At 30.1% G+C, this 115,343-nt stretch carries 112 protein-coding genes and 3 tRNA genes (2 of these 115 cut by a window edge); 51 read left to right on the top strand and 64 right to left on the bottom strand.

All coding sequences use genetic code 11. The features are described 5' to 3' along the window. Positions 1 to 24, top strand: partial view of a ferredoxin--NADP reductase gene (locus Q0881_RS02295; protein WP_299156560.1) — the 3' portion only. Its footprint begins 1,029 nt before the window's first position; 24 of the gene's 1,053 nt are visible here — the last part of the coding sequence; its start codon lies off the left edge, out of view; the stop codon is at positions 22 to 24. A gap of 21 nt (positions 25 to 45) precedes the next feature. Further along, positions 46 to 732: a LysE family transporter gene (locus Q0881_RS02300; protein ID WP_299156561.1), complete on the top strand. Its 687-nt coding sequence runs from the start codon at positions 46 to 48 to the stop codon at positions 730 to 732. Here the strand turns inward: Q0881_RS02300 and mgtE are convergent. From mgtE to Q0881_RS02320, 4 genes are all read right to left on the bottom strand, one after another. Then, complete coding sequence (mgtE, locus tag Q0881_RS02305; protein WP_299156563.1) at positions 719 to 2,068, bottom strand: magnesium transporter; 1,350 nt, start codon at positions 2,066 to 2,068, stop codon at positions 719 to 721. The two genes, Q0881_RS02300 and mgtE, sit on opposite strands and share 14 nt — an antisense overlap. Continuing rightward, on the bottom strand, positions 2,049 to 2,861 hold the full coding sequence (rsmA, locus tag Q0881_RS02310) for a 16S rRNA (adenine(1518)-N(6)/adenine(1519)-N(6))-dimethyltransferase RsmA (protein WP_299156565.1): 813 nt from the start codon (positions 2,859 to 2,861) through the stop codon (positions 2,049 to 2,051). Before rsmA ends, mgtE begins: the two co-directional genes overlap by 20 nt. Before the next feature lie 66 nt (positions 2,862 to 2,927). Beyond that, positions 2,928 to 3,257: a DUF4286 family protein gene (locus tag Q0881_RS02315; RefSeq protein ID WP_299156566.1), complete on the bottom strand. Its 330-nt coding sequence runs from the start codon at positions 3,255 to 3,257 to the stop codon at positions 2,928 to 2,930. A gap of 16 nt (positions 3,258 to 3,273) precedes the next feature. Further along, positions 3,274 to 5,049, bottom strand: a complete 1,776-nt coding sequence (locus Q0881_RS02320; protein ID WP_299156567.1) for a tetratricopeptide repeat protein — start codon at positions 5,047 to 5,049, stop codon at positions 3,274 to 3,276. A gap of 121 nt (positions 5,050 to 5,170) precedes the next feature. Here Q0881_RS02320 and Q0881_RS02325 point away from each other — a divergent pair, with 121 nt between their 5' ends. Next, the gene (locus tag Q0881_RS02325; protein WP_299156568.1) at positions 5,171 to 5,314 is read left to right on the top strand and encodes a hypothetical protein; all 144 of its coding nucleotides are present in this window, start codon (positions 5,171 to 5,173) and stop codon (positions 5,312 to 5,314) included. Between the two features lie 97 nt (positions 5,315 to 5,411). Here the strand turns inward: Q0881_RS02325 and serS are convergent, their stop codons facing one another. Both serS and Q0881_RS02335 read right to left on the bottom strand, forming a co-directional pair. Beyond that, positions 5,412 to 6,686, bottom strand: a complete 1,275-nt coding sequence (gene serS / locus Q0881_RS02330; protein WP_299156569.1) for a serine--tRNA ligase — start codon at positions 6,684 to 6,686, stop codon at positions 5,412 to 5,414. A gap of 129 nt (positions 6,687 to 6,815) precedes the next feature. Further along, positions 6,816 to 7,751, bottom strand: a complete 936-nt coding sequence (locus Q0881_RS02335; protein WP_299156570.1) for a bifunctional riboflavin kinase/FAD synthetase — start codon at positions 7,749 to 7,751, stop codon at positions 6,816 to 6,818. 191 nt (positions 7,752 to 7,942) lie between these two features. On the opposite strand from Q0881_RS02335, the gene Q0881_RS02340 reads away from it, so the two are divergent. Together Q0881_RS02340 and Q0881_RS02345 are read left to right on the top strand one after the other, a co-directional pair. After that, a complete protein-coding gene (locus Q0881_RS02340) occupies positions 7,943 to 10,630 on the top strand; it encodes a TonB-dependent receptor (protein ID WP_299156572.1) in 2,688 nt (895 codons plus the stop codon). Between the two features lie 11 nt (positions 10,631 to 10,641). After that, positions 10,642 to 12,264 (top strand): G-D-S-L family lipolytic protein, encoded by a 1,623-nt coding sequence (locus Q0881_RS02345; protein WP_299156574.1) that lies wholly within the window; start codon positions 10,642 to 10,644, stop codon positions 12,262 to 12,264. A gap of 309 nt (positions 12,265 to 12,573) precedes the next feature. Here the strand turns inward: Q0881_RS02345 and rseP are convergent, their stop codons facing one another. Next, positions 12,574 to 13,920 (bottom strand): RIP metalloprotease RseP, encoded by a 1,347-nt coding sequence (gene rseP, locus Q0881_RS02350; RefSeq protein WP_299156576.1) that lies wholly within the window; start codon positions 13,918 to 13,920, stop codon positions 12,574 to 12,576. Positions 13,921 to 14,077: 157 nt separating this feature from the next. Here rseP and Q0881_RS02355 point away from each other — a divergent pair, with 157 nt between their 5' ends. Beyond that, positions 14,078 to 14,755 (top strand): SCO family protein, encoded by a 678-nt coding sequence (locus Q0881_RS02355; protein WP_299156578.1) that lies wholly within the window; start codon positions 14,078 to 14,080, stop codon positions 14,753 to 14,755. Between the two features lie 48 nt (positions 14,756 to 14,803). Here the strand turns inward: Q0881_RS02355 and Q0881_RS02360 are convergent, their stop codons facing one another. Next, entirely contained in the window at positions 14,804 to 15,145 is a 342-nt protein-coding gene (locus tag Q0881_RS02360; RefSeq protein ID WP_299156579.1) for an SdpI family protein, read from the bottom strand. A gap of 1 nt (position 15,146) precedes the next feature. Beyond that, the gene (locus tag Q0881_RS02365) at positions 15,147 to 16,472 is read right to left on the bottom strand and encodes a serine hydrolase (protein WP_299156581.1); all 1,326 of its coding nucleotides are present in this window, start codon (positions 16,470 to 16,472) and stop codon (positions 15,147 to 15,149) included. Between the two features lie 92 nt (positions 16,473 to 16,564). Between Q0881_RS02365 and Q0881_RS02370 the strand changes: the two genes are divergently transcribed. Further along, positions 16,565 to 17,776: a cysteine desulfurase gene (locus Q0881_RS02370; RefSeq protein WP_299156583.1), complete on the top strand. Its 1,212-nt coding sequence runs from the start codon at positions 16,565 to 16,567 to the stop codon at positions 17,774 to 17,776. A 79-nt stretch (positions 17,777 to 17,855) separates the two neighbouring features. Here Q0881_RS02370 and Q0881_RS02375 read toward each other — a convergent pair whose 3' ends face one another. After that, entirely contained in the window at positions 17,856 to 18,557 is a 702-nt protein-coding gene (locus Q0881_RS02375; RefSeq protein WP_299156585.1) for a Bax inhibitor-1 family protein, read from the bottom strand. A 416-nt stretch (positions 18,558 to 18,973) separates the two neighbouring features. On the opposite strand from Q0881_RS02375, the gene Q0881_RS02380 reads away from it, so the two are divergent. Together Q0881_RS02380 and glpQ are read left to right on the top strand one after the other, a co-directional pair. Further along, a complete protein-coding gene (locus Q0881_RS02380) occupies positions 18,974 to 20,023 on the top strand; it encodes a zinc metalloprotease (RefSeq protein ID WP_299156587.1) in 1,050 nt (349 codons plus the stop codon). Positions 20,024 to 20,109: 86 nt separating this feature from the next. After that, the gene (glpQ, locus tag Q0881_RS02385; protein WP_299156589.1) at positions 20,110 to 21,093 is read left to right on the top strand and encodes a glycerophosphodiester phosphodiesterase; all 984 of its coding nucleotides are present in this window, start codon (positions 20,110 to 20,112) and stop codon (positions 21,091 to 21,093) included. On the opposite strand, the gene Q0881_RS02390 is transcribed toward glpQ, so the two are convergent. Then, entirely contained in the window at positions 21,086 to 22,861 is a 1,776-nt protein-coding gene (locus tag Q0881_RS02390) for a chloride channel protein (protein ID WP_299156591.1), read from the bottom strand. The genes glpQ and Q0881_RS02390 overlap by 8 nt on opposite strands. Positions 22,862 to 22,949: 88 nt before the next feature. Here Q0881_RS02390 and Q0881_RS02395 point away from each other — a divergent pair, with 88 nt between their 5' ends. Next, the gene (locus tag Q0881_RS02395; RefSeq protein WP_299156593.1) at positions 22,950 to 24,446 is read left to right on the top strand and encodes a YfcC family protein; all 1,497 of its coding nucleotides are present in this window, start codon (positions 22,950 to 22,952) and stop codon (positions 24,444 to 24,446) included. A 53-nt stretch (positions 24,447 to 24,499) separates the two neighbouring features. On the opposite strand, the gene Q0881_RS02400 is transcribed toward Q0881_RS02395, so the two are convergent. The 5 genes from Q0881_RS02400 to Q0881_RS02420 are packed head-to-tail and all read right to left on the bottom strand — an operon-like array spanning position 24,500 to position 27,772. Beyond that, on the bottom strand, positions 24,500 to 25,204 hold the full coding sequence (locus Q0881_RS02400; RefSeq protein ID WP_299156595.1) for a DUF6503 family protein: 705 nt from the start codon (positions 25,202 to 25,204) through the stop codon (positions 24,500 to 24,502). A gap of 4 nt (positions 25,205 to 25,208) precedes the next feature. Beyond that, the gene (locus Q0881_RS02405) at positions 25,209 to 26,039 is read right to left on the bottom strand and encodes a tetratricopeptide repeat protein (protein ID WP_299156597.1); all 831 of its coding nucleotides are present in this window, start codon (positions 26,037 to 26,039) and stop codon (positions 25,209 to 25,211) included. Then, entirely contained in the window at positions 26,011 to 26,568 is a 558-nt protein-coding gene (locus Q0881_RS02410) for a hypothetical protein (protein WP_299156599.1), read from the bottom strand. The genes Q0881_RS02405 and Q0881_RS02410 overlap by 29 nt, the downstream gene beginning before the upstream one ends. A gap of 40 nt (positions 26,569 to 26,608) precedes the next feature. Further along, the gene (locus Q0881_RS02415) at positions 26,609 to 27,298 is read right to left on the bottom strand and encodes a helix-turn-helix transcriptional regulator (protein ID WP_299156601.1); all 690 of its coding nucleotides are present in this window, start codon (positions 27,296 to 27,298) and stop codon (positions 26,609 to 26,611) included. A gap of 3 nt (positions 27,299 to 27,301) precedes the next feature. Continuing rightward, a complete protein-coding gene (locus Q0881_RS02420) occupies positions 27,302 to 27,772 on the bottom strand; it encodes a DinB family protein (RefSeq protein ID WP_299156603.1) in 471 nt (156 codons plus the stop codon). Between the two features lie 116 nt (positions 27,773 to 27,888). Between Q0881_RS02420 and Q0881_RS02425 the strand changes: the two genes are divergently transcribed. Beyond that, positions 27,889 to 28,362: an OsmC family protein gene (locus Q0881_RS02425; protein ID WP_299156605.1), complete on the top strand. Its 474-nt coding sequence runs from the start codon at positions 27,889 to 27,891 to the stop codon at positions 28,360 to 28,362. 56 nt (positions 28,363 to 28,418) lie between these two features. Here Q0881_RS02425 and Q0881_RS02430 read toward each other — a convergent pair whose 3' ends face one another. Next, entirely contained in the window at positions 28,419 to 28,889 is a 471-nt protein-coding gene (locus Q0881_RS02430; protein ID WP_299156607.1) for a DUF5640 domain-containing protein, read from the bottom strand. 13 nt (positions 28,890 to 28,902) lie between these two features. Further along, positions 28,903 to 30,657 (bottom strand): aspartate--tRNA ligase, encoded by a 1,755-nt coding sequence (gene aspS / locus Q0881_RS02435; RefSeq protein ID WP_299156609.1) that lies wholly within the window; start codon positions 30,655 to 30,657, stop codon positions 28,903 to 28,905. Positions 30,658 to 30,808: 151 nt separating this feature from the next. Between aspS and Q0881_RS02440 the strand changes: the two genes are divergently transcribed. From Q0881_RS02440 to Q0881_RS02450, 3 genes are all read left to right on the top strand, one after another. Further along, positions 30,809 to 31,507, top strand: a complete 699-nt coding sequence (locus Q0881_RS02440; protein ID WP_299156610.1) for a M50 family metallopeptidase — start codon at positions 30,809 to 30,811, stop codon at positions 31,505 to 31,507. 83 nt (positions 31,508 to 31,590) lie between these two features. Then, positions 31,591 to 31,941, top strand: a complete 351-nt coding sequence (locus Q0881_RS02445) for a HopJ type III effector protein (RefSeq protein ID WP_299156612.1) — start codon at positions 31,591 to 31,593, stop codon at positions 31,939 to 31,941. 335 nt (positions 31,942 to 32,276) lie between these two features. Further along, positions 32,277 to 34,031 (top strand): M28 family peptidase, encoded by a 1,755-nt coding sequence (locus Q0881_RS02450; protein ID WP_299156614.1) that lies wholly within the window; start codon positions 32,277 to 32,279, stop codon positions 34,029 to 34,031. On the opposite strand, the gene Q0881_RS02455 is transcribed toward Q0881_RS02450, so the two are convergent. The 3 genes from Q0881_RS02455 to pheS all read right to left on the bottom strand — a co-directional run bounded on the left by Q0881_RS02455 (position 33,994) and on the right by pheS (position 36,951). After that, positions 33,994 to 35,358, bottom strand: a complete 1,365-nt coding sequence (locus tag Q0881_RS02455; RefSeq protein ID WP_299156615.1) for an alanine/glycine:cation symporter family protein — start codon at positions 35,356 to 35,358, stop codon at positions 33,994 to 33,996. The two genes, Q0881_RS02450 and Q0881_RS02455, sit on opposite strands and share 38 nt — an antisense overlap. A 104-nt stretch (positions 35,359 to 35,462) precedes the next feature. After that, complete coding sequence (locus Q0881_RS02460; protein WP_299156617.1) at positions 35,463 to 35,858, bottom strand: hypothetical protein; 396 nt, start codon at positions 35,856 to 35,858, stop codon at positions 35,463 to 35,465. Positions 35,859 to 35,931: 73 nt separating this feature from the next. After that, positions 35,932 to 36,951 carry a phenylalanine--tRNA ligase subunit alpha gene (gene pheS / locus Q0881_RS02465; RefSeq protein ID WP_299156619.1) on the bottom strand — a complete coding sequence of 340 codons (1,020 nt, stop codon included), beginning with the start codon at positions 36,949 to 36,951 and terminating at the stop codon, positions 35,932 to 35,934. Between the two features lie 187 nt (positions 36,952 to 37,138). Here pheS and gdhA point away from each other — a divergent pair, with 187 nt between their 5' ends. Continuing rightward, positions 37,139 to 38,482 (top strand): NADP-specific glutamate dehydrogenase, encoded by a 1,344-nt coding sequence (gene gdhA / locus Q0881_RS02470; protein ID WP_299156620.1) that lies wholly within the window; start codon positions 37,139 to 37,141, stop codon positions 38,480 to 38,482. Between the two features lie 82 nt (positions 38,483 to 38,564). On the opposite strand, the gene Q0881_RS02475 is transcribed toward gdhA, so the two are convergent. After that, complete coding sequence (locus Q0881_RS02475; protein ID WP_299156622.1) at positions 38,565 to 38,891, bottom strand: hypothetical protein; 327 nt, start codon at positions 38,889 to 38,891, stop codon at positions 38,565 to 38,567. A gap of 333 nt (positions 38,892 to 39,224) precedes the next feature. Here Q0881_RS02475 and Q0881_RS02480 point away from each other — a divergent pair, with 333 nt between their 5' ends. Beyond that, positions 39,225 to 40,184, top strand: coding sequence for an endonuclease/exonuclease/phosphatase family protein (locus Q0881_RS02480; RefSeq protein WP_299156624.1), 960 nt, complete (start codon positions 39,225 to 39,227; stop codon positions 40,182 to 40,184). Positions 40,185 to 40,243: 59 nt separating this feature from the next. Here Q0881_RS02480 and glmS read toward each other — a convergent pair whose 3' ends face one another. Genes glmS through Q0881_RS02495 form a run of 3 tightly spaced genes read right to left on the bottom strand, consistent with a single transcriptional unit; the run spans position 40,244 to position 44,505 of the window. Then, positions 40,244 to 42,100 (bottom strand): glutamine--fructose-6-phosphate transaminase (isomerizing), encoded by a 1,857-nt coding sequence (gene glmS / locus Q0881_RS02485; protein ID WP_299156626.1) that lies wholly within the window; start codon positions 42,098 to 42,100, stop codon positions 40,244 to 40,246. A gap of 9 nt (positions 42,101 to 42,109) precedes the next feature. Beyond that, on the bottom strand, positions 42,110 to 43,678 hold the full coding sequence (locus Q0881_RS02490) for a DUF4270 family protein (RefSeq protein WP_299156627.1): 1,569 nt from the start codon (positions 43,676 to 43,678) through the stop codon (positions 42,110 to 42,112). An 8-nt stretch (positions 43,679 to 43,686) separates the two neighbouring features. Beyond that, positions 43,687 to 44,505: a glycogen/starch synthase gene (locus tag Q0881_RS02495; protein WP_299156629.1), complete on the bottom strand. Its 819-nt coding sequence runs from the start codon at positions 44,503 to 44,505 to the stop codon at positions 43,687 to 43,689. 96 nt (positions 44,506 to 44,601) lie between these two features. On the opposite strand from Q0881_RS02495, the gene panC reads away from it, so the two are divergent. From panC to radA, 5 genes are all read left to right on the top strand, one after another. Continuing rightward, the gene (gene panC, locus Q0881_RS02500) at positions 44,602 to 45,447 is read left to right on the top strand and encodes a pantoate--beta-alanine ligase (RefSeq protein WP_299156631.1); all 846 of its coding nucleotides are present in this window, start codon (positions 44,602 to 44,604) and stop codon (positions 45,445 to 45,447) included. A gap of 50 nt (positions 45,448 to 45,497) precedes the next feature. Beyond that, complete coding sequence (panD, locus tag Q0881_RS02505; protein WP_299156633.1) at positions 45,498 to 45,848, top strand: aspartate 1-decarboxylase; 351 nt, start codon at positions 45,498 to 45,500, stop codon at positions 45,846 to 45,848. 2 nt (positions 45,849 to 45,850) lie between these two features. Beyond that, complete coding sequence (locus tag Q0881_RS02510; RefSeq protein ID WP_299156634.1) at positions 45,851 to 46,792, top strand: lysylphosphatidylglycerol synthase transmembrane domain-containing protein; 942 nt, start codon at positions 45,851 to 45,853, stop codon at positions 46,790 to 46,792. Positions 46,793 to 46,862: 70 nt separating this feature from the next. Further along, on the top strand, positions 46,863 to 47,231 hold the full coding sequence (locus Q0881_RS02515) for a hypothetical protein (protein ID WP_299156636.1): 369 nt from the start codon (positions 46,863 to 46,865) through the stop codon (positions 47,229 to 47,231). Positions 47,232 to 47,338: 107 nt separating this feature from the next. After that, entirely contained in the window at positions 47,339 to 48,700 is a 1,362-nt protein-coding gene (radA, locus tag Q0881_RS02520) for a DNA repair protein RadA (protein ID WP_299156638.1), read from the top strand. On the opposite strand, the gene Q0881_RS02525 is transcribed toward radA, so the two are convergent. Continuing rightward, positions 48,697 to 50,889, bottom strand: a complete 2,193-nt coding sequence (locus Q0881_RS02525; RefSeq protein ID WP_299156639.1) for a transglycosylase domain-containing protein — start codon at positions 50,887 to 50,889, stop codon at positions 48,697 to 48,699. The genes radA and Q0881_RS02525 overlap by 4 nt on opposite strands. 420 nt (positions 50,890 to 51,309) lie before the next feature. Here Q0881_RS02525 and dcm point away from each other — a divergent pair, with 420 nt between their 5' ends. Both dcm and Q0881_RS02535 read left to right on the top strand, forming a co-directional pair. Further along, the gene (gene dcm, locus Q0881_RS02530) at positions 51,310 to 52,542 is read left to right on the top strand and encodes a DNA (cytosine-5-)-methyltransferase (protein ID WP_299156641.1); all 1,233 of its coding nucleotides are present in this window, start codon (positions 51,310 to 51,312) and stop codon (positions 52,540 to 52,542) included. Between the two features lie 32 nt (positions 52,543 to 52,574). Beyond that, positions 52,575 to 53,372 (top strand): TdeIII family type II restriction endonuclease, encoded by a 798-nt coding sequence (locus Q0881_RS02535; RefSeq protein ID WP_299156643.1) that lies wholly within the window; start codon positions 52,575 to 52,577, stop codon positions 53,370 to 53,372. 301 nt (positions 53,373 to 53,673) lie between these two features. Here Q0881_RS02535 and Q0881_RS02540 read toward each other — a convergent pair whose 3' ends face one another. The 6 genes from Q0881_RS02540 to Q0881_RS02565 form a co-directional block, all read right to left on the bottom strand. Further along, complete coding sequence (locus Q0881_RS02540; protein ID WP_299156645.1) at positions 53,674 to 54,483, bottom strand: hypothetical protein; 810 nt, start codon at positions 54,481 to 54,483, stop codon at positions 53,674 to 53,676. Positions 54,484 to 54,560: 77 nt separating this feature from the next. Further along, positions 54,561 to 55,529: an arsenosugar biosynthesis arsenite methyltransferase ArsM gene (arsM, locus tag Q0881_RS02545; RefSeq protein WP_299156646.1), complete on the bottom strand. Its 969-nt coding sequence runs from the start codon at positions 55,527 to 55,529 to the stop codon at positions 54,561 to 54,563. 2 nt (positions 55,530 to 55,531) lie between these two features. Continuing rightward, a complete protein-coding gene (locus Q0881_RS02550; protein ID WP_299156647.1) occupies positions 55,532 to 55,954 on the bottom strand; it encodes a DoxX family membrane protein in 423 nt (140 codons plus the stop codon). Beyond that, on the bottom strand, positions 55,954 to 56,769 hold the full coding sequence (locus Q0881_RS02555) for a purine-nucleoside phosphorylase (protein WP_299156649.1): 816 nt from the start codon (positions 56,767 to 56,769) through the stop codon (positions 55,954 to 55,956). The genes Q0881_RS02550 and Q0881_RS02555 overlap by 1 nt, the downstream gene beginning before the upstream one ends. A gap of 6 nt (positions 56,770 to 56,775) precedes the next feature. After that, positions 56,776 to 57,381, bottom strand: a complete 606-nt coding sequence (locus Q0881_RS02560; RefSeq protein WP_299156651.1) for a TIGR04282 family arsenosugar biosynthesis glycosyltransferase — start codon at positions 57,379 to 57,381, stop codon at positions 56,776 to 56,778. After that, entirely contained in the window at positions 57,374 to 57,904 is a 531-nt protein-coding gene (locus Q0881_RS02565) for a rhodanese-like domain-containing protein (RefSeq protein ID WP_299156653.1), read from the bottom strand. The genes Q0881_RS02560 and Q0881_RS02565 overlap by 8 nt, the downstream gene beginning before the upstream one ends. Here Q0881_RS02565 and Q0881_RS02570 point away from each other — a divergent pair. Further along, entirely contained in the window at positions 57,883 to 58,038 is a 156-nt protein-coding gene (locus tag Q0881_RS02570) for a hypothetical protein (protein WP_299156655.1), read from the top strand. The genes Q0881_RS02565 and Q0881_RS02570 overlap by 22 nt on opposite strands. Positions 58,039 to 58,076: 38 nt before the next feature. Here the strand turns inward: Q0881_RS02570 and arsS are convergent, their stop codons facing one another. Genes arsS through Q0881_RS02590 form a run of 4 tightly spaced genes read right to left on the bottom strand, consistent with a single transcriptional unit; the run spans position 58,077 to position 61,005 of the window. Continuing rightward, positions 58,077 to 59,129: an arsenosugar biosynthesis radical SAM (seleno)protein ArsS gene (gene arsS / locus Q0881_RS02575; protein WP_299156656.1), complete on the bottom strand. Its 1,053-nt coding sequence runs from the start codon at positions 59,127 to 59,129 to the stop codon at positions 58,077 to 58,079. Positions 59,130 to 59,152: 23 nt separating this feature from the next. Beyond that, the gene (locus tag Q0881_RS02580) at positions 59,153 to 59,911 is read right to left on the bottom strand and encodes an NAD(P)H-dependent oxidoreductase (protein ID WP_299156657.1); all 759 of its coding nucleotides are present in this window, start codon (positions 59,909 to 59,911) and stop codon (positions 59,153 to 59,155) included. 20 nt (positions 59,912 to 59,931) lie between these two features. After that, positions 59,932 to 60,267, bottom strand: coding sequence for an arsenosugar biosynthesis-associated peroxidase-like protein (locus Q0881_RS02585; protein WP_299156659.1), 336 nt, complete (start codon positions 60,265 to 60,267; stop codon positions 59,932 to 59,934). Between the two features lie 30 nt (positions 60,268 to 60,297). Continuing rightward, positions 60,298 to 61,005, bottom strand: a complete 708-nt coding sequence (locus Q0881_RS02590) for a DUF547 domain-containing protein (RefSeq protein ID WP_299156661.1) — start codon at positions 61,003 to 61,005, stop codon at positions 60,298 to 60,300. Positions 61,006 to 61,140: 135 nt separating this feature from the next. Here Q0881_RS02590 and Q0881_RS02595 point away from each other — a divergent pair, with 135 nt between their 5' ends. The 4 genes from Q0881_RS02595 to Q0881_RS02610 all read left to right on the top strand — a co-directional run bounded on the left by Q0881_RS02595 (position 61,141) and on the right by Q0881_RS02610 (position 69,401). After that, positions 61,141 to 64,431, top strand: coding sequence for a hypothetical protein (locus tag Q0881_RS02595; RefSeq protein ID WP_299156663.1), 3,291 nt, complete (start codon positions 61,141 to 61,143; stop codon positions 64,429 to 64,431). Then, complete coding sequence (locus Q0881_RS02600; protein ID WP_299156664.1) at positions 64,400 to 66,343, top strand: DUF3857 domain-containing protein; 1,944 nt, start codon at positions 64,400 to 64,402, stop codon at positions 66,341 to 66,343. Before Q0881_RS02595 ends, Q0881_RS02600 begins: the two co-directional genes overlap by 32 nt. A gap of 6 nt (positions 66,344 to 66,349) precedes the next feature. Continuing rightward, the gene (locus tag Q0881_RS02605; RefSeq protein ID WP_299156666.1) at positions 66,350 to 68,329 is read left to right on the top strand and encodes a DUF3857 domain-containing protein; all 1,980 of its coding nucleotides are present in this window, start codon (positions 66,350 to 66,352) and stop codon (positions 68,327 to 68,329) included. A 778-nt stretch (positions 68,330 to 69,107) separates the two neighbouring features. After that, positions 69,108 to 69,401, top strand: a complete 294-nt coding sequence (locus Q0881_RS02610) for a DUF2185 domain-containing protein (protein ID WP_299156668.1) — start codon at positions 69,108 to 69,110, stop codon at positions 69,399 to 69,401. A gap of 78 nt (positions 69,402 to 69,479) precedes the next feature. Here the strand turns inward: Q0881_RS02610 and Q0881_RS02615 are convergent. The 3 genes from Q0881_RS02615 to Q0881_RS02625 all read right to left on the bottom strand — a co-directional run bounded on the left by Q0881_RS02615 (position 69,480) and on the right by Q0881_RS02625 (position 69,815). Further along, positions 69,480 to 69,565: transfer RNA gene (locus Q0881_RS02615), tRNA-Leu, on the bottom strand. 67 nt (positions 69,566 to 69,632) lie between these two features. Next, positions 69,633 to 69,721: transfer RNA gene (locus Q0881_RS02620), tRNA-Leu, on the bottom strand. 22 nt (positions 69,722 to 69,743) lie between these two features. After that, positions 69,744 to 69,815, bottom strand: a tRNA-Gly gene (locus tag Q0881_RS02625). Positions 69,816 to 69,989: 174 nt separating this feature from the next. Between Q0881_RS02625 and cyoE the strand changes: the two genes are divergently transcribed. The 10 genes from cyoE (at position 69,990) to tsaB (ending at position 77,329) form a co-directional block, all read left to right on the top strand. Beyond that, positions 69,990 to 70,892: a heme o synthase gene (gene cyoE / locus Q0881_RS02630; RefSeq protein ID WP_299156670.1), complete on the top strand. Its 903-nt coding sequence runs from the start codon at positions 69,990 to 69,992 to the stop codon at positions 70,890 to 70,892. Further along, a complete protein-coding gene (locus Q0881_RS02635) occupies positions 70,892 to 71,476 on the top strand; it encodes a cytochrome c oxidase subunit 3 (protein WP_299156672.1) in 585 nt (194 codons plus the stop codon). Before cyoE ends, Q0881_RS02635 begins: the two co-directional genes overlap by 1 nt. Positions 71,477 to 71,532: 56 nt before the next feature. Further along, positions 71,533 to 72,516 (top strand): cytochrome c oxidase subunit 3, encoded by a 984-nt coding sequence (locus tag Q0881_RS02640; RefSeq protein WP_299156674.1) that lies wholly within the window; start codon positions 71,533 to 71,535, stop codon positions 72,514 to 72,516. Positions 72,517 to 72,535: 19 nt separating this feature from the next. Continuing rightward, positions 72,536 to 72,874, top strand: coding sequence for a cytochrome C oxidase subunit IV family protein (locus Q0881_RS02645; protein ID WP_299156676.1), 339 nt, complete (start codon positions 72,536 to 72,538; stop codon positions 72,872 to 72,874). Positions 72,875 to 72,937: 63 nt separating this feature from the next. Next, positions 72,938 to 73,618, top strand: a complete 681-nt coding sequence (locus Q0881_RS02650) for a hypothetical protein (protein WP_299156678.1) — start codon at positions 72,938 to 72,940, stop codon at positions 73,616 to 73,618. Continuing rightward, positions 73,605 to 74,252, top strand: coding sequence for an SCO family protein (locus tag Q0881_RS02655; RefSeq protein WP_299156680.1), 648 nt, complete (start codon positions 73,605 to 73,607; stop codon positions 74,250 to 74,252). Before Q0881_RS02650 ends, Q0881_RS02655 begins: the two co-directional genes overlap by 14 nt. 1 nt (position 74,253) lies before the next feature. Further along, the gene (locus Q0881_RS02660; RefSeq protein ID WP_299156681.1) at positions 74,254 to 74,775 is read left to right on the top strand and encodes a DUF420 domain-containing protein; all 522 of its coding nucleotides are present in this window, start codon (positions 74,254 to 74,256) and stop codon (positions 74,773 to 74,775) included. Then, positions 74,768 to 74,980 carry a hypothetical protein gene (locus tag Q0881_RS02665; protein WP_299156683.1) on the top strand — a complete coding sequence of 71 codons (213 nt, stop codon included), beginning with the start codon at positions 74,768 to 74,770 and terminating at the stop codon, positions 74,978 to 74,980. The genes Q0881_RS02660 and Q0881_RS02665 overlap by 8 nt, the downstream gene beginning before the upstream one ends. A 217-nt stretch (positions 74,981 to 75,197) precedes the next feature. Continuing rightward, positions 75,198 to 76,559: a TolC family protein gene (locus Q0881_RS02670; protein WP_299156685.1), complete on the top strand. Its 1,362-nt coding sequence runs from the start codon at positions 75,198 to 75,200 to the stop codon at positions 76,557 to 76,559. 92 nt (positions 76,560 to 76,651) lie between these two features. Beyond that, on the top strand, positions 76,652 to 77,329 hold the full coding sequence (gene tsaB, locus Q0881_RS02675; RefSeq protein WP_299156687.1) for a tRNA (adenosine(37)-N6)-threonylcarbamoyltransferase complex dimerization subunit type 1 TsaB: 678 nt from the start codon (positions 76,652 to 76,654) through the stop codon (positions 77,327 to 77,329). Here tsaB and Q0881_RS02680 read toward each other — a convergent pair. From Q0881_RS02680 to Q0881_RS02690, 3 genes are all read right to left on the bottom strand, one after another. Beyond that, on the bottom strand, positions 77,326 to 78,132 hold the full coding sequence (locus Q0881_RS02680) for a mechanosensitive ion channel domain-containing protein (RefSeq protein ID WP_299156689.1): 807 nt from the start codon (positions 78,130 to 78,132) through the stop codon (positions 77,326 to 77,328). The two genes, tsaB and Q0881_RS02680, sit on opposite strands and share 4 nt — an antisense overlap. A gap of 64 nt (positions 78,133 to 78,196) precedes the next feature. Then, complete coding sequence (locus Q0881_RS02685) at positions 78,197 to 78,550, bottom strand: DUF1304 domain-containing protein (protein WP_299156690.1); 354 nt, start codon at positions 78,548 to 78,550, stop codon at positions 78,197 to 78,199. 237 nt (positions 78,551 to 78,787) lie between these two features. After that, positions 78,788 to 78,988 carry a dodecin family protein gene (locus Q0881_RS02690; RefSeq protein ID WP_299156691.1) on the bottom strand — a complete coding sequence of 67 codons (201 nt, stop codon included), beginning with the start codon at positions 78,986 to 78,988 and terminating at the stop codon, positions 78,788 to 78,790. A 173-nt stretch (positions 78,989 to 79,161) separates the two neighbouring features. On the opposite strand from Q0881_RS02690, the gene Q0881_RS02695 reads away from it, so the two are divergent. Continuing rightward, the gene (locus Q0881_RS02695) at positions 79,162 to 79,509 is read left to right on the top strand and encodes a nicotinic acid mononucleotide adenyltransferase (RefSeq protein WP_299156693.1); all 348 of its coding nucleotides are present in this window, start codon (positions 79,162 to 79,164) and stop codon (positions 79,507 to 79,509) included. Positions 79,510 to 79,569: 60 nt separating this feature from the next. Here the strand turns inward: Q0881_RS02695 and Q0881_RS02700 are convergent, their stop codons facing one another. Together Q0881_RS02700 and Q0881_RS02705 are read right to left on the bottom strand one after the other, a co-directional pair. Beyond that, entirely contained in the window at positions 79,570 to 80,208 is a 639-nt protein-coding gene (locus Q0881_RS02700; RefSeq protein WP_299156695.1) for a ribonuclease H family protein, read from the bottom strand. Next, positions 80,201 to 80,770, bottom strand: a complete 570-nt coding sequence (locus Q0881_RS02705; RefSeq protein ID WP_299156697.1) for a phosphoribosylglycinamide formyltransferase — start codon at positions 80,768 to 80,770, stop codon at positions 80,201 to 80,203. The genes Q0881_RS02700 and Q0881_RS02705 overlap by 8 nt, the downstream gene beginning before the upstream one ends. Before the next feature lie 180 nt (positions 80,771 to 80,950). Here Q0881_RS02705 and Q0881_RS02710 point away from each other — a divergent pair, with 180 nt between their 5' ends. From Q0881_RS02710 to pyk, 5 genes are all read left to right on the top strand, one after another. Further along, the gene (locus Q0881_RS02710) at positions 80,951 to 81,187 is read left to right on the top strand and encodes an acyl carrier protein (protein WP_093871978.1); all 237 of its coding nucleotides are present in this window, start codon (positions 80,951 to 80,953) and stop codon (positions 81,185 to 81,187) included. A 7-nt stretch (positions 81,188 to 81,194) separates the two neighbouring features. Continuing rightward, positions 81,195 to 82,445 (top strand): beta-ketoacyl-ACP synthase II, encoded by a 1,251-nt coding sequence (gene fabF / locus Q0881_RS02715; RefSeq protein ID WP_299156699.1) that lies wholly within the window; start codon positions 81,195 to 81,197, stop codon positions 82,443 to 82,445. A 6-nt stretch (positions 82,446 to 82,451) separates the two neighbouring features. Continuing rightward, positions 82,452 to 83,189 (top strand): ribonuclease III, encoded by a 738-nt coding sequence (rnc, locus tag Q0881_RS02720; protein ID WP_299156701.1) that lies wholly within the window; start codon positions 82,452 to 82,454, stop codon positions 83,187 to 83,189. Between the two features lie 84 nt (positions 83,190 to 83,273). Continuing rightward, positions 83,274 to 83,744 carry an IPExxxVDY family protein gene (locus Q0881_RS02725; RefSeq protein ID WP_299156703.1) on the top strand — a complete coding sequence of 157 codons (471 nt, stop codon included), beginning with the start codon at positions 83,274 to 83,276 and terminating at the stop codon, positions 83,742 to 83,744. A 3-nt stretch (positions 83,745 to 83,747) separates the two neighbouring features. Next, the gene (gene pyk, locus Q0881_RS02730; RefSeq protein WP_299156705.1) at positions 83,748 to 85,175 is read left to right on the top strand and encodes a pyruvate kinase; all 1,428 of its coding nucleotides are present in this window, start codon (positions 83,748 to 83,750) and stop codon (positions 85,173 to 85,175) included. A gap of 57 nt (positions 85,176 to 85,232) precedes the next feature. Here the strand turns inward: pyk and Q0881_RS02735 are convergent, their stop codons facing one another. Continuing rightward, positions 85,233 to 87,533 (bottom strand): M20/M25/M40 family metallo-hydrolase, encoded by a 2,301-nt coding sequence (locus tag Q0881_RS02735; RefSeq protein WP_299156707.1) that lies wholly within the window; start codon positions 87,531 to 87,533, stop codon positions 85,233 to 85,235. A 102-nt stretch (positions 87,534 to 87,635) separates the two neighbouring features. Here Q0881_RS02735 and Q0881_RS02740 point away from each other — a divergent pair, with 102 nt between their 5' ends. Beyond that, positions 87,636 to 88,103: a CBS domain-containing protein gene (locus Q0881_RS02740; protein WP_299156708.1), complete on the top strand. Its 468-nt coding sequence runs from the start codon at positions 87,636 to 87,638 to the stop codon at positions 88,101 to 88,103. Here Q0881_RS02740 and Q0881_RS02745 read toward each other — a convergent pair whose 3' ends face one another. Together Q0881_RS02745 and Q0881_RS02750 are read right to left on the bottom strand one after the other, a co-directional pair. Beyond that, positions 88,104 to 88,454, bottom strand: a complete 351-nt coding sequence (locus Q0881_RS02745) for a hypothetical protein (RefSeq protein ID WP_299156709.1) — start codon at positions 88,452 to 88,454, stop codon at positions 88,104 to 88,106. After that, positions 88,444 to 88,986 (bottom strand): GNAT family N-acetyltransferase, encoded by a 543-nt coding sequence (locus Q0881_RS02750; RefSeq protein WP_299156711.1) that lies wholly within the window; start codon positions 88,984 to 88,986, stop codon positions 88,444 to 88,446. Before Q0881_RS02750 ends, Q0881_RS02745 begins: the two co-directional genes overlap by 11 nt. Before the next feature lie 168 nt (positions 88,987 to 89,154). On the opposite strand from Q0881_RS02750, the gene ssb reads away from it, so the two are divergent. Next, positions 89,155 to 89,490 (top strand): single-stranded DNA-binding protein, encoded by a 336-nt coding sequence (ssb, locus tag Q0881_RS02755; protein WP_299156713.1) that lies wholly within the window; start codon positions 89,155 to 89,157, stop codon positions 89,488 to 89,490. A gap of 59 nt (positions 89,491 to 89,549) precedes the next feature. On the opposite strand, the gene Q0881_RS02760 is transcribed toward ssb, so the two are convergent. Together Q0881_RS02760 and Q0881_RS02765 are read right to left on the bottom strand one after the other, a co-directional pair. Further along, on the bottom strand, positions 89,550 to 90,308 hold the full coding sequence (locus tag Q0881_RS02760) for a LytTR family DNA-binding domain-containing protein (protein WP_299156715.1): 759 nt from the start codon (positions 90,306 to 90,308) through the stop codon (positions 89,550 to 89,552). Continuing rightward, complete coding sequence (locus Q0881_RS02765) at positions 90,301 to 93,426, bottom strand: histidine kinase (RefSeq protein ID WP_299156717.1); 3,126 nt, start codon at positions 93,424 to 93,426, stop codon at positions 90,301 to 90,303. Before Q0881_RS02765 ends, Q0881_RS02760 begins: the two co-directional genes overlap by 8 nt. Positions 93,427 to 94,238: 812 nt before the next feature. On the opposite strand from Q0881_RS02765, the gene Q0881_RS02770 reads away from it, so the two are divergent. Further along, complete coding sequence (locus Q0881_RS02770) at positions 94,239 to 94,589, top strand: hypothetical protein (protein WP_299156719.1); 351 nt, start codon at positions 94,239 to 94,241, stop codon at positions 94,587 to 94,589. Between the two features lie 182 nt (positions 94,590 to 94,771). Here Q0881_RS02770 and Q0881_RS02775 read toward each other — a convergent pair whose 3' ends face one another. From Q0881_RS02775 to metG, 4 genes are all read right to left on the bottom strand, one after another. Continuing rightward, the gene (locus tag Q0881_RS02775) at positions 94,772 to 96,901 is read right to left on the bottom strand and encodes a Tex family protein (protein ID WP_299156721.1); all 2,130 of its coding nucleotides are present in this window, start codon (positions 96,899 to 96,901) and stop codon (positions 94,772 to 94,774) included. 62 nt (positions 96,902 to 96,963) lie between these two features. Continuing rightward, positions 96,964 to 97,332, bottom strand: a complete 369-nt coding sequence (locus Q0881_RS02780) for a hypothetical protein (protein WP_299156723.1) — start codon at positions 97,330 to 97,332, stop codon at positions 96,964 to 96,966. A 237-nt stretch (positions 97,333 to 97,569) separates the two neighbouring features. After that, positions 97,570 to 98,475 carry a hypothetical protein gene (locus Q0881_RS02785; RefSeq protein ID WP_299156725.1) on the bottom strand — a complete coding sequence of 302 codons (906 nt, stop codon included), beginning with the start codon at positions 98,473 to 98,475 and terminating at the stop codon, positions 97,570 to 97,572. A gap of 67 nt (positions 98,476 to 98,542) precedes the next feature. Beyond that, positions 98,543 to 100,597, bottom strand: coding sequence for a methionine--tRNA ligase (gene metG, locus Q0881_RS02790; RefSeq protein ID WP_299156726.1), 2,055 nt, complete (start codon positions 100,595 to 100,597; stop codon positions 98,543 to 98,545). Between the two features lie 114 nt (positions 100,598 to 100,711). Here metG and Q0881_RS02795 point away from each other — a divergent pair, with 114 nt between their 5' ends. After that, positions 100,712 to 101,695, top strand: coding sequence for an LD-carboxypeptidase (locus tag Q0881_RS02795; RefSeq protein WP_299156728.1), 984 nt, complete (start codon positions 100,712 to 100,714; stop codon positions 101,693 to 101,695). Continuing rightward, entirely contained in the window at positions 101,695 to 102,054 is a 360-nt protein-coding gene (locus Q0881_RS02800) for a YraN family protein (RefSeq protein ID WP_299156730.1), read from the top strand. Before Q0881_RS02795 ends, Q0881_RS02800 begins: the two co-directional genes overlap by 1 nt. Positions 102,055 to 102,107: 53 nt before the next feature. Here the strand turns inward: Q0881_RS02800 and Q0881_RS02805 are convergent, their stop codons facing one another. Continuing rightward, positions 102,108 to 103,490 carry a redoxin domain-containing protein gene (locus Q0881_RS02805; RefSeq protein ID WP_299156732.1) on the bottom strand — a complete coding sequence of 461 codons (1,383 nt, stop codon included), beginning with the start codon at positions 103,488 to 103,490 and terminating at the stop codon, positions 102,108 to 102,110. Between the two features lie 127 nt (positions 103,491 to 103,617). Here Q0881_RS02805 and Q0881_RS02810 point away from each other — a divergent pair, with 127 nt between their 5' ends. Continuing rightward, on the top strand, positions 103,618 to 104,412 hold the full coding sequence (locus Q0881_RS02810) for an SDR family oxidoreductase (protein ID WP_299156733.1): 795 nt from the start codon (positions 103,618 to 103,620) through the stop codon (positions 104,410 to 104,412). Positions 104,413 to 104,414: 2 nt separating this feature from the next. Here Q0881_RS02810 and Q0881_RS02815 read toward each other — a convergent pair whose 3' ends face one another. Then, complete coding sequence (locus Q0881_RS02815; protein WP_299156735.1) at positions 104,415 to 104,771, bottom strand: hypothetical protein; 357 nt, start codon at positions 104,769 to 104,771, stop codon at positions 104,415 to 104,417. A gap of 112 nt (positions 104,772 to 104,883) precedes the next feature. Between Q0881_RS02815 and Q0881_RS02820 the strand changes: the two genes are divergently transcribed. Beyond that, the gene (locus tag Q0881_RS02820; protein WP_299156737.1) at positions 104,884 to 105,399 is read left to right on the top strand and encodes a CvpA family protein; all 516 of its coding nucleotides are present in this window, start codon (positions 104,884 to 104,886) and stop codon (positions 105,397 to 105,399) included. Positions 105,400 to 105,492: 93 nt separating this feature from the next. Here the strand turns inward: Q0881_RS02820 and Q0881_RS02825 are convergent, their stop codons facing one another. From Q0881_RS02825 to Q0881_RS02865, 9 genes are all read right to left on the bottom strand, one after another. Continuing rightward, positions 105,493 to 106,122 carry a carbonic anhydrase family protein gene (locus Q0881_RS02825; protein ID WP_299156739.1) on the bottom strand — a complete coding sequence of 210 codons (630 nt, stop codon included), beginning with the start codon at positions 106,120 to 106,122 and terminating at the stop codon, positions 105,493 to 105,495. 24 nt (positions 106,123 to 106,146) lie between these two features. Continuing rightward, on the bottom strand, positions 106,147 to 108,012 hold the full coding sequence (locus Q0881_RS02830) for a SulP family inorganic anion transporter (RefSeq protein ID WP_299156740.1): 1,866 nt from the start codon (positions 108,010 to 108,012) through the stop codon (positions 106,147 to 106,149). Between the two features lie 106 nt (positions 108,013 to 108,118). Next, positions 108,119 to 108,802 (bottom strand): universal stress protein, encoded by a 684-nt coding sequence (locus Q0881_RS02835; RefSeq protein ID WP_299156742.1) that lies wholly within the window; start codon positions 108,800 to 108,802, stop codon positions 108,119 to 108,121. Position 108,803: 1 nt separating this feature from the next. Further along, positions 108,804 to 110,336, bottom strand: a complete 1,533-nt coding sequence (locus tag Q0881_RS02840) for a SulP family inorganic anion transporter (RefSeq protein WP_299156744.1) — start codon at positions 110,334 to 110,336, stop codon at positions 108,804 to 108,806. A gap of 265 nt (positions 110,337 to 110,601) precedes the next feature. Beyond that, the gene (locus Q0881_RS02845; RefSeq protein WP_299156768.1) at positions 110,602 to 110,898 is read right to left on the bottom strand and encodes a hypothetical protein; all 297 of its coding nucleotides are present in this window, start codon (positions 110,896 to 110,898) and stop codon (positions 110,602 to 110,604) included. Between the two features lie 67 nt (positions 110,899 to 110,965). Further along, a complete protein-coding gene (locus Q0881_RS02850; RefSeq protein ID WP_299156770.1) occupies positions 110,966 to 111,718 on the bottom strand; it encodes a tetratricopeptide repeat protein in 753 nt (250 codons plus the stop codon). Continuing rightward, on the bottom strand, positions 111,718 to 113,481 hold the full coding sequence (locus Q0881_RS02855; protein WP_299156772.1) for a BatD family protein: 1,764 nt from the start codon (positions 113,479 to 113,481) through the stop codon (positions 111,718 to 111,720). Before Q0881_RS02855 ends, Q0881_RS02850 begins: the two co-directional genes overlap by 1 nt. Positions 113,482 to 113,531: 50 nt before the next feature. After that, positions 113,532 to 114,338, bottom strand: a complete 807-nt coding sequence (locus Q0881_RS02860) for a tetratricopeptide repeat protein (protein ID WP_299156774.1) — start codon at positions 114,336 to 114,338, stop codon at positions 113,532 to 113,534. A gap of 6 nt (positions 114,339 to 114,344) precedes the next feature. Next, positions 114,345 to 115,343, bottom strand: the 3' portion of a protein-coding gene (locus Q0881_RS02865; protein ID WP_299156776.1) for a VWA domain-containing protein. It continues 45 nt past the right edge of the window; only the last 999 of its 1,044 coding nucleotides appear in the window; its start codon lies beyond the right edge, outside the window; the stop codon is at positions 114,345 to 114,347.

Genomic DNA, 115,343 nt, shown 5'->3' on the forward strand with positions numbered 1-115,343 from the left:
GTAGTTGACTTTGATGACGTTTAGATAGAAAATAGATATTTATAAATGGATTTTTACGATTTAAAGAATGCTTTTTTTATTGGTTTTGTCATGTCTTTTATGATAGGACCTGTATTTTTTATGCTTATTAAAACAAGTATTTTAAAAGGAGCTCGAGCTGCTATAGCTTTTGATATAGGTGTAATTTTAGGAGATATATTTTTTATGCTTATTGCTTACTTTGGTAGTAAAAGTCTATTAGAAAAGATTAAGGATGACCCTCGATTATTTTTAATTGGGGGTTTAATACTTATTGTTTACGGCTTAATTACTTATTTAGATAAAAACAATAAAAAAGAAGTACAAGCTACAGAGGTTGAAATTCCAGAAAGTAATAATTATTTAAAATTATTATTAAAAGGGCTTGCTTTAAACTTTATTAATGTTGGTGTGTTGGCTGGTTGGCTTGGGATAATTGTAGTGGTAGGTCCTACATTAAATATGAACCCAACTTATATGTTTTGGTATTTTGCAACTGTAATTTTAGGGTATGCACTTACTGATTTAGGGAAAATATTGTTAGCTAAGCAATTAAAAAATAAACTAACACCTTTGGTTATTTATAGAATAAAACGAGGAATGGGAATACTGTTAATTGTTTTTGGAGCTTTAATCATGTTGAAAAGTTTTATTCCTAAAGAAAAAATGGATAGTTTATTGCAACAAGTAGAAGAAACTACTAAAACCCAATAATTATTTTAGCAATCCAAAAGTAAATAAGAATCCCAAAAATATCATTACTTGTTGTAATAAAGGGGCCAGTAGCTATTGCTGGATCAATTCCTCTTTTGTCTAGAAATAATGGAATAAAAGTTCCTATTAAACCTGCAACAATGATTACTACAAAAAGAGATACAGAAATTGCACTAGCAACATTTATATCCAATTCAGAAGCGAATACGTAGAAAAAAAGTAATACAGATAAGGCAAGTCCATTAATCATAGCTAACGAGACTTCTTTCAATAATCTGTCTGTAATACTTCCTTTTACATCATCATTCGCTAAACCTTGCACAATAATCGCTGAAGATTGTACACCTACATTTCCTGCCATTGCGGCAATTAATGGTGTAAACATAAAAAGAATTGCATTTTCTGCTATTGCATCTTCAAAAAAGCCCATAATTCTAGCAGCACCAACACCACCAATTAAACCTAAAAATAACCATGGCAAACGAGCACGAGTTAGTTCCCAAATAGTATCATCAGCTTCAACATCTTGTGTAATACCTGCTGCTAATTGATAATCTTTATCAGCTTCTTCTTTAATAACATCAACAATATCGTCAATAGTAATTCTACCTACTAAAACACCAAGTTCATTTACTACAGGTATAGCTTCTAAATCGTATTTACGCATAATGTTAGCTACATCTTCAGCTTCATCAGTTACATTTACGAAATCTACTTTTGGAATATATACTTCGGCAATTGTTGCGTTTGTAGATGCCATTAATAAATCTTTTAATGATAACCGACCTTTTAGTTTTCCACTATCATCAATTACGTATATTGAATGTACTCGTGTAACTTCTTCAGCTTGAATACGCATTTCTTTTACACAACGTGGAATCGTCCAATTTTCATTGACTTTTACCAGTTCTTTTGCCATTAAACCACCAGCAGAATCTTCATCGTAACGTAATAATTCTACAATCTCTTTGGCATGTTCTTCATCTTCAATCTCTTGCATTACTGCCTTTTTCCTCTTTTCAGGAAGTTCAGCAATTACATCGGCAGCATCATCAGTGTCAAGTTCATCAATTTCTTCGGCAATTTCTTTTGCAGTAAGTTGTTGAAATATTTTTTCACGTACATCATCATCAACATCCATTAAAACTTCAGCAGTAGTTTCGCTATCTAGTAAACGAATAATATATACAGCCTCGCCAAAAGACAGTTCGTCTAATACTTCAGCTATATCAGCATGATGAGTGTCAGAGAAAAAACTAGAAAGTGCGGTGTCTTTCTTGTTTTTAATCAGTTCTTGTACATTTTCTAAAAGTTCTTTAGTTATCTCTAATGCCATCGTTTGCGATTTTTGCCGTCAATTCAATGAATTTTTGTACCGATAATTGTTCGGGACGCATCGCAAAGATAGGGTCTTCTTTCAAAGTAACCGAAAGATCAAAAGATTTTAAACTAGAACGTAACATTTTTCTTCGTTGGTTAAATGCTGTTTTTACAACTCTAAAGAATAATTTCTCTTCAACAGGAAGTGTATAGTCCTTTTTTCTAATTAATCGAATAACCCCAGAATCTACTTTTGGAGGTGGATTAAACACCGTAGGAGGTACTGTAAATAGGTATTCGACATCATAGAAAGCTTGTGTTAATACAGATAATATTCCGTATACTTTTGAACCTTCTTTTTCTGCAATTCGTAAGGCTACTTCTTTTTGAAACATTCCAGAAAACTCAGGGACGAATTCTCTGTTTTCAATTGCTTTAAAAACAATTTGAGTGGAGATGTTATAAGGAAAATTACCAATAATAGCAATTTGTTGTTCTTTAAAGACATCTGTTAAGTTTTTCTTTAGAAAATCACCTTCAATGATTTCAAATTTCTTAGAAGTAGTGTCTAATTTAATATGCTCTAAAGGAAAAGTATCTTTTAAATAGGCAACCGAATCATAATCGATCTCCATCACCGTTACTTTAGGTTTCTTTTCTAATAAGTATTTTGTTAGAACTCCCATACCAGGCCCAATTTCTAATACATTATCATACCCATCTTCAGTTAATGAATCTGCTATTTTTTTAGCGATGTTTTCATCGGTTAAAAAATGTTGTCCTAAATGTTTTTTTGCTCTTACGGTCATGTTCTAAGATAAAAATTATGAGTCTAAGAATTAATACTTACACTTAATAATTATAGTTTCCTTATTTTAATTACTAGATACTATAGGGTAAAATTCATTTATTACTCTTAACTCAGTACGGAAGGCTAACATTTTATCAGCAAATTTTTTCATACCGTCTGTACGAAGTTTGTCGGCATCGTGTTTGTAGTAATTGTCTAAATCTTTACGAGTCTTAGCTGTATATTGAACAGAATATGTAACTCCTCCCAATTCTTCTTCAACTAAAACCTGCGTTAATTTTGCGCTTATAAAGCGTCCAGTTGCTAAAACTTCAGGTATATGACTTTCTATCCAAGTTAGCCATTCTGCATGGATACTTTCGTCAATATTTATTGTTACGTTATATATGTACATTGTTAATTTTCTGTAATTAGATATTATCTCCTCTTAATTTTCGATATTTTTTACGAGCCACAACTAGGTAGATACTCGAAGGGTGGTCAAAAATAATCTTTTGATAGTATTCTTTTGCCTTTTCTGTATTATTTAATTCATTATTGTATAGTTCTGCCATTTGATAGTATACATCATCAATATAAATCCCCTCTTTATCTAGCGCTATTATTTTATCATAATTTAAAATAGCTTCATCATATTTTTTTTGCTTTACAAAAAGTTTAGCTTGTGTAAATAAAGCTTCGTCTTCAATAGGCTGACCTTTATAATTTACAATAATATCTTTTAAAATAGCTACAGCCTCATTGTCTTTGTTTTGAAAAGCTAGCAAGTCTGCTTTTGCGTATTCTTTTAATCCAGAAGGAATACTGTCTTTTGGCTCATTGTCTGAAATTGTTAAAAATAAATTTGCAGCATCATTAGCTATTAATTGAGTTGCAGAACTTTTTAAAACCTTTAATTGAGCTTTTGCCCATTTAAAATCGCTTTTAAAATAAGACGTTTGCGCTACTTTAAAACGAGCTTCTTGTCCTAAATAATGGTTTTTAAATTTTGTTTGTACTTGAGAATAATATATTAGCGCTTTGTTAAACTTTCCTGTGTATACTAGAACTTCACCTAATTTAAGTTTAACCATAGCTTTTGTGAATTTAGAATTAGCAAATTTCATTGCTTTGTCTAAAACTTGTTCAGCTTTTTGCGGATCATTTATAGTAAACGTTAAATAATTAGCATAAGATATTTGAGTATAAAAAGTATTTTTATTTATACCATACTTTGTAAATATTGTTTTAAAACGCTCTTCTATATCTGGTTCTTTTGTAGCTATTGCTATTTTTAAATTATTATTAATAGCATTAAACTTATCTCTAGGATAGTTCGTTTTTTCGATGATTAAATTAAAACACTCTTTAGCTGTTTCATAATCTTTATTTTCTAGAGTAATTTTACCTAGTTCATTAATTCTTCCTAAGTTATCAGGGTTTCGAGCTAATAAAGCTTTAAGTTGGATAAAAGCTTTAGAGTATTGTTTTTGTTTAATAAATAACCAGGCTAATAAGTCGTTCCATATATTTTTAGGATTGCTTATCGATTTTCTTAATAAAGCTTTTTTAAATAAGTTATTGTTTTCATTATCAGGGTTATCATTAATGTATCTACTAGTGAAACGTTTTACATTATTTAAGTAATTTTCGTTTTTTTCAACTAAATTCACGTAAGATTCAAACATTTTAGGAAAGTCTCCTTTTTCACCATGAATTTGTGCTAGTTGAAATCCGTAATTTGCTTGTGGATTATTGGCCATTACCTTGGTGTAAGCATCAATAGCAAAATCTAGTTTATTGTAGTTTTTAAAAAGACTGGCAACTATATTTCCATAATTCCCTTTTTTATCTAGAGAATTAAGTGCTTTACTATAATATTTATTGGCTTTTATGCTGTTCTGTTGACGCTCAAAATTATAGCCTATTATAACATTTAGATATGTTAAGTTAGGTCTTTGTTTTATTTTCTTTGATAATAAGTTTTCTGCAACTAAAAATTGCTCTGTTTCTTGATAAGAAGTAACTAATCTTTTTAAATAAGTGGTGTTATACGGGCTTTTATCATATAATTTTTTATAAAGTTGAATTGCTTTTTCATATTCATTATTTCTAAAATAATTTTCAGCAATGATAAATTCATTTTGTTGTGAGTAACAGAATAAATTAATAATCAGGAAATTAAATAGTATAAAGGTTTTTTTCATCAATCAAAAATACAGAACAATATTGTTAAATTAATATTAAAACCCTTCATTTTTTTAAAAGTAATGCAACATTTTGGCACGAACTTTGTTTTATTATTAGCGTAACTAAACAATGAACACTATGAAGAATTTTAATACGCAATATAATTTAGCTAAGAACAGAGCAGATGAATTTATGAAGAGAGGTCAAATAACTCAATATTTTGAAGCTTTATTAGAAATGAATAAATATAAAAGATTAATGGTAGCCGTAGTTGCTAACTAATATAAAAGGATAGTTCATTATTAAGGGGTGAATTAAAAAAGAGCCAAGCATCTTAATTGATGCATTGGCTCTTTTACTTTTATAATATCTAGATTACTTAATCAATCTTATCAAATCCACAATAAGGAATTAATACTTCAGGAATGTTTATTCCGTCTTCAGTTTGATAGTTTTCTAAAATTCCAGCTAAAACTCTAGGTAAAGCTAAAGAACTTCCATTTAAGGTATGTACTAATTGACTTTTTCCTTCTTTGTTTTTAAATCGTAATTTTAATCGATTAGCTTGAAAAGTTTCAAAATTCGAAGCAGAACTAATTTCTAGCCAACGTTCTTGCGCTGTTGAATATAATTCAAAGTCGAAAGTTAAAGCAGCTGTAAAACCTGTATCTCCGCCACATAAACGTAAAATACGATACGGTAATTTTAACTCACGTAAAATTTCTTTAATGTGTTCAACCATTCCATTTAATGCATTGTATGAATTATCAGGATGCTCTACTCTAACAATTTCTACTTTATCAAATTGGTGCAATCTGTTTAAACCACGTACATGTGCCCCATAACTTCCTGCTTCTCTACGAAAACAAGGTGTATAACCAGTTACGGTAATTGGTAATTCACTTTCTTTTACTAAATCTCCCCTAAACATATTTGTAATAGGAACTTCAGCTGTAGGAATTAAATATAAATCATCTCCAGTTACATGATACATTTGCCCTTCTTTATCAGGTAACTGTCCGGTACCATAACCAGATGTTTCATTTACCAAATGCGGAACTTGTACCTCATTATATCCAGCTGCAGTGTTTTTATCTAAGAAATAGTTGATTAAAGCACGCTGTAAACGAGCTCCTTTTCCTTTGTAAACAGGGAAACCTGCACCGGCAATTTTAGTACCTAATTCAAAATCAATGATGTCATATTTCTTAGCCAATTCCCAGTGAGGTAATGCATTGTCTCCTAGGTTAGGAACAGTACCTTCACTAAAAATGTTTTCATTGTCCTCTTCGTTTTTTCCAGCCTTAACAGAAGGATGCGGTACATTAGGAATTTGATACAATAATTCTTGTAACTTATCTGTAACCGTGTTTAATTCTTCTGTTAATTGTTTAGATTGGTCCTTTAATTGACCTGTTTTTTCTTTTAATAAATTTGCTTTTTGAACTTCTCCAGATTTAAAAAGGCCTCCAATTTCTTTGGATATTTTGTTAGATTCAGCAAGGATATTATCTAAAGAAACTTGTGTAGCTCTACGAGTTTCATCAGAAGTTAATACTTCATTAATAATTGTTTCGGCATTAGCAAAATTACGTTTTGCTAGCCCGTCTAAAACAGTTTGTTTGTTTTCTCTAATAAACTGAACCTGTAACATCTTTTTAAATTTTTAAGAAACGCAAAGATATAAGAAGCTACACACTTAAACAATGGTGTTTGGCTACTAAATAGTTTTTTAATTTATAAGCTCTGTGTTAATGATTAAGAATTTAAAAAAAAGCAGTTTTTATAAACTAATCGTATTGATATAATTTAGAGAACTCTCTTTATCCTTTTTAAGTTGAATAATTAAATCATTAACCGAATCAAATTTTTGCTCATCTCTTAAAAAATAGAGTAATTCAATAGTTAATTCGTTGTGATATAAGTCTTCATTAAAATCGAAGAAATGAACTTCAATAGTTTGATACTCTCCGTTAACTGTTGGTCTATTACCTATGTTCATCATGCCAAAGACGGTAGTTTTATTAATTTCAGCTTTTACAATATAAACCCCAGTTTTAGGAATTAATTTATAGGTTTCAGAAATATCAATGTTGGCGGTTGGAAAGCCAATTTTACCACCAAGTTGTTTTCCATTAACAACAACACCAGTTATAGAAAAAAGATATCCTAAATACTTATTAGCGGTTTTTAATTCACCACTAGCTAAGGCTTTTCTAATCTTAGTAGAACTAACTGAAACTTCATCTATATCTTGAGCTAAGATTTCTTCAACAGTGAAATCGTACAAATAAGAATATTCGGTTAATTGTTCAATGTTGCCTTCTCTGTTTTTTCCAAAATGATGATCGTAACCAATAATTAATTTTGAAGTGTTTAGTTGATTTACTAAAATATCACGAACAAAATCTAAAGCAGTAAGCCTCGAAAATTCTTTACTAAAAGGGTGTATAATTAAATAGTCAAGTCCTAAATTCTCTAAATGTTTGGCACGCTCATCTATAGTATTAATAAGTTTTATTGAAGCGTCTTTTTGCAACACCATTCTAGGGTGAGGGAAAAAAGTTAGCAGAACCGATTTTTTATTGGACGATTTTGCTTCATCAATTAATTCTTGAATAATTTTTTGATGACCTATATGAACACCATCAAAAGTACCAATAGTAACTATTGATTTTTGTGTTGGATTAAAATCGAAAATGGAGTGAATAATTTCCAAGATAAGAACAAATTTATGCAAAAATACGATTTGTAAAAGAGGTTGGGTAATGTTCGTTAAATAAAGTTATAAAAATATCAATTTAATAAAACAAACCCCTCTAAAACACTATAGTGATAAAATAAAGGATAAATTTTTACAAATAAAAAAAAATCGTATTTTGCGCTACAGTTAACAAATTTTTATACATTATGATGAAAAAACTATTACTTGTTGCATTTGTGCTATTTGGCACAGCAATAATGGTTGCTCAGACTACCATTTCTGGTACAGTCAATGACGCATCTCTTGGTGGAGGACTTCCAGGAGCAAACATTAAGGTTCTAAGGAAGTCGGTAGGAACATCTACTGATTTTGACGGGAAGTTTACGATGACAGTAACGGATAAACCTCCTTTTACTATTGAGATTTCTTCTTTAGGATATCAATCTACAACTGTTGAAATTACAAAAAACAATCAAGTAGTTGAGGTAGCTTTGACTGAAAATGCAACTTCTTTAGATGAGGTAGTAGTTTCTGCATCTAGAACTCCAGAACGTGTTATGGAATCTCCTGTAACTATTGAACGTTTTGATTCTAGAGCTATTAAAAATACAGCTTCTGCATCATATTACGATGGATTAGAAAATTTAAAAGGAGTTGATATTAACTCAGGAGGATTTACTTTTAAAACAGTAAATACTCGTGGTTTTGCTACATTTGGTAATGAGCGTTTTGTTCAGTTAGTAGATGGAATGGATAATGCATCACCAGCATTAAATTTTGCTATTGGAAACTTATTAGGTATTTCTGAAGTAGATGTAAAAAGTGTTGAGATTTTACCAGGAGCAGCATCGGCTTTATATGGAGCAAATGCATTTAATGGAATTATGTTAATGCGTAGTAAAAACCCTTTTGACGACCAAGGAATTAATATTGGTTTAAAAACAGGTTTAACAAGTCAAGAAGCAGCAGGAGATAATAAATTCTATGATGCTACTATTAGAATGGCACATGCTTTTGATGATTATTTTGCTGTAAAAGCAAGCTTTTCTTATTTAAAAGGAGAAGAGTGGCACGCAACAGATTACAGAAATACAACAGGTATTGGAGGAACTTATATTCCAGGTACTAGACAAAGTGATCCAAACTATGATGGAGCAAACGTATACGGAGATGAAGTTTCTGTTGATTTAGGTGGTGCTGTAGGTAAAGTTAGTAGAACTGGATATACAGATCAAGAATTAATGACTAACGAAGCTAAGAGTGTTAAGTTTAACGGAGCTATTCACTATCGTCCATTAGGAAATGATAGAGTTGAAATTATTTGGAATTCTAAATACGGAACAGGTAATACAATTTACCAAGGGCAAAACAGATATAATTTAGCAAACTTCTTTATGGAACAACATAAATTAGAAGTTAAAGGGAAAAACTTTTTTGTAAGAGGTTATTATGCAGGAGAAGATGCAGGAGATTCTTATGATACTCGTTTTGCAGCAATTAATATTAATAGCAAATGGAAATCTAATACAGATTGGTTTGGGCAATACGCAGGAGCATATTTAATGCATGGTTCGCATGCAATTGCAAGAGCAGCAGCTGATACTGGTAGACCAGTACCAGGAACGCCAGCTTTTCAAACATTATTTAACGAAGTAACCTCAGATCCAGATTTATTAACAGGATCTAAGTTTAGAGATAATACAAGTTATTACCATGCTGATGGTAATTTAAATTTACGTGATTATATAGATTGGGCGGAAGTACAAGTAGGAGGTTCTTATAGACAATATAGATTAAATTCTTTTGGAACGATTTATACGGATGCAGATGGACCAATCAAGTACGGTGAATATGGGATTTATACTCAGCTTCAAAAGAAAATGATGGATGATCGTTTAAAATTTACAGGATCTATTCGTTATGATAAGTCAGATAATTTCGATGGTAATTTTACACCAAGACTTTCTTTAGCATATGCAGCTGGAGAAACTAAAAATCATAACTTCAGAGCATCTATTCAAACAGGTTTCCGTAACCCAACTACGCAAGATCAATATATTGGTTTAGCAACAGGAGCTGGATTTATCTTAGGAACTGCTCCTGATAACATAGGGCGTTTTTCTGCACCAGCACAAACTACTACAGGATCGTTTACATTAACAGGAAATGATGTGTTTACAAGAGGTTATTCTGCAAGTTCAGTTAGAGCAGGAGCACCAACTATAGCAACAACAGCTTTAGTTAAACCAGAAGAAGTAAAATCGGTAGAAGTAGGTTATCGTGGTGTATTACCAATAGGAGATAAAAAATTAACAGTTGATTTTAGTACATACTACAACATGTATTCTAACTTTATTTCTAATAAAGATGTTTTAGTATTAGTTGATCCTAATACACCAGTAACAGTTGGTAATTTAACAAACAGAGATTTAGTAAGAACATTTAGTGTTAAAACAAATTCTACAGTAGATGTAGATTCTTATGGTTTAGGTTTAGGGTTAAATACAAAAGTGTTTAATGGATATAATGTTGGATTAAACTATACTTGGTCTAAGTTTAGTTTTGATCAAGCACAAGATCCAGATTTTGAAGCTGGTTTTAATACACCAGAACACAAAGTTAAAGCACAATTTGGTCATCCAAATGTATTTGAAAACTTTGGATTTAACGTAAGTGCTCGTTGGCAAACAGAATTTTACTGGCAATCAACTTTCTTAGAAGGTAATGTAGAAGAAAGAACAGTGCTTGACGCTCAAATTAACTATTCAGTTCCTTCTATTAAATCGGTATTTAAAGTAGGTGGATCTAACTTAACAGGTAAAGAATACTTAAGTGCACCAGGTGTTGGAGCAATTGGTTCTCAATACTATATTTCTTGGACTATCAATAACTAAAAAATTTAAAAATGAAGAATACATTAAAATATACATTTTTATCTGCAATGTTTTTAGGTGTTGTAGCCTGTGATGTAGATAATACTTTACCAGAGATTACAGATCCGGTAAATACGATACAATTAGAATCTGGAAGTGCAGATTTTTCAAAATATATTTCAGTAGGAGCTTCTTTTACTGCTGGTTTTACAGATGGAGCTTTATTCAAGGCAGGTCAAGAATATTCATTTCCAAATACCTTAGCAAAAAAGTTTGCGATGGTAGGAGGGGCTGAATTTAACCAACCATTAATGAATGATAATATTGGTGGAATGGTAAGTGGTGGAGCAACTGCTTTAGATCCAAGATTTTATTTTAATGCTTTAACAGGTAAACCTACAAGACTTACTAGTACACCAACAACAGTTGTTGGTGTACCAGCAACTAATGCACCTAATTTTATGAATTATGGTATACCAGGTGCAAAAAGTTTTCATTTTGTAGCTCCAGGTTATGGTAGTGCTGCAGGTTTAGCAACTGTTCCAGCAACAGCAAATCCTTATTTTGTAAGAATGAGCCCAGCTCAATCTACATTAATAGCTGAAGTAGCATCTAAGCAGCCAACATTTTTTACTTTATCAGAAGTAGGAGGAAATGATGTATTAGATTATGCAGTAGCAGGAGGGGCTTCAGGTTCAGTAACTCCAACAGTACTTTTTGATCAAGCATTTGGAGCAATTATAAATACATTAGCACCAACGGCAGATAAAAAAGGAGTAGTAGCTAATATCCCTTATATTACAAGTTTACCACATTTTACAACGGTACCTTATAAGCCATTAGATCCAACTAATCCAAGTTTTGGACCACAAATTCCAACACTTAATAATGTTTTTGGAGCTATTAATGGTGTTTTTACAGCAATAGGAGTTCCAGAACGTTCAATAGTATTTTCTACTACTGCAGCTAGTGCTGTAGTAATTAAAGATGAGTCATTAGATAATAAGACTCCTCAGATAATTGGAGCTTTAATGGCTAGTCCTACTTTTCCTGCTTTTGTAGCTGGTTTTGGTTTACCTACTGATCCTCTTACTTTACAAAAGGTAGCTGGTTTGTTAGGATCATACTACGGACAAGCAAGACAAGCAACAGCAGATGATTTGTTAGTATTACCAAGTAGTGGAGTAATAGGTACTGTAAATCAAAATTCAGTTAACTTTTTATTAGGGCAAGGATTACCTCCAACGTTAGCAGGAATGTTTTCAGCAGAAGGAGTTTCTTTACCTTTAGAAAATAAATGGGTGTTAACTAAAACAGAAGTAGCTGAAATTAAAACAGCAACGGACGCTTATAATACTACTATTAAAGCAGCAGCTGATGCTAAAGGATTAGCTTTTGTTGATTTTAAAGCAATCTTAGAGCAAGCTTCAACTACTGGTTTAGTATTTGACGAATTTAATATGAGTACTAGTTTAGTAACTGGTGGTTTAGTAAGTTTAGATGGTATTCACTTAACATCAAGAGGATATGCTTTAATGGCAAATAAGATGTTAGAGGCTATTGATGCTACTTACGGATCTAACTTTACAAAAGGTAAAGATGGTTTGGCTAAAGCGAAAGATTATCCAACTAATTTTTCACCTACTTTACAATAAGTAGTTTTACATAGAATATTTAAAAAGGCTGAGAATTTATTCTCAGCCTTTTTTATTATAGAAATTGTATAACAGTATTCATTTTATATTAATAAGAATAAAGTAGTCTAATTAAACTATATGTGTGGTGTTTATAATGTCTTTTAAGGTGTTTTAAACTATTGATTTAATTTGAGTGTTTACTAGAGAAAAAACTCTTAAATAAAGTATTTTAAAGTAAATAGTTATTTGCATCAAAATAGTATTAAATACAAAAAACACCGTAATGTACATTACGGTGTTTTTTGTATTTATTGAAGTTTTATTAGACTATTTAAAGAGTCTAAATATATCATTTCCATTAGCAAAGAGTAATAAAGCAATTAATAATATAAAGCCAGTTACTTGCGCATATTCTAAAAATTTATCACCAGGTTTTTTACCAGTAATCATTTCCCATAAAGTAAATACAACATGTCCTCCATCTAAAGCAGGAATAGGTAATAAGTTCATAAAACCTAACATGATTGATAAGAAAGCTGTGATATTCCAAAATGTTTCCCAGCTAAATTCAGAAGGAAATATACTACCAATTGAAATAAAACCACCTAAACCTTTATAAGCACCTGTACTAGGATTAAAAATCTTTTTCATTTGCTTAATATAATTAGTTAAAGTAGTCCAAGCTTTGTTAGAGCCAGCAGGAATAGCTTCAGAAAAAGAATATGTTTTTTCAGCTAATTCATAATATCCTAATTTTTCTAAGTCTTTTAAAGATAACTGAGCAATAGCTACTCCAACTTTACCTTCTTTTGTTATTTTAACAGGAAGGTTTAAATTTTCATTACCTCTTTTTACAGTAATATTTATTTCTTGACTTTTGTATTTGTCAAGTTCATTTTGAGCTTGATCAAAGTATTTAATGTTAACCCCATTAATAGCAGTAATAATATCTTTAGATTGTAACCCACTTTTAACATTAGGAGAGTCTTCAGAAACTTTTGCAATTATAAAAGGATATCGAGGAGTAATAAAACTACCTGCATTTTTACCACGATCAACTAATTTAGAAATAAAATCTGTTGGAATTACTTTTTCAATAACAGTTCCATTTCTTTCAATAGAATAATTATTCCCATTAATAAATTCTAAAGGTAATTCTCTAAACTTTTGAATTGCTTGCCCATCTACAGTAAGTATTTTATCACCTGTTTCTAAACCTAAGTCTTTTCCTAATTGATCTTGTACCCATACACCGTCTTTTAAGTTTTCGTTAGGTAAAAACTTTTCACCATAGGCATACATTAAACAGATATATATAACAATACCTAAAACAAAATTTACAATTACACCACCAAGCATAATAATTAAACGTTGCCAAGCTGGCTTAGAACGAAATTCCCATGGTTGAGCAGGTTGTTTCATTTGCTCAGTATCCATACTTTCATCGATCATACCAGAAATTTTCACATAACCACCTAATGGAATCCAACCAATACCGTAAACAGTATCCCCAATTTTCTTTTTAAATAATGAAAATTTGTAATCGAAAAAAAGATAAAATTTTTCAACTTTAGTTTTAAATAATTTGGCAGGAATAAAATGTCCTAACTCGTGCAAAACAATTAGAAGCGATAAGCTTAAAATAAATTGAGATGCTTTTATTAATATCTCCATAAAGGTTTGTGTCTAAATTTAAAATCTGACAAATGTACGTTTTTCGAAAGAGTTCTAAAAGTTTGTAGTAGGGTTGAGGTTTGGTTTTAACAAACTTTTTATAGTTAAGATACATAAAGCCTGTTTTTAGTCGTATTTTTGCGAAAAAAAAGAGAGAATGGACTTTAAATTCTTTAAAAAATCAAAAAGCACTTTACTTTTCTTACTCGTTTTTTGTGCTGTAGGAATCCCAGTTTTTTATCATTTGGTTAAAGTCGAAGAAAGATTACCAATTTATAACCCAGCAGATATTAATCCTAAATTGGTGGATGCTTCTGTGAGAACAAAATCAAGAAACCATAAAATAGGCGATTTTAAATTGATTAATCAAAACGGGAAAACGATTACGAACGCTGATTATAAAGATAAAATATACATAGCCGATTTCTTTTTTACGCGTTGTCAAACAATTTGTATTGTTATGGCATATAATATGAGCGAATTGCAAGAACATTATAAAAATGATGATGATATTATGTTTTTATCACATTCTGTAACACCAGTTATGGATAGTGTGCCACAATTAAAAAAATATGCTTTAGCAAAAGGTGTAATTGATGGAAAATGGAATGTAACTACAGGAGAAAAAAAGCACATTTACAATTTAGCTCGTAAACATTATTTTGCAGTTTTAGACGAAGGAGATGGAGGAGAGAACGATTGGGTGCATACCGAAAATTTTGTACTAATAGATAAAGAAGGACGCATTAGAGGTTCGTATGATGGAACAAAAAAAGAAAATATGCAAAAAATTATTGATGACATATCTTTATTAAAAGAAGAATATAAAAACTAAAAAGAGGCTGTTTTAAACAGCCTCTTTTTAGTTTTTATATAGGTAAGTTTAGATCTTATTCCCATCTTCATCAAAATTCTTATTAATTTCTTGTTCCGTTTTAATTACAGAAACAGCTAAAGATAATAACATTATCGCCATAGGTTGCCAGCTGATATTTTTGTTTATAAAAACAAAAACTAGTGCAGCAACAAAAGAAACAGCAGAGTAGATTAAAAACTGTTTTATAAAGTAAGCATTAGCAAATTTCCAAACAGTTTCGTTTTTCATTGTTTTATTGGTGCGATAACCATAAAATGAGTTAATACTTTTAGGAGGGAAGAAATAAAAGATTAAACTAAAAAGAAAAAGCAATCCATTAATAGATAATATGTAATAGTATGGGTTCATTTTATTTTTTTATAGAGTTTATAATTCCTTTTAATAACGTATTCATGTCAGCATTTTTAGTAAGTCCGGTTCTAACAACAACTAAATCTTCGCTAGGCAAAATAAATACATTTTGACCTTTATACCCATTAAAAGAATACATATTTGTAGGAACATCAGGGTAACGCTTTCCTGCATTTAACCAAATTTGAGCTCCATACCAACCATCTGAACCAGGAGTTGGAGTAGTAGCGTAGTTTACCCAATCTTTATCAAAAAGGTGTTGGCCATTCCAATTACCATTATTAAGGTATAACAATCCTAATTTAGCCCAGTCTCTAGCAGTTGCCCAAGCATAAGAAGAACCTACATAACTACCATTTATATCGGTTTCAATGATCATTGAGTTCATGCCAATTTTATCAATTAAAGCACTATACCAAAAATCTAAATACTCTTGATGCGTTTTAAATTGACTACGTATTATACCAGAAAGTAAATTGGTAGTACCAGATGAATAATTCCAAGTTTCGTTTGGTTTTCCTATTAGAGGTTTGTTAATTTGAGTTTTAGTCATATCACTTTCAAGAAAAAGCATCTTGGTAACATCAGAAATAGTATTATAATCTTCTACCCATTCTAAACCAGAGTTCATTTGAAGTAAATTATGAATGGTAATGTTTTTACGATCGTCATTTTCCCATTCACTAAATAAATTACTTTTCTCAACATTAATTTTCCCTTGACATTGTAAAATACCTAATACAGTACTTGTAATACTTTTGGTCATAGACCACCCTAATTGTAAAGAGTTTTTGTTAAAGTTATCGGCATATTTTTCAGCAATAATTTTGTTTTTATAAACAACTAAAACAGATCTGGTTTTATTCCTATTGTTAAATATAGTATCAATAGTTTCGTTTAACTTAGTATAATTAATGTTTGAAAAAAGGGTGTCAACTTGATCGGCATTTCCATAAGGAAAAGGTATAGAATTGTTTGTTTTTGTTCTTTTTGGAACTAAAGGTGTTTTAGAAGCGTCATAATCATCATTAATTAAAACAGCTCCTAATCCTTTTCTATAAACGGCTTTTCTTTTTAAAAGGCCAAAAGCAGAACCAGTAGCTGATTTTTCTTGATTGTTAATTTCATCAGAAGTTAAATTTATAGGAGAAAAGTTATTGTCATTTTCATCGGTAAATTCTAAACTTCTTTCGGTTAAGAAAACAGAAGAAGCTGTGTTTTTAGCAGAATAGCCAGCTAAAATATTTAACTTAGGGTAGTTGTAAATAATAGCTGCAATAAGAACAATTGCTATGACTAATAATATTCTTTTTAAAATTTTCATAAGGGACTCTTTTTAGCAAATGTAAGAATTTAATTGTTTGGTGTTTGTATTTGCTTTGCAAGCCCTACCTTTGCTTCAAATTTGATTTTTATATGTTTATTGTAGATAAAATTAGAGCTGATTTTCCTATTCTTAATCGTAAAGTTCATGGGAAAAATTTAGTGTATTTTGATAATGGAGCGACTTCACAAACACCACAAATTGTAATTGATGCAATTGTTGATTATTATTCAAATTACAATGCAAATATTCATAGAGGAGTACATACGTTAAGTCAAGAAGCCACCGATAAATATGAAGAGGCACGTATAAAGATTCAAAAACATTTTAATGCGAAACATTCTTATGAAGTTATTTTAACATCAGGAACCACGCATAGTATTAATATTGTAGCTTCTGGTTTCGCTTCTTTATTAAAAGAAGGCGATGAAATAATAGTTTCATCATTAGAACACCACTCAAACATTGTTCCTTGGCAAATGCTTTGTGAAAAAACGGGTGCGGTTTTAAAGGTAATTCCAATGGATCAAGATGGTGCATTAAGAATGGATGTTTATCATGAATTATTAAACAATAAAACGAAGTTAGTTTTTTGTAATCATGTATCAAATGCATTAGGAACTATAAACCCAATAGAAGAAATTATTCATGCTGCACATAAGTTTGGTGCATATGTTTTAATAGACGGAGCACAAGCAGTTCCACATATAAAGCCAGATGTTCAAGAGTTAGATGTTGATTTTTATGTTGCTTCTGCACATAAAATGTGTGGGCCAACTGGCGTTGGTTTATTATATGGTAAAGAAGAGTTGTTAAAATTATTACCGCCTTATCAAGGAGGAGGGGAAATGATTGAAACTGTAACTTTTGAAAAAACTACATATGCTGGTTTACCGCACAAATTTGAAGCAGGAACACCAAATATTTGTGGGGGAATAGCTTTTGGAGCTGCTGTAGATTATATGAATTCAATAGGTTTTGATGCTATAGATAAACAAGAAAAAGAATTGTTAGCTTATGGAACTCAAGAGTTAGAAAAAATAGAAGGATTAAAAATATATGGAGCTACAAAGAAAGCTTCAGTTATATCATTTAACTTAGAAGGAATTCACCCGTATGATGTTGGGTCAATTTTAGATAAATTAGGAATCGCAGTACGTACAGGGCATCATTGTGCACAACCAATTATGAATTTTTATTGTATTCCAGGTACCGTAAGAGCATCGTTTGCTTTTTATAATACAAAAGAAGAAATAGATGTTTTGGTTGCTGGTGTTAAGAAAGCGAAGATGATGCTGAGTTAAACATCTAGAAAATACTATTATATAAAAAAGCCACTTATTTAATAAGTGGCTTTTTTATATATAAACGTTAAATTTTTATCTAATCTCTAGACATAAAGATTTGTAAAACATACCAGAATAACAACATTAAAGAGGCAAATAAACCTAATGCTGCAGGTATATAATCGTCTGTTGAAAATTTATTAACTAAGTTAGATGTTTGATATAAAATAGATCCAGCAGCTAATACACACATACCAACAGAAAACCATAAACCTAGATTAAAACCAAATAAAACTCCGGCTATGATTAAACCAATAGCTATAAAAAAACCAACACTTAAACCAGCTTTTATAAAAGAGAAATCTTTTTTAGTGATAAATACAATAGAAGAGATTCCAACAAATAATCCAAGAGTAACAATACCAGCTTGTTTTATTAGATCTAAACTATTAGCATAAGAAATTGCGATATAAATTAGAGGTATAAAAATAAAAGCCTCTGCAAAAATATAACCAGAATAGGCTAAGTATTGTAAGTTTTTATCAGATGTTTTTAAGGCGGTACTCTCAGCATAATTAGTAATTAGCATAAATCCTCCTAATAAAAGTAACCATTTATATCCCTGTGTCATTGATAAAGCAAAATCAACAATAGTAGCACTTTGTAAAAATAAATATTCAAAGAGAATAAATAATAAGATACCACCACCTACATGAGCATAGGTTTTTTTGTAAAAAGCGAGTCTATCAGTTTCAGATACTTGAGCAACTAGCACTTTGTTGTTAAATGAATTTTCCATAATTAATTTTTAATTTGGGATAAAGATAATTCTTTTGTGAAGAAAAATTCATTTGTTCTTTAATGTTGTGAATAATTCATTTTAACCTTGTTTAATTTATGTGTTTATTGGTGTTATTTGTTTAAAATTGATGTTTTTGTAGATTTTTAAGAGAATATTAAACAGATTAATATTGCTGTTGAGAGTGCTCTAGAAGTTGATTTTAAAGGGAATGTTTGTTTTTTTAACTTTTTTTTATGATTTAAAATATTTGTATATATTGCGTATCGTTAAAAAACCCTTCAGTTTTTTACATATCTCATAAAATAAGTGCACTTATTTTGTAGAAAACTAAAACAAAGGTCTTTTTCGACAAAAACCAAATAATACCTAAAGGGGTAATTATTATTCAACTAATTTTTTAAATTTTTCACAACATGAAAAGAATTTTTTTAACATTAGCAGTTGCTGCTTCCGTTTTAATTGGATGTCAGCAGAATGGGCAAGACTCTGTTTTACCTACACAAGAAGCAATCGATATGAGTGACTTCTATGTAGAGACAGATGTACACGAATCTAGAGGAGGAAGTGAGCAGTGTCATTCAATGCGAGTTTTAAATAAACAGTTAAAAGAAAACCCAGGATTGTACAAAAAAATGTACGATGTAGAATATGCAACGCGTAAATTTCTTGCTGGTAAGAAAGGCGGAGGTGGTAACGGTAACGGCGGTGGCGGTAACACTGGCGGTGGCGGTGGTGGAACTACTCCGGACAATTTAGGAGTAGTAAATATACCTGTATATGTACACGTAGTATATAGTAATTCACAACAAAATATTAGTGATGCACAAATAGCTTCACAAATGACAGTTTTAAATGATGACTTTAGAAAGCAAAATTCTGATGCAGGTAATACTCCTTCTGAATTTGCAGGTGTAGCAGCAGATGCAGAGATTACTTTCTCTTTAGCTGGTACTTTTAGACATTCTAATTCTACATCTTCATGGGGAACTAATAATGCAGTAAAATCTGCATATCCTCCAGTAACACCAGCAACACACTTAAATATCTGGGTTGCTAATATTGGTGGAGGTATTTTAGGATATGCTCAATTCCCTGGAGGTAGTTCTGCCACTGACGGTGTTGTGTGTTCTCCACAATATTTTGGAACAACTGGTTATGTATCTGCTCCGTTTAATGGTGGACGTACAATGACTCATGAAGTTGGTCATTACTTAAACTTACGTCATATTTGGGGAGATGGTAGATGTCGTCAAGATGATTTCGTAGCTGATACTCCATCTTCAGATGCTCCAAATTACGGATGTCCTTCATACCCAACAGTAAACTGTCGTTCAAATGATATGACTATGAACTATATGGATTATACAGATGATGCTTGTATGTCTATGTTCTCTGAAGGTCAAAAATCAAGAATGAGAGCTATTTTTGCATCAGGAGGTCCAAGAGCTTCTATGTTAAACTAAAAATTAAAATACTTTTACAAATAGATTAAAAGTCAAGAGATTTTCTCTTGACTTTTTTTATTTTTAAGAACTATAAAATAAGAGTAATGTTATTTAACAAATCAAAAGTTTATATTCTTGTTTTGTTGGTGTTTTTAAGTTGTAATAATTCAACAATGAATAAAGAGAAAAGCAAAAAAATAGTCATAGCACATAGGGGAGCTTCAGGATATTTACCTGAACATACTATGGAAGCAAAAGCAATGGCGTATGCTATGAATCCAGATTATATTGAACAAGATTTGGTACTAAGTAAAGATGATGTACCTATTGTTATTCATGATATTTATTTAGATGATGTTACGAACGTTGCTCAAATATATCCAGATAAAAAAAGAGAAGATGGTCGTTATTATGTAATCGATTTTACTTTTAATGAATTACAACAGTTACAGGTGACTGAACGATTTAATCCAAAAACAGAGAAGCAGTTTTATCCAAAACGATTTCCAAAAGGGAAAGGGAGTTTTAAACTGCACTCTTTTCAACAGGAAATAGAATTGATTCAAGGATTAAATTATAGTACAGGAAAAAATATTGGAATTTATCCAGAGATTAAAAACCCAGAGTTTCATCGCCAAAGTGGAAAAAATATTGCAAAAATTGTTTTAGAAATTCTTGCTGATTATGATTATAAAACGAAAGAAGATAAATGTATTTTTCAGTGTTTTGATGCAAATGAATTAGAAAGAGTTAGAAAAGAATTAAAATCGGAATTATTTTTAGTACAATTAATTGAATATCCAGAAGAAACAACACAGTTAGCGCATTTTGCTACCTATGCTGATGGAATTGGTCCATGGTATAAGCAAATATTAGACAGCAAAGTTAATGAAGTATGGAAATTTACATCATTGGTAGAAGATGCTCATAAATTAGGATTGGTTGTACACCCGTACACTTATAGAGCAGATCAACTTGAAGAATTTGCTTCATTTAATGAAATGATGCAAGTACTTTTTTATGAAGCAAATGTAGATGGTGGATTTACCGATTTTCCTGATAAAATGGTGAGCTTTTTATTTAAGTAGTTACCTCAATAAGTTTATTTCGATAAGCAGAAAGTAATTTAGATTTAGAAATGAAACCAACATATTTTTTGTTTTGTATAACAGGTAAGTTCCATGCGCCACTTTCTTTAAACTTTTGCATTACTTGTGCTACAGAATCATTGTAAAATATAATAGCAGGAGCGCTTCTCATAAAAGTTTCAACAGTTACTTTATCGTACATTTCACTATCAAACATAATTGGCCTAATATCATCTAATAAAACAATGCCTAAAAATTGTTTTTCGGCATCAACTACAGGAAAAATGTTTCGATTAGAATTTGATACTGATTTTTTAAGCATTTCTCCTAAAAGCATTTCAGAATGCACAGCTTTAAAATTAGTTTCAATTAATGAATTAATTTTCATCATCATTAATACATTTTTATCCTTATTATGAGTAATAAGCTCACCTCTTTTAGCTAATTCTATAGTATAAATAGAATTAGAAATAAAGTATTTAGTTACTGCAAAAGAAATAGCAGCAACTAACATTAGAGGCACAAATAAATCGTATCCACCAGTAATTTCAGCAATTAAGAAAATAGCCGTTAAAGGAGCGTGTAAAACACCAGCCATTAACCCAGTCATTCCAATTAAAGTAAAATTAGATTCTGACACATTTCCGCCTAATTGATTAATTATTTTTGCTGATACATTTCCTAAAGCACTACCCATAACCAAAGTTGGAATAAAAATACCACCAACACCACCAGCAGCAAACGTAGTTGTCATGGCAATAGCTTTAAATAAAGTAATTAATAGGAGGAAACCAATAACAACCCATACATTTTCAAAATTTACATCATAAGGAATATCTTCTAAAGCAGCTAAAGCATTCCCTTCCAATAAGCTATTAATTAAATTGTATCCTTCACCAAATAAAGGTGGTATTAAATACAGCATTAACCCAATAGCAATACCACCAAAAATTAATTTATGAATAGGTTTTTTAATTCGCTTGAAAAAATTAGTGATTGCAAAATATATTTTTGAAAAATAAACGGAAGCTATCCCAGTAGCAACACCTAGTATAACATAATAAAAAACATCTTTTATTTCAAAAGAATCAATTAATTCAAAACCTAATAGGGCATCTTTTTCAAAAAAGAAATAGGAGGTAACAACAGCAGAAACAGAAGCTAATAACAAAGGAACTAATGATGCAAAAGCTAAATCTAAACTAAAAATTTCAACAGCAAAAATTATAGCAGCAACAGGAGCTTTAAACATGGACGACATAGCGCCGGCTGTAGCACAACCAATTAATAGCATCCTTGTTTTTCTGTTCATATGAAACAGTTGAGAAACAGTTGAGCCCAAAGCAGCTCCAGTACTTACAGCAGGGCCTTGTAAACCAACAGAACCACCAAATCCTACAGTAATAGGAGCCGTAATTAAAGAAGCATAAATTTTATATTTTTCTATAATACCACTTCTTTTAGAAATAGCGTGAAGCGTAGTAGAAATACCATGACCTATTTCTTTTTTGATGAAACGTTTTTTTATGTAGTACACCAAAACCAATCCAATAATTGGGAAAATGAAATAAAGAGAATGGTGAATGTCTTTAATAAATTTTCCTTCTAAAATATTTTGAAAAAAAGAAGTAAGGTTCTTTAAAATAAGAGTTCCAATTCCTGCTAAAAAACCAACTAAAACACTTAAAACATATACAAATTGACGCTCGGAAATATTTTTATACCTCCAAATCAGTATTTTCTTAAATATGTTTTTAGTTTTTGGCATGTATACAAATATAAACCACAAAACGGTAAACTAATTTTAATCTTCTATAAAATGTTTTCTGTATTTTTAACGTATAAAATATTTTCAGATGTTAAAAAAATTAAAGCTTCCTACACCGCATACATTATTACTTTTAATAACTGCTGCTGTAGCTATTTTAACATGGTTTGTGCCAGCTGGGAAATATGATACTTTAAAATACGATGCAAGTTCAAAACAGTTTGTAAAAACACATTTAGAAACAACTGAAAACCTTGATGCTACTCAAGAAACCTTAGAAAACCTTAATATTAATATTCCTATAGAAAAGTTTGTGTCTGGAGGAATTTATAAGCCAATTAGCATTCCAGGAACGTATCAGAAATTAGATCCGAAACCTCAAGGGTTTGTTGAGTTTATAAAAGCACCAATAAAAGGTATTGTTGCTTCTGCTGATATTATTTTATTAGTATTAATTATTGGGGGAGTTATAGCGGTAATGAATCTTTCTGGAGCTTTTGATGCTGGAATTGCAAGTTTAGCATCTACTTTAAAAGGAAGAGAATATTGGCTTATTATAGTAGTAACTACATTAATAGCGATAGGAGGAACTACTTTTGGTTTAGCGGAAGAAACTATTGCTTTTTATCCAATTTTAATTCCAGTTTTCTTGGCAGCAAAATACGATGCTATAGTTGCCTTGGCTTGTATTTATATAGGTTCAAGTATTGGAACCATGTGTTCAACAGTAAATCCGTTTAGTGTAATTATAGCTTCAGATGCAGCAGGGATAAATTGGACTACTGGTTTAACAGGTAGGTTGTTAATGTTAATTGGAGGGGTTGTTATTTGTTTAATCTATATTATGAGATATGCAAATAGAGTTCAAAATGATGCATCAAAATCTATTATTTACGATCAAAAAGAAATGATTGAGAGTTTGTTTGGTAGTTCAACATCTTCAAATAAAAAATTGAATACAAAATTACGATTGATACTTATTGTTTTTGCAATGTGTTTTGTTGTAATGATTTACGGTGTTTCTGTTTTAGGGTGGTGGTTTGAAGAAATGACCGCTGTGTTTTTAGTAGGAGCAATTATCATTGGAATTTTAGCTCAAATTAAAGAAGCAACTTTTGTGACTACTTTTATAAAAGGAGCTAATGATTTATTAGGAGTGGCATTTATTATTGGTATTGCAAGAGGTGTTTCTGTAGTTATGGAAAACGGGCTAATGAGCGATACACTTTTATACCATGCAAGTAGTGTAACTCAAGGAATGCCTAAAGGTATCTTTGCAAATGCGATGCTTTTTATTTATTCAGGATTGTCGTTTTTTATACCTAGTTCATCAGGAATGGCAGTTTTAACAATGCCAATTATGTCGCCTTTAGCAGATACCGTTGGTATTGGTAGAGAAATTATTGTAAATGCATATCAATATGGAATGGGACTGTTTGCTTTTATAAATCCAACAGGATTAATTCTAGCATCATTAGCCATTGTGAAAATAGGATATGATAAATGGTTGAAGTTTGTAATTCCGTTAGTAATTATTCTAACAATTTTTACAATGCTAGTTTTAACTGTACAAGTATATTTATAAATACAAAACCCCGTTCTAAATTTAGAACGGGGTTTTGTATTACAAATGATTAATTATTTAGCACTTAAATGATCGGTGCCTAAATAGCCATTGTTTTTATTGTAGTACCAGGCTCTGTTTTTAGGAAATTTTATTCCGTTTATAGTTTCTTCTTCGGTTAATAAAATATATTCACCACTAGTTGGTTTGTCTTTAAAAAACTGATATACTTCCATCGCATAAGTCTTTGGATTAAAATAAAAATACCAAGTGTCTTTACCAACAGCTTTATCATATGTAGCTTTTAGAACTAAGTACTCTTTACCTTTAAAATTTTTACGTACTACTTTATTGTCAATAATAGTTCCGTTGTCTTTTAATTTCATTGGAAGCCCGAACAAATAAGTGTAATAATTCTTATATAAATTAGCACTATCGCAACTTAGTTTGTGTTCTTTTTTAATTTCTTCAGAGAGATTTCCTTCTCCATTAAACGTTATTTTACAAGCATCTTTAGTAACTGTATACTCAGTAGTATTTTCTCCTCGAGTTGCTTTTACGTAAAAGTATTCTTGAGGTAAGTTAATTTTTATTTCGCTATCACGATTAGGTTTGTTTGGAGTTTTCATTGTTACAAACAAAGTTCCGTTAAACGTTTGCCAAGCGTTATTAGGGTCGTGGTATTGAATAGCTTTGTCTAATAACTCCTTTCCTGTAATTTCTTGTGAAAATAGTTGTACAGTAATTAGTAATAAGAAAAGTGTGGTTAGTTTTTTCATGATATTATTGTTTAGATAAAGAGGATTTTAAGTTGGTTAGGTCTCCCAAATATAACTGTCTTAAAGTTTCTACGTAGGGTCTTTTATTATAGTATCCGTTATTAAAGTCTTTAAGAGCAGCATCAATCATAGATTTAGCTTCTTCAATCTCTCCTTGTTTTTTTAATATGAAAGCTTTGTAATATTTTCCGTCTGCACTAAAACCATAAGAGTTTTTTATAAGGCGATCAAAACAAGCTTGTGCTTTTTCGTGGTTTTCTAATTCAAGATAAGCAATACCTTGGTATAAAAAAGCGGTAACATCAACAGAGTTCTCGCTAAAATCTTTAATTTCTTTGGTAATGTATTTATCAAAATAAAAAATAGACTTTTTATAATCTTTTAAGCCTAGATAAGCAATACCCCGCCAAGCATCAACACTAAGCCCTTGAGGAGCATCTATAAAATTAGGTGTTAAAACATCACTAGCATCAAAATCTGCAATAGCTTTTTTATAATCTCTATAAAACCATAAATATAAATAACCGCGCCATGGAATTCTTTTTACGGAATCTAATTTTACAGCTTTATCATATTGAGGTAACCATTTATGAGGCATTCCTCTTTTTAAATGAGCAACTGATAGTTCGTAAACAGCTTGTTCATAAGTAGGATCTATTTCAATCGCTTCAACAATTCCATTTTGAAAAGGAGTAGAGCCTTGTCTAAACATTACGGCTTCTTTATATCTTTTTTCAGCAAGTTGTCTTTTGTTAGCTGTATTTGTTTCATTTTTACAAGAGAACATTAAAATAAGAACAATAAGACTAAGGGATAATTTCAGTAACTTTTCCATTTTCTATTCTATAAGAGATATACATATAATAATTATAAGGCTTGTTTTCGAATGTAATAACATTCCAGTGATTAGAGTTTGAAGTAAACTTAAAAAGGTCATCTACCATTTTAGAGTTTAAAGGAGTTTCTTTTAAATCTAAATCCATTTGAACAATTTCAAACCAACCAGCATTTCCTTCACAATTCACTAAAAAGCGAAAGTTCAAATATCCAGAGTCTGAATAATTACTACTTGCATTAAACCTAGCGTTAAGTGTATCTCTAAATTGTTTTTTTGAGCCCTTAAATGCTTCTAAACTGGCACTACTATAAGTATGTATAATTCCAATGTCTTTACATAACTTGTAGGTGTCGTTTAAAAGAGCTTTGTCTGTATCTATGTAACCAACATAATGTTTAAAAGGTTTGTTTTCGGTATCGTATGCTTTTTTAACATAGAGATATCCATAGAGAGCTAAACCAGCTATTGCAACTATAATAGAGGCTAAGCCTATTAGAATTATTTTAAAGACTTTCTTTTTTTTCATAAAAGTGAAAATACTAAAAAATATTATACCCTCTTCTGTATTATAAATCTATATTTAAAAGCTGCTTTAAATGTTGTTTTCCTTTAGCAGTAATGATAAGTTCTCTGGTGTTTTTATGTTTCCGAAACCAATCTTCTTTTAATAGAGTTTCTAAGAAAACATCACCTAAAGCACCAGCCAAATGATGTTTTCTTTCACTCCAATCTAAGCACTGATGCGCAAAAGACCTTTTTAAGTTTTGAGTTTCATCTATATTAATATCTAATTTTAAAAACCATTGTTTGCCAGTGGCGGTAACAATATATTCTTTGTTTAAAGGAGAAATAATATTATGAGAAATTAATGCTTCGGTAATTATTACACCCACTTCACCAGCTAGGTGATTGTAGCATGTTCTTGCATAGGTAAAAGCTGAAGCTTTAGGTTTTTTGACTTTCTTGTAGTCTTGTTGCAAAGACAATAAACTAGCCATAGATTCTATTACTTGCGCAACATCAGGAGAACTAAACTTATAATATCGGTGCCTCCCTTGTTTTTCTACAGAGAGAATGTTTTTTTGAAGAAGTTTCGCCAAGTGATTGCTTGCCGATTGTAAAGAAATACCACTACAATTAGCTAATTCAGTTGCGGTATACGCTCTTCCATCTAATAAATTCCAAAGCATGATGGCTCTAGATTTATCACCTAAAAGACTTGCTATTTCGCTAAAATCGTTTTCTAAACTTTCCATAGATTAATCCCAAACTTGGGGTCTTTTAATACCTAAAGTTCTTAAATAACTTAATAATTGACCTGTATGCACAGCTTCATGGTATACCATTCTATTTAAATAATCGCCTAATAATTTTACTTGATTCACTTCCTCTCTATGAATAACAATGTCTTTTAAATCATTTTCAGACAGTTGTGTTATCATCGTGTAAAGTTCAACTTGATACGCTTCTGCGAATTGTAATTCGTAATCAACATCAATATAATCTAAGTCTTTCCAAGGCGATACATAATCGCCTAAATTACCTCTATTTTTTATAATTGTATGAAATAAATGTTCGGCTTCTAATACATGTCGAACCATTTCAATACAACTCAATGCTTTTGCATCTGGTTTCCAGTGTAGGTGTTCAGAAGGAATTCCTTTCCACAAGTTAATACTTCTTCTTCTGGTTTCTTTAAAGTTTAATAAAATAATTGATTTTGACTCCATGTGTTTTCCTTTTTAGCAAAGGTAAATTAGGAGGAGTTTTTATAGTTCATTTTAAAATGAAGTATTAATGTTTTTGTTGTTTTTTCTTTGTCGAGGTCATAAATCAATGAATAATTATGAAAAACGAATATAAGTATACAGCGGGGGTAACTTGGACAGGGAATAATGGGAAAGGAACATTAAATTATAGTAGTTATGATAGAAGTTATACCATAAGCGTAAATGATAAACCACAAATTTTAGGTTCATCTGATGTTGCCTTTAAAGGAGATGCTAAAAAACACAATCCGGAAGAACTTTTAGTTACAGCGATTGCATCATGTCATATGCTTTGGTATTTACATTTATGTTCAGAAGAAAATGTGATCATAACAGCTTATAAAGACAATATTTCTGGTATTATGAAACTCAATAACGATGGAAAAGGTTGTTTTTCTAAAGTTATTTTAAATCCTACAGTTACGGTTTTAGAAGCCTCTATGAGAGAGAAAGCAATAGAATTACATCAAAAAGCGAATGAATATTGTTTCATCGCTAATTCAGTTAATTTTACAATTGAACACAAGCCAATATGTATTGTTAAGACCTAAAAAATAAAACCCCGTTCTTAACTAAGAACGGGGTTTATGTTTATCTTTTTGTATTATTATTTATAATACTGTATTCCTTTTGCACCTAATTCATCACCATTAATAAATACAACAAATTCCTCTGTCATAGTTAAAGCTAGTTGAGAATCACTAACAGAAATGGTATACGTGTGAACATCATCAGAAGATTCTGCTGGGTTAGGAATTACTATTTTTAATTTGTCATTCGTTAATTCCCACGTAAATTTCACAGTAGTTTTTGTTTTCCTTGTAACAAACCCTTCTCCATTCTCATTAAACTCTAGAGAAAGTTCATTGTAGTTATTGTCCACTACATTCTCAAAATCTTCAGAGGTATATTTTTTACTGTTGTTAGAAGAATCTAAAAACTTGAAGTTCTTAAAGATCCATGTTTTCTTTGTTAAGTTTTGCTTATCTGATAGTTTAACATTTGTGTCATTGTCTGAACAAGAAATGTTAACGATTAAGCAGATAAGCAATACTCCTAAAATTTTTATTTTTTTCATAGCGTTTAATATTTTATTCTTTTAGATCTAATTTAATACTTAATTCTTCTAATTGCGCATCGTTTAAGCTAGCAGGAGCATCAATCATAACATCGCGTCCTGAATTGTTTTTAGGAAAAGCAATAAAATCACGAATCGTTTCTTGTCCGCCTAAAATAGCAACTAGTCTATCTAATCCAAATGCTAAACCTCCATGTGGTGGTGCACCGTATTCAAAAGCGTCCATTAAGAATCCGAATTGCTCTTTAGCTTCTTCTTCGGTAAAACCTAAATGCTTAAACATAATAGCTTGCGTTTCCTTATCGTGTATACGAATAGAACCTCCACCAATTTCGTTACCATTTAAAACTAAATCGTATGCATTTGCTTTTACAGCACCTGGGTCTGTATCTAACAATTCTAATTGCCCTGGTTTAGGCGAGGTAAACGGGTGGTGCATTGCGTGGTAATGCCCAGTTTCTTCATCTAATTCTAATAAAGGGAAATCAATTACCCATAATGGAGCAAACTCATTAGGCTTACGTAAACCTAAACGTTCTGCCATTTCCATACGTAATGCAGATAATTGCGCACGTACTTTAGTAGTATTTCCTGATAATATACAGATTAAATCTCCTGGCTTAGCACCAGTTTTTTCTGCCCATTTTGCTAAATCTTCTTGATCGTAAAATTTATCTACAGACGATTTGAACGAACCATCTTCGTTACATTTTACATAAACCATTCCTAAAGCTCCTACTTGTGGACGCTTTACCCAGTCTATTAATTTATCTATTTCTTTACGAGTGTATGATGCTCCACCAGGAACAGCAATACCCACAACCAATTCAGCATCGTTAAATACTTTGAATTCTTTTTGTTGTGCTACGTCGTTTAATTCACCGAATTCCATTCCAAAACGAATATCTGGCTTGTCATTTCCGTACAAACGCATGGCATCGTCAAATAACATTCTTGGGAATTTATCAACCTCAACACCATTAATTTCTTTTAATAAGTGGCGAGTCATTCCTTCGAAAATCTCTAAAATATCTTCTTGCTCTACAAAAGCCATTTCACAGTCTATCTGTGTAAATTCTGGTTGACGATCGGCACGTAAATCTTCATCTCTAAAACACTTTACAATTTGAAAGTATTTATCCATTCCACCAACCATTAATAATTGCTTGAATGTTTGAGGCGATTGTGGTAATGCGTAAAACTGACCAGCATTCATTCTTGATGGTACCAAGAAATCACGTGCTCCTTCTGGAGTTGACTTGATTAAATATGGCGTTTCAACATCAATAAATCCTTTGTCAGATAAATATTTACGTACTTCCATAGATACCTTCGATCTAAAAATCAAACTATCTTTTACAGGATTACGACGAATATCTAAATAACGATATTTCATACGAATATCTTCACCACCATCTGTTTCATCTTCAATTGTAAAAGGTGGTAATTTAGCTTCGTTTAATACTTCTAAATTGGTAACTAAAACTTCAATATCTCCAGTAGGAATATTAGCATTTTTAGACTGACGCTCGATAACCGTACCTGTTACTTGAACAACAAACTCACGACCTAATGTTTTGGCTTTGTCCATTAATTCTTTAGAAGTACGTTCTTCATCAAAAATTAATTGTGTAATTCCATAACGATCACGTAAATCTACCCAGATCATAAAACCTTTATCACGTGATTTTTGTACCCAACCAGAAAGGGTTACTTCAGTATTAATGTGCGAAGCTCTTAATTCGCCACAAGTATGCGTTCTGTACATTTCTTGAAATTTTGAGGTGCAAAATTAAGGATAAATGTTAGGAACTTAAAAATTACGAATACATAGTTTTATAAGAAACAAACCTATTTTTAAAAAATATGAATAAAGAAGTAAATCTATTATTTATTTTAGCACAGCTTAATTAAAGAAAATGACAAAACAACTTAACTATATAATCCTTGCCATTGCAGTTTTAGTATTCTTATTACTCCAATTACCTTATTTTGCTATAGCTCAATATCCTTTTCGATTGTTAGGAACTTGGTTTCATGAAATGGGGCATGGGCTTACAGCTATTTGTGTTGGAGGAAGTTTTAAATATTTAGAAATATATGAGAACGGAGGAGGAGTTGCTTATTATACATTAAGCAATGCATTTATGCCCATTTCTATAGGGAATGCAATTGTAGCACTAGGAGGTTTGTTGGGGCCGGCAATAGCAGGTGCCGTATTAATAGCCGGAGCAAAATACACCAAGAGTGCAAGCATCTTATTACGGTTCTTAATAGGAATGATTGTACTTTCTTTAATTGTATGGATACGCTCGTATTGGGGTGTTATTATATTAGGAGCCTTTGCAGTCCTTTTTATAATCATCACTTTTCTAAAAAATAAAAAAATAGAAGTAGGTACCTTATTGTTTTTAGGAATGCAATCAGTTTTAAGTAGTTACCTACAGTTAAACTATTTGTTTACCAAACAGTTTGTACGAGGAGGGCAAGTACAAAATTCAGATACACAAGCCATTGCCGAAAACACTTTTGGCACCTATTGGATGTGGGCTTTAATAGTAATAGCTATTAGTTTTTATATTGTACTTAAAAGCATTCGTTTCTATTTTAGAAAGTAACAATAAAGAGAAGTCTGTTTAAAATTATAGTTCCTTCGTTTTTCAAGGAATCTTTTTATTCTTTTGCAGCAAAAGAATTTAAAATGACCTTAGCAGACTTTACGCATAAATTAAAAACAACACCAACAGCTATTATTTTTACTGAAACTATGGCAATTATAGAAAGCTTGTATGAATTTACACCTTCAGCTTTTAAAAATGGAAACCTACAGAATAGTGCTACCGAAAATTTAGGTTCTTGTAAAGTATTTGCTTTTGCTATAAAACAACAACTTACAAAAGAGGAAACTTTGGCGTGCTTTGGTCAGTATTATTTCAAAGATGCACTAGAAAATCCTAACGGAACAGACCATCAAAACATTCGAAACTTTATGCAAACTGGTTTTGAAGGATTGGTTTTTGAGCAAGAAGTACTAGTTGAGAAAGAATTATAACTTAAAAACTTCAGAATAAACATTCAAAACTCTTAGCATCTATCAACGAATCAGCAGGGAACTTTTGTTGTTGTACGAAATCGTCAGCGAACTTCGGGGAAGCTATTGTTTTTACACGAAAGCACCAACGAACTTCGCTGATAGTTTTGTTTTTACGCGAAAGCATCAGCGAGCTTCGCTGACGCTTTTGTTTTTGTGAGAAAGCATCAGCGAGCTTCGCTGACGGTTTCGTGCTTATAAGAAAGTGTCACCACGTCGTGTTCAAAGAATCTTTTTCTTTAGATTACTTGAACACGAGAATTTGATGTATTTTTAAACTTTTTTAAAAAATAGTTATGTTTAAAAATATACTTTTAGTCATGGTATTTGCTATAACTGTTATAGCATGTAAGCAAGAGAAAGAAATTCAAGCGTTAAAGCCTGCAAATTATTTCGATGTTCTTAATAAAGAATTTACAGGAGATTTAGCCTACGAAACAACATCGTTTGTAGAAAAATATTGGCGTGTTGTTGGGAATACAGGTTTTAATAAAAGTGTATATAAAATAGCTGAAGAATTAGAAAAGTCTGGATTTATTATAGAAGAAAAAGCCACGAGTAACGATTCTTTAACCTATAGAATAGAAAAAAGACCCTTAGAGAAACCTACTTGGGAATCTGTTAATGCTTCGGTAAAAATAGTTGGAGATAGCACAACATTATTGCAGCATAACACCAACAGAAATATGATTGCTTTAAATTCTTATAGCACCCCTAAAGAAGGGATAACCGCTGAGGTAGTTTATGTAAAGGATTTAAAGAAGTTGAAAACTTTAGATATAAAAGGTAAAATTGTTTTTGCAGAAACAAGTCCGTATAGAATTTTTAATCAGGCAATTGTAAAAAGTGGAGCTGCTGGATTAATTACCTATAGCAACCCTAAATACTTACAGCCAGAAAAAAACACCACTTCTATTCAGTTTCGTTCAATTCCATTAAATGAAAAAGTAAAATCATGGGCAATAGCCATGTCATACGAAGCAAAAGAAAAATTAAAAGCTACGTTGAAGGTAGGTAAAGTTGTTTTAAATGTAAAAATTGAAACGAATATTTACCCGTCAGAAGAGCTAACGATTGTTGCTGATATTAAAGGGAATACATATCCTAAAGAGCGATTGGTTTTTAGTGCACACATACAAGAACCAGGGGCAAACGACAATGCCACTGGTGTTGGAGTTGCTTTAGAAATGGCTACACTTACAGCAAAACTGAAAGAGCAAAAAAGATTTGCGCCTAATAGAACCTTAACTTTTTTATGGGGAGATGAAATTGTTTCTACCAACCGATATGTAAAAGAAGATAGTATAAGAGCCAAAGATATTAAATGGGGAATCTCTCTAGATATGGTAGGAGAAGACACTGAGAAAACTGGTGGGACTTTTTTAATTGAAAAAATGCCAGATCCAAGTGCTATTTGGACTAGAGGAAATGACAAGCATACAGAATGGGGAGGGCAAAAAATGAAGTTGAGCCAAATGAAACCTCATTATTTAAATGACTTTTTAATAAATAAGTTTAAAGAGCAAGGAAAACATGCAAATTGGGTAGTGAATACCAATCCTTTTGAAGGAGGAAGTGATCATGTGCCGTTTTTAAAAGCAAACATTCCGAGTGTTTTATTTTGGCATTTTACAGATCAGTTTTACCATACTGATAATGACCGTATAGATAAAGTATCAAAAACAACTTTGAAAAACGTTGGAGTAGCTTCGTTGGCTTCTGCTTATTCATTAGTTAATGCTGATGAGAAAACAGCCAATTCAATTTTAAAAGACATTGAGAAAGCTGCTATTGCTAGATTAAAAGAAGAACAAAAACAAAGTAAACTAGCCTTAAGCAAAGGAGATTCATTACAAACCCAAACAGCAATTATTACTGCATGGAACGATTGGTACTTGAAAACAGCAATAACAACCCAAGATATTCTAAAAGATAACGGGGCTTTTAATTCTGAAGTTAAAAATACTCAAAAAGTAATAGACTCAGTAGCTTCAAAAATTATAGGGGGTCTTGTTAAAAAGAATTCGTCTTTAACTTCTGAAAATAAATAGTAGCCGCTTTTTTAACTTTTGGAGCTAAGATTAATGTTGAAATAACGGTTGGAATAGCCATTAAAGCATAGGCACTGTCCATTAAATTAATTACAAAATCTAATTTAATAACAGAGGCTATTACAATTACAAACACATAAATATAATTGTAGTATTTCCCAATTTTAGTACTAGTTAAATAACTTAAACAACTATAACCATAGAAAGAATAGGTAAATAAGGTTGAGAAAGCGAATATTAATACACAAATGGTTAAAATAACACTACCAGAATTATAAGGCAGTACAGAATCAAAAGCAGCCAATGTCATGGTAATTCCGTTACCTTCAAAACCTTTCCATATACCAGAGGCTAAAATTGCTAGGGCAGTTAAGGTACATACCAATAAGGTATCAATTGCTGGTCCCAGCATCGCAACCAAACCTTCACGGATTGGTTCTTTTGTTTTAGCAGTACCGTGCATCATAGGTGCGGTTCCTAAACCAGCTTCATTAGAAAAAGCTGCTCTTCTTACACCAGTAATAATTAGTGCTCCTAAAGCACCTCCTAATACCGATTTCCCTGTAAAAGCATCGGTAAAGATTAATGAGAATATCGATGGAACTTCTTCTATTTTTAAAAATAGAATACATAAAACCGTTACTAAATAAATAACGACCATTATAGGAACTAGCTTTCCTGCTACTTTTCCAATTCTTTTAATTCCACCAAAAATTACTAAGGATACAATAATAGCTATTGAAATTCCTAATAATAATTTAGCAGAAAACTCATTGGATTTATGTACGTTAAAAACATCTACCAGTGTTTGTGTTAATTGGTTTGCTTGAAAGGCAGGGAGTGTACCTGCTAAACCAGCGGTAGCAAAAAAGACTGCTAAAGGCTTCCATTTTTTTCCTAAACCTTCAGTAATAACATACATAGGGCCTCCTTTTACATTACCATCTTCATCTTTACCACGATACATTACAGCTAAGCTACAGGTAAAAAACTTGGTAGCCATACCCACAAAAGCACTTACCCACATCCAAAAAATAGCCCCAGGACCACCAGTTGCAATGGCAATGGCAACACCACTTATATTACCCATACCTACAGTAGCTGCTATGGCAGATGACAAGGCTTCGTAATGTGATAAATCTCCAGGAGAATCGTGTTTGTCGTATTTACCTCTTAAAACAGCAATAGCATGACCAACATATCGAAACGGAACTAATCCAGAGTAGATAAATAAATATAACCCTCCACCAATTAGTAATATTAATAAAGGAATTCCCCAAATCCAAGAAGAAAATTGGGCAACTAAACTCTGAATGTCTGACAGCATAAAACTATTTTTGGCTAATGTACTAAAAGCGAGTGCAAAAAAAGAACGATACTGTTTTATTCACAAGTATCGTTCTTTTGTTTTATTTTTTATTTGAAAAGTTCTTATTTAATAAGAATTCCCTTTTTCTCTAAAATATCAATATCTCTTAAAAATCCTTCTTGGATAGTTCCTTCTTGAAAGATAAAAGTTTTGTCGTGTAGTTGATTGTTTTCAAAAAAGCTAACTTGAAATCTATTGTCTAAAGTGAATAACTCAGGTTGCATAATTTCAAATTTAGAGAAAGAGTTGGCTGGTAAAACATCAATCTTTCTGCGGAATAAAGAAGTGGTTTTTGTTTCAGAAAATCCTTGTGAAACAATTACAACCATCTCTATAGCCACGTCTTTTCTGTTAATGATGTAAACTCCCCATTCATCACCATTATCTTGCTCGTTTTTTTCTAATACAATAGCTATCTCAACATTTTTAACTACTGGAATTTCAATATCTTTTCTCATTTGAGATTATTTTAAATGGAAAGACGAAAGTTTTTTAACGCTTTCGTCTTTTATTTTATGTAAATTCTTAAAACTAAATAACAGATTTAAATTGCTCTAAGAAACGTTTGTCATTCTCGTAAAACATACGAATATCTGGTATTTGATACAATAACATAGCAATACGCTCAATACCCATTCCAAATGCATATCCAGAATATTTAGTAGGATCTATGTTTGCATTTTTTAATACGTTAGGATCTACCATACCACATCCCATAATTTCTAACCAACCTGTTCCTTTAGTAATTCTATAATCGGTTTCTGTTTCTAATCCCCAGTAAATATCTACTTCAGCACTTGGCTCAGTAAATGGGAAATACGATGGACGTAAACGGATTTTTGATTTACCAAACATCTCTTTGGTAAAGTATAATAACGTTTGTTTTAAATCGGCAAAAGAAACATCCGTGTCAATGTATAAACCTTCTACTTGGTGAAATATACAGTGAGCTCTTGCAGAAATATCTTCGTTTCTAAATACACGTCCTGGAGAAATTGTACGAATTGGAGGTTCGTTGTTTTCCATATAACGTACTTGTACCGATGAGGTATGTGTTCTTAATAAAGTATCAGGATTTTTATCAATAAAGAAAGTATCCTGCATGTCACGTGCTGGGTGATATTCTGGTAAATTTAATGCTGTAAAGTTATGCCAGTCATCTTCAATTTCTGGACCTTCAGAAACAGTAAACCCGATACGATTAAAAACTTCAATGATTTGGTTTTTTACTAAAGATATTGGGTGACGAGAACCTAAGTTGATAGGTTCAGACGGGCGTGTTAAATCTCCGTAGATACCTTTTTCTTCAACAGCATTATCTAAAGCATCGTTTAATTCAGCAACTTTACCTTCGGCAGATTTCTTTAAATTGTTTAATGCTTGACCAAAGTCTTTACGTAATTCAGCATCAACATTTTTAAATTCAGCAAATAAATCTTTTAACAAACCTTTACTTCCTAAATATTTAATTCTAAAAGTTTCTACTTCATCTTTAGTAGTAGCTTTAAAGGTTTGTACATCCCCAATAAGTTCTTTTACTTTATCTAACATAATCTTTCCAAAAGTTAAGCTGCAAATTTACGCTTTTTTGCGAAAAAATAACTGCTTTTTAAAGTGTTTGCGAAAACGTTGTAGAAATACCGAAAATAAAGCTATAAATAGAAATTAACGAATTGTAAATTAATTATATTTGCATGATAAAATTGTCAAAATTTATAATAACAGAACAACTAATTTTATGGAATCTAAAATAAATGCATTTATGGATTACGTGAAAGAGCGTAACTCATATGAACCAGAGTTTTTGCAAGCTGTACATGAAGTAGCAGAAACTGTAATTCCGTTTATAGAAAACAACCCAAAATATCAAGGAAAAAAATTATTAGAGCGCATGGTTGAGCCAGAGCGTACTTTAATGTTTAGAGTTCCTTGGGTAGATGATAACGGAGAAACTCAAGTAAATCGTGGATATAGAGTTGAGTTTAACTCGGCTATCGGACCATACAAAGGAGGTTTACGTTTTCATCCATCAGTAAACTTATCAATCTTAAAGTTTTTAGGATTTGAACAAGTTTTCAAAAACTCTTTAACAACTTTACCTATGGGTGGAGGAAAAGGAGGATCTGACTTTAACCCTAAAGGAAAATCAGATAGAGAAGTAATGGCATTCTGTCAAGCTTTTATGTCTGAATTATTCCGTCATATTGGTGCTAATACAGATGTACCTGCTGGTGATATTGGTGTTGGAGGACGTGAGATTGGATTTATGTTCGGTCAATATAAAAAATTACGTAACGAATTCGTTGGTGTTTTAACAGGAAAAGGTTCTGCTTGGGGAGGTTCTTTAATTAGACCTGAAGCAACAGGATATGGTGATGTGTATTTTGCACAAAACATGTTAAAAACTAAAGGAGATTCTTTTGAAGGAAAAACTGTTGTTGTTTCTGGATCTGGAAATGTTGCACAATATGCTACTGAGAAAGCTACTGAATTAGGTGGTAAGGTAGTAACAATGTCTGATTCTTCTGGATATATTTATGATGCTGACGGAATTGATGCTGAGAAATTAGCTTTCGTTATGGAGATTAAAAATGTTCGTAGAGGAAGAATTAATGAATATGTTGAGAAATATCCAAATGCTAAATTCTTTAAAGGTGAAAGACCTTGGGGAATTAAGTGTGATGTAGCTTTACCATGTGCAACTCAAAATGAGTTAAACGGAGAAGAGGCAAAAACATTAATTGCTAATGGATGTATTTGTGTTGCAGAAGGGGCAAACATGCCTTCTACACCAGAAGCTATTGAAGCTTTTAATGCAGCTAAAATATTATTTGCACCTGGAAAAGCATCTAATGCTGGTGGTGTTGCAACATCTGGTTTAGAAATGAGTCAAAACTCATTACGTTATAACTGGACTAGAGAAGAAGTTGATGGTAAATTAAACCAAATTATGAACGATATTCACGCATCTTGTGTTGAATATGGTACACAAGCTGATGGTTTTGTTGACTACGTAAAAGGAGCAAATATTGCTGGCTTTGTTAAGGTTGCAGATGCAATGTTAGATCAAGGAGTAGTATAAGAAAAGCACTTCTTATAAAAATAGTAAAAAGCCTCATAGAAATTTCTATGAGGCTTTTGTTTTATCTGAGATTTGTGATTCCTTATTTACTCTTTATGGTTAAAGGAATTTTATAAATGTTGTTTGATGATTGTTTTATAGAGCTATAAACTTTTTTATAGTTTAATTTACTTTTTACATAATCACAAATTTGTGTTTTTTTACAATCAACATTTAAGATAACAATCTCACCTTTGTTGTTAAGTGTAAATTCTACAATCGTTTTAACTTCATTGTTAATCGTAAAGTTCGGGCTTCCTAAAAGCGTAACGATTTTGGCTCTGATTTCTTTTTTGTTTGGATTCTCATTTGTTGAGAATGCCGAGGTACTAATTAAAGTAACAAATACTAATACTAATAACTTTTTCATTTTTTAGGGTTTTAAATTTAGTTATGTTTGTGTTTTGTTTAACTGTTGTAAAAGTACTGTACGTTAGTTGTTTATATGTTTTTGTCTAATTAGTAAATGGTTTTTATATAGTTAAAAAATTGATGCTAGAGTTGTAGTTAACATTTCAATAATATTGAAGTATTGTAATTATTTGGTTTGAAAAATTATATTGAATTTAGCTGAAACCGTTGCTTTTTTAAGAATATAATATAGAATCTGTATTATTATAATAATATTGTAAAAAGTTAAGGTTAGCTTTATGTTTATAACTGTAGTTTATTTTTGTACTTTCGAGACATAAATTAATATTTAATGTCAATTAAAAGAAGGAAGAACATATTTACTGTTGCTTTTTATAACGTAGAAAACTTATTTGATACAGTAAATAATCCATTTACTGCCGATGATGATTTTACTCCATTAAGTAAACGTAATTGGAATGAGAAAAAATACTACCATAAAATAAAGAAAATATCCTCAGTTATTAGTCAATTAGGCAATAAACAATCTGCTTATCCACCGGCTCTTGTTGGCCTAGTTGAGGTTGAAAATAGTAGCGTTGTAAAAGACCTTATTAAGCATAAAAACTTGTCATATTTTAATTATGATTTCATTCATTATGATTCACCAGATGAAAGAGGAATTGATGTAGCACTGGTGTATAATAAAGATTTTTTTGAGGTTGTTTCCTCTGAAACGCATACATTACATTTAACTGATGATAGAGGAGAAGTAGATTATACGCGCGATTTATTAGTTGTTACTGGACGATTAAATGGAGAATTAGTCAATGTTTTAGTAAATCATTGGCCATCACGTAGAGATGGGGATGAAGAGACAAAAGGAAACCGTATTAAGGCAGCTAAATTAGCTCAAGAAGTTATTGAGACTATTAAGTACAAAGAAAAGGATTCAAAATTTATTATAATGGGAGATTTTAACGATGATCCTACTAGTGAAAGTGTCAAAGATTTCTTGGTTACTGATGACTTATATAATCCTATGAAGTCGTTATTTAAAGAAGGGAAAGGAACCTCAACATTTTATGGTGAATGGCATATGTTTGATCAAATTATCTTTTCAAGAGATTTCTTTGATTCAGAAAAGAGTTCACATACCTTTTTAAAAGCTAAAATTTTAAATAAAGATTGGTTGCGTACTAATAGAGGTAAGTTTAAAGGAAGCCCTTTTAGAACGTATATAGGACCGTGGTATAAAGGAGGTTTTTCAGATCATTTTCCAATATACATTACTTTAGAAAAAGATGATTAATAAAAAATCCCGAGAATTTTCTCGGGATTTTTTATTATTTAAAACTAAATCTTCTTTGTTTATTCAACAGTAACAGATTTTGCTAAGTTTCTTGGTTGGTCTACATTTTTTCCTAACATTACTGCTATATGATATGATAACAATTGTAAAGGTATTGTAGTTAATAAAGGAGTTAATGCTTCCTCCGTATCTGGTATTTCAATTACATGATCTGCAATCTCTTTAACAGTAACATCACCTTCGGTTACAATAGCAATAATTTTACCGCTTCTAGATTTTATCTCTTGAATATTACTTACTACCTTTTCATAATGCCCCTTGTTAGTTGCTATTACAAAAATTGGCATATTTTCATCAATAAGTGCTATAGGACCATGTTTCATTTCTGCTGCAGGATATCCTTCAGCATGAATGTAAGAAATCTCTTTTAATTTAAGAGCTCCTTCTAAAGCAACTGGGAAGTTAAAACCTCTACCTAAATATAAACAGTTGGTTGCATCTTTATAAACACTTGCAATTTCTTGAACCTTAGAATCTATTTCTAATAATTTCTCTACCTGATTAGGAATTTGTTGCATCGTTTGTAAATATGTATTTACAGCCGATTTAGATAAAGTTCCTTTAGCTTGTGCTAGTTTTAATGCAATTAAAGTTAATACAGTTATTTGCGTTGTAAAAGCTTTTGTTGAAGCTACTCCAATTTCTGGACCAGCGTGCGTATAAGCTCCTGCGTGTGTTTCTCTAGCGATAGAAGAACCAACAACATTACATACACCAAATACAAAAGCTCCTTTAGATTTTGCTAATTTAATAGCTGCTAATGTATCAGCAGTTTCACCAGATTGAGATATTGCAATTACTACATCTTTTGAAGTAATAATTGGGTTTCTATATCTAAATTCAGATGCATATTCTACTTCAACAGGAATACGAGCCATATCTTCAAAAAGATATTCTCCAACTAATCCAGCGTGCCAAGAAGTACCACAAGCAATGATAATAATTCTATCGGCATTTAAAAATTTAGATATATTATCGTCAACACCAGCCATTTTTATAATTCCTTCATCGGCAAGCATTCTACCTCTATAAGTATCTATAATAGCTTTTGGTTGTTCATATATTTCTTTTAACATGAAATGATCATATCCACCTTTTTCAATTTGCTCTAGGCTAAGTTGAAGTTCTTGAATATTTGCATCAATTTCTTTATCGTTATCTATTTTACGAACTTTTATTCCTTTATCTTTCTTTATAATAGCTAATTCACCATCTTCTAGGTAGATAGCATCTTTAGTATATTCTAAAAAAGGAGAAGCATCTGAAGCAACAAAAAACTCTTCATTGTTTTTACCAACACCTATTGCAATTGGGCTACCTAAACGAGCAACAATTAATTCATTAGGTTTTGTTTTGTCAAAAACAGCAATGGCATATGCTCCAATTACACTCGTAAGAGCTAATTGAACAGCTTTACCTAGTTTACAACCTTCGTTCTTTTTAACTTCTTCAATTAAGTTAATTAGAACTTCAGTATCTGTATCACTTTTAAAACTGTACCCTCTAGTAATTAATTCTTTTTTAAGAGTATCATAGTTTTCAATAATTCCATTATGTACAATTACTAAATCACCAGATTCAGAAAAATGAGGATGAGAATTTATATCATTAGGCACTCCATGAGTTGCCCAACGAGTATGACCAATTCCTATTTTTCCTGTTTTTCTTTTTTCATCTTTGTTCGTTATGACTTCTAAATCAGCAACCTTTCCTTTGGTTTTTGATAAATGCATGACGTCTCCATCATACATCATAATTCCAGCACTATCATAACCTCTATACTCTAAACGTTTTAATCCGTTTATTACAATAGGATAAGCTTCCCTATGTCCTATATACCCCGTTATTCCACACATGACAATTTCTTATTTTTCTTTTGAATATGATATTTTTAATACTGCTCTTTTGGTAGTGTTTGCAGTTTCATTCCCGTCTAATAATGTAACTCCTCTAGGATTCCAGTTATAAGTCTTTACATTAACGTCTAAAACATTATTTATTGTAGCATTATCTGTAGGATTATTATAAACTTTTAATGTTAAAGGAGAAATGTCATTTGTTGTACCATCTAATAAATCAGAAATATAATCTGTTATTCTAAAATTGTACTTTTCAGGCTTATCATCATCTGTTAATTCTATATTACCTCCAAATAGTGCTGCTTCTTTATAAGCATCTGTTATTTGAGTAGGTGTAAGTCCACCACTTCCATTATCTATATTTTGATAAAGAAATAGCCTTTGTGGTAATATGTTTTTATCAGTATTAATATTTTGATTAATATAAAAAGTTAAAGAAGCATCATTAACTAACCAATTGTTTGCTTTTAATTCTTGAAGCTTTACATTATCTAAAATCTTTACGGTAGCTGCATTTCCAGCAGTTCCTTGAATCGTAAAATTGTTTGTAGGCGTAGGAGTGACTTTTGGACTCATTTTGTAAATACTATTTCTCATTCCTGATAAAGGGAAAGAAAGTGTACGTGCTAACGTGTCTTTTAAGGCTAAACTAGCTTGACCATCTTTCTTTTCGAAAGTAGTAATTGTAAAGTAAAAATCTAAGGTAGCTGAAGAGCTACTTCCAAGGATATTTAAAGGTACCATTGCACCATTAGTTCCTTCAGATTTTACTATTAATCCTCTGAAATAATCGTTAAAAGCTTCAAAAGAAGAAAATTCAGTATCTTGTAATTTATCCCAAAAAAGCTCTTTCATACGAGTCATATTTAAAGGAACAGATAAGAAAGGAGCCTTGTTGTCTAGTTTAATAGTATCCTTATAAGTATTACCATTACTAATATTTCTAGTTAAAATTAGCATAGTATCTTTAGGGCTTGGTTTGAAAGTGAAGACAGCATCTTCATTTAACAATTCAGATTCTATGTAAGTAGCGTTAGATTCAAAATCATTAGATACAGCAGGGTTACTTGGATTTAATGTGTTTAGGTAAGTCCCGTTTCTATATACTTTTACTGATGTAGGTATTTCAGGATTTCCTAAAACAGAATCTAATCTAAACTTTGGTTTTCCATCACTTTCTTTACCTATATTAGTTGCTGTATATGGTAGCTTTAATATAACTTTATCTAAAACAAAAACGGAATCAATTTCCCCAGTATTAATAGCTGGTTTTATATCTTCTGTTTTGATAGGTGAACTATATAAAAGTTGACTTACAAAAGAAGATTCGATTGATTTATAATTATCATTCTTGTATACTCCTAACCAATATTCATTAGTTGGGGTAACAATATTATCCGCTCTAACACTAGATATATCTACAGGAGTTATTTCTACATCCAGTAAAATTTCACCAGTTTCAAACTTTGTATTATTAACAACACTACTTCCAATGTCACTAAAATCTTTTTCACATGATATAATAGCTGCAAAACATAGCAGACTAATACCTAAAACACCAATTTTTCTAATCATTTGTATTATTATTCGCTTAATTCTAAAACGTTTTCTTTATAAAATTCTAAATATGCCTCTGTTAAAGTTTCTTCTGATTGAAATTCTAAGATTTTAGTATCTTTTTCGTTAATGAAACTTTCAATTTCATCAGGCAAAACTTCACTACCTTTTACAATAGCGTCTGAGTTTTCAATAGCACTTTTTAAAATGTTTATATAGTTTGGTGTTTCTACAGTTGATACTTTAGCTCCTTCAATTTTGTCAAAACGAATTTTATTTGCTAACTCACCGTTTAATTCACCATCGAAATTATTATTGTAAAGCGAAGTTACAATCTTACTTTCGGCAAACAATGGTTCCTCTTTATAAAATTCTCTTAAATATAAAGGAAGTAAAGAAGCCATCCATCCATGTACATGGATAATGTCGGGAGCCCAGTTTAATTTTTTAACTGTCTCTACAACTCCTTTGGCAAAGAAAATCATACGTTCGTCATTGTCGTCAAACAACTTATCATCTTCATCAGAATAAACAGCTTTACGCTTAAAGTACTCATCATTATCAATAAAGTATACTTGCATCCTTTCTTTCGGAATTGAAGCCACCTTGATAATTAAGGGCATATCCATGTCATTGATAATTAAATTCATTCCCGATAAACGAATAACTTCATGTAATTGATGTCTTCGCTCATTTATAACCCCAAAACGAGGCATAAAAATACGTGTTTGAACTCCTTTAGAATGTGCATTTTTAGCAACGTTAAATGCAGTAGACGATAATTCTGTTTCAGGTAAATAAGGTGTTACCTCTGATGAAACATATAATATTCTCTTATCCTTCATTAAATCTGTCTCTTTTATTGAAGATGCAAAAATACGAAATTTTATGCTAAAATGGTGTTAAATTGCTAATTTTGCACGTATTCCAACGATTAAAGAATGAAAATATTCAAAAATAAATTAGAATTAAAAGATTTTTTGTCAAAGCAAAAGAAGGAAGGGAAATCAATAGGTTTTGTTCCTACGATGGGCGCTTTACATGAAGGTCATCTATCGCTTGTAAGAAAAGCAAAGGAGAAAAATGATATTTCAGTAGTAAGTATTTTTGTAAATCCTACTCAGTTTGATAATGAAGAAGACTTATTAAAGTATCCTAAAACATTTGATAATGATGTCAAATTATTAGAAAGTGTTAATTGCGATGTACTTTTTTTTCCATCTGTAGAAGAAATATATAAAGACAATATAGTGTCTAATAATTTTAATTTTGATGGTTTAGAGCATCAAATGGAAGGTAAATTTAGAGATGGACATTTTGATGGTGTAGGTACCATAGTAAAAGCATTGTTTGAAATAGTAGAACCAAATATTGCTTATTTTGGAAAAAAAGATTTTCAACAATTACAAATTATTAAAAAACTAGTTAAAAAATATAAAATACCAGTTAAAATTAAAGGTTGTGTTATTTATAGAGAAGATGACGGCTTAGCGATGAGTTCGAGAAATGCACGTTTAACAAAAGAACATAGAAAAACGGCGCCATTTGTTTATAAAACTCTAAAGAAAGCAAAGAAAAAATTTGGTATAAAAAACGCAAACGAGTTAACAGAATGGGTTAAGAAACAGTTTAAAAAGCAAGTTTTATTAGAACTGGAGTATTTTACTATTGCAGATGAAAAAACATTAGAAACAGCAACAGTTATTGAATCAAATAAAAAATACCGTGCTTTCATAGCCGTTTTTGCAGGGGAGATTCGTTTGATTGATAATATTCGTTTGAAATAAATTCATCAATAACAACTTATTAATTATCAAAAAACAACTATTTTTGCCCTATGTTAGTTCAAGTAGTAAAATCTAAAATCCACCGAGTAAAAGTTACTGGTGCCGATTTAAATTATATAGGAAGTATTACCATTGATGAAGATTTAATGGATGCAGCTGGTATCATAGAAGGAGAACGAGTTCAAATTGTGAATAACAATAATGGAGAACGTTTAGAAACCTATGCAATTCCAGGGCCAAGAGGAAGTGGTGAAATCACATTAAATGGTGCAGCTGCAAGAAAAGTAGCTAAAGGAGATGTGTTAATTTTAATTGTTTATGCTTTTATGGAATTAGAAGAAGCTAAGAAATTTAAGCCTTCTCTAGTATTTCCAAATGAAACAGATAATACCCTTACTTAATTTTGAATATTAAAAAAACTTTAAAAATTATATTGCCTCTCGTTTTGGGAGGTTTTTTAGTTTGGTATATGTTTACAAAAATACCACCAAAAGATTTATTAGAATATTTTAAAAATGCGAATTATTGGTGGATAGCTTTAGGTTTGTTTTTTGGAGTTTTAAGCCATTTGTCTAGAGCGTATCGTTGGAAGTTTTTATTGGAGCCAATGGGATATAAACCTAGATTTGTGAATTCTACACTGGCTGTGTTGATAGGTTATTTAGTTAATTTATTATTGCCTCGCGCAGGTGAAATATCACGTGCAGCTGTAATGACTAGTTATGAAAGTATTCCTTTTGAAAAAGGTTTTGGAACTATTGTTGCTGAACGAATGGCGGATTTAATAATGATGCTTATTATTATTACAATTACACTTTTCTTACAGTTTGACTTTATTTATGAACTGCTTATTAAGAATTTTAATCCAATCAAAATACTTTTAATTCTTGGTTTGTTATTTTTAGGATTTGTTATTTTTTCAAGATATGTAAAAAAAGCAAAATCCGGAATAGGATTAAAAATTAAAAACTTTATTTTAAGCTTGTCTGAGGGTGTTACTAGTATTTTTAGAATGAAACAGAAATGGGCTTTTATCTTTCATACTGTATTTATATGGGCAATGTATATTGCTATGTTTTGGGCAACTATTCCAGCGATTAATGGGCTAGAGGTTTCAATAGGGGCTATTTTAGTTGGATTCATTGCAGGAGGATTTAGTATAGCCGCTACTAATGGAGGGTTTGGACTATATCCTGTTGCTGTAGCTGGAGCTTTTACACTATTTGGAATTGCAGAGAAACCTGCATTAGCATTTGGTAGTGTTATGTGGTCTGCGCAAACGCTCATGATTTTAGTTTTTGGCGGGCTAGCATTTTTATTTCTTCCTATTTATAATAAAAAGTAAAAAAAATGTAGGTAGGGTTTTTTAATCGAGAGTCGTTTACTTAAAAATTAGTTTAATTAAACAACATGTCATGATGAAAATAATTAGAAAAACGAGCCTTATTTTAATACTATTAACTTTATTTATCTCTTGCAATAACGATGATAATTTAGTAATTAATGATAGTAATAATCCTTTAAATGCTAAAATTGAATTTAAGTCAGCAAAAGGATTGGATATTGAAGTAATTGGAATAAGTGATGATAAAGAAGCTTCTTATGAATGGGAGGTTGCTGATAAAATAGATCCTAAAGGGCAACGTCATCAAGCTACTAATAATGAAGGAAAAACGAGTTTACATTGGGGGCCAAGATTGGGAGTTACAAAATTTACTTTAATAATTACAAGTAAAAAATATTCAGAACCGATTAAGGTAAGTAAAGAATTTACTAGAACCTAAAAATAGATTGACGATCATAATAAGTAAATAAGTTATTGAAAAAACCAGAGAAATACGCTCTGGTTTTTTTTGTTATATAATATATTTGTTGGATAAACAAAACAATAATGGCGAAGACCAAAACAACTTTTTTCTGTCAAAACTGTGGAACGCAACATGCGCAATGGGTAGGACAATGTAATATTTGTAAAGAATGGAATACCATTGTAGAAGAAGTGTTACAAAAAGAAGAAAAAAGGGATTGGAAAACACCATCAAATACAGAAAAAAGGACATCTAGACCATTAAAAGTAGAAGATATTCAGTTAAACCCAGAAGAACGTGTTGAAACAAAAAATAATGAATTAGATACGGTTTTAGGAGGTGGTATTGTAAAAGGAGCTGTGGTGTTGTTGGGAGGAGAACCAGGAATAGGGAAGTCAACATTATTACTTCAAATAGCATTAAAAATTCCTCAGAAAGTACTGTATGTTTCAGGAGAGGAAAGTCAATCGCAAATAAAAATGCGAGCTGAACGATTAGAAGCAAGTAACTCAAATTGTTTAATTCTTACAGAAACAAATACCCAACAGATATTTAAAAATATTGAAGAGGTGCAACCAGATGTTTTAGTAATAGACTCAATTCAAACATTACATACAAATTCTATAGAGGCATCACCAGGGAGTATATCTCAAATACGAGAAACCTCAGCAGAGTTAATAAAGTTTGCGAAGGAAACTTCAACACCAGTATTGCTAATTGGACATATTAATAAAGAAGGACATATTGCTGGGCCTAAGATTTTAGAACATATGGTAGATGTGGTATTGCAGTTTGAAGGTGACCGAAACCATACCTATCGAATATTACGTTCTCAAAAAAATAGATTTGGTTCTACTGCAGAATTAGGAATTTATGAAATGTTATCTAGTGGATTACGAGAAGTATCTAACCCATCAGAAATATTAATATCTAAAAAAGATGCCGATCTAAGTGGAACGGCTATTGCTTCAACTTTAGAAGGAATTCGACCATTAATGATTGAGATTCAAGCATTGGTTTCAACAGCAGTGTACGGAACACCTCAGCGAACTACAACAGGTTATAATTTAAAACGATTACACATGATTCTTGCCGTACTAGAAAAACGTGCAGGATTTAAATTAGGCGCTAAAGATGTGTTTTTAAATGTAACAGGAGGTATTCATGTAGATGATCCTGCGATTGATTTAGCAGTGGTTGCAGCTATTTTATCATCAAATCAAGATATGGCAATAAACCCGAATGTTTGTTTTGCAGCAGAGGTTGGTTTGGCAGGTGAAATTAGACCAGTATCGAAAATTGATCAACGAATTGTAGAAGCTGAAAAGTTAGGATATAAAACTTTTGTTACTTCAAAGTATAATAAAATTACAAACAAAAATCATTCAATAAAACTCATTTTGGTAAGTAAGATAGAGGAAGCTTTTGCTACTTTGTTTGCTTAATTTTTCTTTTTCTTCTTTCCAAAAAGTCTATTGAAGAAACCTTTAATACCTTTTTCTCTATAGGGAGGACATTTAATTGATGAATAGACTTCTTCAGGGATGTTAAAAGAGGTTAAGTATTTTTTTCTCAGTTCAGGGTTTTTCTCAATCTCTTTAAGAATATTAGCAACTATAGGTAATGCTAATGATGAACCTGAACCTTTTCCACTGTTAAAATGAATATTGTTTTTAGAAGCGCCAACCCAAGTTCCGAGAACAATGTTAGGAGTGTAGGCAACAAACCAAGCGTCAGTATAGTTTTGAGCAGTACCAGTTTTACTTGCTAGTGGACTTTTGATTTTATATGTGCTTCTTATTTTAGAACCTGTTCCCTGTTCAACCGCTTGTTGTAAAATGGCAGTTAAAGTTTGTGTACTTTCTTTTTTAAATATCCTTTCAGTTTTTTGTTCTTTACTTTCATATATAATATTGCCTTGTTTATCGGTAATTTTAGTAATCATATATAAATCGTTCATTTCACCATTATTAGCAAAAGCACCATAAGCTCTTGTTGCTTCAAACAGCGATAAGTCGAGTGCTCCTAAAGCAATAGAAGGAGTATTGTTAGTAAGCTCAGGAAGCTTTAATTTTTTACAGGAATTAACTAACAATTCTTTTTCTAGTTTAAAATAAAGGTTCACACTAGGAATATTCATTGACTGAATTAACGCATACCACAAGGCAACCTTTTTATCAGGAGTTGAATTATGATCTGCATTTTGTGGTTTCCAGTCTCCAAATTTTGAATAAATTTTTTCTTCATTTTCAAAATAATCACATGGTGAAATTCCATTTTCTATAGCAGTAGCATATAAAAAAGGTTTGAAAGCCGAAGCTATTTGACGATGCGATAATACCATGTCAAAAGGAAGTGTGTTAAAATTATTTCCGCCGACCCAACTAATCACAGCCCCATTTTTAGGATTGGTAACTAACACAGAAGCATTCAGCATTTTTGTATAATGCCAAAGGCTATCAATCGTGGTACCAGTAACAGTCTTAGTACTGTTCCAGTCAAAAAGTTTAAAAGTTCTGTTTTGTTTGTCTTGATCAGTAAATTTCTGCTTTTTTAACCATTTTCTTTTTAAAATGTTTGATCGTAGCTCTTTGTTTAATTGTTTTTGTTTTATAATAAGCTGCTTTTTTGCAGATTTTTCAGCTATTTTTTGAATATCGTAATTTAGGGTTGTGTGTATCTTTAAACCATCGGTTTCTAAGTTGTAATTATTGTTTGTACTAGTATTAACGGTTTTTACAATATCAATAGCTTTTTTCTTTATTTGATGTACAAAATAACCAGCCGAAGCATTTATACCAAGATTTTTATAATTAAGTGTAATGGGTAATTTTTTTAAACTGTCAGTAGTATAATTGCTTAAATACGCTTCGTTATTCATTAGTTGAAGAACTGTATTACGACGTTGTAAAGCATTTTTAGGATTCAACCTAGGATTGTAATAGGTGTTGGCTTTTAGTATGCCTACGAGTATGGCAGATTCTTCAGTTTTTAATTCAATAACTGATTTGTTAAAAAACCGATTAGCAGCAGATTCTATTCCAAAAATATTTTCTCCAAATGGTACTGAATTAAGGTATAATTGTAGTATTTCGTCCTTAGAGTATAAACGCTCCATTCGACTTGCTATAATAAGCTCCTTAAGTTTATTTATTGGGAGATTTAAAAAGCCATGATATTGTCTTCCGTAAATGTTTTTAATTAATTGTTGGGTAATGGTACTTCCTCCACCTCCAGAAGCATCTCTCATTAAAATACTTCTAAAAAAAACTCTAGCATAACTTTGGCCGTCGTAACCATTATGCGAGTAAAAACGTTTATCCTCGGTAGCAATTAATGCTTCTTTTAAGTGATTGGGAATTTGTTCTAATTTTACATTTGTTCGGTTTTTAGTAAATGTTTTACCAATAATTATATTATCTGATGAATAAATTAAAGAGGCTTCTTCGTTAATGATAGATGTCAATTCTTTATTGTCTGGTAAACGACCAAATACATTAAAATACACCAGAGAGAATAATAGGAGTACTAAGAGAAGTCCAAAAAGAATTAAGCCTGCCAAATATTTTAATATGAAGGTTAATGTTTTTTTATTTTTAGGCTGAAATTCTATTCCATTTAATGTTTTCATCATACTAAAAACGAATTCTATTTGCTAAAATTGTGGAAGTATTTGTGATTAAGTATTGAGGGTTCTTAGTAGATTAATAAACTTTAGATAATGAAAAATCATACTATAAAACTGATTTTATTAAGTAAGATAGAAGAAGCTTTAGCTATGTTGTTTACTTAAGGTTTCGCTAACGTCTCGGCTATGGTTAGTGCGGGAATTAAAAATTACTGAATTTCCAATTAAGCACTTAGCTAAAACTTTTTATTTTGTTTTATCTTTTTTGTTCATAAAACCAAATCAAAAGATTTGGCGGATTTGGTTAAAAGCTCTAAACTTTAAGTTAAGCACCAAAACCCGTATTAATTATAGTCTTTGTTAGCACACGTTTTTTTATTTCAACTTTAATTGTATTTTTGTAACCAATGTATAAGGTTGTTTAATATGGTTACAAAAGATTATTATTCTTTAAATGAAGTTTCGGAAATTTTAGGAAAAAGTAAAGAAACTCTTAGACGTTGGGATAGAGATGGCAAATTTTCTGCTGTTCGAGAACCTATTAGTCAATATAGAATTTATAAAAAAGAACAGGTTAACTCATTGTTAAAACAATTATCTATTGATTACGAAGATACGGTAGATAATTCTGTTATGCCAATTCAAGATTTTAAGGTTTTAGAATTATTTGCAGGAGCAGGAGGTTTAGCTGTAGGAATGGAAAAAGCGGGTATTAAATGCGTAGCTTTAAATGAAATTGATAAATGGGCTTGTCAAACATTAAGAAAGAATAGGCCTAATTGGAATGTTTTAGAAGGAGATATTAAGTCTTTTGATTTTACAGAATATAATAATCAAGTTGATATTGTTACAGGAGGTTTTCCTTGTCAAGCATTTAGTTATGCTGGAAAAAAATTAGGACTTCAAGATGCTAGAGGAACTCTTTTTTATGAATTTGCGAGAGCAGTAAAAGAAGTTAATCCTCTAATTTGTATAGGTGAAAATGTTAAAGGGTTATTGTCTCACGAAAAAGGAAAGACCATTGAGGGGATGATTTCAATTTTAGATGAAATTGGTTATAATGTTGTTCCTGTGAAAGTTTTAAAAGCAATTAATTATAAAGTTCCTCAAAAAAGAGAGCGTGTAATTTTAGTAGGAGTTCGAAAAGATATTGATGTAAAATATGAATACCCTAAACCGCATAATAAAATTTACAATTTAGTAGATGCACTTAAAAAAGGAGAATTATATAATTGTAATGTTCCTAAATCTGAAGGTTCAAAATATCCTGAACATAAAAAGGCTGTATTAGATTTAGTTCCTCAAAAAGGGTATTGGAGAAACTTACCTTTAGAAATTCAAAAAGAGTATATGGGAAAGAGTTTTTATTTAGGAGGAGGAAAAACAGGTATTGCTCGTAGAATTGGGTGGGATGAACCAAGTTTAACTCTTACTTGTAGTCCAGCTCAAAAACAAACCGAAAGATGCCATCCAGAAGAAACAAGACCATTTACAGTTAGAGAATATGCTAGAATTCAAACTTTTCCTGACGATTGGAAATTTATGGGGTCAGTTTCTCAACAATATAAACAAATTGGAAATGCCGTACCTTGTAATTTAGGAGAAGAAATTGGTTATTCAATTATTAAGTTTTTAAATAATTATTATAGTTCGTTATAAAAATTATACATTTGATTTTAATCAAATTGTATATGTTAACTAATCAAGAGACAAAAGAAATAATTAGAGAGACTGTAAAACAAAGTATAATAGACTTTGCTCAAAGGTCTTTGAATAAAAAAGCTAAATTTCAGATACTTGACTTAATAATACCAAAAGAAAGAAAAATAAGGTCAATTGTTGGAGGTCTTGAAACATCTTTAGGAACAACATTATGGGAGCCTTTGGCTAAAGCTTTAGCTTCAAAAAATGGATTTGAGGTTATTAATCAAAACCTTGAAAGTCCAGTAAATATGCCTTCAAACTTGAGTAATACATTACAGACTATAGTTGATGAGCGTAAAAGGAATAGTGGAGTATATAATGCTATATCTAGTCGAGATGAAATTAAGAGGGTTTGTCAGTCATTCTTAACTAGACCTATAGATTCGTTTGAATCTGCTCCTAAGGGTTTTGGAGTTGATATTTGGTTGAAAAAAAATAATATTAATTATTTTTTTGATACTAAAACAGTTCAACCGAACATAGGTAATTATTCCAAATTTGTTGAACAAATACTCAATTGGTATGCATTTTTTTATTCTCGTTTTCCAGACCAAATGGCGGAAGCTAGAATAGTTTTTCCCTATAACCCACATAATGAGGTTTTTTGGGATAAAACTATGGGGAAAGGAAAACCATTAGAAAGAGACAATGAAGGATGGGTTGAAAATCAATTTTGGAATTTTTGTTCAGGTCTTGAAGATACTTATAGTCTTATAGTAGAATCCTTTATAGAATTGAGAGAAAGTAAGGAATTAGAAGCTGATTTGGATAAAATGCTTAGCTAAGTTGTTGATTTTAATGTGTGCTAACTTGTTTATATGCAGAACTTTGTTCCTAGTATCTGTGTAATTTGGTTCGTTATGCGGAGTTTTTAATAAAATAAGTTCCGTTTATTTTTTCAACTTTATAACATGTAATATAAATAAAGAAGATGTTATAATTCCTTAAAAATCTCCTTTTACTTTTACAAATTCTATCATAATTTCTATAGATATTCTGAATATCTGCTAACTTGTTTAGGAATATAAATCCGTGTTAGCGAAAGATAGCAGAAATTAGGTTAAGAATCAAACCGAATTTAATCGGTTATTTCTTTTTAGGCAACCCCAATATATAATATCCTTGTTTTTTGCCTTTGTAGTTTTTAGCTACATCTACTTTCCAAGTATAAGAATCTTTTTTAAGGCCTTTTAGTAGGTGGTTTTCAATATCTTTAAACGTGTACATTCTTACTAGAGAAGCTTGTCCATCCCAAGCATATACTAAAGGAATTATCGGAATTAAATAGGTAAATAACACTTGTTTAAACGTTAGGTTTTTTACAAAAGGTGTCATAAAAAATACCATTACTACCATAATAACCATAGAAATAGGAAGTAGTAACCACCAAAGTAGGGTAGGGATGTTATTTTCTCCCATTTCATAAATTAATAAAGGTTGTTTATTTTCTTGTGCTGTTTTTAAAATGTTTTTTGCACTTTCGGGTGGCATATGATGAAAACTATTCATCATAGTCTTTAATCCACTGGGTGTGTTTTTAAAGTTTGTTGCGTTTAACGATTCTTGTTGGTAATGTATATTTTCAAGATTAGCGTTGTTAATGTTATTTACTACTGATTTATTCGGATATAAATCGGTTAATAGAAGCTGTATTGGTTCTTTTTTGTTTTTATTAAGTTCTTGTATTACATCAATCATAACACCTCCAGAACCTGAGCCTAAATCGACTATTTGGTTGAAATCGTGTTGTTTTTTAATGCCGTTAATAAGTGAAGCAACAACACTTTTAGTTTTAAACATTTTTAGCAATAAAGCTAGTAGATTGGTAATGCTAGACCTAACAAAAGGAGGGAGCCAATTGAAATCTTCAAATTCAAAAATCTGTATGCGTTTCATAACGTCAGTAATTTTTGATATAAAGGTAAAGAAAAACCCTTGCTGGTTGCAAGGGTTTCTTTATTTTTAGATAAAATTTAACAGCATCCGCCACCATCATAATGATAGGTAGATTCTGAAAAATAAATATCGTCTCTTCCTAAACCTTTTAAAGCCTGTGCTGTTTTATCACAGATAGCTAATGGTTGATTTTTTAATAAGGTATGTCCTAATCCATCATCAAAATAATCTTCATCACCATAATATATAGCAGCTTTCCCTGTAAAAACACAAGGTCCGTCTGCAGGCATAGGGTCTTTAATTGCAGCTACTTCAATAGATTCAATATAAATCAATTCATTCGTAGGATAATTTTTAGGATCTAAAATTCTATAAGGTTTTCTTGCTCTAATTTCTATAGTTCCAAAACCAGCATCGGTTAAGGCTTTTACATAATCTGCAATCGATAAACTTCCGCTTAAACATAAAGCACGCAAACGTTCGTCGTTACGTAATTCATCATTCATTGGTTGTTCGCAAGTAGGATCGCTCATTACTAATTTTCCGTTTGGTTTTAACACACGATACATTTCTGCGATTGCTTTCTTCAAATCGTCAGATTTAAAAATATTAAACAAGCAGTTTTGAGCAGCTACATCAATCGAGTTGTCTTCAACTGGAAGGTTCATGGCATCTCCTTTACGTAAATCAACAAAATCGCTTTTAAACCAATCGTTTTGTTCTTCAGCAATTTTAAAGTTTTTACGAGACGCTTCTAGCATTTCATCAACCACATCTAAACCAATTACACCGCCTTTATTTCTGTTGAAATAAGCAAATTGTAATAGTTCCATTCCACCTCCAACACCAACATATAACATTTTAGGATTGTTTGTTAGATCTCGTGCATGTACCGTAGAACCACAACCGTAGTTCATTTCTTGCATAATACGAGGAATTTTTAATCCTGGTAATTCCCAAATAGGATTTGTTGTACAGCATAAACCAACATCGGGTGTTAGGGCTGCTTCTTTATATACGTTATGTGTAGTATCTAAATAACTCATTTTTATTTTTTTAATTTAGTATCGATCATTGTATCGATAGAAAAAACATCTAATTTTTGGGGTAATATTAATAAACTTACTAAAAGCATGGTTCTATACATTACGTGAGATAAGTCCCAAATAGGATCTTTTAATCCATGCCCAATAGTTACAATAACTAAAACACTAGCCAATGCATATAGTGCATAATCTCTTTTAAAGCCTATAATTAACAAAAATCCAGCAACTAACTCAATAATAGAAGTGTAGTAGGCTGTAAATAACAATAAAAAATCAGGCAGTAAATCGCCATAACTCGATAAGAAAAAGTTTTTGTAAACGGCATCAAGTCCAAATTTAAATACCTTTCCAAACCCTTGAAAAAAGAAAATAAATCCAAGAATTAAACGAATTGTTGTTACTGCTATTTGTTTGTTTCTTTGCATTAAATGGTTTTTACCAATTCTTTAAATAATGTAATCATTTTAGGTTCTGCTTGTCCAGCAATTGCAATTATTTCAGCAATATCAACCGGTTGTAAATTTTTAGGGTCACATTCGTCAGTCAATACAGAAATAGCGGCACATGGTAGATTTAGTTGTTTCGCTACAATTACTTCCGGAACTGTACTCATACCAACAGCATCAGCTTCTAGTATTTGTAACATTCTGTATTCAGCTCTGGTTTCTAATTGGGGGCCAACAACACTAGCATATACACCTTCATGCAATTGTATGTCGTTTGTTTTTGCGATATCTTTCAATAAAGCATTAATTTTTTTCGAATAAGGTTCTAACATGTCGGCAAAGATGTTTCCAAAATCATTAGCTCCTTTAAAAGCTAAGGGAGATCCTCCCTGTAAATTCAAATGATCCTCCAATAACATTAAATCGCCTTTTTTATATGTAAGGTTAATAGCACCTGCTGCGTTAGAAACTAACAAAGTTTGAATACCCAAAGCGTGCATGGTACGAATTCCGTAGGTTACTTCCCATAAATTATAACCTTCATATACATGGAAACGACCAGACATTACCAAAACTTTTTTTCCAGATAAATCTCCATAAATTAATTTTCCAGAATGAAACTCAACGGTTGCTTGAGGAAAATGTGGGATTTCAGAATAAGGAATCTCCTGTTCTATTTCAATTTCATTTACTAGTTTGCCTAAGCCAGTTCCTAATACAATTCCTATTTGTGGATTTGTAATTCCTTTATTTTGAAGAAATTCTTTCGTTTCTTGTAATTGTTGTTGTTTCAAGATTCTTTAGTTTTTGTAAAATTGATTGAATATTGGGTTGTCTTTAATATCATCAAAAACATCAATATCGTTTAAGGTTTCTAACAAATGTACTGAAACGTTTTGTAAATCATTTAAAGTGTCTTTTCTAACTGTAGAAGTACCCCAATCTTTATTTTTAAATACGTTTAAATGTAACTTTTTCATTCCAAGAAGATAATAACCTCCATCTTCTGCAGGACCTATAACAACATCATTTGAATTTAGTTTTTCAAAAGCATTGTTAATGTGATGAGGTTTTAAATCGTATAAATCGCTTCCAATGATTAAAACTTTCTCATAGTTATTAGTAAAAGCATCCTGAAATGCATTGTGCATTCTTTCTCCTAAATCATCTCCGTTTTGTTGGTGTTTTTGGTAAATGGATGCATCCCAAATATCATCCTCTCTAATTTTTACCGAATAATAAACTGCCTTGTCACAGGTTAAGTTTTGAGTAACTTCTTTAGTGTGATTTAATAAGAGTTTATAAATTTCTAAAGCAGCTTGATCTCCAATCGTCTTGGCTAATCTTGTTTTGGTTTTTCCCAGTTCTGGATTTCTTGTAAAGATTAACAATAAATTTTTACTCATATATTTTAATTCCTTTGTGAAGCCATTTGCTCCATTCTTTATTAAAAGTATGTACTTTTTGGGTTGGTGTATTTTCTTCTGTTACAATAGTGTTGTCTTGATTCTTCCATTCAAAAATTCCCCCATATAAATTAAATACGTTTGAAAAACCGGCAGCCTGTATTTTTTCTGCAATATCTTCTGAACGAATTCCAAGCGAACAATACACTACAATTTTGGTGTTCTTATTTTCAGGAAGTTTTTTTAATGTGTTTTCTAAATTAAAAAAATCATATCCTACACAAATAGCATTTTTAAGATGACTTACTGCAAATTCTTTAGGTTCGCGAGCATCTAATAAGATAACGTTATTTTCTTTTTTTAATTCAGCTATAGAAATATAAGGAAGACTTTCTGTATTGTGTTTTTTTAATAATTGTTTTAAGTTTTTTTGGGAGAAACAATTAATAGAGATTAATAAACAAAATATTACATTTGCTGCTTTTAAAAAATAAAATTGATATGAAAAAAACTTTAAAAACATTATTTTTATTGATGGTTATCTTTACTCTACAATCTTGTAAAGAGGAAGTTCCTTGCAAAGGTAAAACAACAACGTATACTTTACCTGATGGTTCTACAAGAACTATTGAAGAGCCTTGTTTTGAAAATTATTAAAACGATGAAAAGTTCCCGTTTAGGGAGCTTTTTAAATTTTAAGCTACAGTTCCTTGGCAACTACTTCCTGCACCAGCTGTACAACCGTAACAATGTTGGTTGATAATAATATTTCTATTTTGAATAAGCTCTTCGTTGTATTCTGAAATATGTTTTACTTTACTAGCTACTTTTAAATTCAGCATTTGATTAAAATCGCAATCGTATAAATAACCATCCCAACTTATAGATAATGTATTGGTACACATTACATTTTCTACAGCCATAGGATTGTACGCTTCTACTAATGCATACATATAATCTTCGTAATTTTCAGAAGCAATTAAGTAATCTAAAAATCGACTAATAGGTAAATTGGTTATAGCAAATAAGTTATTAAAATCGATATTAAAATCGTCTTTTAAAGCTTTTTTAAAATCTGCTTCTAAAGCGATCTGATCTCCTGGTAAAAATGCACCAGATGGATTGTATACTAAATCTAGTTTTAAAGAAGAGTTTTCAATTCCATACCCAACTTCATTCAACATTTGAAGTGCTTTTATTGATTTATCAAAAACACCATCGCCACGTTGTTTATCTGTTTTTCCACGAGTCCAATGCGGCATTGATGATACTACATGAACATTATGTTTTTTAAAGAATTCAGGTAAGTCATAATATTTTTTATTTGCTCTAATAATAGTTAGATTAGAACGAACAATAAAGTCTTTAATTCCTGCTTTTGAAGCTTCTTCTACAAACCATCTAAAATTAGGATTCATTTCTGGAGCACCTCCAGTTAAGTCTAAAGTATGAGCCCCCGTAGTTTTTATAACATCTAGGCATTGTTGCATTGTTTCCTGAGTCATAATCTCTTTACGATCTGGACCTGCATCTACATGACAATGCGCACAAACTTGATTACACATATAGCCCAAATTAATTTGTAAAATCTCTAATTTATTTGGGCGTAAAGGAAATTGATTTGTCTCTTTTATTTTTTTAGCAAACGTTGGTAATTCTCCATCAGCAAAAATTCCGTTAGATAAAATATCTAATTGACGTTGCGTATTTGCGAGATCGTTATTTCTTGCTAAAAGTGATTTTTTCATTTAGTTATAACTATAAATTATATTTATCTTTTATGTTCTGGGCTATCAAAACCTGCTTTACATCCAGCTTCCCATTCATCAGGTAAGTTCCCATAGGCAGGAACACCTTCATTATCTTTAAGCATTCTGGCTAAATGTAATGTATTCCAAACTAAAAAGGTTGTATTCCTGTTGGTAAAATCGTTTTCTTGACCACCAGAACCTTCATCCATATAAGAAGGACCAGGACCAGCTTCTCCCATCCACCCTGCATCGGCTTGTGGTGGTACAGTATAACCAATATGAGAAAGAGAAAACAAAATACTCATGGCACAGTGTTTTACACCATCTTCATTTCCCGTAATTAAAGTAGCACCTACTTTACCATAATCTCTGTATTGTCCTTTTTTATTAAATTGATGTGTATAGCCATACATGCGCTCAAGTGTTCTATTACAAACTGAAGATTTTTCTCCTAGCCATACAGAAGTACAAAGTATTAAAATGTCGGCTGCATCAATTTCTTTTTGAATTGTTGGCCAATCGTCTTTATCCCATTCTGGAGTATTAGACATATCTAAACCTAAACCAGCTGGAATATCATAATCTACTGGGCGAATAATTTTAGTGCTAACTCCGTTTGCCTCGTAAATTTTTTGAGCAACTTTTATCAAACCTTCAGTATGCGATAAAACAGGAGTTCTATTTAAAGTACAGTTTAAAAATAGTACTTTTAAATCGTTGTACTTTGCTGGTGGATTTTCGCAGTGTGATTTGATTTTCTGATGTAGCTGTGTCGACATTTTAATTGGTTTTATATTAATTACATTTCTAACTTATTTACTTTATTCATCATTTGCACTCCATGTACTAAAGTAGCACCACTTTTTATAGCGGCACCAACATGAACAGCTTCCATCATTTCTTCTTTGGTAATACCTCGTTGTAAACCATCTTTTGTATAAGCATCTATGCAATATGGGCATTGTTCTGTATGTGCTACAGCCAAGGCAATTAAACTTTTTTCTCTAGCGGTTAAAGCACCTTCTTCAAATACTTTTCCATAATAATCAAAGAACTTGTTTCCAAGTTCTTCATTCCATTCTGTTATTTTCCCAAACTTTCGTAAGTCGGCAGGATCGTAATATGTTTTAGACATGTGTTTATTTTAAGTTGAAAAATAAAAGTACTACTTTCCGTTTAAACTCCAATCATATTCAAGGAATCTGATCTTTGCTTTAGGACTTATTTTGATTTTTGAATATTTGTTAAGAAAGTCTATTAATGAACCTTTTTTAGTAAAATCTCCTTTAAACCATTCAAATATTTTTGAAAGTTCAACTTTATGCTCACTAATCTTATTTCTGTTAGGGTCGTTAATAAATTTCTTCATTAATTCTATAGTCTTAGCTTTGTAATTAGTTTCTGTAAAAGCAAAATTACCTAATTGAGGACATGAGCCCGATGCACAGTTTACACCTACATGTATTTTTGGGTCGTTAAAATTTTTACGTAAAATTTTGTGCTCTATATGGTTTAAGGTATATGTTTTACCACCAACTTTAGCAAAAGGAATGTTCCAAGCATCTTTTCCTTTTTGTTTAATTTTTAAAATACTTTTTAAAGGGTAATTATCTAAAATTAACTGAATAGTATAAGCATTGTAAGCGTTTACCCAAAAAGCTTTTGTTTTTGTAGCTGACCAATTTTTTTGAGGTGTTGTTTTGTTAAGGTAACTTAAGTAGGATTTAAGTTTTGTCTCATCTTTTTTAAAGGCTTTGTAATTTACATTTCCTTTTGCATCTACATGCTTTTTTAAAAGTGAATTAAAATTAGAAGTTTGACCTTGAGAGGTTAAGAAAAAAGATAAACTTAATATTAATAATAAATTCTTCATGCTTGTTTGTTTTAAACTGTGAGTTTAGACGTTGGTTTAGTAGGGACATTACAAAGAAAAAGAATATTTGAATTAATGATTGATTATTCATTATGAAGAGTAACTACTTTTTATAATTTTAATTATTTTAGCACTATGAAAAAAATATTAATTGCTATGTTTCTTGTTTCGAGCATGTGTAACTCGCAAGAAAAAATTCCGTTTATTGATTATACAGAAATTAAAAAATCAATTGCCCAAGACTCTGAAGAAATAGATGATCTTAAAAAGATAGAACTTTTAAATAAGGTTAATGAAAATGACTCAATGTATTATGATGTTTTGTCTTCAAAATCATATTATCTATTTAGATTAAAAAAATATGAAGACGTAATAAAAATTGCTAACGAAGGAATAAATAATAAACATGAAAGCTCTAAAGAAAGTTTTTATATAAATAAAGGAGTTGCATTAACAAGTCTTAAAAGGTATAAAGAAGCAATAAGTACCTATAATTTAGGAATAAAAACCTATCCTAAAAATTATTTATTATGGTTTAATAAAGGGGTTGTGTTTGAAACTCAAGGAAAGTTGAATGAAGCTTTGTCTGCATATAAAATGTGTATTACTTTAAATCCAATGTATAAAAAACCTCATTTGCAAATGGGGAATATATTTTATAAACAAGAAAGAATTACACAAGCTTTAATGTGTTTTAATCTTTATTTGCTTTTAGAGCCTGATGGAGAAGGAGCTTTTACTATTCTTAAATCTCTTAATAATATAGTTACAGCTAAAAATATAAATAAGAAAAATGAAGACGTTGAATTATTAGATGCGGATGATTCTTATGAAGATATTGATTTAGTGTTAGATAGTAAAATGACAATCGGGAAAAATTATAAGATTGAAAATAAAATTAATATAGCACTAACAAGACAAAATCATGCAATGATTCAGCAATTGAAGAGTTTTGAAGGGGATGGAGGTTTTTGGGATAAAAAATATGTTCCTATATATAAATGGATAGCTGAAAATAATTATTTCGATGATTTTACTTATACGCTGTCTTATTCAGTAGAGAATCCTGATTTTAAAAAAATTATTGATAAAAAAACAAAAAACATTATAGCTTTTTTGGAAAAATTCAAGATAAAATGGGCTAGTATTGTTGGGCAAAATACTATTCTTTTTAATGGAAAGAAGCAAAAAGTCACTTATAGTTATAATGATACTTATGTAAATGCTATTGGTAAATTAAATAATGAAATTAATATAGGTTATTGGGAATATTATAACGAAAATGGATTATTGATAGCTAAAGGAAATTTTGACGATTCAGGAAAAAAAATAGATAAATGGACTTGGTATAATGGTTTAGATAAGGTTAAAGAAACAGCTTTTTATGAAGAGGGAAAATTGAATGGAAAAAATTTAATGTTACATAAAAATCAAAAACATTATGTAGATGCAACCTATAAAGACAATAAATTAGAAGGTAAATATAAATATTATAATAATAAAGGGGCTTTATTAGAAGAAAAGTATTTTAAAGATGGAGAGTTAGATGGTATTTATAAATCGTATTTTAAAGTAGGAGAAAAAATACTTGAATATAATATTCCATATAAAAAAGGGCTAATAGATGGAGAGAAAATCGAATACTATGTTAATGGAAATATATATGCTAAAGCAAACTATATTGGAGGTAAGATTAATGGAATTGAAACAAAATATCATTTTAATAAACAAATAGCTTCGGAAATACATTATTTAAATGGTAATTTAAATGGACGTTATAAATTATACTATACAAACGGTCAGTTAAGTGAAGAGGGACAAAGCCTAGAAGGACTTTATGATGGAGATTGGAAGGTATATTATTTCAATGGTACATTAAAGAGCGAGTTTACTTACAAAAAAGGAAAGCTGTCTGGTTTTTATAAGTATTATGATACAGACGGAAAATTATATTATGAGCATACATATCGTAAAGGAAATATAGTTGCTTACAAATTTTACAATAAAAAAGGAGGAATTGTAAAAGAGGTGAAAAAGAAAGGAGGAGAGTTTTATTATGAAGGGCTTTCACCAACAGGAAATAAAACAACAGAAGGGTTGTACGATATTTCTGGAGGGAAAAAAGGAAACTGGAAGTTTTACTCAGATAATGGAGTTCTTACTGGGGAAGGAAATTATATAGAAAATAAAACTAGTGGAGATTATTTTCATTATTATAATAATGGAAGCAAGCAATCTATAACACCTTATAAGGATGATATTATTGAGGGGTATTATATAGGTTACCACCTAAATGGAAAAGTAAGTGTTCAAGGTTGGTATAAGAAAGGGTCTGAGCATGGAGAATGGAGATATTATTATTCAGATGGAACTATTCAATCAATTAATTTTTTTCATAAAGGAAAATTGCATGGGAGTCAAGAGTATTTTGGAGGAGATGGAAAACTCGTTTCTAAATCTAAAATGAATTTTGGAGAGCTTGTTTCCGAAATAATTTTTGATAAAAAAGGGATCTCTTTTGAAGAAATAAATTATCAATCTAATAATAATGAGTATTCAATTATTTCTAAACATTTTAATGGCGAAATTAAAACAAACAACACTTATCTAAATGGAGTTATACATGGTTTGTACAAGGAGTTTTATTTTAGTGGAAATAAAAGAGTAGTAGGAAGTTATGTGAACGGAAAGCAAAATGGGCCTTGGATTTGGTATTATGATACAGGAGAAGTAGAAAGCAAGGTGAATTATCTTAATGGAAACCTTAATGGTAATTGTATTAATTATTATAAAACAGGAGAAATAGAAGATGAGTATTATTATAGCAATGGTGTAAATATAGGAACTCATATTAGTTATTTTAAGAATGGAAAGAAAGAGCTTGTAAAGAAATATTTAGAAGATAAATTGCATGGAAGGATGGAGTTTTATGATCCATCGGGAAGATTACAACTTGTTCGTTTTTACAGTTATGGGAGGTTAATAGGTTATAGCTATTTGGATAAAGATGGGAAAGAATTTCCTATGATAGAATTGAAAAATGAAACTGGTAAAATTTTAGCATTTTATGATAATGGGAAAAAATCAAAAATAATGGAATATAAAAATGGAGATTTAGTAAATTCTTATAAATCGTATTTTTATAATGAGAATGTTGAGGATGAAATTATATTTATAGATGGAGAATATAATGGTGTGAAAAAAGAATATTTTTTAAATGGTAAATTGAAGGAAGAGGTTGAATATAGTTATGGAATTAGACATGGGAAAGCTATAAAGTATTACGAAAATGGCCAAAAAAAAGAAGAGAAAAAATATTTAAATAATTTATTACAAGGAGTTGGTAAATTTTATAATAAAGAAGGGAAGCTTAAAAAAAGGATAAAATATTTTAATGATAAAATTACTGGAATTGAAAAAATATAATAAGTATTTCGTTACAGTCATTTTTTTTTTACTTTCCATAACTGTTTATTCTCAATATTCAGAAGAATATAAAAAATATAGTAAACAATATCCAAACTCTAGAAAAGTAAGATTAAATCAAGAGATCATAATTACTATAAAGTTAACAGGTGAAGAATTTGATATTAAACAAGAATTTATTGAAGAGGATTTGTATTTAAATGAATCTGCAACTTATGGTTCTAAAAAAGTATTAAAATACTCATCTTTTTTTGAATTGGAAAAAATCTCAGCATCTTCATTTTCATATGAAAAAGGGAAATACAAAGAGTCAAAAGTAAAGGAGTTCAAAAAGAAAGATGATTTAAGTCAATCATTTTATGATGATACTAAAGCGCTAAGTTTCATATATCCAAATTTAAAAAAAGGATCGAAGTCAAAACTGCATTATATTGAAAAAGTAAAAAACCCTCGATTTATAAGTCCCTTTTATTTTGCAGATTATTTTCCTATAATAAAAAATAAAGTAACAATAATTGTAGATAAAGGGATAGGTTTAAAATTTAAAAAATTTAATGTTGGTAATGAGAATATTTTATTTTCCAAGAAAGAAAAAAGGAAGAAAACAATTTATAAATGGGAATTAAAGAATAAAAATAAGTATGATTTTGAAGATGATTCACCAAGCTACAAAAGTATACTGCCACATATAATTCCAATAATTACTACCTATAAAAATAAAAAGAAGACAAAAAAACTTCTTGGAGAAGTTTCAGATTTATATAATTGGTATTATTCTTTAGTAGAAAATGTAAATAAAGAGAAACCAAGTAAAGAATTAGTAGATATAGTAACTGAAATTACTTTAAATAAAAAAAGTGATTTAGAAAAAGTAAAAGCTATCTATTATTGGACACAAAAAAACATTAAATATATAGCTTTTGAATATGCTTTAGGAGGTTTTATACCGAGGGAATCTAATGATGTTTTTAGAAAGAAGTATGGTGATTGTAAAGATAATTCAAGTATTCTTTTTAAAATGTTAGAAATTGCAGGTTTAAAAGGAAATTTAACTTGGGTAGGTACAAGAAGTATTCCTTATTCTTATAAAGAAGTGCCAACACCAATTGTAGATAATCACATGATACTTACTTATGAAAATAATGGAAAGACATATTTTTTAGATGCTACAGGGAGGTATGTTAAATTAGGGATACCTACATCCTTTATACAAGGAAAAGAAGTGCTAATTTCTTATGGAGATAAGTTTAAAGTAAAAAAAGTGCCAATAATAGCAGCACAAAGTAATGCTGTTATAGATTCTACATACATTAAAGTGTTAGATAACAATATAATTGGGAACTCAAAAACTACAATTTCTGGGTATCCAAAAATTAATTACTTCCAGGAATTAGAAAATGAAAATTCACAGTCTAAGTTAAAAGAATTTTATAATTGGAAACTTAAAAAAGGAAATAATAAATTTCTGATTAAAAATTTTAAAGAAATTGATAAGTATAATTATGATGAGGATTTTGTTGTGAACTATAGTTTCGAAATAGATAATTATTTCAAAAAACTAGGAGACGAAATTTATTTTAATCTAAATTTAAATAAAGAGTTGTCAAAATTTAAAACGGAAAAGAAACGAAAAACAGAAAAAGAATTTGATTATAAAAAATATTATAGTTTTTATACTGTGTTAGAAATCCCTGAAGGTTATAAAGTAGATTATTTACCAGAAAATGTGTTAGTTTCAAATAAATTAATGAGATGTAATATTAGTTTTCAATTAAAAGAGAATAAGATAATATATAACCAAGTTATAGAACTGAATTTTTTAACCTTGAATTTAGAAGAACAAAAAGAAGTTAATAAACAAATAGAAAAGATTGAAAAAAGCTATAAAGAAATAATTGTATTAAAAAAATAAATACCTATGAAAAATAAATATTCGATATTAATAATAGTCACACTGTTACTAAGCTTACAAGCTACATTTTCACAGAAACTTCCTTTTTTTAAAAATTATGATTGGGATAAAACTCCAAACTATAAAATAGAAAAAGAAAGTAATAAAAAGATGGTAGCGATTAAAGAAAAAATTGTTACTGAGTTTTATTTTGAAGAGAATTCATTAATTGAATATTTTTTAGAGCACAAAGTACTATGGCTAAATTCAGATGAAAAAATAGAAGATTATAATAAAATTTATTTACCATATTCTTCAACTTCTAATTTAGAAGTTCATAAAGCTCGGGTGGTTACAAAAGAAGGAGAGGTGATCAATTTAGATCAGTCTAAAATATTAACAGCAAATGATGAGGAAACGGGTAAAAAATATAAATACTTTGCTTTTGAAGGAATAGAAAAAGGAAGTTTTATAGAGTTTATTTACGTAGTGAAAAAGACTCCTGTATATAGTGGAAGAAAAATTAACTTACAATCATCATATGATAAAAAAGTTGTAGAGTTTGATTTGTTTTCGCCTAAAAATTTAATTTTTAAATTCAAAAGTTATAATAATTTACCATCAATAGTTGAAGACACAATTATAAAAGAGAAAAATAATTGGAAACTTCATTTAAAAGAAATAAAGGGTATTGAAAAGGAAAATCTTTCGGCTTACAATGCATCTAAAGGAGCTATTGTTTACAAGTTAGATAAAAACACAGCTACAAAAGTATCAGATATAACATCATACAATAGGGTTTCTCAAAACTTATATGCTTTTTATTATCCAGAATATAAAAAGAAGACGGTTCAGTTGCTTAACAAGTTTATTACTGATTTGTCATTAGAAAATGTTAAAGATGAAGAAAGCGTTGTTAGAAAGTTGGATTATTATATTAAAACAAATTTATTTATATCTAATGAGGCTGATAAAAACTTGAAAGATTTAAATGAGATTCTTGTTAAAAGAGTGATGAATGAAACAGGAGCTTTAAAATTATATATTTCCTTATTAAGAACTTTAAAAATAAAACACGAATTAGTTATAACAAGTGATAGGAGAGAGGTTAAATTTGATGAAAATTTTGAAGCAAATAACTTTCTTACAGATTTTTTAATTTACTTTCCAAGAACTAAATTGTATTTGTCACCCAACGATTTTGAAAGTAGATTTGGTTTTCCAGCTGCATATAAAACAGATAATTATGGGTTATTTGTTAAAGAAGTTAAAATAGGAGAATTTAAATCAGCAGTAGGTAAGATTAAATATATAAAGCCAGTAAAATCAGATAAAACATTTGATTCAATGTTTGTAAATGTTGATTTTGAAGAAGGTGATTTGTTAAAAAATAATATACAATTAGATAGGTCGTTTAATGGTTATTACGCGATGGATATTCAACCATTTATTCATTTAATAAAAGGAGAAAAAAGAGATGAGCTAATTGATGGTTTAGCAAAAAGCATTAATAAAAACATTGAAATAAAAAGTAAAAAACTAGTTAATGACAAGCCAGAATTGTTTGGGGTAAAGCCACTACAATTTATTGTCAATTTTAGCTCAGAAGCTTTTGTGGAAAAAGCAGGAAGAAAATATTTGTTTAAATTAGGAGAGTTAATTGGTATGCAAATGCAGTTATACCAAGAGAAAGAAAGGGTTTTGTCTCTAGAAGAAAAATTTCAAAGAAGTTACTTTCGTACAATTAATGTAAATATACCTAAAGGATATAAAATAACAAATCTAGAAGATCTTAATATAAATAACTCTTATTCTGAAAACGGAAAAGAATTCTTTTCTTTTAAATCATCTTTTAAGTTAATAGATAATAAGTTAAAGATTATAGCAAACGAACATTATAGAAAGAATATAATAAGTGTTTCTCAATATGAAGAGTATAGAAAAGTTATAAATAGTGCTGCAGATTTCAATAAAATAGTGTTGCTTCTTGAATTAGATTTAAAATAAATTAATGAAAATGAATAGAGTAATAAAGTATTTAGCATACTCGATTGTATATAGTTAGGTAACAATACTTGTGAAATATCTTTTCATAAAGATAAAAATGAAACTATAGCTTCTGTATATGGGGTTATTATGTGGCTGTACTATGTGTTCTCTGGACAGCTAAATAAATAAACAAAAGAAAGTGAATAAAGTAAAGTCTTTTGTGCCGAGTATGAGTAATTATATTTAAAAAAAAGATATTGCCACGTTATAAATTGTTTATAACGTGGTTTTTATTTGTATTATGGTAGAATGTGTTTTTAGTACAGCCATAAATTATACAGATTTAGAAAGTGTAACTGTAACAGTACTAAGAAAGGTATAGGTATTACTTTAGTTATAAAGAGCTATTTATAATAAGTATACTTACAGTTTTATAGTTTCTCACGTATTTAAAATCCGCGAGATCCGTTTTTGTTAGGTTTTTACTTCCAACGGAGTTCGCTGATGGTTCCGTATTGTTTTTATTGTGTCAGCGAAGTTCGCTGAGCATATTGTTTACTTACAAAAGCTTCAGCGAAGCCCGTTGATGGCTCTGTAAAGTTTTTATTAGACCAGCGAAGTTCGCTGATGGTTTCAAAAGGGTTTTAACCTTGTGTCGAAACAATTGCGTCGTTTGGTAATAACAGCTATAAGAAAGTTAAGGTTGATGCTTAAAGAAATAAACGATTATTACAAACAAAAGAGCTATTTTATTAGCTAATGAAAGTAATGGCTTAATAATATAAATAAATTGAAAATGGAATTAAAGATAGGAGCAGTTTTTACAAGTAATAAAGTTTTAAAAGAGAAAGAACTTCCTTCGTGGATGTATAGGGAGGAGGCTAGTTATGAAGAGGATAGTGGTTGGAGGATTTTTTCAGGTAATGAAGATGAAGATTATCTAGATAATCCTGATAATTTTAAACTAATAACATCAGAGCAATTAATAAAGATAGATAAAGAGATTAAATCAAATTTGTTAGCTCCTTATGGTTTTTCTTTTGAAAGGGATGAAAGTACAGGGAAATGGATGATGGTAGAGGAGGGATAATGAGTATTAAAAGAAAATAAGCAGGAGAAGTTAATTTGTTAAATAAAAAAACCTTAACAAATAAATGTTAAGGTTTAGTACTGAAGGCGGGACTTGAACCCGCACGGACATTACAGTCCATTGGATTTTAAGTCCAACGTGTCTACCAATTCCACCACTTCAGCATGGTTAATGCTATATATATCTTTTTGACTACTTTTAAAATTAAGCCTCGCTAATAAAAGCGAGGCTTGGTACTGAAGGCGGGACTTGAACCCGCACGGACATTACAGTCCATTGGATTTTAAGTCCAACGTGTCTACCAATTCCACCACTTCAGCTTAATATCTCTTAAAAGGATTGAGCGAAAGACGGGATTTGAACCCGCGACCCCCACCTTGGCAAGGTGATGCTCTACCCCTGAGCTACTTTCGCGTAGTCAAAAATTATTTTAAAGAACTTGTGCATTGCTCCGAATGCGGGTGCAAATATAACACCATTTTTCTAATTACAAAGCACTTTTTTATTTTTTTTAAATTTAATTACTAATAATTTTTATGGCAGTTACATAAGAAAGAAATACCTTTGCAAAAATTTTTAAAATAAGAAGTGAGCACTGTTTCATCTGTACATACAAAAACCTCTTTAAAATCAGTCTTTAACGATTTTAAGCAATTAACAAAAGTTGGCTTATCGGTTAGTGTAGTATTCACATCTATTACAGGATATTTATTAGGAGCGGAAACAATAAATTATACGACTATAATATTATTAGCTATTGGAGGCTATTTAATGGTAGGAGCATCAAATGCATTTAACCAAGTAATAGAAAAAGATATAGACGCTATAATGCAACGTACAAAAAACAGACCATTGCCAGCAGGAAGAATGTCTGTAACAGCAGCATTACTAATAGCAAGTGTCTTTACCATAGCAGGAATTGCAATATTGTATGCAATAAATCCAAAATGTGCTTTATTTGGAGCTATTTCAATATTTTTATATACAAGTGCCTATACACCATTAAAGGCGGTAACACCTTTAGCTGTTTTTGTAGGGGCAATACCAGGAGCCATTCCTTTTATGTTAGGATGGGTAGCAGCAACAGGAGAATTTGGAATAGAAGCAGGGTTTTTATTTATGATTCAGTTTTTTTGGCAATTCCCACACTTTTGGGCAATAGGTTGGTTGCAATACGAAGAATACAATAAGGCAGGACTGCATATGTTGCCTATGGATAAAAAAGACAAAGGAGCTATTGTGCAAATTATATTTTATACCTGTATTATGATATTAATGTCGGTAGCACCGGTATTAAAAGTAACAGGAAACTTTTATATATATCCAGTAACAGCAGTTATTATATTATTATTAGGGTTGTTAATGTTGTATTATGCATTTCAATTATATAAAACAGAAAAAAACACCGATGCACGTAAATTAATGCTTGCAAGTGTTTTTTACATTACGATAGTACCCATAATATATGTGGTAGATAAATTTTTACACTAATGAGTGAACAAACTTTACAAGAAGAGTTAAAAGTAGGTAGACGAAAATCGGCGAAACCAATGTTATGGATTTCGATGATAAGTATGGTAATGTTCTTTGCAGGTCTAACAAGTGCTTATGTAATAAGTATGAACCGTGAAGATTGGGTTACTTTCGATTTGCCACAGGCATTTTATATAAGTACCGTATTAATTGTAATGAGTAGTATAACATTAATACTGTCGCAAAAATTTTTAAGAAAAGACAAAATTCAAGTGTCATTTATGCTGTTGTTAGCCACTTTAGTGCTAGGATTAGGCTTTGTATGGCAACAATATGTAGGATTTAACGAGTTAAAAGCTGTAGGATTATATTTTACTGGACCAGAAAGTACAGTATCTACGTCTTTTATAATAGGAATAACATTTTTACACGTATTACACCTGTTAGCAGGGGTAATCGTATTATTAATAGTAATTTATAATCATTTTAAAAAGAAATATTCATCAGCGGATATGCTTGGGTTTGAGTTAGGTGCAATCTTTTGGCATTTCGTAGATGTATTATGGATTTATCTATTTTTCTTTTTCTATTTCATAAGATGATGAAAAATGCGTAATTTTGGCGCACTGTTTTAACAAAAATTAACAAAAAGAGATTTATGGGAGCAAATATTGCTGTAAATTCTGACAACAAAGAGACCTGGGGCGGAGGTGGTGCAAAACCATTTGGCGCTAGTTATGGTAAAATGATGATGTGGTTTTTTATCGTATCAGATGCATTAACATTTTCAGGTTTTTTAGCAGCGTACGGTTTAACACGTTTTAAATTTATTGACTCTTGGCCAATAGCCGATGAGGTATTTACCCACTTTCCAGGGTTGCATGGTGTACACGCACCAATGTATTATGTAGCATTAATGACATTTATTTTAATTGTATCGTCGGTAACTATGGTGTTAGCGGTAGATGCAGGTCATCAAATGAAACAAAAGAAAGTAGCTTGGTATATGTTTGCAACAATTATCTTCGGTATTATTTTCGTAGGATCGCAAGCATGGGAGTGGAAAAACTTTATTAACGGTTCATACGGAGCAGTTAAAACAAGTAACAATCATATTTTACAATTTGTGAAGGATGGACATCAGATAGCATTAGCTGATTTTGTACATGCAGATAGAAAAGATGATAGAATTCATCATACTCGTAAAAATGGATTGTGGTTTGATCAAGAACCAACTATTTCTCAATATTCAGTAGCACAAGTTCAGGAAGCATTTAAAGCAGATCCTTCTTTGTTAATTAGAACTGAAAGATTAAATCCAGAAACAAAACAAAAGATAATATTATCTAGAGAAGAGAGTTTAGCAAAATTAGCTTTAGCAAATCAAGTTGTTGAAGGAGCAAACTTACATGTAAATGAATATGGTAATCCAATCTTTGCAGATTTCTTTTTCTTCATTACAGGATTTCACGGATTCCACGTATTTTCAGGAATTTTAATTAATATAATCATATTCTTTAATGTAGTGTTAGGTACGTACGAACGTAGAGGACATTATGAAATGGTTGAAAAAGTAGGTTTATATTGGCACTTTGTAGATTTAGTTTGGGTATTTGTATTTACCTTCTTCTACTTAGTATAATTAAAAAACGATAGTAAAAATGGGTCACGCACACGAATCGAATAAAAAAAGAATTTGGATTGTTTTAGCAATCTTAACAATTATAACAACTGTTGAAGTTGGGTTAGGTATTGTTAAACCAGCATCATTGCATTTACATGGATGGGGAACTAGTTGGTTAAACTGGATTTTCATTATCTTAACAATAGCGAAAGCATATTATATTGCATGGGCATTTATGCACTTAGAAGCAGAAAAAACTTGGTTTAGAAGAGCCATTGTTTGGACAGCTGTATTCTTAATATCATACTTGTTATTCATTGTATTGATAGAAGGAGATTATTTACACGAAACATTAGCGCCATTAGTAAAATGGTAATTTTATAAGAATTTAAAAAAAGGTGGTTTTAACCACCTTTTTTTGTCTTTAATTTATAATAGAATGAAGATTTCAAAAAAACACATTGTCTTATTTGCACTGTTTATTGTGCCAGTGTTATTTTATATGTTATTGCAAATTGGGACCCATAATTTTGGGAAATTACCAATAGTAACTAAAGATGTAATTGATATTTCTTTAATTGATAAAAATTTCACTTTTGATAAAAGAGTTACTGTAGTTTCTTTTTTAGGAAACGATATTGACTTAGCAAAAGGAGAAGTATATAATTTAAAGGAAAAAATTTATAATAAATTTTCTAATTATGTGAGTTTTCAGATGATTTCTTTAGTTCATGAGAGTCAAAAAGAAGCTATAGATGATTTGAAAAAAATGCTAAGCGTTAACACAGATTTAAGTAGATGGAATTTTATTTTTGCTTCTACTGAAGAAATGCAAGCATTACACGAAAGTTTTAAAACTCCAAATCCTTTGGATGAAAAATTTCATTCGCCAAAAGCTTATATTATAGATAAAGAATATAATTTAAGAAGAGGTAAGTCAACAATTAAAAGTCTAGAAGATAAAAATTTATTCGGGTATACCATGAAATCTGTAGCTGAACTTAAAAATGATATGATTGATGATGTAAGTGTTGTTTTAGTGGAGTATAAAATGGCTTTGAAGAAAAATAACAGAAGTGAAGATAGAAGAACAAATAGCATTTCAAATGAAAAAAAATAACTATTCATACGTAGGAATTTCGTTTATAATATTATTATTTGGAATTTATTCGGTACCAAAAATTGTAAAACATTTTCAAAAAGCTGATTTATATAAATATAATAAGGTTCCTGATTTCGAATTCATAAATCAAGATGGAGAGACTATATCAAATAAAAATTTTGAAGATAAGGTATATGTTGTAGAATTTTTCTTTGCAACCTGTCCAACAATTTGCCCAATAATGAATGCAAGAATGGTAGAGGTTCAAAATGAGTTTATGGGGAATCCTAACTTTGGAATTGCATCGTTTTCTATAACACCAGAGATAGACACACCAAAGCAATTGAGGGAGTATGCTAAAAGAAATGGAATAAACCATAAAAATTGGCACATGCTTACAGGGAAATCAGAAGATGTGGTGTACAAGTTATCAAATGAAGGATTTAAATTGTTTGTAGGGAAAGGAGAGGTTTCTCATGGAGGATTTGAGCACTCAGGCTTATTTGCTTTAGTAGACAAAGATGGATATATCTGCTCACGTTATGATGAACATGGGAATCCAATAGGGTATTATAGAGCGTTAGAAGAACATGGTTTCGGAAATCAAATTCAAGAATTAAAAGAAGACATAAAGTTATTATTAAAAGAGTAATATGAGTGTTGAAGAAAAAAAATATAAAAGATTTATTACAATAGTGTCTATTGTAATACCATTGGCAGTAGCAGCTTTATTTGGAGTCAAAATACCTAATGTAGAACCTTTAAGCTTTTTACCTCCTATATATGCAAGTATAAATGGGCTAACAGCAGTATTACTTATAGCATCGGTGGTAGCCATTAAAAAAGGAAATAAAAAATTACACGAGCAATTAAATACAACAGCAATAGTGTGTTCGGCGTTGTTTTTAGTAATGTATGTAGCATATCATATGACTTCAGATTCAACAAAGTTTGGAGGGGAAGGGATAATAAAATATGTATATCTATTTATTTTATTAACGCATATAGTATTGTCTATAATAGTTATTCCTTTTGTGTTAATTACTTTTATGAGAGCACGTTTAGGGAAGTTTCCTGAGCATAAAAAAATAGCTAAAATTACATTCCCTTTGTGGTTGTATGTAGCCGTAACAGGAGTAGTAGTGTATTTAATGATATCACCATATTATGTTTAAAAAGCTTATTGTAATAATAGTATTATTAGTCTCTGTAAACGGGGTAGCACAATGTGCAATGTGTAAAGCTGTGGTAGAAGGAGGAAATGAATCGATGGCAGAAGGAGTTAATAATGGAATAACATATTTAATGGTGTTTCCTTATATCTTAGTAGGATTATTATTTTATTTTATATACCGTCATAAAAAGGCTTCAAAAAATTAACAGTCCAATAAGAGTTTTTTTTTGTAACATATTCTATTTTTAGTCGTCATATAAAAACAGTAAAAAAAATTGTTCGGTTTTGACTATAATAATGTTCAGAATCAAACAGTTAAAAGAAATTGAAAAATAGGTAACAGATTAGTTTTCAAAAAGTTGTCTTTTTATTCTTTTTTGGAACACCAATTGACAAACTATAATAAACAAAAAAATACTCGTCTTGAAAACAAAAATTGTACTATTAGGAGCTTTATTTATCTCACTAGCAAGTTTTTCTCAAAAACAATGGACACTTAAAGAATGCGTTGATCATGCTTTAAAAAACAACATTACAGTTAAGCAGAACGAACTTAGTGTTCAATTAGCTGAAAAAGATGTTGCCATTACGAAAGGAAATTTTTTACCTGATTTAACAGGTTCAGCTTCGCAAAGATTGAATTTTGGATCTTTTATTGGTCAAAGTGGTTCTAGAATCTCTAGAGATACAAGAGGTAATAGCTTTGGTTTAAACTCTAATACGACCATATTTAATGGGTATAGAAACTTAAATACTTATAAGCAAGCGAAGCTTGGAGTTGAAAGTGCTAATTTAGATTTAGAATTTATAAAAAATGATATTTCATTGCGAGTAGTTAATACATATCTTAATGTACTATTTGCAAAAGAAAATTTATCTGTAGCACTAATACAATCTGAGATTAGTAAAAAACAAATAGATAGAGCAAAAGCACAGTTTGAAGCAGGAGCAATACCAAAAGGAGATTTGTTAAATGTGCAATCTACAGCAACTAATGATCTTCAAAATGTTGTTACACAAGAGAATAGTTTAAATTTAGCATTGTTAAATTTATCTCAATTATTACAGGTTTCAAGTCAAGGTTTTGAGGTTGCTAAAATGGACGTAGGTTCACCTTCAGCAGCATTATTATATAGTGATTCAAAAACAGTTTATGAAAAAGCTTTAACAAACAGACCAGAAATAGCGAAAGCTAAACTGAATTTAACGAATGCGGATTTAAATATTAAAATAGCAAAAAGCTCGTTTTTACCATCATTATCATTTAATGCTGGAGTTAATACATCTTATCAAACAGTTTTGGGAGAAAAAGATATTATTAATTTCCAAAATCCAGATGGAACAATTGGATCAAGAACAAATAGGTTCTTTACACAATTAAGTGATAACCTTGGGTATGGATTTAGCTTAAATTTAAATGTGCCGATATTTAACCGTTTTCAAACAAAAAATAGAGTTGTAAAATCAATTATAAATAAAGAGCAAAGTGAACTTACTTTAGAAAGTGAAAAGCTAAAATTAGAACAACAAATTGAAACTTCGTTTTTAGATGCAAAAGCTGCAGCTAAAACTTTTGAAGCAGCTGAGATCTCATTAGAAGCACAAAAGGAGGCTTTTAAAAACGCGCAAGTAAGTTACGATTATGGTTCTATGACACAGTTTGATTTTGATCAAGTACGTAATCGTTTAGTAAATGCAGAAGGAGCAATGATTAGAGCTAAATACGATTATGTATTTAAGACAAAAGTATTAAAGTTCTATTTCGGAGAATCGATAGTAGACTAATTAAAAAAATAGATAAAATAGAAAACCTCGTTAATTTTTAATTAACGAGGTTTTTCATTATAATGTATCTTTGCAAAAAAAGTATTTTTAGTTTGGCATTAATCTTAAATATAGAAACAGCTACCAAAAACTGTTCAGTGAGTATAGCAGAAAACGGAAAAGTTTTAGCAATAAGAGAATTAAATGAAGGTAATTATTCTCATGCAGAAAAATTACATCCTTTTATTCAGGAGGTTTATAATGAATTGAAAATAGATGCAAATAAAATAGATGCAATAGCTGTAAGTAAAGGACCAGGGTCATATACAGGACTTCGTATAGGAGTTTCAGCAGCAAAAGGACTTAGCTATGCTATAGGCAAGCCTTTAATATCTATAGAGACCTTAAAATCGTTAGCACATAGTATAGAGGTTGAAGAAGGAATGATAGTACCGATGATAGATGCACGTAGAATGGAAGTGTATTCAGCAGTATATAATTCATCGTATGAGCAAAAAAGAGAAATACAAGCAGAAATAATAAATGAAGATTCTTTTAAAGAAGAGTTGTTAAAAGGAAAAGTTTATTTCTTAGGAGACGGAGCAGCCAAATGTAAAGAAATAATAGTGCATGAGAATGCAATATTTGTTGAAGGTAAATTTCCATCATCAAAAGAAATGGCTCAATTGAGTTATAGTAAATACAAAAAAAACGACATCGAAGATGTCGCTTATTTTGAACCTTTTTATTTAAAAGATTTTGTTGCTATTCCAGAAAAGAAAAAAGTTTAACCTTCTTTTTGAATTTCCACTGCATGTGGATATGGAATTTCTATACCAGCTTTATCTAAAGCTATTTTTACGTTTTCGGTAGTTTCAAAATAAACATCCCAATAATTAGCTACATCTGTCCAAGGCCTTACAGCAAAGTTTACAGAACTGTCTGCTAATTCAGAAACATTTACAGTAGGAGCAGGGTCTTTTAATATTTTAGGGTTTGATGTTAATACGTTCATCAAAACTTCTTTAGTTTGTTTAATATCGGCGTCATAAGAAACGCCAAAAGTTAAATCAACTCTTAATTTACCTTCAGCTGTATAATTAATAATGTTACCATTAGACAAAGTTCCGTTTGGGATAATAGCTAATTTATTACCAGGTGTGTTTAAATGAGTTGTAAAAACTTGAATTTCTTTTACAGTTCCAGTTATACCTTGTGCTTCAATTAAGTCACCAATTTTAAAAGGTTTAAAAATCATTATTAAAGCACCTCCAGCAAAGTTAGATAGTGAACCTTGTAAAGCTAAACCAATAGCAAGACCAGCAGCACCAATAATAGCAGCAAAAGAAGTTGTAGCAACCCCTAAGTTAGAGATTACAGTAACAAATAGTAGGGCTTTTAAAGACCAGCTAACTAAATCACCTAAAAACTTTTGTAGCGTAACATCTACATTGCGTTTGTTCATTAGTTTTCTAGAGGCACCAACAATAAATTTAATAATAAATAACCCTACGATTAAAATTGCTAAAGCAGTTAATACTTTTGGGGTGTAATCAATTAATAAGCTTTGAAACTTATCTAAATACTCTTTCATGTTTAAGTTTTTAAAAAATTAATAAAAAGTGAGTAGCGTTAGTTTTTTAAAAAGTATGGCAAATTTACAGCAACAATAACAATATACCTATTAAAGAAGGTATAGATTGCACAAAGAATATTCTAGGTTTTTTGGTAGAATATGCCCCGTAAACACCAGCAATAAAAACACAACATAAAAAGAAAAGAGCAACATCTGTTTTTTCAGAAAGTAACGACCAGATTAAACCAGCAGCTAGAAAACCATTGTATAAACCTTGATTCGCCGCAAGAACTTTAGTTTCCTCTGCAAATTCTTTTGATTTTAATCCAAAAGTTTTTATCCCTTTAGGTTTTGTCCATAAAACCATTTCTAAAATAACGATATAAATGTGAATTAAGGCTACAAGAGCAATGAAAAATAGCTGAAAATAGGTCATTATTATTTGTTTTAAGTTGATTAATTGTGGCTTTAGAACTTTTAGTTGCTAAATTTTTTAATATTATTTACACAAACATATATAAAAAATTAATCTTTATAGAATGATTCTTAAAACATACTTTTCTCTACATATAAAAGTTAAAAGGAAAAAGTACTAGAATCGATGTAAATTTGTTTGCAATAAAAAAACGATATTGAAAACAATATCGTTTTATAGTAGTTAGTTAATATATGGTTACTTTACTTCGAAAGTAACTTTTAAGTTTACTCTAAATTCAGTTACCTCATCATTATTTACCACAACGCTTTGCGATTGGACAAAAGCAGATTTAATACCTTTAATAGACTTAGAAGCTTGTTCAATACCTTTTTTGGTGGCATCTTCCCAGCTTTTTTCTGAATTCGCTAAAATCTCGATAACTTTCATTACTGCCATAATAATTTTTTTAAATGATTAATACCATATAAATATACTCATTTTTGAATTGTTTTTTTAAGAATCTAAATGAGAATAAACTCCAATGTTAAATTAATGTTACGCAAATGTTTCAAATATGTAAATTTTTTTATATATTTGGAATACTAGTAGTTAACCCTAAAAGTTTACATATGAAGAAATTAATAATAGCCGCTTGTATTTTATCAATATCATTTTTACAAGCTCAAAATACAGAACCAAAATTTGAGAAATCAGGAGATTTAGTTAAAGCAACTTATTTCTACAAGGATGGTAAAGTAAAAGAGCAAGGTTTCTTTAAAAATAAGAAGCTAACAGGGACATGGATTTCTTTTGATACAAAAGGAAATAAAACAGCAATTGCACATTATAATGCAGGAAAGAAAACAGGTAAATGGTTTATCTGGAAAGAAGAAGGTTTAACAGAAATAGACTATAGTAATAATGTTATTGCAAGTGTGCAAACTTGGAAAGAAGAAACTAAAATGGCTATTAAATAGTCTTGGGAGATTAAATGAAATACAAAACCGAGTATATGTTCTATCTATATACTCGGTTTTTTATTTTCTTCCAAAATCAGCAGGAATTTCTCCCCAAGCTTTAGTTTCCCATTTTAATATAGGGTTTTTAAAAGAGTTTTCTTTTAGCCATTTTTCGGCACGTTTAATTAAATCTAAGATATCTTTGTTTCTTTGATCAAAAACAACATTGGTTCTACATTGTTTTTTCTTAACCCAACTCATTGCAATTTTAGAATCCGAATAAATAGGAAGTTCATGCATATTCTTACTTTTTAATAAAGCAATACCATGCACTAAAGCTAAAAACTCACCAATATTATTGGTACCATTATTAAAAGGCCCCATTTTAAAAATTTCTTTTTTACTATGAGTCAAAACACCACGGTATTCCATTTTTCCAGGATTACCAGCACAAGCAGCATCAACAGAAATACTTTCTAAAAGAGGCGTGCCATATTTAGCTTTTTCAACAGAAGATAAAACAACTTTTTTAGTGTCCTTTCCTTTGTATTCATGATAGCTTTTAGTAAAAGCTATTTCAGCTTCTTTTTTATCTATAAAAGCTTTGTATTGGGCTCCTTCAAAACCAGTAATTTGTTTTTTACAAGTATCCCAAGAAGTAAAAATACCTTTTTTCTTGCCCTGCCAAACAACGTAGTATTTCTTTTTTTTAGACATTCTTTAAAATTACTTCTTCAATTGTTTTTGGAAAATGTTCATATTCTAAAGTATGAATTTTTTCAGCAATATTTTCAGGGGAATCATTATTTGTAAGAGCAGTTTTAGCTTGAAAAATAATAGCTCCTTCATCGTAATTCTCATTCACATAATGAATTGTAATGCCTGTTTCTGTTTCATTATTTTCTTTCACAGCTTTATGAACATTCATGCCATACATGCCTTTTCCGCCATATTTAGGTAGTAAAGCTGGATGAATATTTATAATTTTATTAGGAAAAGCTTCAACAATCTTAGCAGGAATGCGCCATAAGAACCCCGCAAGAACAATTATGTCAGCTTCAACTTGTAAAAAAGTTAAAACGGTGTCATCTTTTGTAAAGCTCTCTTTGTCAAAGAGTGAGGCGTCTACGTTTAGTCGCTCGCAACGATCAAAAACTTTGGCATGTTCATTGTTAGACAGCACGTGAGTAACAGAGGCAATTTTAGAAGATTTGAAGTGTTTAATGATGTTTTCGGCATTGGATCCGGAGCCAGAAGCAAAAATTACGATACGTTTCATGTTAAAATTTAGTTGTTTTGTTACTGCAAAAAAAAGAATAATTATTAACAACGGTGGTGTTTGTAGCGAAATATTCAAGTATTTTTTTTATTTTAGACATCACATTTTTGAGCAAAAGTTAGAATTAATAACTAAGATTTGTATTTTTGCCTCGATTTTAAATTTTAAAACAAACAAATTATGTCAGACATTGCATCAAGAGTAAAAGCAATTATCGTAGACAAGTTAGGAGTAGACGATAACGAAGTAACTAACGAAGCAAGCTTCACAAACGATTTAGGAGCAGATTCATTAGATACTGTTGAGTTAATCATGGAATTCGAAAAAGAATTTGATATTCAGATTCCAGATGATCAAGCAGAAAACATTGGTACTGTAGGTCAAGCGGTTAGCTATATAGAAGACGCAAAAAAATAAGATTTATATGCAATTAAAGCGAGTTGTAGTAACTGGACTTGGCGCATTAACGCCAATAGGAAACAATAAAGAAGAATATTGGAATAGCTTAGTTAACGGAGTTAGCGGAGCAGCACCTATAACGTATTTCGATGCTGCCAAGTTCAAGACTCGTTTTGCATGTGAGTTAAAAAACTTCAACGTGAATGATTTCATACATAGGAAAGAATCACGTAGAATGGATAGATTTACTCAATATGCAATGGTCGCTTCAGATGAAGCTATTGCAGATTCGAAATTAAATCTTGATGAAGTCAACAAATTAAGAGTTGGTGTTATCTGGGGAGCAGGTATTGGAGGATTAGAAACATTTCAAAATGAAGTTTTAAACTTTGCTGCAGGAGATGGTTCACCTCGTTTTAACCCGTTCTTTATTCCAAAAATGATTGCAGATATTGCTCCAGGAAACATTTCTATTAAAAATGGATTTATGGGACCTAATTATACTACGGTATCTGCTTGTGCATCATCTGCAAATGCAATGATAGATGCACTTAATTACATTAGACTTGGTCATTGTGATGTTATTGTAACTGGTGGTAGTGAAGCTGCTGTTACAATTGCAGGTATGGGAGGTTTTAATGCAATGCATGCTTTATCTACTAGAAATGAAACACCAGAAACAGCATCAAGACCTTTTGATAGTGAACGTGATGGTTTTGTTTTAGGTGAAGGAGCCGGAGCTATTGTATTAGAAGAATACGAACATGCCAAAGCTCGTGGAGCTAAAATTTATGCAGAAGTTATTGGAGGAGGTATGTCGTCTGACGCTCACCATATGACTGCACCACATCCAGAAGGAATTGGTGTAATTGCAGTAATGAAAAACTGTCTTGAAAATGCTGGTATAAAACCAGAAGACGTAGATCATATTAATACTCATGGTACTTCTACTCCGTTAGGAGATGTAGCTGAGTTAAAAGCGATTTCTGAAGTTTTTGGAGATCATGCTAAGACTATTAACATCAACTCAACAAAGTCTATGACTGGGCATTTATTGGGTGCTGCTGGTGCAATTGAATCTATTGCTTCTATTTTAGCAATGGAACATGGTATAATTCCACCAACAATTAACCATGTTAATGTTGATGAAAATATTAATCCAGAATTAAATTTAACATTGAACAAACCTCAGAAACGAGAGATTAAAGTTGCAATGAGTAATACATTTGGTTTTGGTGGTCATAACGCATGTGTCGCTTTTAGAAAACTAGATTAATCCTTTATGAATTTTCTTCGTAGAATAGTAAAACCCAAAACTAAAGAAGATGAAAACTTTTACTACGAATTAAAAGAACTGCTTAATTTTAAACCAATAAAGTTATCGCATTATAAAAAAGCGTTTACACATAGGTCTTTAAAATTAATAGATAGTAAAGGAAACCCTATTAATTACGAACGATTAGAGTTTTTAGGTGATGCAATCTTAGGATCTGTAATAGCATCTTATTTATATAAAAAAGTGCCTAAAGGTGATGAAGGGTATTTAACTCAAATGCGTTCTAAAGTAGTAAGTAGAGAGCATTTAAATACTTTAGGTAAAGATTTAGATTTAATACGTTTTGTAAAAAGTAACATTTCACAAGATCATATAAGTAATAATATTTACGGTAATATTGTAGAAGCTTTAGTTGGTGCTATCTATTTAGATAGAGGCTATAATTATTGCCATCAATTTATTTATGAGCAAGTAATATTACCTTATGTTGATATTGAACGATTAGAGGGTAAGATATCTAGTTATAAAGGTTATGTGATTGAATGGTGCCAGAAGAAGAAGAAGAAATATAAATTCGAGTCTTACGAAGATTCTGGAAACCAAAGTAAAAGACACTTTAGTGTTAGAGTCAGTATAGATGGTACTATTGTAGGTAAAGGAAGAGCTACTTCAAAGAAAAAGGCAGAAGAGATTGCGGCCAAAAGAGTATACTACGCTATGCAAAATCAAATGACAGATTCTTAACATTATGCCGAAAACGTTTTCGTAATTTTCATATTGTTTTTTAGATACATTCATTAATTTAGCAAAAAACAAATAGTTGTTTTTATGGCTACCTATGCACTAAATATTAATGAGTTTTCAAATAATGATTATGCATTAATAGGCATTCATACAGTGCTTAATGAGTATAAATTAGCCTATTTGTTAAACCAATTCTTGCAAATTAAATTTTGCAGAGCTAGTTATGATTTAGATTTTACTCGAAAAAACAATAAATCCTCATACGCTGTATATGAATATACCAATGTAGAATTAGATTATGATTGGTTTTTAATTTCTAATAAATATAAATCAAGACAAAAAACAATATCAACAAGTCTTTTTAACGAGAGTGATTCAACAATGTATCTTGTTTCAGAGAAAAAAAAAGTTGATTTTTTCTTAAAAATAGAAGGAGATTTTGATTTTGAATATATTGTGAAAACAATTGAAAAAATAAATCAAATACCTCAAATTATAACCTCTTATGAAGTAGAGGTTGAATCTTTAAAATCGAAAGATTTTTTAATATTTTAAATTATGCCACACAATAAGAAAACAAAAATTGTTGCAACATTAGGACCAGCAACGAATACTAAAGAAGTTTTAGCTGAGATGGCTGCATCTGGGGTAAATGTTTTTAGAATTAATTTTTCTCATGCTGATTATGATGATGTAAAAGAACGTGTTCAACAAATAAGAGAAATTAATGAAGAAAGAGGCTATAACGTAGCGATTTTAGCCGATTTACAAGGGCCTAAGCTTAGAGTGGGGGTGATGAGTGAAGGTGTGGAATTAAAAGCAGGAGATACATTTATTTTCACTACAGAAGAATGTGAAGGAACGAAAGAAAAGGCTTTTATGACATATCAACGTTTTCCTAAAGATGTAAAAGCTGGAGAACAAATTTTAGTTGATGATGGTAAATTATTGTTTGAAGTAGTTTCTACAGATAAAGATAAAGAAGTAGTAACAAAGGTAATTGTAGGTGGACCTTTAAAATCGAAAAAAGGAGTAAACCTTCCTAATACTAATATTTCTTTGCCTGCGTTGACAGATAAAGATAAAAAGGATGCTGTTTTTGCTTTAGAACAAGAAGTAGATTGGATTGCGTTGTCTTTTGTAAGAACACCAGAAGATTTAAGAATTTTACGTGATTTAATTAAGCAAAAATCAAGATATAGAGTACCAGTAATAGCAAAGATTGAAAAGCCTGAAGCTGTTGAAAATATAGATGCATTGATTCCTTATTGCGATGGATTAATGGTTGCTCGTGGAGATTTAGGTGTTGAAGTTCCTATGCAAGATGTTCCATTAATTCAAAAAATGCTAGTACGACGAGCTAAACAAGCTAGAATACCAGTTATTATTGCTACACAAATGATGGAAACAATGATTGAAAATGCTGTGCCTACAAGAGCAGAGGTAAACGATGTAGCAAATTCAATTATGGATGGGGCAGATGCTGTAATGCTTTCAGGAGAAACTTCAGTAGGAAAACACCCTATTAGAGTTATTAAAAAGATGACAGAGATTATTAGTAGCGTAGAGTTTTCAAATTTAATTAAAGTACCACAGGAGGCTCCACATATTCGTACAAACAGATTTATCACAAAATCAGTATGTCATCATGCCGCATTAATGGCCGATGATATCAATGCGGCTGCAATTTCAACATTAACTAATAGTGGATATACAGCTTTTCAAATTTCTGCTTGGAGACCAAAATCTCATGTTTTAGCTTTCTCTTCTGAAAAAAGAATCTTAGGTAAGCTAAATCTTTTATGGGGTGTTAGAGCTTATTATTATGACAGGAATTTAAGTACAGATGATACTATTGAAGATCTTAATGAAATTTCTAAAGAAAAAGGATTTGTTAAGACTGGAGATTTTATGATTAACTTATCGTCAATGCCTGTAAAGGCTAAAGGAATGGTAAATACATTACGTGTTTCTCAAATCGATTAGAAGAAGTACTATAAACATATAAAAAAAAGCGCAACCAATTTGGTTGCGCTTTTTTGGTTAAAATTGTAATTTTTTAGAAGTAATAATTGCGTCGTTGGTAACAAAAGGCATTGGCATCATTGTTTCACTCCGTGGTTTTAAATTAAATTTAGGATGTGATAATAAATCGTATGAAATTTCATTTAAAATAATGTTGGGCCTCTCATTCTTATTAATAGTAAATGATATAGTTACATTTTTATCTGAATTTGCTATTTGATAGATTAATAAAATGCCTTTTTTAGCAGTAAAAGTTTTACCTGCATCATAAAAAGTACCATTCACTTTTAAGTTTTTTAATTTTATAGTTGAATTATTATAAAACTCATACTTATTAATTTTACGAGTAGGTATAATTGTAAAATCTAATTTTCTTTCATTGCCAATTATAGTATCAAGATTTATATTAATATTAGAAGTGCTTATATTCTCATTTTTAGCTTTTTTATGGTAGCTAAAACGAGTATTATACTTGCTTTTTCCTTCCACTGAGGGAATGCTCCCTTTTTGATAATCAGAATTAAAAATCTGTTTTGTATAAGAATCTAATGTTTTATTATAAGTACCCCAATACGAAGTGTTTTCATCTAAATTCTGGATGTATACAATGCTATTAGGTTTTTTCTTATCAATAGAAAACCCACTGTTAAAAGTAGCTATAGCAAAGAAAACAATAGATACAATACCAGCTACAATTTGCCATTTATTTTTCTTTTTTTGTTGATGAAAAATAGGTAAAATAAAACCAAAAATTAATACAATAAAAATAGCGGAAACAAAAAGGATTTTTAAACCTAATGCAACAGGAAATAATTGCACCATAGGGGCAATCATATATATTGTAGGAATAGAAATAATAGCAAATAAAGTAGCCTTAGATTTTGTTTTAAGTTCCATTAAAATTAAAACAGCAAAAATTAAAAGTGAAGCATATATTGGAATAATAAAGAAACCTGCACCTGGTAAGTATTGATAGATTACATAATTTATAACTAAACCTATAAAAATAGGGGCAACAAATAAATCAGAAGTTTTATAATCTTTAAATTGGTTATAAACTTTAAATAGAATCCAAATATTTAAAAATATAAATGCAATAATGTATTGATATCCGTTATAAGTAAAACCATGCAAAATATCGGTGTACTGAGGGTGTATAATTAAAATTAATTGCCATAAACCATAAGACAATCCAGAACATAAAATTAATGAAGTTAAGTACGGAATAAATCCAACTAAGATACCTCTAACTGTAAGTTTACTTTTAGAAAAACCAAAAAAGATTAGGATGCAAAATACAATTATTGCAGTGCTAAGTAAAATACCTCCCCAAGAGAAAGGGTATGTTAGAAGCTTAACAAAAGGGAAGTTTACATAAATATAATCTTCATTACTATTTAAGTTTATTAAATCAGAATCTGCAAAATAATTAAGAGAAGTTGTAAAGTATTCAGCTTGATGCATTAGTGTTTCTCTATTGAGTCTTTCATAAGAATCTTGTGCTGTATGGTAATCGAAATGATCATCAATAAAAGCAAAATTAAACCCATTGATATTTCCTTTTTCTCTAAAAACAGTTAAATCAGTATCGTTAGGTAATTTTTTATAGATGCTGTACATTAATGAATTTGCAGCGGGATAATTTGGATTTGAATTTAAAAACTCGGTAAGTAATTTTTTATTCTTTCCATTGGTTTCCATTAACATATAACTTGAACCTCCACTTCCTCTAGCTTCAAAATTTAAAACAATTCCTATGTTTTTAGCCAAAGGATGATTTTCAACAAAAGCTTGTGCTCCTAATAAACCTAGTTCTTCAGCATCAGAAAAAAGTATAATAATGTCATTTTTAGGCTGTTTATTTTTTGCTATAAATGCTCTTATACCTTCTAAAATTGTTACGACTCCAGAACCGGCGTCACTTGCACCTAACGATGAATGTGGATTAGAATCGTAGTGGGTGAGTAGAAGTACTGCTTTACCGTTTCCAGAACCTTTTATTTGTGCTATGATATTCTCTGTAGTTGTACTAGCTCTCCACTTTTTATTTATAGCTGTTTGATATTGAATTTCTGGATTTAATTTCAGTCTCTTTAACTCATTTACTATATAATCCTGTACAACTTTATGTTCAGGAGAACCAGTATGATGTGTTTTTTTTGATATATTTTTTAAATGATATAAAGCATTATCTATTGAGAAATTTGAAGATTTTAATTCTTTTTCATTTGAAGGATTTGTAGGGATAGTATCTCTAAAACTCCAATAAACAGTAAAAATAATGATTAATACTGCAATAAAATTATTTGATGATTTCATAGTGAAATTTTAATGCTTATAAAAGTAAGTAAATTTATTCTTTATTAATATAAATAGTTAATAATCTAAAAATCAGTATATTTAATAGCTAAAACTACTATTATGGGAATTATTAACTTTCAAGGTAAACGGTCAAATCAACCAGAAAAAAAATCTGAACTAATTTTGGTTTCTGATTATATGACTAAAAATTTAATTACATTTAAAGAAAACCAATCTATTGAAGATGTTATAGATTCTTTAATTACAAATAAAATTTCTGGAGGTCCTGTAATAAACGATAAAAATGAATTAGTAGGAATAATTTCTGAAGGTGATTGTATTAAACAAATTTCAGAAAGCAGATATTATAATTTACCTATTGATCAAAATAATACAGTAGGAAAAGCTATGGCTAAACAAGTTGAAACTATTGATGGAAACATGAATATTTTCGATGCAGCTAACAAGTTTTTAGAATCTAAAAGAAGGCGCTTTCCTATAACAGAAAATGGGAAGTTGATTGGACAGATTAGCCAAAAAGATGTACTTAAGGCTGCAATGAAATTAAAAGGAAATACATGGAAATAACTAGTCTTGTTTAACAAGTAAATACATTTCATTTTCTAATTCTAAATAACCTTGATCGTATACATAAAAATAAGTATTCCCAGTTTTTGTTGTGTAAATTGATGTTATGAATTTAAAATCGAAACCTTTGTCAAATAATTTACGTCTGCTAACCTTAGTTTTACCTGAAACATTAAGATCCGATAGTGTTTTATAATTTTTACGTAGTCTATTATTAGTATTTCTAACGAGGTTTTTACTCTCTTTATTTATTTTATTATTATAAGCATTTCTACAATAATCTGAGCAGAACTTTTTATCTATTCTACCTAAAACTTTTTCGTTACATTCTAAACACTTTTTAACTTCCATAGTTTGTTTTTTTCAATTCATACCATTTAGCATCGTTTCCTTCAAACTTAAAATCATTTACATATTTTAAACCTATTTTTTGTAGAATTTTGTTAGATCCAATATTGTCAGTTTCAGCAGCTCCATAAATAATATTATAATTCATTTGTTTGAAGCCAAATTCTAAACAAGCTATTGCAGATTCTGTTGCATAGCCTTTTCTCCAGAATTTAGGTAATAACCTATGTCCAATATCAATAAATTCAGTAATACCATTTAATTCTTCCTCTTTGCCTTTATTTAATTTTAATCCTGACCAACCTATAAAATTCCCAGACTCTTTTTCAAAAGCAGCAAACCTACCAATGCCATTTTCGTTGTATTGTTTTTCAAAAAAATCAATAATGTCTTTAGCTTGTTTGTATGTTGTAATTGGATTATTACCAAGGTATTTGTGCACTTCTGGGTTTGAATCTAACTCAAATATACTTGTAGTGTCTTTGATATTAAACTTTCTTAATATCAAGCGATTTGTTTCTATTTGGAATTCCATTTCAACTATATTTTTTTTTCAAATATAGTTGAAATTAAACGACTACATTCATTTACAAACGAAAACAAACGATTACCTACCGTTTTTAACTAGTGTTGTAGTAGATCTTTGCAGTGTTAATTCATTTGAATGACAAAATCTTAACTGTTTAATAAAAAAACAATAATTATGAACGCACTTAAAAACAGAGTACAGTTAATTGGAAATCTAGGAAATGATCCAGAAATTATCAATTTAGAAAATAAAAAAAAATTAGCTAAATTCTCATTAGCTACGAATGAAACATATAAAAACTCGGAAGGAGAAAAAATAACCGATACACAATGGCATTATATAATTGCATGGAATAAGACTGCAGAAATTATAGGAGAATATTTACAAAAAGGAAGTGAGGTAATAGTTGAGGGTAAGTTAACTTCTAGGTCTTTTGAAGATAAAGAAGGTGTTAAACGTTACATAACTGAGGTAGTTTGTAATGAATTACTAATGCTAGGTAATAAATAGTGGGGAAATTGTTTTAAGAAAAAGAAAAAAGGCATTTTTAAAATGCCTTTTTATATTTTTTAAATACCTAAAATTTTATTCAATTCTTCTTGCCTTCTTCTTGCAACAGGAATATTTTTATTATTATCCATTTGACAATAAAAACCATCGTTTTTAATAATTTTTAAAGTGTGATTTATGTTTATAATATAGCTTTTGTGTGTTCTAAAAAATTGCATATTGTTTAATAAAATATCATCGTATTCCCCAATATTACGAGTAGCAACAACTTGTAAGTTATTTACGCAATGAAGAATAGTATATCGACCTTGCGATTCTAGAAATATAATATCTTTAAACTTAACTAATTCAATTCGATCATTAGATGGTATTGCTATAAAATCTTGTTCTTTAGTATTATTAATTACTTGATTTAAAGTGTTAATTTGATTTTTAGAAGTGAAGATATCTAATCGAATATCTTCTCTAACCTTATTAATTGCTAATATTAGATCTTCAATAACAATAGGTTTTAAAATATAATCAATGGCATTATATTTAAAGGCTTTAAGAGCATATTCTTCATGAGAAGTAACGAATATAACTTTAATTTTTTTAGGTAGAATGCAGTCTAGTAATTCAAAACCAGTTCTGTTTTTGAGCTGAATATCTAAAAACAAAATGTCAGGGCTTTTAGCTTGTAATACTTTTATGCCTTCAGTAAAAGAAGTAGCTTGGTCAATTATATTAATATCTATACAAAATTCATTAATATAATGTTTTAATAATCTAATATTTTTTACTTCATCATCTATGATAATAGCATCTATTTTATTCATAACCTTTAATATTATTTTTAATTGGTATATATAAGATAACCTTAGTGCCTAAGGCTTTTTTTCCATCATACAAATCGAATATTTTTAATAACATTTTTTTTTCATGTATGCTATTGTAGCCCGAAATTCGATCTTTTAAAATTTTTGTACTCCAAGAACGATTTTTATTTTTCCGAGTAGTTTTAGCAGCAACTCTTCCTATCCCATTATCAATAATTTCAACTTGCAAAAAATTATTGATAATGGAGAAATCTATTTCTAACTTCCAATTATCTTCTTTGTTTGATAATCCATGAATAATAGCATTTTCAATTATTGGTTGTATTAACATGCAAGGTATTTTATGAAAATTAATATCTATTTGTGGAGAAATATTGAAGGAGAGATTTAACTTTTTTTCGAAACGCATTTCTTCTAATTCCAAGTAGTTTTTTAAATACAATATTTCATCGTTTAAAAAAACCCATTCAGAATTAGTCATATCTAAGGTTGTACGAAAAAGCTTAGAGAAAATTTGAAGATAATGGCGTGCTAGATCAATTCCATTAAAAATTAAAACACTTTGAATTCCATTTAGAGCATTTGCAATAAAATGAGGATTCATTTGAGCTCTTAGAGCTTTAGATTCTTGTTTAACTAGTTGTAATTGAATTGAATATTTTTCGTGAATTCTCTTTTTTTTATATGAGTAATAAAAAAACACACTTAATAAAAAAAGTAAAATAATAAAGAGGTAAAATAACTTGGTTTTATAAAAAACTTGAGAAACTGATATATCATATTTTAAAATATTAGACTTTCTACCTTTACTATCATATGCTAAAACTTCAAGTAAATGATTTCCAGGAGGAAGGTCTTTTAATTGTAAATAACTTGTATTTCTCATTTCTGACCATTCATTACTGTTGTAATAACTAAGTCTATAAAAGAAAAGATTGTCTTTTGGAGCGTTGCTAATACTATTTTTAAGAACAAACCCCATTTTTAAATTATTATGGTTAAAAGAGAGTGTTATTTTTTTTGAAGCTATAGAAAGCCCTATTCTTTTTCTAGAAATTTTAGCTTTTTTAGAATCATATTTCTCTATATAAGAGCAAAAGAGTGAAGATTTTGTTGTATTAAAATCTATATCTCTAGGATTAAATTTCACAATACCATTTAATCCACCGAAATAGAGGTCTCCGTTTTTTGTTTTATAAAATGACTTTGCGTTAAATTCATTATCTGGGATGCCATCTTTTTCAAAATAATGATTAATATGTGAATTAGAAATATTAAGCTGAACTAGACCGTTATATGTACTTATCCATAAAAAATCACCTTGTGGTATTAATCCTATTATGTCGTTATTTTTTAAGCCGTAATTTTTTAAAACAGCATTTTTAAAATTTAATTTACTTGATATTTTATACAACCCTTTTCGTGTACCAGCCCATATATTACCATAAACATCTTTTGTAATTACTCTAACATATTTAGACAAGTTTATGCGAGAGCTATCATTTTTTAAAAAAGTTGTAATATTATTATTAGATAAATCTTTTTTGTATAGCCCTTGAATACCACCAATGTATAGGTTGTTATTTTCTTTATCTAAAAATAAATAAGACACTTCTTTAGTTAAAGATATTTTAGGAGATAGATTACCTCCAAATGATAATTCTTTGTTTTTTAAATCATAATAAAAAAGACCATTAGTCGTAGCTAAAAGTAATTTATTGGGGCTAATTTCTAATAAATCTATAATTAGAGGCACTATTTTTAATTCAGATTCGTTAAAAATTTTAATAGGAGTGTAAGTCTCATTTTGTAAATCTAATTCTAAAATATCTTCGGAAAAACCATATAAAAAAATGTTACCGTTTTTAAGCTTTTCTATATCATAAATGACATTTTTTTTCAAATATGAATTATTGTAAGTGTTTTTAAAATTAATTTTAGTGAATGAAGAATCAACAATAGATTTTTTAAAAATTCCGGAATGACTTGCTACATAAATAGTTGAATTAGCATCTTCTACAAAACCTCTTGTACTAACTGATGAACCTTTTTTGTTAAGAAAACGATGAAAGGAATTATTATAAAGTTGAAAAGAATAAATTTTTTGACCATTAATTCCAATAATGTTATCTTGATAAAACTGAACTTTCTGAACAGAAATATTAACAGTATCTATTGAGTTTTGTTTTAAGATGGGTACCCCATTAGAAATTTTAAATATAGCTAAGTATATTTTTTCTCCATCTGTAGCTACCAATTTATAGGTGTTATTAGATAAGTGTTTTATAGAATAGTTTAAAAAAGGAAGTTGGAAAATAAAAGCTTTAATTTTAGTATTATAGCTATATGATCCCAGTTTATTGCCAATTTTAAACTTCCCAGAATAGTTTTTTAAATGTAATGAAGACTTAGGGGAACTGAGATAATAAATAGTGTTTTTTTGAGATGAGTTTTTAATATTTTCAGTATAGCTGTTAGGAAATGGTAAAAAAGTAAGAGGCTTATTATTGTTAAGGGCAATTTGATAAACACCATTATAAGTTAAAAATGTAATTTCATTATTTTCTACCTTAATTATTTTTGAGAAAAATGGAATTGATAGTTGTTTCGAAAAAGGAATATTGAAATCGTATTTCTTTGTTTTGTTATTAGGGGTTAAACAATAAAAAGTATTAATACTAGTTGCGAACCATATATTTTTATTTAAATCTTCATAAATAGATGTAAACCAACTGTTTCTTTTTTTTCCAATTTTATCACTAGGTGAAATATGCTGTATAATACCTAAGGCAGGGTTAATTTTGAAAGTGTCAAATTCTGTTAAAACCCAAAACATTCCGTTTTTAGTTTCAAAAATTTCATAAAAATCATGAATTATTTCACCGTTTGAAGCATTTAATTCATAAAACTCCCTTTGGTTTCCCATTTCTCTAATAACGCCGTTTAGGGTATTATACCAGACAAAACCATAACTATCTATAAATAAGTTTTTCTCATAAGATTTAGAAGCACCACTATTGTTAATCAAAATTTCATTTATTTGATATTCTTGCCCTAAACAATTGATAGAAGTAATAATAAGCCAAAACAAGCTCATTATTTTCACCCATTTATCCATGTTAAAATTATATTATAAAACCTAGTCAAAGGCTATATTAATTTATTTTAACATTAAGATTATTATCCTTAAGTAGTTGAAAGTTGAAGATACAAATATAATTGTTATAAAATATAAACAACCAATTATTAACTGTTTACAGTTAATAATTTCTTGAGAATAACTAATTGCAGCTTTAATTTAAAAAAATAGTCTTTTGTATTCCTACTGAAATTTACCGTTTATTACACTAAATCAACCGTTAGTTACATAAGTGTTTACGTTGGTTGTTTTGTGTAAGGTTATTAGTGGTTTTAGATGTTTCTTTGTATAGAGAATAATTAACATTTTGATTATTGTTTAAGTAAAGTTGATTGATATTGAAATAATAATGGTATTAAATATAGCCATTATAAAAGAGTGATAATATGTATAAATAAGAATGATAGAGTGAAGGCCATCAATGTTTGATTACCTGCCAATAAAATTAGTATTTATTATGTTTAGATAATTAAGGGATGTCTAGGGATAAGTTATGTAAGGTTAGGCTATGAGTTATTGGCAGGGAGTTGATGGTGATTTATTTTGAGATTGTATTATTTGTAAATGATTCCATCAGCCCTGTTTACTGAGTCGGGGGACTTAGACTCTTTCTATTGTAATAGTATTTTGTGATAGGGTTTGATGGTTTTTTGTAATATTATGTATGTTGTTAGTAAATATAGTGGCATATATTAAGTAAGGACTATGGATGTTCTCATTGTGTTGATTTTTGTTCTTTTCCTAAAATCAAAGTAATAGTTCAAAGTCCTTACTTTTTAAATTTTAGTTGTATGAGGTTTAAATTAACAAAATATAAAACAATAAAAGGTACAAAGAGTGTTTTAGAGTTGGTAAGAAAAAAAACTACAGAGGCTGTTATATATAAAGATAATTTACCTTTTTTTTATGTGAATTGTTTTGATTTACAAACAGAATCAAATGTGATAATGAATAGTTTAGTTTTGTGCCAGAAACGAAAAATAGAAGAAGTAGTAAAAGAAATTGGTAAGAAAAACATGGTGAATTTATCAATACAAAAAACTCCTTTTTTAGTATTTAAAAAAACTACAGAGTATAAAGAAATAGAATTACCTCCGTTACCTATTGCCTGGTTAATTGGAAATTCTAAAAATTTAAAATAAATTGTTACTAAAAAGCCAAGGGAAGTTGAAAAGAAAAAGAACACCCCTCCCCCCGAGAGTTGCTTTATGTTTAGACTTTTTCGAAACTCTAAAGTAAAGGTTAGAAAGTTGTTATTTATAACAACTTTCTTTTATATGTACTTATTTTAAAAAGATGCACTTTTTTTGATAGCTTTTCTTATTTAATTTTTAAAAGCCATACTTAACTGTATTCGTTTTCTAATAATATCTATTTCCAAAACTTTTACATCTACATGTTGATGTAAGTTTACATGCTCGTTTACATCTTTTACAAATGTATCGGATAAATTAGACACGTGTACTAAGCCACTTTCTTTGATACCTATGTCTACAAAACACCCAAAATTAGTAATGTTGTTTACAATTCCAGGAAGTATCATACCTGTACTTATATCATCAATTGTTTTTATATGTTCATTAAAACTAAAGGCTTTTGCCTTTTCTCTAGGGTCTAACCCAGGTTTTTCTAATTCTTTTACAATATCTTGTAATGTAGGTAGTCCGAAAGAGTCTGTAACATATTGTTGTAGTTTTAGTTGTTTTAGAGCGTTAGTGTTTCCTATTAAATCAATTATTTTACTGTGAGAATCTTTAGCCATTTGTTTAACTAAATTATAACGCTCTGGGTGAACAGCAGAATCATCTAAGGGGTTGTTTCCATTTTTAACCCGTAAAAAACCAGCAGATTGTTCAAAAGCTTTACCACCTAATCGAGGTACTTTTTTTATGGAAACTCTATTAGCAAAAGCACCGTGTTCATTTCTGTAATTCACAATGTTTTCAGCGAGTTTAGGTCCTATACCAGATACATAACTTAGCAGCGAAGCACTTGCAGTATTTATGTTTACACCTACTTTATTTACACAATGTTCTACAACAGTATCTAATGATTTATTTAATTTAGATTGTTCTACATCATGTTGGTATTGTCCAACACCAATTGATTTAGCATCAATTTTCACCAATTCAGCTAATGGATCAGCCAATCTACGTCCAATAGAAATGGCACCACGTACTGTAACATCGTATGTAGGAAACTCATCACGTGCAATTTTTGAAGCTGAATAAATAGAAGCACCTGCTTCACTTATCACAAATACCTCCACATTGTTTTTAAATTTAATTTGTTTTATTAAATGTTCTGTTTCTCTTGAAGCGGTTCCATTACCAATAGCAATAGCTTCAATTTTATGCGTGTCAACTAACGAGCTAATTTTTTCGATAGCTTTGGTAGATTGATGTTGAGGCGCATGCGGATATATATTTTCGTTATGCAATAAATCACCTTGCTTATTTAAACAAACTACTTTACAACCCGATCTAAAACCAGGGTCAATAGCTAAAATTCGTTTTTCTCCTAATGGAGCTCCTAATAAAAGCTGTTGTAAATTTTTAGCAAATACAGTAATGGCACTTTCATCAGCTTTTTCTTTCGTAATACTCATTGCTTCATTGGTTAATGCAGGAAGCAGTAATCGTTTATAAGAGTCTGCAATTGCTAGTTCAATTTGATGCGTACACTCATTTTGAGAACGAATAATTCTATCTTCTATTTTTTGTAAAGTACGTTCATTATCAATTTCAATTTTAACGCGAATAAACCCTTCTTTTTCTGCACGTAAAATAGCTAGTAACCTATGGGAAGGAATACGATTTAAATTTTCCTCCCAATCAAAATAGTCTTTAAATTTCTGAGCACCTTCATCGTCTTTTTTAGTTTTAACAACTTTGGTTGAAATTGTAGCATATCGCTCTAGTTGATGACGAATGTTATTACGAACATCAGTACGTTCATTTACCCATTCAGCAATAATATGACGTGCACCTTCCAACACTTTTTCTTCAGTATCAATGGTATCATTTATGTATTTAGAGGCTGTAAACTCTAAATCGTTTACACGCTGACTCATAATCATCTTAGCCAAAGGTTCTAACCCGTTTTTACGAGCAGTTTCTGCTTTGGTTTTACGTTTCTTTTTGTACGGAAGATAAATATCTTCTAAGGTGGTGAGGTCTTCGGTTCTTTCTATTTTTTCTTTTAACTCATTGGTTAAAAGACCTTGTTCTTCAATTGCTTTTAGAATTGTAGTTTTCCTTTTTTCTAGTGCTTCAAATTGCTCTTTTAACTGAACTATTTGCCCGACTTCAACCTCATCTAAATTGCTTGTTTTTTCTTTACGATAACGTGCAATAAAAGGAACAGTACAATCTTCATTTAACAATTCGATAGTATTTTGAATTGATTTTTGAGGTATTTGAGTACGTGAAGTAATATAGGATATGAGTTGCATAGAATAATTTTGAATTAAAAAACCTCACTAAAAAGTGAGGTTCAAATATAAATAAGAGATCTTTATTTAGTAAATTTTAGAAGCTTTATATTATTTGCTTTTTTATCATAAAAAGCATAAATATAATATCCCTCTTTTTTAAATATTATATCAATAACTCCTTTATAAACTTTAAAATGACCAGTGAAGGTATCAAAAGAAATATTTTTTGAGGTAAAGTTTAATTTTTTATAGATATGTTCAAATATATTTTTTTTTGTAGGAAGGTTTATTTGATTGAAATTTTCATCTAAAACAGATTTAAATAAGTTTATTGAATTGGAATCACTATTTATATCGAATGAAAACTGAATAGGATCGAAGAAATAACTTTCATTTGTTGTTTTAGAAGTTTCACCAGAAACTCCATAAGTATGATATTTAAAAGACATTCCATTTCTTTGTCCATTAACCCCTCCTTGAAAAACAGGTTCTGAAAGATTAGTTCCATTAATATTTCCTATTTCTACGTTGTATTTATTGTTCTCTTTTTGAGCACTGATGCCTATGTTTTTGTGCCTACGAACATATTTAATAAACTCGCTAGTTTTTTTAATTCCGTCAACTGTTTTATAATTAAGTGTTTGAGTCGAAATATTGGAATTTTTAAAAGAGATTGAATCTTCACTTTAAACTTTATAACTTTTAATTGTTAAGTTTTTTTCAATATCAATGATGTTAAATTCAAGATTTTTTTTAGAAACAGCAATAGTAAAAAGATGTTTATCAAGTAAGTATGAATTTGATATTTTCTTTTTTCTTTTAACCATTTTTAATGGTTTTTGTATTTTTTTATAAGAAGTCTCATAGTCATTTAAATTAACAGTAAGTATTTGAGTATAATCAGAATTATTATCAAAAGTAAATACGATATTTTCTTCTCCTACATACATTTTTCTTTTATCTGCTGTCAATCTGATGGAGTTGGGAATTGTAGTGTTGATTTTTTTTAACTTTATCTTTTTTACCAAAAGATCAGGTAAGTTAATTTGAGTGCCAATTTTACTTATAAAGGAAATATTATTGACATTTATAATATTTCTTTTAGGTTCACCAGAATCAAAAGAATATAAATATGAATTGTTAGCTATTATGGATGAAGAAAGTAAATAAAATTTATTCTTAAAAATAATTGATTGTAAAAATGTTTCATATTCTCTTAAAAGAGTAAATTCAGTAGAATTACTTGTTTTATTTTTAAAAGAAAGTGTTATTGATTTAAATTTAGTTCGATTGTTATTAGATAAATATATTGTATAAGACCCATTATTATCTGTGATGCAGCCGAGTATAGTATTAAATTTCCTATGTTTCCCTACTTGTAATTTATATTCAATCTTGAATTCGTTATTTAAATAATAACCGTAAATGTTTTTTGAATCTGTTGTGAAAAGAGCAAGTCTTTTACCTTCTCGATCTATTTTGTAAAAAAGGTTTTTTACTTTGGAGGAAGAGCTTTGAAATTCTCCTAAGAGTTCTTGAGAAAAAATAGAACTAGTGATAAATAAAAATAGAGCAATAAAGATTTTTTTCATAACCATAAAAAATTAAAAAACCTCACTAAAAAGTGAGGTTGCGAATATACTAAAATGTTGTTTTTATTTAAGAAATAAACTCTCCGTTAATAACCTTTTCAGAAGGTTGTACAAAGGCTAATTTACCATCTGAGGTATCAGTCATTAAAATCATACCTTGACTTTCTACTCCTTTTAATTTACGAGGAGCTAAATTACAAAGTACACTTACTTGCTGACCAATAATATCTTCTGGTTTAAAGCTTTCTGCAATACCTGAAACTATTGTTCTTTTGTCTAAACCTACATCTACAGTAAGTTTTAATAATTTTTTAGTTTTTGCTACTTTTTCAGCTTCAATAATTGTTCCTACACGAATATCTAGTTTTGTGAAATCATCAAATTGAATCGTTTCTTTTTGAGGTTCCAAAATTCTATTTTCAGCTTCATTAGCCTTTTTAGTAGCTTCTAATTTTGCTAGTTGTTTTTCAATTTCTACATCTTCAATTTTAGAAAACAATAACTCAGCTTCGTTAATTTGATGATCGGTAGCAATTAAAACTTCTTTTTCAGAAACATCTTCCCAAGTTAAATTAGTATCAATATTTAAGATTGATTTTAACTTTGTAGAGCTAAACGGTAAAAAAGGTTCCGATAAAATAGCTAGTCCTGCAGCAATTTGTAATGCTACATTCATAATTGTTTTTGTACGTTCTTCATCAACCTTAATCATTTTCCAAGGCTCTTCATCGGCTAAATACTTATTACCTAAACGTGCTAAGTTCATTAATTCTTGAGAAGCTTCTCTAAAACGGTAACGCTCTATAGATTTTGCAATTACGTTGGGGAATTCTTTTAAAGTGGCTAAAGTGTCTTCATCTACTTCAGAAAAATCCCCTGCAGCTGGTACTTGTCCGCCATAATATTTGTTAGTTAAAACAACTACACGGTTTATAAAGTTACCAAAAATAGCAACTAACTCATTGTTGTTTTTTGCTTGAAAATCTTTCCAAGTAAAATCATTGTCTTTACTCTCAGGTGCATTTGCAGTTAAGGTATAACGCAATACATCTTGTTGGTTTGGAAATTCTTCTAAATACTCATGTAACCAAACAGCCCAGTTTTTAGAAGTTGATAATTTATTTCCTTCTAAATTTAAAAACTCATTCGCTGGTACATTTTCAGGTAAAATAAAATCACCATGTGCTTTTAACATTGATGGAAAAATAAGACAGTGAAATACAATATTATCTTTACCTATAAAGTGAACTAATTTTGTATCGTCTTTTTTCCAATAGTCTTCCCAGTTTTTACCTTCACGCGCTGCCCATTCTTTAGTCGCAGAAATATACCCGATAGGCGCATCAAACCAAACATACAATACTTTTCCATCAGCTCCTTCAACTGGCACAGGAATTCCCCAATCTAAATCACGTGTTACTGCACGAGGACGTAAACCATCATCAATCCAAGACTTACATTGTCCTAAAACATTAGGTTTCCAATCGTGTTTATGCCCTTCAACAATCCACTCACGTAAAAAGGCTTCGTGTTTATCTAAAGGTAAAAACCAGTGTTTAGTTTCTTTTAAAGAAGGAACATTTCCTGTAATTGCCGATTTAGGATTTATTAAGTCAGTTGCATTATGGCTCGTTCCACATTTTTCACATTGATCGCCATAACTTTCTTCATTCCCACATTTAGGGCAAGTACCAACTACAAAACGATCTGCTAAATATTGATTCGCTTCCGCATCATATAATTGTTCAGTTACTTCTTCAATAAACTCACCATCATTATATAATTTGGTAAAAAAATCTGAAGCTGTTTTATGATGTATTTCTGCAGAAGTACGTGAATAGTTATCAAAAGAAATACCAAAATCTACAAACGATTTTTTGATAATTCCGTGGTATTTATCAATAATATCTTGAGGAGTAACACCTTCTTTCTTTGCACGCATTGGTATCGCAACTCCATGTTCATCAGAACCACAAATATAGGCAACGTCTTTACCTCTTTGACGTAAATAGCGCGCGTAAATGTCACCAGGAACATAAACACCTGCTAAATGACCAATATGAATTGGTCCGTTTGTATAAGGTAATGCTGCTGTAATTGTATATCTTTTCGGTGTACTCATGTTTTTATACTAAAATTAAAGCGCAAAAGTACAAAAAAGCAATTTTTTAAACTGTTATAAATTGGGTACATTTGATAGATTTTAGACTTTAGAATCAAGAAACAAGACTTGATTATGAAAAAAAGAATATTCTTATTGTTTTCTATACTGATAATTTCATCAGTTTTTTCACAAACTCAATTTATGAAGTTAGTAACACCACCTTATTTACAAAAGGGAGATACGATTGAAATTGTAGCTCCTGCGGGTATTTTAAAAAACAGAAAGCATGTTATTGATAAAGCTAAAAGACTAGCTGAAAGTTGGGGATTAAAGGTTGTTTATGGTAAACATATGTTTAATCAGAATCATCATTTTGCAGGAACAGATGAAGAACGTTGCCAAGATTTTCAAGACGCTTTAGATAATCCGAATATTAAAGCTATTTGGTCTGCTCGTGGAGGATATGGTTCTGTTAGAATTTTAGATAAACTAGATTTTACAAAGTTTAAAGAGAATCCCAAATGGGTAATTGGATATTCTGATATTACAGCTTTTCATAATCATATTCATAACCTAGGTGTGGAAACTATTCATGGTATGATGGGCACAAGTTTACAAGATAAATTAGAAGATATTCCTAAAACCGTAGAAACATTAAGAAAAGCATTGTTTGGAGAAGAATTGGAATATAAAATAGAATCTTCTATATATAATAGAGTAGGTGAGGTAAAAGGAATATTAGTAGGAGGGAATATTGCTATTCTTACTTCTATGTTGGGATCGGATAGTCAGATGTCAACAGATGGAAAAATTCTTTTTATTGAAGAAATAGGTGAATATAAGTACTCTATTGATAGAATGTTACAGAGTTTAAAACGAGCTGGATACTTTAAAAATATAAAAGGATTTATAGTTGGTAATATGACAAAAATTAAGAAAAACACGACTCCTTGGGGAAGTTCTATTGAGCAGTTAATTATAGATGTTATTCCTAAAGAGATTCCTATTCTATTTAATTTTCCAGCAGGTCATGAACCTGATAATAGAGCTTTGATTATGGGAAGAGTTATTAAAATGGATATTAAGGAGAAAGTAGCAACTGTAAAATTTAAATAGTGGCAACACATAATGAACTTGGTGAAAAAGGAGAAAAATTTGCAGTTAAATATCTTCAAGATAATGGATATGAAATACTGGAAAGAAATTATCGTTTTTTAAAATCTGAGGTAGATATTATTGCTAAAAAACAGGATGTATTAATTGTTGTTGAAGTAAAGACGAGATCTACTAATTATTTTGGAAGTCCACAGGATTTTGTAAACCCTAAAAAAATAAAATTATTAGTAACAGCTATAGATAATTATATAATTGAAAAAGATTTAGATATTGAAGTTCAATTTGATATTATAGCATTAATAAAAAAAAGAGGTGAATTTAAAATAGAACATTTTAAAAATGCCTTTTTACATTTTTAAAAATAAAAAAACCATCTACATAGATGGTTTTTTTATTTTATTGAATTCAAATTTTAATGACCTTCAAAATATTTTTGAACATCTTCTATTTCATTAGGAACCGCAATAATTTTTTTGTTGCTATCTAAAATAAAATAACTTGGAGTTCCTAGTAGGTTATATGATCTTACAGTTTCGTTATCCCATTTATACTCAGGATGTGTTCCTGCTGCATTATGCCAATTAGGTAATGTTTTTACAAATTCGGTCCAATCTTTAAATTTATTATCAAAGTTTTCAATAGAAAAAGAAATTACAGAAGCATTTTTATGGTTGTTCATAAAACTATATAAGTTTGGAATATCTCTAACACAGTGAGGACAAGCTGTACTCCAAAAAACTAATAAATATTTATCACTATCGTTTAAAGTAGATAGTTTCATTTCTTTATCACCTTCTTTCCAAGAAAAATCTGGAGCAGTTCTACCTACAGTTGCACGCAATAAATCCAATTTCTTTTTCTTAAATTCAGCATCTTGTTGACTTTCTGGTAACTTACTATAATGCTCAGCAAATAACCAATCTACAGCTTCACCATCACGTTTGTCTGCTAAAGAGGTAATTAAGAATTCTAAAGCAGATTTTTTTAATTTTCCTTTAGGTAACTTGTCAATTACTTTATTAATGGCACCTCTCATTAACTTTCGTTGTAATTGTTTGTCTTCAGAATTGTTTAAGTAAAAAACATAATCATTTATTCTGTCAACTAAAAAAGAAGAATTAAATAAAGCGTTACTTTTAAAGTCAATATATCTAAAAAAGTTATCTCCAACTGTTGTTAAATAGTCTTCCATATTGTCAACAGGACTAGAAGGATTATATCTTTGAGAAGCTTTAATAAAGTGATGAACTAACATTCCTTCAGATTTATTTTCATAAGTTTCCTGTACGTCTTCAAGTTGTTTTACTTGTTTTCTGTACGCTTTTTTTGCATCTTTATTTTCTTCTTTAATGTAGGCTATTTGATTTTCATCTATCTTTTTTTGAACAGCTCCATATGCTTGTAAATATTTGCTATACAATTTATTTTCTCTAGATGAAGTAAAAACAACAGATTCATCTGGGAACTTAGGATTGAAAATGAATTCCACATTTTCTTTATTAAAGAAAAAATCTACAAATCCTGCACCTCTATTTCTATAAGTAGCCCTATAAGCACCTGATTGAGCAGTCTTAGGTAAGTCAAATTTAAATTTACCTAAAGCTTGTTTGTTTCCACCTACAATAACAGTATCAAACTGAATAGTTGTATTGGTTACAAATTTTTGTTTTGCTCCTTCTATTTTATATAGAATCACCCAGTTATTTTTCTCTGTTGGAGTCATTGTTCCTTTAACAGTATACTGAGCGTTAACTATAGAAGTAGCAAATATTAATAGAGCCAGTAATTTTTTCATCATTGTAATTTAAAGGGTTGTTATTAAGGTTTTAAAACTAGTCATTTACAAACTTCTTTCCAAGAAGTGTACCATTTTTATTTTTTCTTGTTTATTTTAGGGGAGTTTTTCTTAAAAGAATTAAAATATGCATATTAAAAATAAAGTTTTTTGGATAACCGGAGCCTCTTCAGGAATTGGCAAATCCTTAGCGATAGCGTTATCTAATTACGATGCAAATTTAATTTTATCTTCCAGAAATACAAAAACTTTAGAGGAAGTAAAAATACTTTGTAAAAATTCAAATAAAGTTAAGATTTTGCCAATAGATTTAGAAGATTATTCCAGTATGAATTCTAAAGTTAAAGAGGCAATTTCATTTTTTAATAAAATAGATGTTTTAGTAAATAACGGAGGAGTTAGTCAACGATCTTTAATAAAAGATACAGATATGTTAGTTGACAAAAGGTTAATGGATATTAATTATTTAGGAACTGTAGCTATAACGAAAGCACTCCTTTCTCATTTTATAGAAAGAAAAAAAGGGCATTTTGTTGTAACAACAAGCATTGTAGGTAAAATAGGAACTCCACTACGGTCTTCTTATGCAGCAACAAAACATGCATTGCATGGCTTTTTTGATAGCTTGCGAGCAGAACATTACAAGGATAATATAGCTGTTACTATAGTTTGTCCAGGCTTTGTAACAACGAACGTGTCTAAAAATGCGTTAACAGGTAATGGTACACCTCAAAATTCAATGGACACTGCTACTGCTAACGGTATAAAACCAGATCGTTTTGCTAAATTGATGATAAAAGCAATTAGAAAAAAACGAGAAGAAGTATATATAGCTGGAGCTAAAGAAAAGTTAGGTGTATATACAAAACGTTTCTTTCCTAAGTTATTATCAAAAATGATAAGAAAATTAAGTGTTACTTAGCGTTATTCAAAAAAGTTAAGTATTTCGAAATAGTTAACAATAGCATCTTTTATTAATACCGATTGTTCACCAGGTTTTAAGCTAGGAAGTTCTGTTAATGTTTTATAATGAGGCCAACCATCGTTGTCAAAAAAGTCAAATTCATAATAACCATAAGGTTCTAAAAGTTTACAGATAGCTATATGCATTAAATTTACTTTTTCATCTTTTTTAAATTTTCGATGCCCCTGACCTAATTCTTGTACCCCAATTAAGTATATAATTCCATCTACATTTAACTCATCACCATCAGCAAATTGCTGTGATAATTTTTGTACCACAAAATCCCATTTTTCTTTTAAGTTAACCTCTTTCGTCATTTGATTTTTTTTTTGAAAGCACAAAGATACAAATGAGTTATGTATATTTGAGCATAGAATTGATGCACATAATTATTTTATGAGCTCTTTTAAAATAGTTTAATTATTACTTATGAATACTTTTGATATAATTATTGCAGCGTTATTACTTTTTGGTTTCGTAAGAGGGTTAATGAAGGGGTTATTTGTTGAAGTAGCTTCATTAGTAGCTTTGGTTGCTGGAGTTTATGGAGCAATTCATTTTTCTTATTTTATTGGAGATTGGTTAAAAGATAGTGTTACTTGGGATGAAAAATACATTTCTTTAGCTGCTTTTGCTGGAACGTTTGTTGTAATAATAGTTATTATTGCTTTATTAGGAAAGGCGTTAACTAAGATTGCAGATTTTGCATCTTTAGGAATTTTGAATAAAATATTGGGAGGTGTTTTTGGTGCCTTAAAAATAGGATTGATATTAAGTGTTATTTTTATTTTCTTTGGAAAAATGAATGACACAATTCCATTTGTTTCTCAAGAAAACTTGAATGAATCTATTTTATATAAACCAGTTAAAAAAATTGCTCCAACAATATTCCCATCAATAATAAAAGATGATGAGGTTGAAGAGAAAGAAGATGAGGTAAAATAGTTTACATATATATTATTGAATTTTTACAATTAAAAAAATAAAAAAGGGAGTCTTAAGACTCCCTTTTTTATTTTTAAAAGATAATGAAATGAACTAAATCATTTCAACTTTTCCTGTAGATAAAGAATAAACTCCTCCTACAATTTTAATTTCACCATTGTCTTCCATTTCTTGTAAAATGTTACTCTTTTCACGAATACGATCCATAGTTAATTTTACATTGTTTTCAACTGTTTTGGCTACAAAAGCACTATTAGTTGAATTTGCTTCACCATCAACTTGATCAGAAGCTAATTTTGCAGCAGGAACAATATTATCTAACATTGCAGTAATATTTCCTAACTCAACTCCGTCGCAAGCAGCTTTTACTGCACCACAACTTTCATGACCTAAAACAAATACTAATTTACTTCCTGCAACAGCACAAGAATATTCCATACTTCCTAAGATGTCTACATTTTCGAAGTTACCCGCTACACGAGCTACGAAAACATCACCAATAGTTTGATCAAAAACCATTTCTACAGGTACTCTTGAGTCTATACATGATAATATTACAGCTTTAGGAAATTGACCTCCTGTTGTTTGTGCAACTAAATCTGTTACGTTTGAAGCTGTTAAATTGTTGCTAGTATAACGGTTATTTCCGTCTAATAAGTCTTGTAATACAGAACTAGGTGTTAATTCTGCTTGCATGTCTTTTGTAATAGCTACATTTCTCATAATAGTATTGTTATTTTTTAATTATTAATTTTTTATATTTTGTTTTACCCAAACTATACAATCGTCAAAAGTTTCGAAAATGTGATCCTCTGAGATTAAATCTGGAATTATATCAATACGTTCCATCATGTAGCGAGGTTGTTTTAATAAACCTACAAAAAGAACCTGTACATGTGTTCCGTTTGATTTTAAATCTTGAATCATATCTTCCATGGCATATAGCCCAGATTGATCCATATACTGCATCCTGTCTAAACGTATAATTACTGACGTTGCAGTTTTAGGAATTTGTTTTGTTAACGCTTGGAAATCGCTAGTAGATCCAAAAAACAAAGGCCCTTTAATATGCTTTACAAACAGTTTTTCTTTTAATTCTTCAGGGAAATCCTTTTCGTCTTTCCATGCTTTTTCTTTTTTCAATGATTTTACATCCGAACGTTCAGCAGTTAAATCACCAATTTTTTTCATAAACATTAATGAAGCGATCACTAAACCAATACCTACGGCATATACTAAGTTCCAGAAAGTAGAAAGAACTAATACAACTAACATAATAATTACTTCCGAGCTTACTTTAAAAGGTCCAATCTTAGCATCACGTGGTAAATTAGGTATTGCTTTTAATCCTTTATAATCCATAACCCCAATACCAACGGTAATTAAAATACCAGCTAAAACAGCTGCAGGTATTTTAGAAGCTATTGGTCCTAAACCTAATAAAATAATTAGCAACATAATACCGGCAATCATACCAGATAGTTTGGTTTTTCCTCCAGAATTTATATTTACAACGGTACGGATAGTTGCACCTGCACCAGGAATACCACCAAAAATAGATGCAATAGTATTTCCTATTCCTTGGCCAATTAATTCTTTATTTGGTTTGTGCTTTGTCTTTGTCATATTATCAGCAACTACTGATGTTAATAAAGAATCAATCGCGCCTAATAAAGATAAAGTTAAGGCTGTAAAAATATAAGGAGTAATGCTGGATATACTAAAGTTTGTAAATATCCCCATATTTGGAATAGGGAAACCACCAGGAATTTCTTCTATAGGTCGGTAGTTTAAACTAAATCCTAATGCAATTCCTGTCATAACCACTAAAGCAACCAAGGTACTTGGTACAGCTGTTGTGATACGTTTAAATCCGTAAATGATAAATATTGTTCCTAAAGCTAGTATTAATTCTAACCAATTAATGTTTTTTAGAGCTCTTGGTAGTACTTTAAAAGTACCTAAAACACCAGAGGCTTCTTTACCTGCTAAAGTTTTACTTTCTTTTAAAATATCTGCTTGTGTTGTTTTTTCAGCTCTACTAATAGTTTCTTTAAAATTTTCAAGAACTAAAATACCTTCACCTGCTTCTTCTTTTAAAATATTTTCTAAAATAACTTCTTCAGCCTGAGGTTTAAACTGTTCTACAAATTGAGTGTCTTCTTTGGCATAATAACCTACAGAAGGTAAAATTTGTGTAACCAAAATAATAACCCCAATTGCGGTCATAAATCCAGAAACCACGGGATAAGGAATATAGCGGATGTATTTTCCTAAACCTAAAACTCCCAATCCAATTTGAAATAAACCTGCTAATAAGAAAATAGTTAAAATTGTAGGTAAAGCCTTTGTAATGTCTCCGTCGTTTGCAGCTAAAATACCTGCAATAACTACCATACTTACAGCCGTCATAGGTGCGGTAGGCCCAGAAATTTGTGTATCTGTTCCTCCAAATAAAGCTGCAAAAAATGCAATAAAAATGGCACCGTATAAACCAGCACTTGGGCCTAGTCCAGAAGAAACACCAAAAGCTAAAGCTAATGGTAATGCTACAATTCCAGCTGTAATCCCTCCAAAGAGATCTCCCTTAAGATTTGAAAATAGTTTTTTCATATTTTTTGAGTTGAGTAGGAATAAATATACTAAAAAAACTGTAATTTACAGATACTCATATTCAAAATGGGTTTATTAATTTTAGTTACTTAGAAATACTGTTTATTTAATTAGCAACTACTAATGAAACATCTATTTTGCTAAGTAGTTTGTTAAATGATTTTGTAGATTTCGGTTTCACAGCCTCTCTATCTACTACTAATAAATTAACATCATTTGAATCAGTTACTTGAAACTTCTTTAATGGCTTATTAGCGTTTTCAATAATTTCATTAATAAAATCATTATTGTACTGTTGCTCTATTTCATTGTATACTCCTAATGAAATTTCATTTTCAGGTTTAAGATCGTTTTCAGAAGAGGCTATAATAATTGTTTTACCTTTCTTTTTTAAAACATGTTTACTAATCTTATCTCCTAAAGCAGCTATACCTTTATCTCTGCGTTTTCCAATTACAATAATATTCGGATTACTATCTTCTAAAAATAAATCAATTTCATTTTTAACGTTTCCAAAAGTAAAAGAAGAAGATATATCTATATTATACTTTTCTGAAAATTCAGAAACTAATTCACTAATCTCTTTATTGGTTTCAGTGAATTTTGAATTAAGAGCTCTTTTTGCTGATAATTGATTATCAGTAATTACAACTTCAGTTGGTTTTTTTACATGAAAAAAATGAATACTTGCATTCGTTTTTTTTGCCAAGCTAATAGCCGTTTTTAATAATGTTGCCGTACTATCTTTTAAATCAGATAGTACGACAATTTTATGTTTAGATGTATTCATATTAAGATGCTTTTGGTCTTAACTTAAAGAATTCGATAAAACTTGAAGGATTTTCAACGATACCTCTTTCAGAAATTAACTCAATGTCAATGTTTTTCTCTTTTGCTTTGAAAGCGAAATCTTCAAGAATCTCTACAATATCATGATCTAGGAATCTTGTTTTTCTTACATCTAATACTAAGTGTGAGTTTTCAGAAAGGTTGTCTAATTCTTTTAAAATAGCTCCCTTGTTAAAGAAAGTAACTTCTTCTGCTAAAGACATTTTTATTTTATGAACACCATTGCTTTTATCTTCAATATGTAAGAAGTGTGAGTTTTGGTAACTTTTAAACAAAATAACTACTACTCCAACTGCAAGACCTAAACCAATACCTAATAATAAATCACCTGTAATAACCATTGGTAATACAGTAGCCATAAAAGGAATAAATTGTTTCCACCCTAACTTGTACATGTTTATGAAAGTAGCTGGTTTAGCTAACTTAAACCCAACAATTAATAATATAGCAGCAAGAGCTGATAATGGAATTTTGTTTAATAATGTAGGTATTAGAATTACTGAGATTAATAATAAGATACCATGGATAATAGCAGACATTTTACCTTTACCTCCAGATTGAATATTGGCAGAACTTCTTACAATTACTTGTGTTACTGGTAAACCTCCAACTAATCCTGAAAGAATATTACCTACACCTTGCGCTAACAATTCTCTGTTTGTAGGAGTTACGTTTTTATCTGGATCTAATTTATCAGTTGCTTCAACACATAATAAAGTTTCTAAACTAGCAACAACTGCAATGGTAAAAGCAACGACCCAAACATCTTTATTTCCAATTACACCAAAATTTGGGAATGTAAATTGACTTAAAAAAGAATCAATACTTTCAGGAACAGGAACGCTTACTAATTGCTTAGCATTAATAGCTAATAATTCATTTCCTTGAGTTAAAGCAAAGAATAGTATACCAACAACTACAACCACCAAAGGACCTTGTATTAATTCGAATATTTTACCTTTTTTTGATAATACTTGTTGCCAAAGAATTAAAAGACCTAATCCTAAAACACCAACAGCTGTTGATCCAAAGCTTATAGCATCTAAAGAAAATCCTACAGCAGATTTGTCGTAACCAAAAAAGAATGGAATTTGCTTCATTATAATAATGATTCCAATACCAGTTAACATTCCTTTAATTACTGAAGATGGGAAATAATAACCAATTACTCCTGCTTTTAACACTCCAAGAATTAATTGAAAAACTCCTCCTAATACAACAGCTACTAAAAAGTTTTCAAAGCCTCCTAAGGAAGCAATAGAAGTTAATACAATAGCAGCTAAACCTGCTGCTGGTCCACTTACTCCTATTTTTGAGCCACTAATGGCTCCTACAACTGTACCTCCAATAATACCAGCTATTAAACCAGAAAATAGTGGGGCACCACTGGCTAATGCAATACCTAAACATAATGGTAATGCAACAAAAAATACTACGATACTAGCGGGTAAATCGCTTTTAATTGTTTTAAACATAGATGTGATTTTAACCTTTACGGTTATTTTAAATTATTTATAAATGAAATGTGAGTGCTGTGTTGAATGCACTTTTGAAAAAATATTTTATTACTTTCTTTTTTTAAGAGGTTTATTTAAAACGTTGATTATTAATTTCTTGTTTCAAATATGTTTTGACTTTAAAAAAGGCATAAATATGTTACTCAAGATTTGTTGTTACAATTCTTGATTATGAATAAAATATGCTAAAACATCTATCTAAGATGTTAGTAATAAATAATATTTAAGAAAATTCGGGAGGTGGAGATTCTAAACTTCTTGATATAGAATTATACTGATTTGAGATATAAGTGTTTTTCTTATCTCTACAAGGAAGTGTGTATACTGATGAAAATTCATTAGAAAAGTCGATAATCTTTATTTCGTTCTTTTCAGAATTCTCATTGTTTTCGGTATCTTCCTCTATGTCAATAATTAGTGATGATTCACAAAGCTCTTCGGTAATACTATAATACGAAGGAATAGCTACTGAGGCTAGTAGTATTATAGTAAGTAAGTATGCAAAGAGGTTTTTGCTCATTATCATTTTTTTGACGAAGAGCAAATATAAAAGATATGAGATAATTAAATGTTAAATAAATGAAAATTTATAATACTTTGATAGCATCACTTTTTACCCAGCCAATTTTACCATCTATTAACTTAATTTTCTTCCACTCATCTACAGTGTCTAATACCTTAACTTTAGTGCCTTCGTGCAGGGTAAATATTACATCAGAATCATCAGTTGGAGCATTTTTTATTTCAATTTCGTAATTAAAAACAATTGCCTCAATGTTATTTTTTGATTGATTGTATTGAGTGAAAGTTATTGTTAATACTGTTATTAGGAGTATAAAAGATATTGTGCTAGTTGTAAAAAAGAATCTTTTTTTGTTGGGAGTATATGAAAAATAGAACATTAAAAATAAAAAAGAGGCTAAAAAAGATAACAATACTACAAAGATTGCCCATGTATTATAAGAGAATTTCTGCAGGAAATTATTATTAATCTTTTGAAAAATAGACTTAGGTAATTCTTCTATTCTATCTAATGTTAATCGTTTAGCTATAATTAAGTTGTTTTGAGCGTCTTCATTTAAAGGGTCTAGTAGTAAAGCCTTTTCATAATTATAAATTGAAGGAGCTACTTGGTTTAGCTTGTAATAAGCATTTCCTAAATTAAAGTATAATTCAGAAGAAACTTTACCAGTACTTTCTATTTGATTATACAATTCAATAGCTTCTTGGTGTTTTCCTTCTTTGTATAGTGTGTTTGCGTTTGTAAATAGTTCATTTACAGTTTGTGCTGACACAAGGTTTGTTGTAAAAAACAATAATATTACAATAATTTTTTTCATTATAACTGCTTGTCTAATTGTGTAATTACTTGTTTCGCTTTTTCGTACTCCTCTTCCATTTGTACGTTTGTAATTGGAGTGTATCGAGCAAAATCGCAATCGTTTAAAACATCTATAAAGCTTTGAATAGTTGAAGTATTAATTTGTTTATCTTTTAATAAATCAGTTATTTTTTCACTACTTATATCTGAAGTTTCCACTCCTAACTTAGCTTTTAAATAATTGTGTAAAGCTCTTTCTAGGGCTTCGTAAAAAGCTTCTTTGTTTCCTAGTTGTTTCTGTGCTTCTGATAAATACTTTTTAGCTAATTTATCTGCTTTTCTTTGTTTATTACCAATAACATCTCCATCGCGTTCTTCTTTTTTCTTGTATATAAAAATCCCTATAGGAATTAACAAGATTGGTAACAATAATAGAATATAGAATATTGTTGATTTGAAAAAGTTGTATGTTGATACTGTTTGCAAGTTACTAGAGGTTTGGATATATCTAAAGTCGTTTCCTGTAACTTTTATGTTTTGTTTAGCTACTGTTTTAGTATCTGAAGATGTAGGTAGTTCTTTACCTTCTAAAACATCAACATATAAATCTTCTGTTGTAATAGTTTGGTATACTTTCTCTTTAGGGTTGAAGTATGAAAAGCTTGTTTTTGGAATTTTGTATTTTCCTTTAAACTCAGGTACTACAGTATAGTTGTCTGTAACAGATCCTTTTAATCCACTAGAAGTTATACTAACATTTTCTTTCCTTTCTGGTTGATATACTTCTAATTCTTTAGGAGCTTCTATTTTAGGAAGTTCAAATAGTTTTAAATTCCCTTTTCCATTTACGGTTACTTTTATTTTTGCAGACTCATTTGCTTTTAAAGTAAGTTTGTTTAAAGAAACATCAAAAGAAAACTGACCAACTGCACCTGTAAAGTTTTCAGGTTTGTTTTCAAGAGGTAAAGCTTTTGCTCTAACTATTTTTTTTGCTGAAGAAAATTCTTTTCGTACTTGTTTGGTGATGACATTTCCAAAGAAATCAGCACGTCCAGTTGGTACGGCAACAATGATATCCATTTTCATTGGATCGATAGTTAATTTACCATCTTTTGTTGGAATTAATAGTGCTTTGTGTAATACAGCATAGCGATAGCGTTCTCCATTGTACTTTCCTATTTTTACTGGAGTTCCGTTTCGTTTAATTTCTTGATTCCAGAAACCATTATATTGTGGAGCTTCTGTAATTGCATTATCGTATATACCTACGTTTTCACTAAAGTACAAGCGATATTCAACATAGATGCCTTCACCTACATATGGCTGTGATTTTGAAAGTTCAGCAACTAAATGTATGTTTTGTTGTGCTATATAATTTGGGTCGTTAGGATTCTTAGGAAGATCAACGGCATTTAAAACAATAATTTTTACAGGGTTCGATTCTATTGTATTTCCGTCAATTTCAATAGTGGCAGAAGGAAGATTAAATTCTCCTTTTCTTTTGGGTTGTAAAATATATGAATACGATTGAGAAAAAGAAAGCTTACCATTTATTAACGATTGGCTAACTGATTGACTTGGCCCTCCAACAACTTTGAAGTTTTTAAAACTTGGAGCTTTAAAATTATCTGCTCCTTGTTTATTAATCGTGAATTCAACACGTAAACGCTGATTTACACCTAGTTTATTTTTACTAACTGTTGCTTTTAATGCAGATTCTTGCGCATTAATTCCTAGTGTAATAAAAAATATTATTAATGATATGTATAATTTCAACTTCATATTCATTTTCAAAAATTGTAAAAATAATTAAGATTTCAAAAATTGGAAAATTACCAATCTTTTTCTTGTTTTACTTTTCTTCCTTTTGATTTTTTAACATTCATTTTCTTTTGTGTCTTTTTCTCTTCATTATTCAAGCTTTCTAACAATTGCTTCATTTGTTCAGGAGACATTTTCCCTTGTTGAGGTTGAGGCTTTTGTTTCTTATCTTTCTTGTCATTTTTATTAGGTTTCTGATTTTGATCTTTTTTATCGTCCTTCTTATCCTTATCGTCGCCTTTTTTATCTTTATTTTTATCTTTTTGCTTGTCTTTGTCGTCTTTGTCCTTTTGATCTTTCTTATTCTGATCTTTTTTATCTTTATTCTTGTCCTTTTTGTCTTTTTGATCTTGTTGCTGCTTTTTCAAGTTCTTTTGTGCAACAGCTAAATTATAACGAGTTTCATCGTCATCAGGATTTCTTCTTAAAGCATTTTTATAGGCGTCAACAGCTTGCTGATATTGTTTTTGCTCCATCATTGCATTTCCAATATTGTGATATGCTTCTGCTTTAGCAAACTTGTCTTTTGAAGTCTTTGCTGTTACTTCAAATTGAGCAACTGCTTCTTTAAACTTTTTGCCTTGATATAAGGTGTTTCCAAAATTATAGCTAGCTTTTTCGTACTTACTGTTTTTGCCTAAAGCTTTACGGTAAGCAATTGCTGCATCATCAAATTTTTGTTTGTTATATAATTTATTTCCTTCACGTAATAAAGCCCTTGCTTCACGCTGTAGTTTTAGTGTGTCTTGTTGTGCATTGCTGTTTGTTGTTGCAATTAGCAATAGCATTAAAAATAAAATATATTGTAAACTCTTCATCTTCATTTATTTTTTTGACTCTTCGTTAAATAAGTCTACTTTCTTTACCCATTTTGTTTTTCTTTCGAAGAAAAATAAATCGATAATTAAAAACAATAAGCCTATACCTAGAAACCATTGAAATTGATCTTTGTAATCAGAAAATTGTTTTGTTTCAAATTCGCTTTTTTGCGCGTTTGCAATTATGTTTTCAATTATTTTTACTGGGTTTTCAGTTTTATTACCATCAATATATTCTCCGTTAGAAGCTTCTGCAATACCTTGTAAAACATTAGGTTTTCTTTTGGTAATTACAGTTTCTCCTTTTCTATCTTTTTTATAACCAATAAGTGCGCCATTTAATTTAATTGGTATTGGACCTCCTTTTTCTGTACCTACACCAATAGTGTATACTTTTACACCTTCATTGGATAAGTTTTGAGCAATTTGTTTTGTTTCTTCTTGATGATCTTCACCATCGGAGATAATAATTAAAAAACGATTTGTTTGTTCATCGTTATTGTAATATGTTTTGGCTAAGTTTAATGCTTCATTAATAGCAGTTCCTTGGCTTGAAACCATGTCTGGATTTGCATTTTGTAAAAACATTTTTGCAGCTGCATGATCTGTTGTAATTGGTAATAGTGGATATGAATTACCTGCATAAATAATTACACCAACTCTATCACTTCCTAGTTTATTAATAATTTTAGAAATGATTTGTTTAGATTTTTCTAATCTATTTGGAGCAATATCTTCTGCTAACATACTTTTAGATACGTCAAGAGCAAAAACTACATCGACACCTTCTCTTTTTACCGTTTTTAATTTAGTCCCCATTTTAGGGTTTACTAAAGATATGATTAGAAAAGATAATCCAATTAAAAAGAAAGTCAATTTTAAAATAGATTTGAATGTAGATGTGTTTGGAGCTATTTTAAGTAATAACTCTTTATTTGTGAATTTTTTTTGTGTTCTTTTTTTCCACCATAAAACCAACAGGAAAATAACAACTATTATAGGGAT

Origin of the sequence: uncultured Tenacibaculum sp. (genome assembly GCF_947494125.1) — a bacterium.
Lineage (GTDB): Bacteria > Bacteroidota > Bacteroidia > Flavobacteriales > Flavobacteriaceae > Polaribacter.

Excerpts from the sequence above, each read along its gene's own strand:
- Q0881_RS02300 (WP_299156561.1), top strand. The coding sequence starts at position 46 with ATGGATTTTTACGATTTAAAGAATGCTTTTTTTATTGGTTTTGTCATG.
- mgtE (WP_299156563.1), bottom strand. The coding sequence starts at position 2,068 with ATGGCATTAGAGATAACTAAAGAACTTTTAGAAAATGTACAAGAACTG.
- rsmA (WP_299156565.1), bottom strand. The coding sequence starts at position 2,861 with ATGACCGTAAGAGCAAAAAAACATTTAGGACAACATTTTTTAACCGAT.
- Q0881_RS02315 (WP_299156566.1), bottom strand. The coding sequence starts at position 3,257 with ATGTACATATATAACGTAACAATAAATATTGACGAAAGTATCCATGCA.
- Q0881_RS02320 (WP_299156567.1), bottom strand. The coding sequence starts at position 5,049 with ATGAAAAAAACCTTTATACTATTTAATTTCCTGATTATTAATTTATTC.
- Q0881_RS02325 (WP_299156568.1), top strand. The coding sequence starts at position 5,171 with ATGAAGAATTTTAATACGCAATATAATTTAGCTAAGAACAGAGCAGAT.
- serS (WP_299156569.1), bottom strand. The coding sequence starts at position 6,686 with ATGTTACAGGTTCAGTTTATTAGAGAAAACAAACAAACTGTTTTAGAC.
- Q0881_RS02340 (WP_299156572.1), top strand. The coding sequence starts at position 7,943 with ATGATGAAAAAACTATTACTTGTTGCATTTGTGCTATTTGGCACAGCA.
- Q0881_RS02345 (WP_299156574.1), top strand. The coding sequence starts at position 10,642 with ATGAAGAATACATTAAAATATACATTTTTATCTGCAATGTTTTTAGGT.
- rseP (WP_299156576.1), bottom strand. The coding sequence starts at position 13,920 with ATGGAGATATTAATAAAAGCATCTCAATTTATTTTAAGCTTATCGCTT.
- Q0881_RS02355 (WP_299156578.1), top strand. The coding sequence starts at position 14,078 with ATGGACTTTAAATTCTTTAAAAAATCAAAAAGCACTTTACTTTTCTTA.
- Q0881_RS02360 (WP_299156579.1), bottom strand. The coding sequence starts at position 15,145 with ATGAACCCATACTATTACATATTATCTATTAATGGATTGCTTTTTCTT.
- Q0881_RS02365 (WP_299156581.1), bottom strand. The coding sequence starts at position 16,472 with ATGAAAATTTTAAAAAGAATATTATTAGTCATAGCAATTGTTCTTATT.
- Q0881_RS02370 (WP_299156583.1), top strand. The coding sequence starts at position 16,565 with ATGTTTATTGTAGATAAAATTAGAGCTGATTTTCCTATTCTTAATCGT.
- Q0881_RS02375 (WP_299156585.1), bottom strand. The coding sequence starts at position 18,557 with ATGGAAAATTCATTTAACAACAAAGTGCTAGTTGCTCAAGTATCTGAA.
- Q0881_RS02380 (WP_299156587.1), top strand. The coding sequence starts at position 18,974 with ATGAAAAGAATTTTTTTAACATTAGCAGTTGCTGCTTCCGTTTTAATT.
- glpQ (WP_299156589.1), top strand. The coding sequence starts at position 20,110 with ATGTTATTTAACAAATCAAAAGTTTATATTCTTGTTTTGTTGGTGTTT.
- Q0881_RS02390 (WP_299156591.1), bottom strand. The coding sequence starts at position 22,861 with ATGCCAAAAACTAAAAACATATTTAAGAAAATACTGATTTGGAGGTAT.
- Q0881_RS02395 (WP_299156593.1), top strand. The coding sequence starts at position 22,950 with ATGTTAAAAAAATTAAAGCTTCCTACACCGCATACATTATTACTTTTA.
- Q0881_RS02400 (WP_299156595.1), bottom strand. The coding sequence starts at position 25,204 with ATGAAAAAACTAACCACACTTTTCTTATTACTAATTACTGTACAACTA.
- Q0881_RS02405 (WP_299156597.1), bottom strand. The coding sequence starts at position 26,039 with ATGGAAAAGTTACTGAAATTATCCCTTAGTCTTATTGTTCTTATTTTA.
- Q0881_RS02410 (WP_299156599.1), bottom strand. The coding sequence starts at position 26,568 with ATGAAAAAAAAGAAAGTCTTTAAAATAATTCTAATAGGCTTAGCCTCT.
- Q0881_RS02415 (WP_299156601.1), bottom strand. The coding sequence starts at position 27,298 with ATGGAAAGTTTAGAAAACGATTTTAGCGAAATAGCAAGTCTTTTAGGT.
- Q0881_RS02420 (WP_299156603.1), bottom strand. The coding sequence starts at position 27,772 with ATGGAGTCAAAATCAATTATTTTATTAAACTTTAAAGAAACCAGAAGA.
- Q0881_RS02425 (WP_299156605.1), top strand. The coding sequence starts at position 27,889 with ATGAAAAACGAATATAAGTATACAGCGGGGGTAACTTGGACAGGGAAT.
- Q0881_RS02430 (WP_299156607.1), bottom strand. The coding sequence starts at position 28,889 with ATGAAAAAAATAAAAATTTTAGGAGTATTGCTTATCTGCTTAATCGTT.
- aspS (WP_299156609.1), bottom strand. The coding sequence starts at position 30,657 with ATGTACAGAACGCATACTTGTGGCGAATTAAGAGCTTCGCACATTAAT.
- Q0881_RS02440 (WP_299156610.1), top strand. The coding sequence starts at position 30,809 with ATGACAAAACAACTTAACTATATAATCCTTGCCATTGCAGTTTTAGTA.
- Q0881_RS02445 (WP_299156612.1), top strand. The coding sequence starts at position 31,591 with ATGACCTTAGCAGACTTTACGCATAAATTAAAAACAACACCAACAGCT.
- Q0881_RS02450 (WP_299156614.1), top strand. The coding sequence starts at position 32,277 with ATGTTTAAAAATATACTTTTAGTCATGGTATTTGCTATAACTGTTATA.
- Q0881_RS02455 (WP_299156615.1), bottom strand. The coding sequence starts at position 35,358 with ATGCTGTCAGACATTCAGAGTTTAGTTGCCCAATTTTCTTCTTGGATT.
- Q0881_RS02460 (WP_299156617.1), bottom strand. The coding sequence starts at position 35,858 with ATGAGAAAAGATATTGAAATTCCAGTAGTTAAAAATGTTGAGATAGCT.
- pheS (WP_299156619.1), bottom strand. The coding sequence starts at position 36,951 with ATGTTAGATAAAGTAAAAGAACTTATTGGGGATGTACAAACCTTTAAA.
- gdhA (WP_299156620.1), top strand. The coding sequence starts at position 37,139 with ATGGAATCTAAAATAAATGCATTTATGGATTACGTGAAAGAGCGTAAC.
- Q0881_RS02475 (WP_299156622.1), bottom strand. The coding sequence starts at position 38,891 with ATGAAAAAGTTATTAGTATTAGTATTTGTTACTTTAATTAGTACCTCG.
- Q0881_RS02480 (WP_299156624.1), top strand. The coding sequence starts at position 39,225 with ATGTCAATTAAAAGAAGGAAGAACATATTTACTGTTGCTTTTTATAAC.
- glmS (WP_299156626.1), bottom strand. The coding sequence starts at position 42,100 with ATGTGTGGAATAACGGGGTATATAGGACATAGGGAAGCTTATCCTATT.
- Q0881_RS02490 (WP_299156627.1), bottom strand. The coding sequence starts at position 43,678 with ATGATTAGAAAAATTGGTGTTTTAGGTATTAGTCTGCTATGTTTTGCA.
- Q0881_RS02495 (WP_299156629.1), bottom strand. The coding sequence starts at position 44,505 with ATGAAGGATAAGAGAATATTATATGTTTCATCAGAGGTAACACCTTAT.
- panC (WP_299156631.1), top strand. The coding sequence starts at position 44,602 with ATGAAAATATTCAAAAATAAATTAGAATTAAAAGATTTTTTGTCAAAG.
- panD (WP_299156633.1), top strand. The coding sequence starts at position 45,498 with ATGTTAGTTCAAGTAGTAAAATCTAAAATCCACCGAGTAAAAGTTACT.
- Q0881_RS02515 (WP_299156636.1), top strand. The coding sequence starts at position 46,863 with ATGATGAAAATAATTAGAAAAACGAGCCTTATTTTAATACTATTAACT.
- radA (WP_299156638.1), top strand. The coding sequence starts at position 47,339 with ATGGCGAAGACCAAAACAACTTTTTTCTGTCAAAACTGTGGAACGCAA.
- Q0881_RS02525 (WP_299156639.1), bottom strand. The coding sequence starts at position 50,889 with ATGATGAAAACATTAAATGGAATAGAATTTCAGCCTAAAAATAAAAAA.
- dcm (WP_299156641.1), top strand. The coding sequence starts at position 51,310 with ATGGTTACAAAAGATTATTATTCTTTAAATGAAGTTTCGGAAATTTTA.
- Q0881_RS02535 (WP_299156643.1), top strand. The coding sequence starts at position 52,575 with ATGTTAACTAATCAAGAGACAAAAGAAATAATTAGAGAGACTGTAAAA.
- Q0881_RS02540 (WP_299156645.1), bottom strand. The coding sequence starts at position 54,483 with ATGAAACGCATACAGATTTTTGAATTTGAAGATTTCAATTGGCTCCCT.
- arsM (WP_299156646.1), bottom strand. The coding sequence starts at position 55,529 with ATGAGTTATTTAGATACTACACATAACGTATATAAAGAAGCAGCCCTA.
- Q0881_RS02550 (WP_299156647.1), bottom strand. The coding sequence starts at position 55,954 with ATGCAAAGAAACAAACAAATAGCAGTAACAACAATTCGTTTAATTCTT.
- Q0881_RS02560 (WP_299156651.1), bottom strand. The coding sequence starts at position 57,381 with ATGAGTAAAAATTTATTGTTAATCTTTACAAGAAATCCAGAACTGGGA.
- Q0881_RS02570 (WP_299156655.1), top strand. The coding sequence starts at position 57,883 with ATGAAAAAAACTTTAAAAACATTATTTTTATTGATGGTTATCTTTACT.
- Q0881_RS02565 (WP_299156653.1), bottom strand. The coding sequence starts at position 57,904 with ATGTTTTTAAAGTTTTTTTCATATCAATTTTATTTTTTAAAAGCAGCA.
- arsS (WP_299156656.1), bottom strand. The coding sequence starts at position 59,129 with ATGAAAAAATCACTTTTAGCAAGAAATAACGATCTCGCAAATACGCAA.
- Q0881_RS02580 (WP_299156657.1), bottom strand. The coding sequence starts at position 59,911 with ATGTCGACACAGCTACATCAGAAAATCAAATCACACTGCGAAAATCCA.
- Q0881_RS02585 (WP_299156659.1), bottom strand. The coding sequence starts at position 60,267 with ATGTCTAAAACATATTACGATCCTGCCGACTTACGAAAGTTTGGGAAA.
- Q0881_RS02590 (WP_299156661.1), bottom strand. The coding sequence starts at position 61,005 with ATGAAGAATTTATTATTAATATTAAGTTTATCTTTTTTCTTAACCTCT.
- Q0881_RS02595 (WP_299156663.1), top strand. The coding sequence starts at position 61,141 with ATGAAAAAAATATTAATTGCTATGTTTCTTGTTTCGAGCATGTGTAAC.
- Q0881_RS02600 (WP_299156664.1), top strand. The coding sequence starts at position 64,400 with ATGATAAAATTACTGGAATTGAAAAAATATAATAAGTATTTCGTTACA.
- Q0881_RS02605 (WP_299156666.1), top strand. The coding sequence starts at position 66,350 with ATGAAAAATAAATATTCGATATTAATAATAGTCACACTGTTACTAAGC.
- Q0881_RS02610 (WP_299156668.1), top strand. The coding sequence starts at position 69,108 with ATGGAATTAAAGATAGGAGCAGTTTTTACAAGTAATAAAGTTTTAAAA.
- Q0881_RS02635 (WP_299156672.1), top strand. The coding sequence starts at position 70,892 with ATGAGTGAACAAACTTTACAAGAAGAGTTAAAAGTAGGTAGACGAAAA.
- Q0881_RS02640 (WP_299156674.1), top strand. The coding sequence starts at position 71,533 with ATGGGAGCAAATATTGCTGTAAATTCTGACAACAAAGAGACCTGGGGC.
- Q0881_RS02645 (WP_299156676.1), top strand. The coding sequence starts at position 72,536 with ATGGGTCACGCACACGAATCGAATAAAAAAAGAATTTGGATTGTTTTA.
- Q0881_RS02650 (WP_299156678.1), top strand. The coding sequence starts at position 72,938 with ATGAAGATTTCAAAAAAACACATTGTCTTATTTGCACTGTTTATTGTG.
- Q0881_RS02655 (WP_299156680.1), top strand. The coding sequence starts at position 73,605 with ATGAAAAAAAATAACTATTCATACGTAGGAATTTCGTTTATAATATTA.
- Q0881_RS02660 (WP_299156681.1), top strand. The coding sequence starts at position 74,254 with ATGAGTGTTGAAGAAAAAAAATATAAAAGATTTATTACAATAGTGTCT.
- Q0881_RS02665 (WP_299156683.1), top strand. The coding sequence starts at position 74,768 with ATGTTTAAAAAGCTTATTGTAATAATAGTATTATTAGTCTCTGTAAAC.
- Q0881_RS02680 (WP_299156689.1), bottom strand. The coding sequence starts at position 78,132 with ATGAAAGAGTATTTAGATAAGTTTCAAAGCTTATTAATTGATTACACC.
- Q0881_RS02685 (WP_299156690.1), bottom strand. The coding sequence starts at position 78,550 with ATGACCTATTTTCAGCTATTTTTCATTGCTCTTGTAGCCTTAATTCAC.
- Q0881_RS02690 (WP_299156691.1), bottom strand. The coding sequence starts at position 78,988 with ATGGCAGTAATGAAAGTTATCGAGATTTTAGCGAATTCAGAAAAAAGC.
- Q0881_RS02695 (WP_299156693.1), top strand. The coding sequence starts at position 79,162 with ATGAAGAAATTAATAATAGCCGCTTGTATTTTATCAATATCATTTTTA.
- Q0881_RS02700 (WP_299156695.1), bottom strand. The coding sequence starts at position 80,208 with ATGTCTAAAAAAAAGAAATACTACGTTGTTTGGCAGGGCAAGAAAAAA.
- Q0881_RS02705 (WP_299156697.1), bottom strand. The coding sequence starts at position 80,770 with ATGAAACGTATCGTAATTTTTGCTTCTGGCTCCGGATCCAATGCCGAA.
- Q0881_RS02710 (WP_093871978.1), top strand. The coding sequence starts at position 80,951 with ATGTCAGACATTGCATCAAGAGTAAAAGCAATTATCGTAGACAAGTTA.
- fabF (WP_299156699.1), top strand. The coding sequence starts at position 81,195 with ATGCAATTAAAGCGAGTTGTAGTAACTGGACTTGGCGCATTAACGCCA.
- rnc (WP_299156701.1), top strand. The coding sequence starts at position 82,452 with ATGAATTTTCTTCGTAGAATAGTAAAACCCAAAACTAAAGAAGATGAA.
- Q0881_RS02725 (WP_299156703.1), top strand. The coding sequence starts at position 83,274 with ATGGCTACCTATGCACTAAATATTAATGAGTTTTCAAATAATGATTAT.
- pyk (WP_299156705.1), top strand. The coding sequence starts at position 83,748 with ATGCCACACAATAAGAAAACAAAAATTGTTGCAACATTAGGACCAGCA.
- Q0881_RS02735 (WP_299156707.1), bottom strand. The coding sequence starts at position 87,533 with ATGAAATCATCAAATAATTTTATTGCAGTATTAATCATTATTTTTACT.
- Q0881_RS02740 (WP_299156708.1), top strand. The coding sequence starts at position 87,636 with ATGGGAATTATTAACTTTCAAGGTAAACGGTCAAATCAACCAGAAAAA.
- Q0881_RS02745 (WP_299156709.1), bottom strand. The coding sequence starts at position 88,454 with ATGGAAGTTAAAAAGTGTTTAGAATGTAACGAAAAAGTTTTAGGTAGA.
- Q0881_RS02750 (WP_299156711.1), bottom strand. The coding sequence starts at position 88,986 with ATGGAATTCCAAATAGAAACAAATCGCTTGATATTAAGAAAGTTTAAT.
- ssb (WP_299156713.1), top strand. The coding sequence starts at position 89,155 with ATGAACGCACTTAAAAACAGAGTACAGTTAATTGGAAATCTAGGAAAT.
- Q0881_RS02760 (WP_299156715.1), bottom strand. The coding sequence starts at position 90,308 with ATGAATAAAATAGATGCTATTATCATAGATGATGAAGTAAAAAATATT.
- Q0881_RS02765 (WP_299156717.1), bottom strand. The coding sequence starts at position 93,426 with ATGGATAAATGGGTGAAAATAATGAGCTTGTTTTGGCTTATTATTACT.
- Q0881_RS02770 (WP_299156719.1), top strand. The coding sequence starts at position 94,239 with ATGAGGTTTAAATTAACAAAATATAAAACAATAAAAGGTACAAAGAGT.
- Q0881_RS02775 (WP_299156721.1), bottom strand. The coding sequence starts at position 96,901 with ATGCAACTCATATCCTATATTACTTCACGTACTCAAATACCTCAAAAA.
- Q0881_RS02780 (WP_299156723.1), bottom strand. The coding sequence starts at position 97,332 with ATGTCTTTTAAATATCATACTTATGGAGTTTCTGGTGAAACTTCTAAA.
- Q0881_RS02785 (WP_299156725.1), bottom strand. The coding sequence starts at position 98,475 with ATGAAAAAAATCTTTATTGCTCTATTTTTATTTATCACTAGTTCTATT.
- metG (WP_299156726.1), bottom strand. The coding sequence starts at position 100,597 with ATGAGTACACCGAAAAGATATACAATTACAGCAGCATTACCTTATACA.
- Q0881_RS02795 (WP_299156728.1), top strand. The coding sequence starts at position 100,712 with ATGAAAAAAAGAATATTCTTATTGTTTTCTATACTGATAATTTCATCA.
- Q0881_RS02805 (WP_299156732.1), bottom strand. The coding sequence starts at position 103,490 with ATGAAAAAATTACTGGCTCTATTAATATTTGCTACTTCTATAGTTAAC.
- Q0881_RS02810 (WP_299156733.1), top strand. The coding sequence starts at position 103,618 with ATGCATATTAAAAATAAAGTTTTTTGGATAACCGGAGCCTCTTCAGGA.
- Q0881_RS02815 (WP_299156735.1), bottom strand. The coding sequence starts at position 104,771 with ATGACGAAAGAGGTTAACTTAAAAGAAAAATGGGATTTTGTGGTACAA.
- Q0881_RS02820 (WP_299156737.1), top strand. The coding sequence starts at position 104,884 with ATGAATACTTTTGATATAATTATTGCAGCGTTATTACTTTTTGGTTTC.
- Q0881_RS02825 (WP_299156739.1), bottom strand. The coding sequence starts at position 106,122 with ATGAGAAATGTAGCTATTACAAAAGACATGCAAGCAGAATTAACACCT.
- Q0881_RS02830 (WP_299156740.1), bottom strand. The coding sequence starts at position 108,012 with ATGAAAAAACTATTTTCAAATCTTAAGGGAGATCTCTTTGGAGGGATT.
- Q0881_RS02835 (WP_299156742.1), bottom strand. The coding sequence starts at position 108,802 with ATGAATACATCTAAACATAAAATTGTCGTACTATCTGATTTAAAAGAT.
- Q0881_RS02840 (WP_299156744.1), bottom strand. The coding sequence starts at position 110,336 with ATGTTTAAAACAATTAAAAGCGATTTACCCGCTAGTATCGTAGTATTT.
- Q0881_RS02845 (WP_299156768.1), bottom strand. The coding sequence starts at position 110,898 with ATGAGCAAAAACCTCTTTGCATACTTACTTACTATAATACTACTAGCC.
- Q0881_RS02850 (WP_299156770.1), bottom strand. The coding sequence starts at position 111,718 with ATGAAAAAAATTATTGTAATATTATTGTTTTTTACAACAAACCTTGTG.
- Q0881_RS02855 (WP_299156772.1), bottom strand. The coding sequence starts at position 113,481 with ATGAAGTTGAAATTATACATATCATTAATAATATTTTTTATTACACTA.
- Q0881_RS02860 (WP_299156774.1), bottom strand. The coding sequence starts at position 114,338 with ATGAAGAGTTTACAATATATTTTATTTTTAATGCTATTGCTAATTGCA.